This window comes from Arthrobacter sp. efr-133-TYG-120, assembly GCF_030209785.1.
In the GTDB taxonomy this organism is placed as follows: Bacteria; Actinomycetota; Actinomycetes; order Actinomycetales; family Micrococcaceae; genus Arthrobacter.
This window is the reverse complement of sequence record NZ_JARVRI010000014.1, coordinates 343,379-425,851: the sequence shown is the minus strand read 5'-3', so window position 1 is coordinate 425,851 and position 82,473 is coordinate 343,379. Positions and strand designations below refer to the sequence as shown.

Sequence of the window (82,473 nt, the reverse complement as noted above, 5' to 3'; positions counted from 1 at the left end):
GCCGGCCCCGGACTCCTTACGTTCCGCGATGGCAATCCAGCGCTTGAGCGTCGTGCCCGACAGCCCAAAATCCTTCGCAATCTGCGCCAGCGGCGCCTCGCCCTTGCGGGCCACATCAATAACATCCTGGCGGAACTCCGCCCCATAAGCCGTCGGCATGGTCAACATCCTTCCACGAGCACCAGCTCGCTAGGTCAAGGAGTCAACAAAACCGGGGGCAGTCCCTTGTGGCGGAAAGTGGCATCGGTCATCGCTAGCTCCTCGGTTAGGTTCTGTTGACCTACCCTAACCTCGGACCCTGGGCGCTTGTTCCCGAGTTTTCTCCAAGTCGCATGTGGACTTGGAGAAAACGTGGGAGAACCGGCTAAGCCGTGACGATGTCGCGTGTGGCGTGGTCGTACGTGAAGGTGACCTTGCCGCCGTCGTGCTTTAGCTCGTGGTTGGCACCGTCACGTGCGCCGAACGCGCCGTAGTTCTCGTCCCACGAACGGTTCAGCGCGATCTTGTACGTGTAGAAACCGGCAGGCAACGTGGCGGCGAGGGTCCACACCTTGCGACGGGCGTTGAACTTCATCTGCACCTCGTCGTACTGCGGAGCCCAGTCCTCCGGCGCGCCGAGAATCGTGTTGAAGTCACCAGCGATCGCGACGGCGGACGGCTGCTCGAGCTTCTCGACGGCGGCAGCCGCTTTGGGTGCTGCAGCTTTCTTGGGCGTTGCCTTGGCGGCCGGGGCCTTCGTTGCTGCGGCTTTGGCAGCAGGTGCCTTTTCCACCGCGGGAGCCTTCTTGGCCGCGGTCTTCCTGGCGGGAGCCTTCTTGACGGGAGCTGTGGGAAGCGGGGTATCTGCCGGGACGGGGATGCCCTCAGTCAGCGCCGTGACGAACTCGTCCGGCTTGGCGAAAGCGACCGTGGCACGCAGGCCGTCGTCGGTGATGGTCCAGCCTGAACGGCCCTTGACGAGCCAGCCGGCCTTGACCAGCTTCGCGGTCTCCGTCGTCAGGCTCTTATGGCCGCGCGGAATGCCTCCACTGAGCAGCTCACTCTCACGCTCATCCAGCGGGACACGGACAATCGCTTCTGCCAGGATCTCGCCGGCATTCAACGACTTCTCGGACCACGTTCCCTCAGCCAAGACGTCCAGGACGGTCTTGAGACGGGCACTGCTTTTTTCGACGGTGGACTTGGCCACTGGGTCTCCTTCAACGGCGAACATTCCTTCAGCAGTCTGCCAATGTTCTGTAAATTCTGGCGACTGTTCTTGGTAAACACCGTGTGTCGTGACCCACTATTACGCCCAAACGCCGGCAAGTGATGGGCGGCTCTCGGGTACCGGCCGGTAGCTGGCGCTTGGGGTACCCTCGAGGGCCTCCAGAGAGCCCCGGCCAGAATCCGCTTCTTTCCGAGCGGCGCCGTGTGCGCCGATATCCACAACCTTGCTCCTCGGCGGGCATATCCCCTCGGGAATCGGCTAGCTTAAACCCCATGGGGAAAAAGCCTATGCAAGACGAAAACGAGCAATGGACTGCCCGCGACGAGGCACTTTGGACCACCGCGGAATTGGCAGTCCTCACGATGCGCGGCCAGTTGGGGCAACGTCAGCACCTTCCAGTACCGTTCGCCCTTCGGCTGGGCGGACCCGAGGAGAGGATCGTTGCACATGGAGGGTTTCAGCTGCTCTCCTGGCATGCACCCGGTGACGGTAGTTACGCCCACAGCCACGGAATGATGGTTGCCACCGGAAGAGGTGGACTGGCCATGATGGCCGGTTTCGCCGCGGCGCAGGCTATTGGCAACGCATCACGACGCCGGCAGGCAGCTGAAATGGCCCAGCCGCGTTGGGTTCCAATCGACCACGGGACGGTCGCCGTGAGCAACTTTGGATTTTACCTTCACTCCCCCAGTGGCATCCATGCCTGGAACTGGCACAGCATCCATATGGCCTCATTGGTGGGTCCAGGGCAGCTCAGCATCGACGGAGTTTCGGAGAATGGCCCGATCAAGTGGATCCTTCACTCTGATTGGGCCGAACTCGTCTTTATGCTCTGGGCGTCCGTCTGTAATCCGACCCATCCCCAGATGACCGACCGGACATGGCTCCCCCAGGATTGGATGACAAAAGCCATGGTGCATGCAATGAGCAATCAAGGCTATCCAACTCACTTCGCGTTTCAGGAAGTGGTCCGGGAACTTCGATAGGGCTGGTGGGCCGACAGCGAGGGCTTAGCTCCGCGCAGCGCGGTGATCGACCCGCGACCGACTAATTGACGGAAGCCTTCTCCCATTCCGAAACCTCGGCCAACAGTTCTGCCTTCCGGGCCTCGTCCGCAAACGATGAACGCACCGAGTTCGCGGCCAGGCGCGCCCGGTCGCTGACAGACAACCCGTGCACAGCCACAAGCTGCGCGAAGTTGTCGTCCACGTAGCCGCCGAAGTAGGCGGGATCGTCCGAGTTCACGCTGACATTCAGCCCGGCGGCCAACATCGCGGGCAAAGGGTGATCCGCCAGGGTATCCACGGCGCGCAGCCGGACGTTGGACAGGGGGCACACTGTCAGCGGAATCTGCTCGGCCGCCAACCTTTCCACGAGGGCCGGTTCCTCCATGCAACGGATGCCATGGTCGATCCTCTCGGCGCCAAGCAGGTCGAGCGCCTCGTACACATACGAAGCGGGCCCTTCCTCGCCGGCGTGCGCGATCCGCCGCAGTCCGGCCTCCGCCGCGCGGCGGTACAGTCGTTCGAACTTCGACGGCGGATTGCCCACCTCGGCCGAATCCAGGCCGATGCCGGCAATCGGCGCCTTCATGGCAAGAAGCTGCTCGAGGACCTCCAGTGCGGATTCCTCGGACATGTCCCTCAGGAACGCGGCAATCAGGAGCGTCGAGACGCCAAAGTCCTCCACCGACGTCGTGAGCGCAGACGCCACGCCGTTCACGCAAGTCTCCAACGCCACGCCGCGCGAGATGTGCGCCTGTGGGTCCATCATGATCTCGACGTGCCGCACGCCACCGGCCGCGGCGCGTGCCAAATAAGCCCTGGTCATGTCCGCAAAATCCTGCTCGGTGCGCAACACGGCCATGTTGGCGTAGTACAGATCCAGGAATGACTGCAGATCCGTGAACTCGTACCGTGCACGCAGCTCGTCCAAATCCGCATACGGAAGCTCAATCCCGTTCCGTTCCGCGAGCGCGAAAATCAGCTCCGGCTGAAGCGTCCCCTCGATGTGTAGGTGCAGTTCGGCACCCGGAGGTGCCGCCGTCGTCGTCGATTCGCTAAAAGTTTCCACTCGACAAGACTAGGACGAATCCTGGACGCGCCCCATCTGAGCGCCCGGCAAACAGCGATCAAAGGGCGCCAATAACACGAGCGAGGGGAAGGCCACACCGCGTCAACTTGGATCTACGCCGTTCGGCCCCCAAACTGAAAGGATGCAGACCTTCCTCCCGTTCCCCGATTTCAAGCAAAGTGCTGCCGTCTTGGACACCGCAAGGCTTGGCAAGCAGCGTGTCGAAGCACTGCAGATCCTTCGCGCACTGGTGATCCCCGAGTTCGGCCGGCCCTCCCACCCCGCTATCCGCATGTGGATGGGCTACGTTCCCGCGCTCACCCTCTACGGCCTGGCCATGGTGGACGAATGGGTCGCCCGCGGCAATCCGGACAACACCCGCGCCAGCATCACCGAGTTCGCACCCCAGGCAGCCCACCCGGACTACGCGTCCAAGATTCCGATGCCGCCGTGGCTGGGCGACGCCGATTTCCACCTGAGCCACCGCTCCAAGCTGCTCCAAAAGGAGCCCCGCTTCTACGCCGAGCTCTTCCCGGACACTCCGAACGACCTCGAGTACCTCTGGCCCGAGCCCAGTCACGAGTTCATCCCCGAAGACCCCTACGACGACTTCATCTGGGTGCTTCGCGCTCCGGTGGGCGACGTCGAACCCGAGAAGATCGACAAGGTGGGGATGCCGGCAGCAGGCAAGGCGAAGGCCGCGAACAGCGAGGGCGACGGCTACCAATTCGTTTATGCCTCGGAAACGTCCCGCCGTCCGGGCAAGACCGCCCGCAAGGCCCCGAAGCAGCTGGTGAAGAAGCCCACGCGCAATCGCCAGCGCCAAGATGAGGCCTTCCGGACGCTCCCCGGCAACACGCCAGTTCTCGTCCCCATCGAGGGCGGCGCCAAGTTTGCGCTGGGCAAGATCCATGGCCGCCCCATCACTTTGGAAGACGGCCGTTTCGGCCGCAACTTCGAGGTCACCAAGATCATCGACCGCACGGACTTCGACTACCCCGCCTTGTTGCAGGATCCTCGGGCGTTCTTCCCGATCCCGGCACCCTAGCCTGGGACAAGGGAACTGATGGATTTCCAGCAAATCATCGAGGTCGTCGGCCGGTACATGGACTTTGCGGGTGTGGCAGTGATGGTTGTGGGGGCCATCGCGTCGATACCCCTTGCCCTGCGCGGTTACAAGCCCAAACGCCTGCCGGCAAGCTCGGCACCGCTTTCGGTGTACCGCTCCTACAGGCAGCTTCTGGGACGCTCCATTCTGCTTGGCCTCGAATTTCTGGTGGCCGCGGACATCATTCGTACAGTCGCAGTCACCCCCACCTTTGAGAGCGTGGGGGTGCTGGCGGTCATCGTGCTGATCCGGACGTTCTTGAGCTTCTCCATCGAGCTTGAGATTACCGGGCGTTGGCCGTGGCAGAAGGCTCCCGCTCCCTCCCCGGACTCCGGAGCCCATCCGACATCACCGGCTTCGTGACACACGAGTAGGCGCCGGAGAAGCTACTTCCCCAACCGTGCCGCTCTTGCTTGGGACGAATGAGAACAGTTTCATCGGAGATGCCCGGTAGGCCCTTTGGTGAATACTCTGGTTCCCGATGAGTGCCAGCTCAGGCCATCCCTAACGCAACTAACTCGCAGTAGGTGTCGTTCTCAAGCCTCAAAACGACAACAAATGCGAGTTAGTTGGGCGCCTCACCCCACCGTGCCCAGTCCTCTGGCCGCACCGAGGGCCGCCCGAGAAGGTAGCCCTGCCCGGCGGTCATGCCGAGCTCCGCCACCGCGCTCAACTCAGCTTCGGTTTCGATCCCCTCGGCGACCAAAGCTGCCCCGATTTCCTTCGCGAAGCCGACCATGGCCGCCCCCAAGGCCCGTTGGCCCGGGTCAGTATCGATGCCAGCAATGATTTCCCTGTCCAGCTTGATCACATCAGGCTTGAGCAACAGGACGTGGCGCATGGAAGCAAAACCCGCACCGGCGTCATCAACTGCGATCCTTAAGCCGCGGCAGCGCAAAGGTGCAAGTGCCGCTGCGAGGGGACCATAGTCAACAACGTGGTGGCGTTCCGTCACCTCGAGCACGATCCGGCTGGTCGATATTCCAGAGTGCTCGAGAATATCGGAGAGTCTCGCGTCCAGGTATGCCCGGGGTGAGAGATTCACGGAAACCGACAACGCGATTGGCAGCCCCTTCGCAGCCGCAAGTGCGGTCTCGAAGGCAAGAATCTCAAGCTCAACATCCAATTCGACAGCCGTCGCCTCAGCGAACATCACCTCCGGGGAAATATCCGGAGAGCCCGGGAACCGGGTCAAGGCTTCAGCCCCAACGATTGAATCTGATTCCAGGGAGCGGATGGGTTGGAATGCCGTCATCAAGGAACGCCCGGCGAGCACCGCCTCGACCCGGCTCCTGATCTCGCCGGTAGCCAGCGTGTCCGCCGTCCCGGGGTCAAGCGCCCTGCTGGTTCCTTCGAAACCAGCAGGGCGTCCCGCGGCGTCGCGAAGCGTTCTTCCGGACACCTCCACCAGAACCCTGCTGCCGTCCTTGTGGCGGCACACGGCGTGAAGTCCGGACCAGCCGGCGGTAGCGTCCTCGGTGGAAGCCCTTCCTTGCAGGGCGTCGGCCAGATCATCAGGGTCAATGATCAGCCGGAAATGCCTGCCTAGTAATTCTGAAGGCTCGTATCCGGTCAACTCCACGCCCGCCGGGCTGGAGAAGGTGAAGCGCCCGTCAGGTCCTATGGCCCACAACCACTCCCGGCTGGTGGTCAGCACCGTATCCATCAAGCGCGTGGTCCGGGACGCTTCAGCCCGCTCCCGGAGCTGCTGGCGTACCAAGGAAAACGATGCGAAAACCACAAGCGGCACCACGAGCAACGAAAAAACGTCCGCAATCCAGACCGGCCATCCCCAGGCCTCCCAAGAGTCATCGCCGAAGAGGTACGGCAGGCCCACCGCCAAGGCAACACACAACTCCATGGCGAAGATGGCGTACAACCACCATCGAGGCCTGAACGACCGTGTCTTCTTCCCTTGCCCGCGCGTTCGAAACATGGCCCCCCCTGGCACAGGCTAACGCTTCTGATCTCCTACATGATGCCACTCATACTTCAGGAATCGGCAGCATTGCTTCGAAATCACCGCAGGGGATAGGCGCCGTGGCTACTTCCCCAGCCCGGCCCGGCGCAACGCTTCCGCCATGGCCGTGTTGACCGGCGCTTGAGGAGCCGCCTTCGCGGGGGCCGCCTTCGCCGGGGCCCCCTTCGCGCCCTGTCCGGGCTGCGGTGCCGGACGCCGCTCGCCGCGCTCGCCACCACGCGGGCCGCGGTCACGCCCGCCGCCCCGGGAACCGGAGCCGCCCCGCGAACCGGACCCGCCTTCGGTGCCGGGTTCGTCGTCGAGCCTGAGGGTGAGCGAAATCCGCTTCCGCTCAGGATCGGCTTCCAGGACCTTCACGCGTACCACTTGCCCCGACTTCACGATTTCGCGCGGATCGGAAACAAAGCGATTGGCCAGCGCGGAGACGTGGACCAGGCCGTCCTGGTGCACTCCGACATCCACGAAAGCCCCGAACGCCGCCACATTGGTGACGGTGCCTTCCAGGATCATGCCGGGCTTGAGGTCGGAAATCTTCTCGATACCCTCGGAGAACGTCGCCGCGGCGAATGCCGGACGGGGGTCGCGGCCCGGCTTTTCGAGTTCGGACATGATGTCGCGCACGGTGGGCAGGCCAAACGTCCCATCCACGAACGCCTGCGGATCGAGCGAGGACACCGCGGCTCCACGGGCAGCCGCGACGATCTTTCTCGCCACCGAATAGGCTTCCGGGTGGACGCTTGACGCGTCGAGCGGTTCCGCTCCCCCGGTGATCCGCAGGAAGCCAGCGCACTGTTCGAACGCCTTCGCACCCAGCCGCGGCACCTTCTTGAGGTCGGCTCGCTTGGCGAACGGGCCGTTCTCGTTGCGGTACGCCACAATGTTCTCGCTCAGGAGCGGCCCGACGCCGGCCACCCGGGCCAGGAGCGCGGGCGACGCCGTGTTCACGTCCACGCCCACAGCGTTCACGCAGTCTTCGACGACGGCGTCCAGCGAGCGGTCGAGCTTCGCCGCCGTGACGTCGTGCTGGTACTGCCCCACACCGATCGACTTCGGTTCGATCTTCACCAATTCGGCCAGCGGATCCTGCAACCGTCGGGCGATCGAAACGGCTCCGCGCAAGGACACGTCCATGCCCGGCAGTTCGGCGGCTGCAAGCGCAGACGCAGAGTACACCGAAGCACCTGCCTCGGAGACCACGAGTTTCTGCAACGTGGGACCGCCGGATGCTGCCAGCGACTTGATGAGCTGCACGGCGAGCTTGTCCGTTTCCCGCGACGCCGTGCCGTTGCCGATCGCCACGAGCTCGACGCCGTGCTGCCGCGCCAAACGCTCCAGCGTCACCAAGGCCTCGTCCCACTTCTTGACCGGGGCGTGCGGATAGACGGTGTCGGTGGTTACGACTTTGCCTGTGCCATCGACGACAGCCACTTTCACGCCCGTGCGCAGTCCCGGGTCCAGGCCCAGTGTGGCGCGGTTTCCTGCCGGAGCCGCGAGCAGCACGTCGCGGAGGTTCGCGGCGAACACCCGCACGGATTCGTCCTCGGCCTGCGCGAACATGCGACCGCGCAGGTCGTTGCTCAGCCGGTCCAGGATGCGCGAGCGCCAGGCGATCTGTGCGGTCTGGACAAGCCACGAATCGGCGGGCCGGCCACGCTCGGCGACCCCGAGGCACGTGGCCACGGCGTTCTCATAGCGGCCGCGCGCGGCGGCCAGGGCGTCGTCGTCGGCTGGTTCTGCCTCGGCGAGATCGAGCTCAAGGACGCCGTCGTTCTCGCCGCGCAGGAGCGCGAGCACGCGGTGGCCAGGCATGCCGGACGGCACTTGGGAAAACTCGAAGTAGTCCTTGAACTTGTGCCCCTCGAGTTCCTGGCCCTTCTTCACGCGCGACACCATCCGGCCCTGCGTCCACAACCGCTCGCGCAGCGTTTCGGCCAGATCAGGGTCCTGGGAGACCCGCTCCACGAGGATCGAGCGGGCACCGGCGAGCGCCGCGGAGGCATCGTCAATGGAGTGCTCAGCGTTGAGATACTTGGCCGCCTCACGCTCAGGCTCCAGCTGCGGGTTCGCGAGAAGCGCATCAGCAAGCGGCTCGAGGCCGGCCTCGCGGGCGATCTGCGCTTTGGTGCGGCGCTTGGATTTGAAGGGCAGGTAGATGTCCTCGAGCCGGGACTTGGTATCGGCGCCGACGACGGCGGCCTCCAGTTCCGGAGTCAGCTTGCCTTGGGCGGCAATCGCCTCAAGGACCGTTCGACGGCGGTCCTCCAGGTCCCGCAGGTACCGGAGCCGTTCCTCGAGCTCGCGCAGCTGGGTGTCATCGAGCGTCCCGGTGACTTCCTTGCGGTACCGGGCGATGAACGGGACGGTGGATCCGGCGTCAAGCAATTCAACCGCGGCCTTGACCTGCCAGGCCTTCACGCCGAGCTCTTCGGCGATCAATGCGTGGATGGCGGCGTCTGCTGACTGGGGCTGTGCTGACTGAGGCTGGGGAAAATGGGTCACCATGACATTTTGCCCTACCTAAAGACGGCGCGGAGTGCTGTAGTGGAAAGAGCCGCCGTTGATCCGGTCAGGAATGCTACTCAAGGAAGAGGCGCATCATGCAAGAACTGCTCATCATCCTGCAGGACGGCTTTGACGCAGATGACGTAGAAGTCACCGTCAACCACAAAGAGGCCCACCACGAGCGCGACGTATCGACCAGGGAGATGCTGGGAATGGCGGCAGAGATCTCCGTGGAGTTGCCCGCCAAGGGATCCGCCGTGGGCGTCGAGGTCACGAGCCGTCGGCTGAGCGCGAGCAAGAAACTCCACGGAAAAGCAAAGAGCCTGCTGGTGTCCATCGAGGACGGGGAACTGGTGATGCGGGAAGGCACCGGGCGGGAAGCGTTTCTCTAGCTTCCGGCGCTTCTTGACCCGCATGCGGAAGCGCCACGGCCGGCGGGCCGTGACGCTTGATGGGTGCGAAAGTTGCGGTTAGCCCAGTTGCGCCATGGGGGTCTTGGCGGAGATGTGCTCCACCAATTCGCCTACGCGCTCCTCGGTGTAGTTGCGGGCGATGTCGCCCTGGCTGATGATGCCCACCAACTTGTGGTCGGTGATGACCGGAAGGCGCCGGATCTGGTGCTTTTCCATCAGGTCGATGGCTGCGTCGATGCTGGCATCTGCATCGATCCAGATCGGCGTGCCCTGGGCGAGATCTGCCGCGGTGAGCCGGTCAGCATCCAGTCCCTCAGCAACGCACCTGACCACAATGTCGCGGTCAGTGATGAATCCTTTGAGTCTTCCATCGTTGCCGCAAATGGGCAGCGAACCGACGTCCAGATCGCGCATCAGGACAGCCGCGTCACGCAGCGACTGCTCTTCTTTGACGCACTGGGCATTGGTGGTCATGAATTCGCGCACAACACTCATGAGTCCTCCTTGATCGATTGGGTATCGACGCGGACCCCCGGCACCGACGCCGATGCTGTCAGCCTACGCTTGGGCCTCGGCTGTGGCCAGATGCCGTTTGATTCGCCGGATTTCCCGCTGCTCGCGCCGGTCTTATTCGGCGATGTCCTCGGCCCACAGTTCCGGATTCCCTTCCTGGAACGTGCGCATCATGTCGACGCACCGCTGGTCATCGAGGACCACAACCTCTACGCCCCGGGACCGCAGCAGCTCGAATTCGCCGCCGAAGGTGCGGGCCTCCCCCACCACCACGCGCGGGATTTTGAACTGGATGATGGTGCCCGTGCACATGGCACACGGAGCGAGGGTCGTATAGAGGGTGGTGTCCCGGTAGCTCTTCTGCCGGCCGGCTGCGCGGAGGGCCGACATTTCCCCGTGGGCGATGGGATCGCCGTTCTGGACACGTTCGTTGTGCCCGCTCGCGATCACCACCCCGCCACGGGCAAGCGCTGCGCCAATGGGAATGCCGCCTTCGCCAAGGCTCTTCCGGGCTGCCTGATAGGCCGCTTCGAAGGCGGAATCGTGGGAGGTTTGGGCGTCAGACTGGGTCATTCGGAGCCTGCTTTCCAGGAGGTGGGGGAACGGGTGGGCTTTGCGAGTGGGACGTGGACTGCCGTGTTGGCCCCAGCGTAGCGCTGAAAAGCGCAGGCCCCCGGCTGTTGGGCCGGGACCTGCGCTTTTGCCCATCTCGCTTAGGCGCTTGCGACCGGTGTCCTGGTCTTTGCCTCGCTGGGGGCACTTCGGGGGGGTAGTCTTCCTCCGTTGGCGGCCGCTCCCGTTCGACCCTCCCGCGCGTCGCTTGTTGAAGACATCGAAAGCGACGGCGGCCAAAAGTACCAGGCCCTTGATCAGCTGCTGGTATTCGGTTCCGACGCCAAGAATGGACATGCCGTTGTTGAGGATGCCGATGATCAAGCCGCCGATGAGGGCGCCCATTACCGTTCCAATTCCGCCGGTGACGGCAGCGCCTCCGATGAAGACCGCGGCGATCGCATCAAGTTCGAAGCCGTCCCCGGCCTTGGGGTTGGCCAGGTTCAGCTGCGCGGTAAAGACGAGGCCGGCCAAGGCCGCCAGAACACCCATGTTCACGAACAGGGTGAACGTGACCCGTTTGACCTTCACGCCGGAGAGTTCTGCGGCGAACCGGTTGCCGCCGATAGCGTAGATATGGCGTCCCCAGACCGAGTTGGCCATCACGGCTGAATAGGCGACGGTGAGCAGGCCGAGCACGATGAGCACGATCGGAGTTCCGCGGTAGCCTGCGAGCAGATAGGTGATGAGCAGGATCAGTAACGCGGTGAAGACCATCTTGCACACAAACCAGGCGAACGGCTCGTCCTCGAGGTTGTGCTTGCGGCGCGCCGCCCGTTGGCGCAGGTCCTGCACAACCAGAGCAATGGTGGCGACGATGCCGATGATCATTGTGAGTGGCTCAAGGGCGGAGGTGCCGCCCCCTAGGTCAGGGAGGAAGCCGCTGCCCAAGGATCGAAACTCGTCCGGGAAAGGGGAAATCTGCTGGTTCTGCAAGGCGATCTGGGTCAGCCCGCGGAAAGTGAGCATACCGGCCAGGGTGACGATGAAGGCCGGTATGCCGAAGTAGGCGATCCAGAAGCCCTGCCACATGCCAACGAGGGCGCCGATCGCTAGGCAAAGGATGATGGCGAGCCACCAAGGCACGCCCCATTGGGTAATCATGACACCTGACATTGCTCCGACGAAGGCGACCACGGACCCGACGGAGAGGTCGATGTGTCCGGCGATGATGACCATCACCATGCCAATGGCGAGAATGAGAATGTAGCTGTTCTGCACGATCAGGTTCGAGACGTTGATCGGAGCCAGCGTGATGCCGTTGGTGCTCACCTGGAAGAACAGGATGATCACAATCAGGGCGATGAACAGGCCGACTTGGCGCAACTGGCCGGCCAGGTAGTGCAATGCGGAGCGAAGCGCAAACATCAGGCTTCCTTTTCTAGGGTCATGTATTGCATCAGGTACTCGGCAGTGGCCTTTTCCCGTGGAATGTTAGCGGTGATCCGGCCCTCCGAGAGGGTGTAGATCCGGTCGCAGATGCCCAGCAGTTCGGGCAGCTCGGAGGAGATGACAACGATGCCCTTACCCTCGTCTGCCAGCTGGTTGATGATCGTATAAATCTCGTATTTGGCGCCGACGTCGATTCCTCGGGTGGGCTCGTCCAGGATCAGGACGTCTGGGTTGGCGAACATCCATTTCGACAGGACGACCTTTTGCTGGTTGCCGCCGGAGAGTTTTCCGGTGACCGCGGCGACCGTAGCTGCCTTGATTTTCATGCTGCGTCGATAGCCTTCGGCGACCAGGTTCTCCTTGTTGCTGTCTACCCAGCCCCAACGAGAGAGCTTGTCCAGGGCTGCGCCGGAGACATTACGCATGACGTTGTCCAGCAGGTTCAGTCCATAGTGCTTGCGGTCCTCGGTGGCATACGCGATGCCGTGCTTAATCGCGGCGGCCACGGTGTTGGTTCTTATCTCTTGACCGTTTTTGTAGACGTGGCCGCTGATCTTCGCCCCGTAGCTGTGGCCGAAGATACTCATCGCGAGCTCGGTGCGTCCGGCGCCCATCAGTCCGGCGATGCCGACTATCTCGCCGGCGCGGACGTTGAAGCTCGCGTTCTTGACCACCTGCCGGCTCTGGTCCACCGGGTGGTGCACGGTCCAGTCCTCGACCCGCAGGATTTCCTCCCCGATCGATGGCTCGTGTTCGGGATAGCGGTGGTCGAGGTCCCGGCCCACCATTCCCTTGATGATGCGTTCCTCCGAGATGTCATCCTTGTGCATGTCAAGAGTCTCGATGGTCCGGCCATCGCGGATAATGGTCACCTTATCCGCAATGGCTTTGATCTCGTTGAGCTTGTGGCTGATGATGATCGAGGTGATGCCCTGGGCCTGCAAGTGCTTGATCAGGCGCAGCAAGTGTGCCGAGTCCTCGTCGTTCAGGGCCGCGGTCGGCTCGTCAAGGATGAGGAGCTTCACCCGCTTGGAAAGTGCTTTGGCGATTTCGACCAGCTGCTGCTTGCCCACGCCTAGATCCGTGATCTTGGTGATCGGGTTGTCGTTGAGGCCCACGCGCGCGAGTAGCTTTGAGGCCTCGAGGTTTGTCTTGTTCCAGTCCACGAAGCCGTTCCTGGCTTGTTCGTTGCCGAGGAAGATGTTCTCCGCGATGGAAAGGTAGGGGCTCAGGGCGAGCTCCTGATGGATGATCACGATGCCTGCGGCCTCGGAGCCTTTGATGTCTTTGAATTCGCAAAGCTCGTTTTCGAAATGGATTTCGCCTTCGTAGGTCCCGGCCGGGTAGACACCGGAAAGTACCTTCATCAGCGTTGATTTACCGGCCCCGTTTTCACCGCAAATCGCGTGTACGTGGCCCCGCTGGACCTCAAGGGAAACATCCTGGAGGGCCTTGACCCCTGGGAATGTCTTGGTGATGCCGCGCATCTCGAGAATATTCGTCGTCACGTCAAGTCCTAGCTTTCGCGTTTTCACGCTGTGGATCTCAGAAGTGTGGTGGTGGCGGTACGGTCCGCCACCACCACGGTTCAGGGCTGGACTACTTCAGGTCCGAATCTTTGTAGTAGCCACTGTCGACAAGGACGGTCTGGTAGTTCGTCTTCGTGACAACGACCGGCTGCAACAGATAGGTCGGTACGATCTTGGCCTTGTTGTCGTAGCTCTTGGTGTCATTGGCCTCGGGAGTCTTGCCCTTGAGCAGGTCATCGGCCATGGTGACCGCCTGCTTTCCGAGGTCGCGGGTGTCCTTGAAGATCGTCGAGTATTGCTGGCCGGCGATGATCGACTTCACGGAGGCAGCCTCCGCGTCCTGACCGGTGATGACCGGCAATGCCGAGGGTGAATAGCCCGAAGCAGTCAGCGCGGAGATGATCCCGATCGAGAGACCGTCATAAGGGGAGAGGATTCCCTGCACCTTGGCGCCGCCCGAGTAGGTGCTGGCGATCAGGTTCTGCATGCGCTTCTGGGCCGTCGCGGGATCCCAACGCAGCGTGGCGATCTGCGTAAAGCCCGTCTGGCGGCTCTTGACCAAAAGGGTGCCATCGTCGATGTACTTCTTCAATGTCTCCATCGCGCCGTTGTAGAAAAAGGTCGCGTTGTTGTCGTCAGGGCTGCCTGCGAAAAGCTCCACATTGAATGGGCCCTTCTTCCCGGTTTCCTTGCCGTCCTTATCGAGGATCCCCAGCCCGGCCAGCAGCGAAGTGGCCTGCTGGACCCCGACCTTCTTGTTGTCGAATGTCGTGTAGTAGTCAACGTTCTTGTTGCCGTTGATCAGGCGATCGTACGCGATGACCTTGATGCCGGCCTTGGCCGCGTTGTCCAGCTGGTCGCTGAGCGCGGTTCCGTCGATCGCAGCGATGATCAGCACCTTGGCGCCCTTGGTGATCATGTTGCTGATCTGCTGGACCTGCTGTGGAATCTTGTCGTCACCGTACTCAAGGTCCGTCTTGTAGCCCAGCTTTTCCAGCGAAGCCTTGATGGCATCACCGTCCTTGATCCAGCGTTCGGAGGTCTTTGTCGGCATCGCAATGCCCACCAAGGATCCGCTGTTGTCCCCTCCGCTGCTTTGGGCACTAGCGCCGCGGCTACCACAGGCGGCAACGCTGAGGGCCATACTGACGGCGACAGCGCCGACAATAAGCTTCCGTAGTTTCACTTTCAGTCCTTCGATTGCAGTTGACGTCGTTGTCGAGAAAACCCCGAAGATCACCCCCGGTTGACCTGCGTCACATGTTAGCGCTAACAAGCCCTGTTGGGCAACCACTTACTGTCGGACCGCACTGATAGCTTGGCTTCATCAGCTCAACGGTCTGGGGGCACGGTGTTTTTTCTCGAATCGGTAGATGCAGGGCAAGCGCAGGATTTGGTGTTTTCCGCGAGCGACCTCGTGACGGCCTCCACCTGCGAGTACCAATTGCTGCGCACGTTGGATGAAAAGCTGGGCCTCTCACAGAAGCCGGCCTTCGACGTCGACGAAATGCTGGAACGGACCGCCGCGCTGGGCGACATTCACGAGCACAGGGTTCTGGACCGTTTCGTAGCCGAGTTCGGCACCTGGGATCCGCTCGCGCATAAGGGGGTGTTCGACGTCGTTCCCGCCAAAGCGATGGACCGCGCCACCCTGCAAGCCAAGCATGCGGAATCCATCGAGGCGTTGCGATCCGGCGCCGATGTCGTCTTCCAGGCCGCGTTCTTCGACGGCCAGTTTCACGGACGGTCCGATTTCCTCGTCAAGCAGCCGGATGGCAGCTACGCCGTGTACGACACCAAGCTCGCCCGCCACGCCAAAGTCACGGCCCTGCTGCAATTGGCTGCCTACGGCGATCAGCTGCTCAAGGCGGGAATCACACCGGCCCCGGATCTGACCCTTGTCCTCGGGGCTACGATTCAGCGGGAGTCTGCTGGATCGGACGGCCGGGGCGGCTTCGACTACGTGCACAGCGACCACCGGCTCGCCGACGTCTTGCCGGTCTTCCGCGAACGCCGGGACCGCTTCCTCGCTTTGACGGACACGCACCGATCGCGGCTGGAGCCTATCGAATGGGGCGCACCCGGAGTCACCGCATGCGGCCGCTGCGACTACTGCAAAGAACAAGTGCGCCTCCACCGGGACCTGCTGATGGTGGCGGGCATGAGAATCACGCGGCGCAAGAAGCTCATGGAAAACGGCATCTTCACCATTGATGCCCTTGCTCAGATGCCCGACGCCGCCGATTCCGCGACGCGGCGCCTGCAGGAACAGGCCCGACTACAGACCGGAACAGCCACCCCCGATGGCACCGTCACGTACACCGACAAGACCGGCGCAGCCAAGAGCATCAGCTATTCCGTTCTCGAGTCCAACTCCTTGGCCCGGCTCCCCCGGCCGGACGCGGGAGACATCTTCTTTGACTTCGAGGGAGACCCCCTGTGGCAGGACCCGGTAACGGGCCGCTGGGGACTGGAGTACTTGTTCGGGGTGATCGAGAATCCGGCCGAGCCGGGCGGAACTCCCGTGTTCAAGCCGTTCTGGGCACACTCCCGGGCTGAAGAACGGCAGGCGTTCATCGATTTCCTCGACTACGTGGAAGAACGCCGCATGAAGTATCCGGACATGGGGATCTACCACTATGCGGCCTACGAAAAAACCGCGCTGCGGAACCTGTCTGTCATCCATACCGTTGGCGAAGCCGCCGTGGACAACCTCCTCCGCGAAGGCGTGTTGGTTGACCTCTACGACACCGTGCGGCACAGCATCCGTATCTCCGAAGACTCCTACAGCATCAAGAAACTCGAGCCCCTGTACATGGGAGAACATTTGCGCTCGGGTGACGTGACCGACGCAGGGGCCTCCGTGGTTGCCTACGCCAACTACTGCACGGCCAGGGACGCGCACCGCGAAGATGAAGCGGCAACGATCCTGGCGGGCATCTCCGACTACAACGAATATGACTGCCTCTCCACCCTGGAACTGCGGAATTGGCTGCTGGGCCTGGCAGCCGAACGCTCCATTGAACCCGGTTTTCCGGGTACCTCGGGACCCGGGCTACCCGCGGAGACCGAGCCGGACAAGTACCAGGCCGCGCCCGAGGAAACAGCCCTCCTCGAGTACCTTGCCGACTTGCCGGACGATGCCCTCCGCTCCGACGACAACAGGGCGGTGGCCTTGGTGGCGGCCGCGGTCGGCTTTCACCGGCGTGAGGACAAGCAATTCTGGTGGGGACACTTCGACCGCCTGGACCGGCCAGTCTCCGAATGGGAGGACACCAGGGACTGCTTCATCGTGGAGGGCGGCGACGTGCTGGAGGACTGGGCCAAGCCGACTCCCCGAAGCAACCCGGCACGGAAGGTAAGGCTGTTCGGCCACGCAGCCGATGGCTCCGGTTTCGCGCCCGGCAAGAAGTACTTCCGGATGTACGGGCCTCCCGTGCCGGAGGCTTTCGGCGGTAAGGCAGTCAGTGCCCTGGGCAGGTCGGGAATGTCCGGCACGGAGGTGACCGAGGTCGGCGATCCCGAGGGCTTCGATGACGGCGGCATGCTTTCGGGTCCCGACGACGGCGCTTCGGATGCCGTAACCATTTCGGAGCGGCTGCCCAAGGGTGCCGAGGAATACTGCCAGCTTCCCATGGCCCTGACGCCCGATGCTCCGGTCAACACCGACGGGCAGAGGAAGGCCTTGAGCGAACTGGCCATCCAGGTGCGTTCCAGTCTGCCGTCGTGGCCCAAGGATCCGGCGCTGGATCTGTTGCGCCGCGTCCCACCGAGGCTGGCCACGCTTGCGGAACTGCCCGCCGTCGGGCCTGGCGACGATGCATATGTGGACGCCATCACCGCTGCCGTGTCGGATCTTGACCAGTCATATCTCGCTGTCCAAGGGCCGCCGGGAACGGGCAAGACGTACGTTGGTTCGCATGTTGTCGCGCGCCTGGTGCGTGCGGGCTGGAAAGTAGGGGTTGTTGCGCAGTCCCATGCCGTCGTCGAGAACATGCTGCACGCCGCAGTGAAGGCCGGGGTGGATCCTTCGCTCATCGCCAAGGAAATGAAGCATGACGACCCCGTTCCCTGGGACCAGCAGGCCAAGGACGACATTGAGCGGCTGCTGGCCGCGCCGGGCGGCTGCCTGATCGGCGGCACGGCATGGACCATGACGGGCCGCACCGTTCCTCCGGGATCCCTGGACTTGCTGGTGATCGACGAAGCCGGTCAGTTCTCGCTCGCCAACACCCTCGCCGTGAGCCGGGCAACCAAGCGGCTCCTGCTCCTTGGCGACCCCCAGCAACTTCCCCAAGTCACGCAGGGCAAGCACCCGGAACCCGTTGATGAATCCGCTCTCGGCTGGCTGGCCCACGGCGCGCACACGCTGCCCGCAAAGCTCGGCTACTTCCTGGCGACGTCGTGGCGCATGCACCCGGATTTGTGCGCCGCGGTTTCGGAGCTGTCCTACGATGGTCGGCTGCATTCAGCACCGGCTGCTTCCAAGCGGCGGCTCTCAGGAGCTCGGGCCGGCGTCGAATGCGTCTACGTCCCGCACGGCGGCAACTCCACCCAGTCTCCCGAGGAAGCCGCGGAGGTAGTCCGGCAAGTCAGGGCGCACCTCGGGCTGGCTTGGCTGGACCCCCGGGAATCAACCGAGGAGCAGCCGCTGGCCGAAAAGGACATCCTCGTGGTGGCTGCCTACAACGCCCAGGTCCAGCTCATTCAGCACGAACTAAGGGCAGCCGGACTTCGCGGTGTGCGGGTGGGGACCGTGGACAAGTTCCAGGGGCAGGAAGCTCCCGTGGTGATTGTGTCCATGGCTGCGTCCGCAGCCGCCGAGGTGCCGCGCGGCATGGAGTTCCTGCTCTCGCGCAACCGGATCAATGTGGCGGTGTCGCGCGGTCAGTGGCGCGCCGTCGTCGTTCGCTCACCGGAGCTGACAAACTACCTGCCGACCCGGCCGGAAGGGCTGGAGCAGCTGGGCGGCTTTGTGGGCCTGTGCCAGCGTGGAGACCCAACTGACTGGCAGTAGTTGTCGTTTTGAGGGCTGAAAACGACAACTACTGCGAGTTAGTTGGGCAAGCCCAGCGCCTCATCCGACTCAAGGGCCTCATCCAGTACCGCCCCGAAGTTCGCGGCGTCGTGGGCGAAGCGGCCTAGGAAGAGTCCTGACACGCCCCGCAGTTCGGGCAGGAGCCCCGGTTTGGCGGAGCCACCGTAAATGACCGGCAGCCCGGCGAGGGCATGTTCGGCCAGCAGATTCCGGAGGTGGGCGACGACGTCGGACACGTAGGCTGCGCGGGCTGGCTCGGCAGCGCCGATGGCCCACACCGGTTCGTACGCAATAACCAGGCGGGCCGCGGTCGCCCAGTCGTCCCGGACGGCGGCAGAGATCTGCCGGAACACGAACGACGCCGACACCGCCGGATCGGCGACGGCCTCCTCGCCGACACACAGCAGCGGGGTCAACCTTGCCTCCACGGCGGCCCGGACCTTCAACGCGACCACGGCGTCGTCCTCGGCGAAGTGCCGGCGTCGTTCAGCGTGTCCGATCTCCACGAGCCGCACACCGAGCTCCACCAGCAACGACGGTGACACTTCCCCCGTCCATGGACCCTCGGCCCAGCCGCAGTTCTGCGCACCCAGGTGGACAGGAGAGCCGTCCAGAATCCGGGCCGCCTCAGGCAACATGGGGAACGACGGGATCACAAACGGGACCACCCGCCCGGCCACGAGGGCCGGACGGGCGTCCACTTCGCTTCGGAGTTGCTCCAGCCAAGACATGCTGTGCCGGTACCCCATGTACATCTTGGTGCTGACCCCGATGTACAACGGACTACTTGTCCAGGAGATCGTCGGCCTTGTTCCTGAATGCCCGCGTGCCATACATCATGGCAGCCGCCAGGAAGGGCAGGATACCGAGCGCATAGACCCCGGCGGATCCGGTGGGGTCCGCCGTGGCGCTGTTGACCGCGGTCCGAAGGATCGGGGCCACGAAGCCGCCCAGGTTGCCCAGCGAGTTGATCAGGCCGATGCCCGCCGCGGCTGCCGAACCCGCAAGGAACGCCGTGGGGTAGGCCCAGACCACCGGCCCGACGGCGAGGAAGCTGCAGACGGCGAGGGTGATGAAGATCAGTCCGAGGACCGGCTGGTGGTTGGTGCCGGCCCATGCCGAACCGAGGATGCACACACCGGTGGAGACGAACAGCACGGTGCCGAACATGCGGCGCTTGGCCACCGTATTGGCGGCCCGGCCGATCAGGTAGCAGGAGAAGATGCCAAAGAACCACGGCACCGCGATCAGGAGCCCGACGGCGAGGCCCACCTTCTGGCCTGTCAGCGAGGACACCTGCTGCGGGAGGAAGAAGGTGACGCCGTAGACGGCGATCTGCAGGCAGAAGTAGATGAGGGTGAAGTACCAGACGCGGCCGTTGCGCATCGCCGCGAAGACGCCCCGCGGCCCGGTTTCATCCTTGACCGTGTCTTCCTGCGTCATGATCTCCTTGAGCGCGAACTTCTCGTCGACGTTGAGGAACTTGGCCTTCTCCGGCCCGTTGATGAGGAAGAAGAACGCAGCAACACCCGCGAGTACCGCCAGGATGCCCTCGGTGAAGAACATGACCTGCCAGCCACGGACGCCCGGAAGCTGGTCGCCGATGTTGATGAGCCAGCCGGAGAGCGGGTTGCCGATCATTTGGGAGAACGGCTGGGCGAGGTAGAAGATCGCGAACATCTGCACGCGCACTTTGTTCGGGAACCACTCGGCCAAGTACATGATGACGCCGGGGAACAGGCCCGCCTCGGTCACGCCGAGAAGGAACCGCAGGATCACGAAGGACGTCTCGCCCTGCACGAATGCAAAGCAAGCCGAGACGATACCCCACGTGATCGCAATACGGGCAAGCCAGACCTTCGCGCCGACCTTCTTGAGCAGCAGGTTGCTGGGGATTTCAAAGATCGCGTAACCGATGAAGAAGATACCGGCACCGAGCGCGAACGCCCCGGCCGAGACGCCTTTGTCGGCGCCGAGTGCAGCTTCGGCGAATCCGACGTTGGTGCGGTCGAGGAAGGAAACCACATAGAGGATGACCAGCATCGGCATGAGCCGGAAGGCAGCCTTGCGGATCGCCGATTTCAGGACCGGCGAATCCAGCATCTCCTTCGTGGACGTTGTTACAGCGGACATCGAAACTCCTCGTTGAGTAATCAGTGTTGAGAAATCAGTGTTGAGTAGTCAGGGTTTGGGCAACGGTGGTGGAGCCGCGCATTAGTGCATGTACAAGCCGCCGTCGACATTCAGCGTCTGGCCCGAGATGTAGCCGGAGTCTTCGCTGATGAGGAAGGCGATGGCGGCGGCGATGTCCCGCGTGGAGCCCACGCGGTTCACCACGAGGTCCTTGGTGAGTTCGTCCTTGCGTTCCTCGCTGAGGGTGCCGCCCATGATGTCGGTGTCGATGGGGCCGGGAGAGATGGCGTTGACGGTGATGTCGTACTCCCCCAGTTCGCGGGCCGTCGCACGGGTCAAACCGATGACGCCGGCCTTGGCCACCGAATACGGGGTCTTGGAGAACGTCCCGCCACCGCGCTGGGCGGAAACCGAGGAGATGTTCACGATGCGCCCGATCCGGTTCCTGACCATGGATTCGGCCACGCGGCGGGTGGCGTAGTGGACGCCGTTGAGGTTGATGTTCAGGACGCGGTCCCATTCAGCGGGCTCGAGTTCCAGGTACGGAACCGGTGAGCTGACACCGGCAACGTTGGCCAGTGCGACGATCTGCGGCAACTCGGCCTCGAGGGTGTCGATCGCCGACCGTACCTCGGCTTCGGAAGCCACGTTGGCGCCGACGCCGTAGGCCTGGACTCCATATTCGGCGGCGATTTCCTTGGCGGTGCTCTTGCAGAGGGCGTCGTCGAGGTCGATGATGCCGATGTTCCAGCCCTGTGCTGCGAGGTAGTTGACGGTGGCCCGGCCGATGCCGCGCTCGGAGACAGCGCCGGTGACGATTGCGGTGCGTTCTGCGGGGAAGGTGCTCATGGGTATTCTCCTGTGAATGTGGGCTAGTTGATCGGTGCCGGGCCAAGCTCATCAAGGAGCTTCTGCATGGCCACGTAGGCCTTGTTCCGGTAAGCGATGAGTTCGGGCGTGCGTTCCGCCGGGACGTTGAGGAAGCCCGCGCCGGTCTTGGTGCCCAGCTTTCCCGCCTCCACGAGGTCGCTCAGGATCTTCGGCGTCGCGAAGCGCTCCGGGAATCCGGTCTGCAGGGATTTGTAGCAGAAGTTGTAGACATCCAGTCCGGCCATGTCCGCGATCGCGAACGGACCAAAGAACGGCAAGCGGAAGCCGAACGTCGTACGGACCAGGGTGTCGACGTCGTCCGCTGTTGCGATCCCCTGCTCCACCAACTGGGCGGCCTCGTGGAAAAGCGCGTATTGCAGCCGGTTGAGCACGAAACCGGTGACGTCCTTGACGACGGCGGTTTGCTTGCCGGCCGCGTGGACCAGTTCGCGGGCCGCAGCCACGGTCTCCGGCGTGGTGCCGGCGTGGGGGATGATCTCGACGCCGGGGATGAACGGCGACGGGTTGGAGAAGTGCACTCCCAGGAATCGCTCGGGGCCGACAACGGCCTCGGCGAGATCGGCGATGGAAATGGTAGAGGTGTTGGAGCCGATCAGCGCGTCGGGACGGGCGGCCGCGCTGATGCGGGCCAGGGTCTGGTGCTTGATGTCGAGGACCTCGGGGACGGCTTCTTCGATGAAGTCGGCGTCCGCCACCGCCTCTTCGATGTCCTTGGCTGCCCACAGATTGGCTTTCAGGATTGCCGTGGAACCTTCTGGAAAGAGACCTGCGGCCACGAATTCGTCCGACTCCACGAGCAGGCGGTCGTAGTTCTTCTGCGCGATTTCGGCGGACACATCCGCCAACGCCACGCGCGCTCCCCCGAGGGCCAGGACCTGCGCGATCCCGCCGCCCATGTAACCGGAGCCGACGACGGCGATCTTCCGGGCCGCGCTTCCGTCGCCTGTGGCGCTGCTTGCTGATTCAGTCATGTCACACTGCCTTTGTGTAATCGGGCTCGTAGGAGCAAATGGCGTCCACCTTGGCGGCGGAAGATGATGTTTCGTCGAAGTGGTGGCCCAGCCATTCGCCCACCAGTTTCTTGGCCAGTTCCAAGCCAATCACCCGCTGTCCCAAGGTCAGGACCTGGGCGTTGTTGCTGAGGACCGAGCGTTCCACGGAGTAGCTGTCGTGCGCGGTGACGGCCCGGATTCCGGGAACCTTGTTGGCCGCGATAGCCACGCCCAGGCCCGTGCCGCAGATCAGGAGGGCGCGATCTGCCTCGCCCTCGGCAACTTTGCGCGCTGCGTCCACGGCAACGTGCGGGTAGGCGGTGGAGTCGTTGGCGCCGACGCCCACGTCGGTGACGGACGCCACCCTGGGGTCCGCTTCAAGCAGCGCCATGAGTGCCTGCTTGTATTCGACGCCCGCTTCGTCATTGCCGACGATGATCCGCCAACCCTCTGAGGTGCTCATGCTTGTACTCCGTTTTTTGCCGGGGACGCCAGCTGCGCGTCGATATGTTGTGAGATCCTCGCCGTGATCAGCCCGAAGGAGACCGCGCCAGGATCGGGGTGGCCCAGGCTCTTCTCCGCAAGCGGACGGGCCCTGCCCTTGAGCGGACGCAACCGCGCCGTGTCAGCTGCCGCGGACTCGGCCGCCGCAGCAGCAGCCGCGAGGGCCCGGTCAACCGGGGCTCCGGCGTCGAACTCTGTGAGGAACGCATCCCGGAACGGCAGCAGCGCGTCCACCATGGTCTTGTCGCCGGGCTCGGCCTTGCCAAGCTCGGTGATCGCGTCCACAAAACCAGTGACGGCGGCCGCGGCATCCTCGCCCGAGTAGCCCGCTTTGTTGCCGAGTGCCTGTCCGGCCGCGATGATCGCCGAGCCCCACAATGCGCCCGAGGTTCCGCCGGCGCGTTCGCTCCAGGCCTCCCCCGCCGCCGTCAGGATCCGACCCACCGAGGCTCCGCTTGCCGCCTCTGCTGCGCTGAATGCCGCTTCAACGCCGCGTCGCATACCGATGCCGTGGTCGCCGTCGCCGGCAATCGCGTCCAGCTTGCCGAGTTCCTCTTCATGTTCGACGACGACGTCCCGCACCTGGGCGAGCACGGCCACGGCCTGCCGCCCGAGTTCGGCAGCAGCCGCGGAGGGCTGCTCGACGTCGGACTCGTCCACCGCGGTGACGCTCGCCAAGTAGCGGGGCGGGCGGGGCGCGAGGTTGCCCTTGCGGAACGCCGGAGTGTCCGCGGGTGCTGCCCAATACTGTTCGAGCTCCTCGTCCAGCCAGAGCAGCGTGAGTGAAAGACCGGACATGTCCAAGCTTGTCACGAGCTCGCCGCACTCGGGTTCGACTACCGTGTGGCCAGCCTTGCCGAGGAGCTTTTCGATCTTGCCGAAGAGAAGGAAGAGCTCGTCGTACTTGACGGTGCCCAGGCCGTTGACAAGAGCCACCACGCGGTCTCCGGCGTCGTCCGGTTTGTCGTTGAGGAGCTTGGAGACGAGCAGTTCGGCGAGCTCGGAAGCGGTGGGCATTTTGTGCTCGGAAATGCCCGGTTCGCCGTGGATGCCCAGGCCGAGGGACATCTGGCCGGCCGGAACGTGGAACAGCGGATCCGAGGCGCCTGGGAGTGTACAACCGTCGAAGGCCACCCCGAGCGAACGCGTGCGGTAGTTCGTTTTGATGGCCAAGCGCTCGACGGCGTCGAGGTCCAGTCCCGCTTCGGCCGCGGCCCCGGCGATCTTGAAGACCGTGAGGTCGCCCGCGATCCCGCGCCGCTTTTCGATCTGGTCCAGCGGCGCGCTGGCGATGTCGTCGGTAACAGTCACGGTGCGGGTTTCGATGCCTTCGGCGTTGAGCCGCAACTGGGCCTGGCCGAAGTGCAGCACGTCGCCAGCGTAGTTGCCGTAGCTGAGCAGGACTCCGCCGCCAGCGTTGGCTGCTTTGGCCACGCGATACACCTGGCCGGCCGCCGGGGAAGCGAACATGTTGCCGCACGCCGAGGCAGTTGCCAGGCCCGGTCCCACCAGTCCGGCGAAAGCAGGGTAGTGTCCCGAGCCGCCGCCCACCACGAGGGCGACCTGTCCGGCGGGGACTTCGGTGGAACGGACCACTCCGCCGTCCACCCGGGCAACATAGCCGCGGTTGGCGGCGACGAATCCGTCCAGGGCATCGTCCGCAAAGTCTGCGGGGTTGTCGAAAATCCTTGTCATGGCTCTAGACGCCGGCCAGCTGGGAGGTTGCTGGCTGGGTGGAGCCGGTCCGGCCGGAAGGCAGCTGCCGGCCCTGGGCTACCTGGCTCTGGCCGAGGACGTAGTTCTCGGTCTTCGGAAGAACCTGCCGCCGGAGGTATTCCTGGTTGCTCGCCGTGACGCTGAGCCCGTCGCCGCCGTAGTGCTCGGTGCACAAGATGCCCTGGAAGCCTACCGACAGCGCGAGTTTGAAAGCCTCGCGGTAGTTGATCAGGCCGCTCTCCATCGGCGCAGGCATGGTGATGTAGCTGTCCCGGGCCACGTCTTCGTCGCGGATGTAGTTCTTCATGTGCCAGTAGTTGGAGTACGGCAGGGTCTTGGCAACCATCTCGCGCCAGTCCTCGATGGGACGGTGGAGGCGGATCAGATTGCCAAGATCGGGGTTGAGGCCAACGTTGTCCAGCCCGATGTCCTGCACCAGCTGGACCGAGGAATCAGCGGTGCCGAGGTAGGTGTCCTCGTACATTTCCAGGGAGAGGAGAATGCCGGCTTCCGCGGCGTGCTCCCCGAGTTCCCGCAAGCGGGCGACGGCGTTGCCCCAGGCTTCCTTGTTCCCTGCCGGATCCTTGTAGCCTTCCACCGTCCAGAACCACAGCTGCTTTTGCTGCTCGGCGGTGATGGCCTGGTGCAGTCCGAAGGAGACAACCTCGCAGCCGAGTTCGGCTGCGGCATCGATGGTCCGGTGGCTGTACGCCAGGTTCTCGGCCCAGTCGCGGGTGTGGATGATGCTGCGGCGGATAGCCGAGATGACCGGGATGCCAATGCCAACGTGCTCCGCGGTCTGCTTGAACTCGGCGAGGCGTTCCTTGCCGAGGTCCCCCGGGCGGACCCAGCTGTCCGTGAGGTCTGCGTTGGCAAATCCCGCGTCCTTGACTTCCTGCAGGACGTCGGCCCAAGCGGAAGTTTCGGCGTCGTTGATGTGCTGTCCCGTGGCGTCGGTGCCGGGGAACTGGAGCAGGGCCGCAGTGATGGGCCAGGTTTCAGCGGTGTAAGCCATAGTTTCACTCCTTCGTGGAATCCTGTTTCCTATAGGATTTACTATTCAGGCAAGGCTGTCAACATATTTATTCGGACTTCCGTGGGCTGGCCCCGTCTCTTCGCACCCTAGCTCCGCGTCATCAAAGATCCTATATGTCTTACATATGTTTGTGAAGTGGGTCACCGGACGCCGCGTTCGCCGCGCACGCAAAAGGCCCGCCGTTAGGCGGGCCTTCGGGGTCTGGCGGCGTCGGGTCGCCGTCCTGGATCGCCGTCGGACTCGGCTTGGCCGGCGACGGCTCAGTCAGCGGGTGCGTCGGCGATGGCCCGGGCGCGGACCTTGTGCACGTGGTCGGCCATGGCGGCCGCGGCCTGCTCCGGGTCACCGCTCGCCAGCGCGTCGAGCACTGCTTGGTGTTCCGCGATGGCCTGGTCTGCGTCGGTGATGCCCACTCCCCCGAACAGTCGGAACCGCTGGACCTGGCCACCCAGCGCGGCGTAGGCAGCAAGCATGAATTGGTTGCCGGACTGCTCGGCGATCAGCTTATGGAAGCGCTCATCGGCGTCGAGATAGTCCCGGAATTCCACGAAAGACGGGCCTCGAGGAGCAGTCTCCAGGTCCTTCACAGCCTCCCGCAGATCCGCCAAACCCTCCGGAGTGATCCGGCTGCACGCCAAGCGGGCATTCACGGGCTCAATCGCGAGCCGGGCCTCCATGAGTTCGGCAAAATCCTCGCGCGTGAAAACCGGGGCCACCCTGTACCCCTTGAGGGCAACCCGGCGGACCATGCCTGTGTGCTCCAGCCGCGCCAGTGCCTCGCGCACCGGCGTCGGCGAAACGTCCAATTCCCGCGCCGTCCCGTCGATGCTGACCGCGGCTCCCGGTTCGAGCCGGCCGTCCATGAGCCACGCGAGAAGTTCCTCGTACACGTGGTCGGCGAGAACCTGGCGGCTGACGGGCCGGCCGGGGGCGCGGTCCCGGGAGGAAGCGAGTTTCATAGACAAATCCTATAGGAATGGTCTCTCTGTGGCGGCTTCGGACGCCCTATGCGGACTCTGAAGCCTCGCGCGCACGGTTAAACCGCGACGGCGGCACCTTTCGCGGGTGCCGCCGTCGGGGTTTCGGGGTTCTAGTTGGCGTAGAACGGGTAGTCGGTGTACCCCTTCGCGCCTTCGCCGTAGAACGTGGACGGATCCGGTTCGTTGAGCGGGAGGCCTTCACGCCACCTGCGCGCAAGGTCCGGGTTGGCGATGGCCGGGCGGCCAACCACCACGGCGTCGGCGTGACCGTCGGCCACGAGCGCCAGGGCTTCATCCCGGGTGGTCACTACACCGAAGCCGGTGTTGACGAGGAACGTACCGTTGAAGCGCTCGCGCAGGTCCTGGACGAGCTCACCCTTGGGATCATGGTGGAGGATGCTGAGGTACGCGAGGTTGAGCGAGGCGATGGTGTCCACCAGGACTTCATAGGTGGCGCGGACATCCGCGGGGTCGGTCTCGGCGATTCCCTGGACCGAGTGCTCAGGGGAAATCCGGATGCCGACCCGGTTGGCGCCCAAGGCTTCTACCACCGCGTTGACGGTCTCGATCACAAAGCGTGCACGGTTTTCCGGCGAACCGCCGTAGCTGTCAGTGCGGACGTTGGTGTTGGGTGCCAGGAATTCGTGCAGCAGGTAGCCATTCGCCGAGTGGAGTTCGACGCCGTCGAATCCTGCCTCGACGGCGTTCCGGGAAGCCGTGACGATTTCCTGGATCACCGAGGGAAGTTCATCGGTGCTCAGTTCGCGGGGCACCGGATAGGGCTTCTTGCCGTTCGGCGTGCGCACTTCGCCGTCGATGGCCACGGCACTGGGTGCCACGATCTCCTGACCGCCCGTGATGTCCGAGTGGGAAACGCGGCCACCGTGCATGACCTGGGCGAAAATCCGGCCACCCTCGGCATGGACGGCATCCGTCACTTTCTTCCAGCCGGCGATCTGTTCCTCGGTGACGAGGCCAGGCTGTCCCGGGTAGGACTGGCCCGCGGGCGTGGGGTACGTGCCCTCACTGACGATCAGCCCGAGGGAAGCACGCTGCCGATAGTGCTCCGCGACCAGCGGGCCGGGAACGCCTTCGACGCCCGAACGGAGGCGGGTCAGCGGCGCCATGACCAAGCGGTTGGGAATTTCAATCTCGCCGAGAGTCAAAGGGGAAAACAACATGGGCAGTGCCTTTCAAACGGGAACAGGTCCACTGGCGGCAACTGCAGCGCGCCTGCAACTATTCCTGTTGAGACGCGGATCACACGCCCTTAGGGAACGCCCGGGCAGCCTTCGCCCCGCGGATTCACGATGCAGTTGTCGGCGTAGTTGCGCGTGATCGACCTCCAGACGCTCACCTTCTGGGACGGCGACGCAAATTGTCCTGTGCCGGGAATCGGCATGTCCGGACCGCCGTTCACGGAGTAGGTGCCGCGGAAGGTGGTGGTCAAAACAACCCAGTAGTCATCTGTCCCGGCGTAAGCGTGGCTCGTGCGCGTCTTTTCGCCCCATCTTTCTTCAGGAAGTGGACCACCCATAGTTGGCCCCGGCCCGAGCGTCGCACCATCTCCGTAGTCCCATCGATATTCGACCGGTTCTGCCTTTATGACCACCTTTTGCCCGAGCATGTCCACAGTAAAAGCCTGTTCGGAGGCCTCAGCGTAGAAGTTGGTTTCAGCGCCCCTCAGCGTATGTGGAAATGGCTGAATGCCAGATACTGCTGGTGTGATTGGAAGTTGTTCGAATTTCGACTGTATCTGGGCGGCAATTTTCTCGAGCACGTCTGTGGGCTTTTCCGAATACAAGCAACGGTCCGGTTCGATCCGCTGCCAAACATCGGAGTCGGAGAAAGTGAATTGGTCAAACCACCTTACGGGTCGACCATTTTCACCTTCGTTGCATCGTGCACGGGTAACACAGGCTGAATCAACATCGTTCCGATCGTTTACGATGCAGAGCATCTCGTATTTGTATCGTTTTTGGGAAACGGGCGACTCCGCAGGGAGGTCAACCCAGTTTCCCGTGGCAGGGTCGATCCTCCAGACCCCAACACCATCATCGTTCCAGTCAACGATGGGACCCGCTGCCAGCGAGACCGGGGCGACCAAAATCGACACAAAAAACAAAAGCATGACTGCGGCCGCAAAACGAAATCCCCAAGATTTCAATTCGCTATCCGCCAATTCTATCGACGTTCGACGCAGTCCACGCCCCGTTGTTAAAATTGGCAATCATGATGTCGGCTTGAAGGCTGGTCTTGGGTGATGACTGTTCTACAGAACCATCCGATCGGTGATACGAAATCGCTTGCCGATGATACTGAATGATCACTTGATAGTTCCCACCGGTATCGGGGGTGAACTTGGTGTCAGCGGCCACAATCGATAATTTGCCACCCTCAATCCATTTTCCGCCGGAGTTCCACTCTTCAACGGTCGGACGCACTCGGGAGCAGGAGGCGCAGCCTGACCCGGTGACGGTATTAACGGGCTTAAGATCACCCGTTTCATACGCGAAGTTCATCAGGTCATACCAGTACCTCGCAAACGCCTCCACGCCTTCCTTCGTGTTCGCCTTCGCGGCCTCCGGCAACACGGGAACCGGGACGTTCTCGGCTTTCCCCTTGGCGTCCGCGGGTTTGTAAACAGCCGTCGAGGTCGGAGAGGGAGCACCAGTGACGCTGGCTGAAGCTGAAGCAGAAACTGTAGGCGACGCAGACTGCGGCTGGGTACTGATCCCGCACGCAGTCAGCGTCAACGCCGTGCCAAGGCTGACAATCATGAAAAAGCGAGCAGAAACCGAGGTGCGTGGAGTCATGGTTTGCTATCCCCAAATAGTTTTCAAGACTAAACGTTTCCAAAAAGGGTAGCTTAATTGCCCGTCGTGGCGGGAAAGTTATCCACAGGCTCTGGTTCATTACACACCATCGCTTCACCAGCGCGGCCCACCACAACCAGCCCACCACAACAAACACAAACCAAGGGCCCCGACGACGGGACCGCGGCCAGGCCGCCCATCCGTCGTCGAGGCCTATGGGACCTTGAACTCCTACCTACTTTTGGGCAGGCAGGACCAACTCCCCCGACTTATCCGTCGACAAGGCGAGCGAAGAGATGAACTGCGGCTCGCCGTCGGGCCCATCCTGGGCCGAGCGGACCATGTCCGGGCGCTCGAACTCCAGTCCGGTCACGTGGCACAGCAGCTTGGCGTCGCTCGGGTTGCCGTCGGCGTCGAACATCGGCAGATCGATTCCGTCGTCGGAGCGGCGTAGGTAGTACTTCCCGCGGGTTAAAACGGCCAGCGCTGGCGGCAGCACAAGCGCCAGCCCAACGGCGAAGATCGGCGAATATGGCTGCACAGCTGAGCCGAAAGCGCCGAAGAACACCGCAATCGAGATAACGGCCGAAACCAACATCGACACGAAGCCCACCGGGTTGACTGCGAAAAGCATGCCTCGGCGGAATTCGGGAACCTTGGGCGAAATCTTGAGCAAATACTTGTTGATGGCAATATCGGACGCAACGGTAACCACCCATGCCATGGCGCAATTCGCGTAGAACCCAAGGATGGTGTTCAGGAACTCGAACATGTTCGCTTCCATCAGCACCAGCGCAATCACCAGGTTCACCACCACGAACACCATGCGCCCCGGGTAACTCTTGGTGATACGCGTGAAGCTGTTGGTCCACGCGAGCGAGCCGGAGTAGGCATTGGTCACGTTGATCTTGATTTGCGAAATGACCACAAGCACCACGGCCAAGGTCATCGCCAGCCAGGCCGGCATCATTTCCTGGTACACGCCAAGGAATTGATGCACCGGCTCGTTGGCATGCGCGGAGGCGGCTGGATCCAGGGTCGCAATCAGGTAGATGGCAATGAACATGCCCACGATCTGCTTGATCGCGCCGAAAATCACCCAGCCCGGCCCCGCGAGGATCACGGCACGCCACCAAGCACCACGGTTCTCGGCGGTCTTGGGAGGCATGAAACGCAAATAGTCAATCTGCTCCGCGATCTGCGCCATGAGCGACAGGCAGACACCCGCGGCCAGCATCACGGAGGCCAGGTTGGTGCCTTCAGCGCCGGATTTGCCCGTGAACGCGAAGAATTCCCCGATGCTGTCCGGGTGCGAAATCACCAAATACCCCACGGGAACCACCATGAGCAGGAGCCATAAAGGAGTGGTCCACACCTGCAGCTTGGACAAGGCCTTCATCCCGTAAATCACCAAGGGAATCACAATAAGCGTGGACGCCGCATAACCGAGCCACTGCGGGATGCCCAGCCCAAGTTCCAGGCCTTGAGCCATGATGGAACCCTCAAGCGCGAAGAAGATGAACGTGAACGTCGCGAAAATGACGTTGGTGACCACCGAGCCGTAATAGCCGAATCCGGAACCCCGCGTGATGAGGTCAAGGTCGATGTTATAGCGCGCCGCATAATAGGCCAAGGGAAATCCGGTGGCGAAAATGACCACGGCCGCCACCACGATTCCGAAAATAGCGTTTACGGTGCCGTACGAAATACCGATGTTCGCGCCGATCGAGAAATCAGCCAAATACGCGATTCCACCGAGCGCACTCGTCGCCACCACACCCGCACCCCATTTGCGGTAGGACCGTGGCGCGAACCTGAGGGTGTAGTCCTCCAGGCTCTCCTTCGCTGCGCTCATCGCATCGGCATTACCAGCCGTGCGGCTCCCGGCGCCTAGCGCCTCGGAAGGTTCGACGACGGCGACCCCCATCGGGGAGCCACCCGCCGTCGGTGGTTCAAGCACTTGCGTTGTCTTCGAATCGTCAGTCATCCCCAAAACTTTCCTCGTCTCGACATGTTTCCCCGATGAACATGGGCTCGACGCTATCGGCGGGATGGAACCACGGAGTCACGACGATGTTTCCGCGCTGTAACTTATCCAGCGAGTTGGACGCCAAGATTGCGGCTCCGGGTTTGTGGACGTCCAACAAAATCGCGGTCCCGTAGGCCCACTACCGTCGTGAAGGAACGCACCATCCCCTGCAAGTAACGGCCGAGGAGCATCATGACCACCCAGCCAAACCCAAGGCGTACGTCCACCTATCCGATTCTGGAAACAGCCCGCGAGCAAGTCCTCGCGAAAGGCGAAGGACTCAGCGAAGCCCAACTGCTCGAGATCCTCGAGCTCCCGGACGAGGCCATTCCCGAAGCCCTGCAGCTTGCCCACGAAGTCCGCCTGGAGCACTGCGGCGAGGACGTCGAAGTGGAGGGAATCATCTCCATCAAGACCGGAGGATGCCCTGAGGACTGCCACTTCTGTAGCCAGTCGGGCCTCTTTGACAGTCCGGTCCGGGGCGTCTGGCTCGACATCCCCGAGCTTGTGAAGGCCGCGAAGGAAACCGCCGCCACCGGGGCCACGGAGTTCTGCATCGTCGCAGCCGTCCGAGGCCCGGACATCAAGCTCATGAACCAGATCAAGTTCGCGATCGACCGCATCAACGCAGAAGTGGACATCAACATCGCGTGCTCGCTGGGCATGCTCACCCAGCGCCAAGTGGACCAACTCGCCGAATGGGGCGTCCACCGCTACAACCACAACCTCGAAACCGCGCGCAGCTACTTCCCCGAAGTCGTCACCACGCACACCTACGAGGAACGCCTCGATACTTGCAACATGGTCAAGGCGGCCGGCATGGAACTGTGCTGCGGTGCCCTGATCGGCATGGGCGAAACCACCGCCCAGCGCGCCGAACTCGCCAGCCAGCTTGCGGCCCTCGAACCGCACGAAGTCCCGCTGAACTTCCTCAATCCGCGCCCGGGAACGCCCCTCGAAAACCAGGGAATCATGGACGGCAAGGACGCCCTCCGCGCCATAGCGGCGTTCCGCCTCGCCATGCCGCGGACCGTGCTGCGTTACGCCGGCGGACGGGAACTGACCCTGGGCGACCTCGGCACGCGCGAAGGCCTCATGGGCGGCATCAACGCGGTGATCGTCGGCAACTACCTCACCACGCTCGGCCGACCCGCCGACGCAGACCTCAACCTCCTCGTGGAACTGAACATGCCCATCAAGGAACTCCAGAAGTCGCTGTGAGTACTGTTGAGACGGCAAGCTTCTGCGGGCACTGCGGCGGACCCGCCACGCAAGCCAGACCCGCCATGCAGGGCGACCCGGTACCCCAAGGTGAGCGCCCGACGTCGGACGCCCACCTGGGCTGCCAGCAGCGCCTCGCGATGGAGCCTCCCCGCTATTGCGCTGTCTGCCGGCGCCGCATGAAAGTCCAGGTCACGCCGCTCGGCTGGACCGCTGAATGCTCGCGCCACGGCCGGGTTACGCCATGAGCGTCATCCAGCGTGACCGGGCAAGCCTCTGGCATCCCTACGCTCCGGCGTCGGGGACGCTGCCGTTGTGGGAAGTCGAAGACGCCGACGGCGTGACGCTGCGGCTCCGCGACGAAACCGGCCAACGCCACGAGGTGCTCGATGCCATGTCCTCCTGGTGGTCGGTCATCCACGGGTACCGGAATCCCGTCCTGGATGCCGCGGCGAAGCGCCAACTAGCTACGTTCAGCCACGTGATGTTCGGCGGCCTCACCCATGAACCCGCCGTCGAATTGGCCGAACGGCTGGTCGCCATGGCCCCTTCCGCGGCGGATCGGCCGAGGTTGGAGCGGGTTTTCCTGGCGGATTCTGGATCGGTGTCCGTGGAGGTGGCGCTCAAGCTCGCGGTACAGTTCCAGACTGCGTCGGGGTTCCCCAAGAGGCAACGCTTCCTCAGCATCCGCGGCGGTTACCATGGCGACACCTTCGCGGCGATGGGCGTCTGCGACCCCGTGGATGGCATGCACTCGGCCTTCCCCGGGCTGCTCGGAGCCAATGTGTTCGCCGCGAGGCTACCCGCCGCGGGCGCGCCGCCCGAGGAAATCGCGGAATGGCAGGCGCACACAGAAGCCCTCGCCCAAGAACACGCCAACGAGCTCGCCGCGATCATCGTGGAACCCGTGCTTCAAGGCGCCGGCGGCATGTTCGTCTACGCCGCCGAATGTCTCCGCATCCTCCGCGACATCGCCGATCGGCACGGGATCCTCCTGATCCTCGACGAGATCGCAACGGGCTTCGGCCGCACGGGCGAGCTCTTCGCCGCGCAGCATGCGGGCGTGGTTCCCGACATCATGTGCGTCGGCAAAGCACTCACGGGCGGTTACCTCACGCTCGCGGCGATGCTCTGCACGGGCGAAGTGGCGGCCCGCGTATCGAGCGGCGGTGCCGGAGCCTTGCTGCACGGACCCACGTTCATGGGCAATCCGCTCGCGTGTTCCGTGGCCAATGCGAGCCTGGGAATTCTCGACGGCGGCGGGTGGCGCAGCGATGTGGCCCGGATCGGCTCGGGCCTGGCGGCCGGCCTCGAAGCTGCAAATGCGTTCGACGCCGTCAAGGACGTCCGCACCATCGGCGCCGTGGGCGTCATCGAGTTGAACACGGAAGTGGACGTCGCCGCAGTGACGAGTGCCGCCGTCGGGCATGGGGTGTGGGTGCGGCCGTTCCGGAACCTTGTATACGCGATGCCGCCCTACATCAGCACCGCCGAGGAGATCCGGCGGATCGCAGAGGGTATGGTGGCGGCCGTTGCCGAGGTGCACGGGCCATGAGCAGGTCAATGACCGCGTGGTTGGAACAGCAGGCCGCGGTCCGCGAGCGCCGAGGACTCGTCCGTTCGCCCTTGACGCGCCTCGGTCCGGACGCTGCGGTGGACCTGGCGAGCAACGACTATCTTGGACTCGCGCAGGACCCGAGGCTGGCAGAGGCCGCCCGCGAAGCGATTGGCCGTTGGGGAACCGGTGCCACGTCCTCGCGGCTGGTTGCCGGTACCACGGCGCTGCACCTCGAGCTCGAATCCGAGCTCGCGAGCCTCACCGGCATGGAATCGGCGTTGGTCTTCTCTTCCGGGTACTTGGCGAATCTGGGGGTCACGACGGCGCTCGGCGGCCCCGGGGCCCTCATCGTGGCCGACGAGCATTGCCATGCTTCGCTGATTGACGGTTTCCGCTTGAGCCGGTCGAGGGTGGAAACGGTCCCGCACAACAATCTCCTCGCGACCGAGCACTGTCTGCGCACCCGTACCGAGCCCAGGGCCCTGATCGCCGTCGAGTCCATCTACAGTGTCTTCGGCGATGCCGCCCCGCTCCCCCGGCTGTTGGCGCTGGCCGAAGAGCACGACGCGATGCTCATCGTGGACGAAGCCCATAGCCTCGGTGTTGCGGGCCACGGGGCATTTGAGGGTCACGGCTCGGTGGCTGGAACTGAGCTTTCGGGCCACCCCTACGTGGTGCTGACTGCGACCCTTTCCAAGTCGCTCGGCAGCCAAGGGGGTGCCGTGCTTGGCAGCGCGCTGCTCCGCGAGCACCTCGTCAACCGGGCCCGCAGCTTCATCTTCGACACCGGGCTCGCACCGTCGTCGGCCGCGGCTGCCCTGGCCGCCGTCGGGATCATCCGCACTGAACCGTGGCGTGCGGCGGCAGTTCACCACAACGCCGCCAGCCTCAGCGCCGGACTGGCGCCCGTGCTGCGCGAGCCGGGCATCGCCGTCGTGCCCGTTGGCGCGCCGCTTCAGACGGCAGGTGCCGTTCAGTCCGTTCCCATGCCCTCCGCTGCGGCCGCACTTGCGGCGAGCCAGGCGGCGCACGGGGCGGGTGTCCGCGTCGGCTGCTTCCGCCCGCCCTCGGTGCCCGACGGCGTCTCGCGCCTCAGGCTGACGGCCCGCGCCACCCTCACTCCCCGCGACATCGACTACGCGTGCGCAACGTTGCGCCGCATCCTGGAGGAAATGCCATGAAACTGCCACCCATAGTGCTGGTCACCGGAACGGACACCGGCGTCGGCAAGACCGTCACGACGGCGGCGCTTGCGTCCGCGCTGCAGGCGGACGGTCGCTCGGTGGCCGTGTACAAGCCGTGCCAGAGCGGCGCCGTGACGGGCGATTCCGATTGCGCCGAAATCACCCGCTTGGCCGGACCGCTCACAGCCGAGGCCGGCGTCGTGCTCCAAGAACCCCTCGCCCCGGTGCCCGCGGCCGCGCTGGACGGCGTCACGCTGCCTCAGCTTGCGGCATATGCCGCGCGCGTCCGCGAACTTGCCGGCACGCATGACCATGTCCTCGTGGAGGGTTCCGGCGGTCTCCTCGTGGAGTTGGACCCCGACGGCGGCACGCTGGCGGATCTGGGCAGCCGCCTTGGCAGTGACGCGACTTTTGTGGTGGTTGCCCGCCCCGCGTTGGGAACCCTGAACCACACGGCGCTGACGCTCGAAGCCCTGGAACGCAGGGATTTGGCTGTGCTTGGAGTGATTCTGGGAACCTGGCCGGACGACCCGGGCGTGCTGGAACACGGCAACCGGGCGGCGCTCGGCACGTTGCGGCCGCTTCTTGGGGTGCTCCCCGAGCGCGCCGCGGACCTCCCACCCGTGACGTTCCGGGCGGCGAGTGTGCACTGGCTGAACGGGGCCTGGTCATGAACGGGGCCTGGTCATGAGCGCCCCTTCTGCCAGCGCCCAGACGTGCCCGTATCTGGTGCTGCGGGAGCCCTCGGCTGTGCGGGAAGTCCTGCACCGGCCGGAAGACTTCAGCCCGGCGAATGCCCTCATCGCTGTGACACCTTTGTCCGGACCATCGTTGCGGGTCCTGCAGCGCGCCCGCTTCGCGCTGCCGCCGGTGCTGGCCAGCAATGACACGGCTTCCCACGCTGGCATTCGCAAGGTGGTGGCCGGGTTCTTTACCCCGGCAACGGTGGGTGCTTTTGAGCCGCGCATCCGCGGCATCGCGCGGGATGCCGCTGCCGCCGCTGTTGGCCTGCTGGAAAAGGGTGGGCAAGTGGATCTGGTGCAGGCCGTGGCAGCGTACCCGCCGGCGATCGTGATGTTGGAGCTTCTGGGACTCCCTGTCCGTGATCTTCCGGAGCTAAAAGCCTGGAGCCTGGACTCGCTCGAGCTGTTCTGGGGCTGGCCGGATCCCGAGAGGCAACTGGAACTGGCGCACAGCGCGGCCGGGTTCTACAGCTGGCTGCGGGAACTCGTCCTCGAAGCCGTGGCATCCCCCGGACGCAATCTCTTCCGCTCCTTGGCGGAGCACGGCCTCAGCACGCCGGAGATCTGTTCCCTCGGCTACTTCCTGCTCATCGCAGGGCAGGAAACCACCACTCAACTCATCAGCACTGCGCTATTCCGGCTTGCCGAGGGATCAGTGGGCTTTGACTGGAAAGACGCGGCCTCCGGAACCACTGCACGGGACCTCATCCGGCACGTCCTGGCTACGGAATCCTCCGTTCCCACATGGCGCCGGGTTGCCGCCCAGGACACAGTGCTCGACGGCGAGCGCGTCCCCGCCGGCGCCGAAATCCTCCTGGAACTCACGGGCAACCACGCGTCATCCGGCCGGGCTTCGGCGGCCCACGAGCAGGGTCCCACGGCCTACGGGCTGGCCTTCGGCTCAGGGATTCACCGTTGCCTTGGTGCGAAGCTCGCGGAACTGGAGGCCGCCGTCGTCGTGCAGGAAACCGCGGCAGCGATGCAATGCGTCCGTTTGGCAGAGCCGAACCCCGAGTGGCTCCGCCTGCTGTCTTTCCAAGCTCCGCGGACGGTCAGCGTCGAGATCTGAGGAAGTCGGTGGCCTCGTTCACTGCCGGCGCATCGGGGTGGATGCTGCGGGTTTCCGATCGCTGGTTCCGGGTGCGAACCCAATCGCCGGGGTGCACTTTCGGCAAGATTTTGGCGATGGCCAGCGCGCCATACATCAACGTATTAATCGCAACGAAGGTCGCCAAGACGGCAAACCAATCGGAATGCAGAATTCCCTCGGGAAACAAAATTCCAGTGGGAAGGGAAGCGGAAATAGCCATGATTACCCTGCCTTCGATGGTTCGCCGGTTGGTGAATGGTTGAGGTGTTTCCATTTGGCTTGCTTGCCAAGGGAAATGTCGATGATTCCCTTGACATACACCACGTTGAGGAACATGTCGAAGAACAACTCCGGAAAGAGCGTGACTGCCAAGAGGCGTGCCCGCCAGCCACCCTTCCACACGGTGACAACCCGCTCGATGGAGAAGACGACGCCGATTCCCAGCCAGAACGGGAACCAGACCCAGTTGTCCAGGGACAAAACCATCAAGAGGATCAGCAGGAGGTACGCGCTGAGGGCAATCACTCCGTAGCCAATGCCGAACTGCTGCGCCCAGTAGCGGAGCGTCTGGGGTGTGGCCCCGTAAGCCCCAAGGTTTTCCAGGGCACCCCGCTGCCAACGGAGTCGTTGCGCCCACAAGGTGCGGAAATTCGGCATCAATTCGGTGACCACAGTGCATTGCATGGGGGAAATCATGAGGCCGCCGAGGGACTTCAAGGCAATCGTGAGCTCATTATCCTCGGTCAACGATGCCGTGTCGTAAACGTCTCCCTGAATTCCCGGGATCGATTCGCCCCGGCTCTGGGCAACAGTGCGCAAGGCGCGGGGACGGAAAAGCGAGGCCGTCCCGGTCAGCACAAAAACGCGGCCACGCCGTCGTCCGATTTCCCGGGAATACCGGATATATTCGTTACGTTGGAATTGGCCGACAATTCCGTGTCCCTCTTCCCCGTAGAAAAGACCACCTACAGCCATCAGTGCCCGGTCATTGCTCATCCGCGCAACCGCGACTTCCAGGAATCCATCGTCAAGGCGGGTGTCGGCATCCATGACCATGACGACGTCGTTATCGCCTTGGCCTGGTAGCAGCCACTTCAGTGCCTGGTTGAGTGCGCCGGCCTTCTTCTTCGTGTTGTCCACCGATTCGAAGACCTCAACCCCGGCCTCGCGGGCAAGGGCGGCAGTTGCATCAGTGCAGTTGTCGGCAACCACAACCACGCGGTCCGGGCGGTGCGATTGGGACAAAAGGGAGGCGATGGTGGCTGGCAACGAGGCTTCTTCATTGTGCGCAGGGATCAAGACGGTCACCGTGACCGGGCCGGCGTACACACCGCGGGTTTCGTCCATGACGATCTTTGGCGCCAGCGGTGTCCGGGGATGCGCGGAGCGGCGTGATCTGTTGGCAATGCGCTGCTCCAGCACAGCCACGCCAGCGGATAGCAGAAGGGCAAAGGCTATGGCCACGAGAATCACGCGGGGCTGCGGCGCCACTGAATCGTAGAGAATCCTCCAGACACCGAGGACAATCCCCTCAGCCCGCGATTCGACCGCTGAATTCCCTGTCGAGGCAATAGCGAACCACAAAAGGGCCGCTGCACCGCCGACTGTTACCGCGATCACAATGCCGACCATGCGCTGAAATATCCCTCGACCCACCGGCGAATGCTATCAGTCGTTCGCGGCGCGAGGCCGACGCTCGCTCACATCATGGGCATTTCCGGCCGACCCTCGCTCACAAACAAGCCCTTCCAACCAACGCCCGCTCACAAACAAGGCCTTTCCGGCCAACGCCCGCTCACATCATGTGATCGAGGGTTCTAGTTTTGGGCGCCATACGTGAGCGGGCGTCCACGGAAAGACCCACATTCGTGAGCGAGCGTTGGAGGGGGTGCTGCGTAGACTGAGGATATGGGCGAGAGCCGCGACCTGCTGACGCCTGAGCAACGCAGCCTGAACATGTCCAAGATCCGGGGCAAGAACACCAAGCCCGAGCTCTTGGTCCGTCGGCTACTGCATGCCAAGGGTTACCGCTACCGGCTCCATGGCCGGGCTGCGGGCGGGAAATTGCCAGGCAGCCCGGATCTCGTGTTTGCCGGCCGGCGCAAGGTGATTTTCGTGAACGGATGCTTCTGGCACTTCCACGATTGCAAGGCAGGCCAGCACTCACCGACCGGCAACGCGGATTTCTGGGCAGCCAAGCGCAACCGCACCCGGGAGCGCGACGCCGGACAGCGCGAATTGCTGAGGGCCTCGGGATGGGAGGTTCTCACCGTGTGGGAATGCGAACTGCGGGACCGTTCGGCTTTGGAGAGTCAGCTCACGCAGTTCCTCGACGGCGGCCGAACAGGAAGTAGCTCAGCGGCCCGAAGAAATTGATGAAGCTTGCAGCCCGCCAAACAGCTTTGTTCCCCCTGATCTGGGCCGCGGGGGTCTTGGAAATGCTACGCTGTGCCGCGATGAGCAACGCCATCTGTCCCGCACCCATCACAAGCACGCCTACCCGCTGCCCCGGAGTCATGTCCTTCCAGGACTTCTTCTTTTTCTTGCCGTGCATGATGCCTCCATCTGCAGTGACTTGCCCTCTCAGGCTAGTCTGCCGGCCGCCCGGACGGAACAGGACGGAACAGGACGGAACCGGATGCCCCTCATAGCCGAGCCTGGCGCACCACTTCGCCCCAGGACTGCTGGGCCAGGTCCGTGACGGCGGCAAGGATCTCCGCCGGTGGCCGCGACAAGTCCAGCGGGTACTCCACAATGTCGATATCCGTGTTGAGGATCCGTCGCAGCTTCATCTCGCCCTTGCCCGCGTAGACCAGCCACGCCGTGGGCACTTGCAACGCCGTGCAGTAGGCCAGGAGTTGATAGTGGTCCGCGTTGAGCGATGCCCCGGAATCGGTGGCCGAGGCGTATTTCGAGTCGTACACCACCACGGGCCGGCCACCCAGGAAATGCACGGCGTCGGGGCGCACGGTGAGCCGGTCCGAATCCCGCACAGCTTCGTTGAGGGTGGCGCCGTATTGAAGCCGCATTTCACCCGGATGTGCCCGCATGGCCGCCCGCAAAGCCACACCCACGAATTCCTCAAACACAGTGGACATGTCCACTACAAACGAGGCGGTCTGCTGCTTCCCCTCGCCCGCTTCCGCAGAGGCATTCCGCAGGATGAGCTCGGCCAAGCGGAGGACAGGGTGGTAGCGGAGGTTCATCCGGTTGGCCTGCCACTTCGGCAGCGGCGCTCCGGACTGCAGCCGCGTGACGGCGTCGAGCTTTCCCTTGAGCTGCCGCAAGCGGCTCAGGACGTTTTGCCGCACGCCGGGAACCTTGCCCATCCGCTCAAGGGCGGCACGGAGAATGCGGTTCTCGGCAATGTCCTCGGTGAATTCGTCGTAGGAGACTTCCAGCGGTACCAGCATTCCGGGGCGCCGGGAGATCTGGTCCGAGATCCGGATACGGCCCTTGACCGTCCGGAGCGACTCGTCCACAGTGAGATAGCCCTGCAGCGGACCTCGGCTGAGCGCCCGCTCCGCCAACTGGGCGAGGGACTCGGCCAGGGCGCTCCACAGGTCCTTGTGCTCGACGGCGGCCACGGAATCCTCGCGGAATCCTTGGTCCCCGGCGTAGCTGAGGAGGAAGAGGAGCCGATTCAAGCCAAGGCGGTCCTTGGGCCGCACCTCGATTTGGACGGTGGGCGTCCGCACCGACCCCACCTTGCCCACAGGCTCGATGCGGTAGAGCCCCATCCCCATCGGCGAGGCCTTCGCGAGTCCGCTCGAGTTGAGCAGGGCGGCCGTGTCCGGATCAAGCTTATCCACGATGCCACCGGAGAGCTCGTCCATGACGATGTGCCGCACCGCCGGTGCCTTGGTTGAAGCGCGGACCGCAGGCTTTCCGATGCCCGGGGGGCGGGCCGGCCGCGGTGGCGCGGTCTTAGCGGACCGCAAGTCGACCCAACAACTGGTCCAGCCCGAAGCGCTCCTCCAGCTGGGCCCGGTTCAACTGACCGTGGTAGTGCTCTTCCAGGAGTGGCATGAGTTCGTACTTCCAGATCCGGCGCAGCCCTGCGGGGTTCTGGGCCGCGTTCTTCATGAAGTAGGAGGGACCGATCATCAGGTCCCGGTCCCAATCGTCGATGGAGTCGTTCAAGGCGTCAAGCAGGTCCGCGTTGAGGGTGTCCAGGCCGCGGGCCGCGAGGAACCGCCGGAGCGAACCGCGGATCGGTTCCACCTTCGGATGCAACTCCACGAATGCGAAGCGGCGGCGGATGGCCGCGTCCATCATGGCGATGGAGCGGTCCGCCGTGTTCATGGTGCCGATGATGTAGAGGTTGTCCGGCAGGCTGAACGGTTCGTTGGGGCTGTACTGGAGGTAGATGCGGTCGTCACGGTATTCCAGCAGGAAGTACAACTCACCGAACACTTTCGCCAGGTTGGCCCGGTTCATCTCGTCGATGATGAGGAAGTACGGCTTGTTGGAGTTCCCGGGCTTCGCTGCTTCTTCCGCGAGTCGACGCAACGGTCCGGCCACCAACTTGAACGAAACCTGGCCGTCGTCGGTCTTGTCCGGCCGGTACCCCTCGAAGAAGTCCTCATACGCGTAAGACGGGTGGAACTGCACCAGCTTGACGCGCTCATCGGTGCTGTCGCCCGCGAGCTCGGCCGCCAAGTGCTTGGCGAGGTAGGTCTTTCCCGTTCCCGGAGGGCCGTAGAGCACCAATTGGCGGTTCTCCTCCAGGAGTTCGGCGATCTCCTTGAGCGGCTCGAGCTCCATGTGAAGGGACGCTGCGAACTCTTCCGTGAGGGGGCGGAACCCTTCAATCACGGGCTCGACGACGGCGTCCGGGGCGGCGGTTTCCTCGCCGTCGGACTCCGCTTCGGCCGGCAGGAGGGACTGCAGCGACTGGATGACCCTTGTAACGTCCACGACGATCCCCGACGTGGAGAGTTGGCGCTGGACGTGCCGCGGAGCCTCGGCAATCGGGTGGGTCTCATCGAACCAACGCACTTTACGGCGGAGCCGACGGTTGTCCTCATTGTGTTCCGGCTCGCCCAGGACCACTCCGATCCTGATGGCCCCGGAATTCTGGAACAGCGCGAGGTCGCCGGGCTTCATCACGGTCAGGAACGCGAAAACGGCAGTCTTGGTGTCCTCCCGCTCCACGTAGCCGAGGTGCTTGTAGTCCTCGTCCACGGCGTGCTGGACCACCCCGGCCGTCACCCCGGGAGTGAGTTCGCGGAGGTGTTCGACGTCGAGCGTCGCCTTTTCCTCGTCCCGCCACGCGGCGAGGAGCTCGGCGGAGTCCTGGTGCGTGCGCAGCAGCCACGCCCGGCGGCCAGGATCTCCCACTTTGCGCCACTGGCTGACGAGCTGGCGGTCGTACCAATCGATGCGCTGGCCGGCCTGTTCGTCCAGGTGAAGCCGGATGCGGTGGACGTCCGCGGTGATGTCGGCTTCCGTTTCGCCGTGGGCACCGCCAACGAGCGAGGCGAAGGCGTCCCTGATTTCGCGCCGCTCAACGTCCGCGACCACGGGCTCGAAGTAACTGGGCCACGCCAAGTATTCGATGCTGCGCCGGATGGCCGGCTGGTCCTCGGGGGTTGCCGCCGCGAGTTCGTGGAATTTCAGCGGGTCCTTGAGGGCTTTGTTGATGCTCGCGTTGGACTGGCCATCGACGTGCGCCACGAACCGGCACAACCAGGTCAGGTGGTCCCAGATCGTCCAGTTGAACTCAGCAGTCCTGTCACGGATGACGCCGTGATCGGTCATCCCTTGGTACAGCTCCTTGGGGAGCTCGAGCTCGGGATCGAGCCAGGACGCGGCTTCGGCGACGCGGGCGCGCTTCACCTTAAGCGATTTGACCTCGTGCGCCAGGGGCAGGGACTGCAGGAAGAGAAGCTCGACGGCGAGCAACTTGGCCTCGCGGGAAGCCCCTTCCAGGTTCTGGCGCAGGTTGGTCATCATGGGCGCCTTGGCATCTCCGACGCCGCGTTCCAGGCGCTCCAGGAGCTCGCCGGCGGCGTCCACCGTCCAAGTGCGGGTACTGGCGTCGAGCGCCGAAGCCTTGCCTTGCAGCCCCGGGCCCAGCACGAACCACGCCGCATCTTCGATCTCCTTGGAGATACCGGGGGCACGGGTCAGTGGGGTTTTGGTGGAGGGAGTCACCATGCCAACTTACATGGTTTCTCTTGGTGCTGGCATCAGGAAAGTCGGCACCCCCGCCACAGGCGTCCCGCCTCTCATGTTCTGCCACATGCGTCCCACAACGTGCTTCCCGCCGCATGCGCCCCGCGCCGATGCGCCCGGGAAGTTCAGTGCATCCCGAAGCGATAGCCGGCAGGCACCGGCTCCCCGGGACACACTTCCTGCCACAGCTCGGCGATCCCGTCCTCGCCTTCCCTGATGTCCGGTATTTCGACGCCGTCCCGCAGCATCGCTGCTGCCTCCCGGCCTTGGCCGACACCCGCGAGGGCGAGCGCCGTCAGGAAACGGACGCGTCCGACGTCGGACATTCCGGCAGGTGCCTCGCTCGCCAGGGCGAGTGCTTGGGCGGGGTCTCCGTGCCGGATGCTGAGGGTCATGGCTTCGCTGAGCAAGGGGAGATTGGACGGTTCCAGCCGGCTCGCTGCGGCAAGTTCCCCCAAGCCCTCGTCAGTCTTGTTGGTGGCGAGAAGCGCCAGGGCCCGGCCCCGGTGGGCGAGGACCCTGGAACGTGGCGAGAGGCCGTCGCCAATTAGGGCGGAACCGTATCCGGCGATCGCACCGCCAAGATCCTGGCGGGCGTGCTTCATGGTGGCCAGGTGGAACTGTGCCTCCGCTCCGCCATCCTTTGCCAGCAGTTCTTCCCAATCGGCTCCCGCAACGAAGGTCCCGGCGCCCAGGAAGCTGGCCCCGTCCAGCAGGCTGTGCCACGGACCCGTTTCCTCGATGGCCTCAGGGGTTGCGTCATCCGCGAAGGGAGTGCCGATTTCGTCCAGCCACCCGCGGCCTGAGTGCCGCCGTCGGGCACTTTCCAGAGCACCCCAAGCACTGCCGCGGACCAGCATCTCGTCCGGAGGCAGGGCATAGTTCCGCGCGGCTTCGGCAAGGGCGACTTCGAGCTCCGCGTCCGGGACGAGGTCTTCGAGCCGGGCGCTGGCGTGGGTCACGGCCGCATCCCAATCCTGGCCGTGGGAGGTTGCGGGATCCAGCTTCGCGTTGCCGTAGGCCTCTACCCAACTCCACTCGGCGCCGGCAGGCATGGCCAGATGCTCGAACTGTGTCTGCGCGAGCCCAGCCTGGATCTCCGCGTAGGGGCCAGCGCCCGGGCTGAGCCATTCCTGCCAGCGCTTCCCGCCGTCGCCCTGGCCCCAGACGAACAGCTTCTTGCCCCGCAGGAGGCTGGTGGACAGCATGGCCAGGCCGTCGCCGTCGTGGTCTACTGCGGTAATCCAGTGCCGGTGCCCGGGCTGGATGTCGAAGAAGAAGTCCGCGGCGTGCGGGCTGTTGACCAGCCAGGTGGCGTCCATGCCTTGGTGTTCCGTGGGCCGGACGCGGGCGATGTCGGTGGTGTAATCGCTACCGAAAGCCTCGGAGGCGGGCGCGATCACGCGCGTTTCCGCCGTCTCGGGAACCGCGGCGTTGCTCCACCAGTACATGGGGACCTCGTGGTCACGCGGGTTCCTGATCCGGACCGCTGTGAGGAGGACGTCCGAGTCCTCCGGAAGCCACATGTCCACTTGGAAGACCACTTCGCGGAGGCGTTCGAACTCCCACATGCGCAGAATGTCGTGGCCATCGGGGGACTTGACGATCGCCGTGTGCAGCGGATCGCACGTGGTGGGCGAGTGCCCGCGCGTGCCGATGTTCCATTCGAGCCCGCCGGCGAACCACGCCTTGCGTAGGGCGATGTTGGCGAACTGCAGCGTCCCATGGGTGTGGAGGAGCTGCTTTCCCGAGGCCTTGTCGAAGAGCTCCCAGAGCCGGCCGCCCAAGGTGGGGAGGACAACGGCACGCAGCTTGTTGTTCTCGAGCACGACGGCGGGCACCTCGTGGGCGGTCCGCTCGCGGGAGTAGCCGTCCTGCATCAGGTACGGGAACATGTTCGGCACCTGGCCGTAGCGGGCCGCCGCCCGCAGCTCCTCCGGGACGCCGTCGCCGATTCTGTACGGCTGGTCCAACTCAGCCATGACCACCGGCAGCGGGCTATTGGGACCCAACTCCGCCATGTTCAGGGTGATGGTGGAGAAGCTCAGGCTTTGCATCTTTATGACTCCTGGAGGCTATTTTCGATCGCAAGACTTCACCCATCTTTGACCCAAGTCGCCGCTGTGTAAAGGGAGCCACCCAACTAGCTCGCATTTGATGTCGTTTTGAGGGCCCAAAACGACATTAACTGCCAGTCAGTTGGGAATGTCAGCGGGAGACGGCGCGGGCGGCCCTCACCAGGTCCCGGTTGGTGACCATGTACGCCGTCGGGTCTGAATCGCCGGGTGTGCCGAAGGAGTCCCCACGGTCCTTCCGCGTGGAAACCGTGGCCTTGGCGGACAAATGGACCGCGCTCAATCCTGCGGCGTGCAGGGCGGGGATATCGTCCAAGACGAGTCCGCCGCCAGCCATGACCTCAAGCCGCCCCGCCGCCCGCTGGACCATGCGCTCGAGGGTCTCGATCCCCGCTCCAACCGTCGCGGCGCCCCCGGAGCTGAGCACCCGCGTGAAACCAAGTTCCACGAGTTGCTCGACGGCGGCCGCCGGGTCCGGGGTTTGGTCGATGGCCCGGTGGAAGGTCAGCTGGGCGTTGGGGTTCGTCTCTAGAGCCGCGTCGGCGAGCTTTCGCGTGGCTTGGACGTCGATGTCACCGGCGGCCGTGAGGACTCCGATCACCACGCCGTGGGCCCCTTGCCCGAGCAGGAACCGGATCTCGCGGTCCATGGTGTCCAAGTCCGCGTCGGAGTACAGGAAGTCTCCTGGCCGGCTGCGGATCAGCGGGTGGATCTCCAGCCGTCCGTCGGCAGCTTCCTGCGCGGCTTCCATCAGCCCTTGGCTCGGAGTCAGTCCCCCGAGCTCCAAGGCGCTGCAAAGTTCAATCCGGTCCGCGCCTTCTTCGGCGGCAACGGCAGCGCCCTGGGCACCGACGGCGACGATCTCGAGTTTCATGGGAAAACTCTAACGGCCACCGCAGTGCACAGGGCGCTGCTGCAATGCTTCGCTAGGCCCGATAGGGCTCCAGCTGCTCCTTCTGTTCGGGAGTGAGCCTGCGGACACGGCCGGTGGACTCGTCGACGAACGCCAGATGGGTACTCGCGTTGACGCAATCCTGGCCCGTCACGGGATCTTTGATGACGTAGTGAAGGTCAAAACTTGCCCCCTTCACGGCCCCTACCCAGATCTCAACCAGTGCGGAAATGTTCCGGTACTCCAAGGTCCGGACGTACCGGACCTTGTGCTCCACCACGAGGGTCATGACCCCGTCCTCAACGGAGTCGAAAACAGAGACCGGTGGTTCCACTCCGGGGAGTCCGGCACCGCGCGGCGGACCGAAGGCCGCGATGCGGGCCTCTTCGAGCATGCGCACGATCTGGACGTTGTTGATGTGCCCGTACGCGTCCATGTCTCCCCAACGCATGGGTACTTGGACCGAAATTCGCTCGCTCAGCTGTGCACCGCCGTCGAGTCATCCACAACGGTTTCCTCGGCATCCTCACCGGCGAACTGCGACATGTAGAGGCGGTAGTACGCACCCTGCAATGCGAGCAATTGGTTGTGGTTGCCCTGCTCCACGATGCTGCCGTTTTCCATCACCAGGATGGTGTCGGCGTCGCGGATGGTGGACAAGCGGTGGGCGATGACAAAGCTGGTGCGATCCGTGCGGAGGGCAGCCATGGCCTTCTGCAAGAGCAGCTCCGTACGGGTGTCCACGGAGCTTGTGGCCTCGTCCAGGATCAACAGCGAAGGATCGGAAACGAAGGCCCTCGCGATGGTGATCAGCTGCTTCTCGCCCGCACTGACGTTGTTGCCTTCCTCGTCGATGATGGTCTGGTAGCCATCCGGCAGCGCACGCACGAAGCGGTCCACGTAGGTGGCCTTGGCCGCCTCCATGATCTGCTCCTCGGTGGCATCGAGGTTGCCGTACTTGATGTTGTCGTAGATGGTCCCGCCGAACAGCCAAGCGTCCTGCAGCACCATGCCCACCTTGGAACGAAGCTCGGAACGGCTCAGCTCCTTGATATCCACCCCGTCCAGGGTGATACGGCCCGCATTGAGCTCGTAGAACCGCATGACGAGGTTGACCAGGGTGGTCTTGCCCGCACCTGTGGGTCCGACAATCGCCACGGTGTGTCCGGGCTCCGCACTGAGGGAAAGGTTCTCGATGAGCGGCTTGTCGGCGACGTAGCTGAAGGACACGTTCTCGAACTCGACGTGGCCGTCCGTGCGCGGGGGCAGGTGGCGGGCCGCGTTCTCCGGCATTTCCTCATCGGCATCCAGGAACTCAAAAACGCGCTCAGCGGAAGCGACGCCGGACTGGAGCATGTTGGCCATGCCGGCGATCTGGCCGAGCGGCTGGGTGAACTCACGCGAGTACTGGATGAACGCCGTGGCGTCGCCAAGGCTCATGGAACCGGAGGCCACACGCAAGCCACCGACGACGGCGATGCCCACGTAGCTGAGGTAGGAGACGAAGTTCATGGCCGGGAAAATGATGCCGGAAACGAACTGCGCCCCGAACGATGCCTTGTACAGGGCTTCGTTGCGTTCGTCGAAACGTTCCAGCATGTCCGCGTCACGCCCGAAGACCTTGACGAGCTCGTGACCGGAGAACGATTCCTCGATCTGGCCGTTGAGCGAGCCGGTGTTCTTCCACTGGGCGGCGAACAGCTTTTGGCTCCGCGAGCCAATGACGCCGGCAAGGACGCCGGAGAGCGGCAAGGCGACCAGCGCAATGAGGGCCAGTTGCCAGGACACGATGAACATCATGATGGTGATGCCGAAGACCGTCAGCACCGAGCTGACCAGCTGCGCGAACGCCTGCTGCAGCCCTTGCTGGACATTGTCTACGTCGTTGGTCACGCGGGAGAGGATGTCGCCGCGCTGGCGGGTGTCGAAGTAGTTCAGGGGCAAGCGGTTGAGCTTGGCCTGGACGTCGTTGCGGAGCCGGTTGATGACCTTCATGACGATCTTGTTCAGGATGTAGCCCTGGGCCCACAGGAAGATGTTGGCCACGAAGTACATCAAGAGCACGATCGAGATCAGGAACGTGAGCTTGGAGAAGTTGATCCCGTTGGTGAGCTCCATCTTGGAGACCATGTCCGCGAAGTTGTTCTGGCCGGCTTGGCGGAGGCCCTCGGCGAAGGCCGCTTGGCTCACGCCGGGAGGCAATTGCTTGCCCATGACACCGCCGAAGATGACGTCCATGGCGCTGCCGAGGATCTTCGGGGCGATGACGTTCAGGACAACCGAGACCACCACGAGGCCGATGACGAAGATGACTCCGGCGGCCTCCGGCTTGAGCAACCCCAGGAGCCGCTTGGCCGACGGTCCGAACGCCTTGGCCTTCTTGGCCGGCAGGTTGCCGAACATGCCGCCGTCGGCTTCGCCCGGGGTGTATTCGGTTTCCTCGATGTCGTCATCGTCCACCGCCGTTACGGCACCGGCGGCGTCCGCATCCTTCACTTCCGCAGCGTCGCGCGCGGCCTTCGCTGCTTCGGCCTTCGCGGCCCAGCCGCGCTTTTGCTGATTCTGTTCGCTCATGCCACTTCCTCCGCGCTCAGCTGGGATTCGACGATCTCCTGGTACGTGGGTGATGTTTCCAGGAGTTCTTCATGGGTGCCGCGGTCGACGATTCTGCCGTTGTCCAGGACCAGGATCTGGTCCGCGTCCGCAATGGTGGAGACGCGCTGGGCCACGATGATGACCGTGGCATCCTGCGTCTTTTCCTTGAGCGCCCTGCGAAGGCGGGCGTCCGTGGCCACATCCAAGGCCGAGAAGGAGTCGTCAAAGAGATAGACCTTGGGCTGCGTCACCAGCGCCCGGGCGATGCAGAGGCGCTGCCTCTGGCCACCGGAGACGTTGGTGCCGCCCTGGGCCACACGACGGTTGAGGCCGGAGGACTTTTCCATGACGAAGTCCTTGGCCTGTGCGGTTTCCAGCGCATCCCAGAGTTCCTGGTCCGTGGCGTCGGTCTTGCCGAAGCGCAGGTTGTGCTCGATGGTTCCGGAGAACAGGTACGGCTTCTGCGGCACGGTGGCCACGCGGCTGGTGATCTCGTCGCGGTCCAGGCTGGTGACTGGAACGCCGTCGAGCAATACATCGCCGGACGCGACGTCGTACAGGCGCGGAAGCAGCGACACCAAGGTGGTCTTGCCTGCGCCGGTGGAGCCGATGATCGCGAGGGTCTGGCCCGGCTCCGCGGTGAAGGAGATGTTGCTCAGCACGGGAGCTTCAGCGCCGGGGTATTTGAAGGTGACATCGCGGAATTCGACGCGACCCTTCTTTTCCGCGGGCGCCACGGGCGCCTTCGGATCGTGGATGGAGGGTTCGACGTCGAGGACCTCGCCGATGCGGTCCGCGCACACAGACGCGCGCGGGATCATCATGGCCATGAAGGTACCCATCATGACCGCCATGAGGATCTGCAGGAGGTACTGCAGGAATGCCGTCAGGGAACCCACCTGCATGTTGCCCGCGTCCACCCTTTGGCCGCCAAACCACAGCACTGCCGCCGTGGAAAGGTGCAGGATCATTCCGATGGCCGGGAACATCAGGACAAACAGGTTGCCGATCTTGACCGACACCAGGGTGAGGTCCTTGTTGGCATCGCCGAAGCGCTTGGCCTCGTACGGTTCACGAACGAACGCCCGTACCACACGGATGCCGATGATCTGCTCGCGCAGGACACCGTTGATGGCGTCGATCTTCTTCTGCATGGAACGGAAGAGCGGCATGAGCCGGACCACGAGGTAACCAACCACGGCCACGAGGACGGGAACCGAGACCCAGACGAGCCACGAGAGGCTGAGGTCCTCGCGCAAGGCCATGATGATGCCGCCGACGCACATGATGGGCGTGGACACCATGAAGTTCAGGCCCATCAGCATGAGCATCTGGACCTGCTGGACGTCGTTGGTGCCACGGGTGATCAACGTGGGTGCGCCGAAGCTGTTGACGTCCTTGGCCGAGAAGCTGCTGACCTTCCGGAAGACGTCCCTGCGCAAGTCGCGGCCCATGGCCATGGCCACGCGGGATCCAAAATAGACACCGGCAATGGCCGCGACGACCTGGCCGAGCGCGACCGCGAGCATCAGGGCACCGGTTTGCCAGATGTAGTTGGTATCCCCCCGGGACACCCCTTCATCGATGATTTTTGCGTTGAGGCTTGGAAGGTAAAGGGTGGCAATGGTAGACGCCAGCTGGAAGATGATGACGGCTAGTATCTGCGGCAAATACGGCTTGGAGTAGCGCCGTATCAGGGTGACAAGCATGCCCACGGATCCTTAATGAGAGTGCGCGAATGAATTACTGCGAATGACTAAATACTGCGAATGACTAAATACATGGATAGCAGCAGGCGCTGACAGTATTAGTCCCTCAACTCTACGAAATCCGTTGCCCCAGCGAAATATCGATAGCCAAATATCATCCTTGCGGCGTAGCTGAGCCGCTGCAGCGCTTCAAAACTCGCTGCAGCGGCTCCCGTCGCCAGCCTGGCAGGCTCCCGGCCCGCGTCCCGCGGGCGGTAGGGCGGACTCCCCCTAGCCCGCGTGCCGCCCGGTTTCGCCCGCACGTGAGGCATCGCCGGCGAGGAGCAGCAAGGCAGCCCGTTCCTGGCGGCGGCGTTCCCGCTTGAGTTCCTTGCGCAGCGCGGCCAACTCCTCGGCGATCCGCGACTGCTCGACGGCGGTGGCAAGTTGTTCTTGCACGCGTACTTGGAGCTCGCGCTGCGCCTTGCTCAACTGAAGCTGTTGCTCGGCCAGCAACCGTTGGGTGCGGGCCAGCTGGTCCTGGACTTCGCGCAGGCCAGCTGCCGGATCGGGCCGTTCCTGCGTCAGGATGCGGGCGAACTCAAGGTCCAGCTCATCGTGCTCCTTCTCGGCTGCCGCTCGGGCGCGGCTGGCACCCAAGGGGGTGCCGGCGTCGTCGGCTGCTGGGACAAACCCAGCGGATTCGATCACCGGCAGGGCGGAGGTGTCCAGAGTCATCCCGGCCTCGCCGGAAGCGTTTGCCAGCAATTCCCTCTCAGGCGTTGCGTCCACGGTTTTCCGCAGTGGAACTTCCTTGATGAAGAGCACTGCGATGAACGCGACCAGGGCAATCGCCGCGGAGATCATGAAGATCTGGGCGGTGGCATCGCCGTAGGCGGCCCGCATGATGTCGCGGATCGGGGCCGGCAAATCCGTCAGGTCCATGCTCGCGTTGCTGGAGCCGCCGCTCACCGGGATGTGTGCCGCGGCGAGGCCTTGGGTGGCAAGGTCCTTGACGTGCGTGGCCATGATGGCACCGAGCACCGAAACACCGATCGCACCGCCGACGGAGCGGAAGAATGCCACGGACGCGCTGGCGGTGCCGATGTCCTGCGCGCGGACGGTGTTCTGGACCGCGAGGACCAGGTTCTGCATGAGCAAGCCAAGGCCCAGCCCGAAAATGGCGGTGTAGCAGCAGGTGATCCACAGTTCGGTGGTGTGGTCGATGGTGCCGGTGAAGGCAAGGCCACCGGCCAGGAACACGGTACCCGCCAGGAGGAAGCGCTTCCACTTTCCGAAGCGGCTGATCAGCTGGCCGGATGCCACCGAGCCCAAGAGGTTGCCCGCAATCATGGGCAGCGTCAGGAGGCCGGCCTCGGTAGGCGTGGCGCCACGGGCTACCTGGAAGTACTGGCCAAGGAACGTGGAGGAGCTGAACATCGCGATACCGACGGCGACGGAGGCCAGGATCGCCAAAGCCGTGGTGCGCTGGGAGATGATCTTCAGCGGAATGATGGGCTGGGCCACCTTGGATTCCACCACTACCAGCAGGGCCAGGAGAAGCACGCCGCCGCCTACCATGAGGGCGGACTGCCAGGAGATCCAGTCGTAATAGTCCGGGTTGCCGGCGAAGGAAACCCAGATCAGGAGCAGGCTCACGCCCGAGGTCAGCAGGATGGAGCCGAGCCAGTCGATCTTGGCGGGGCGCTTGATGTGCTGGATCTTGAGGGTCACCTGGAGCAGGATGAGTGCGACGACGGCGAGCGGCACGCAGACGAAGAACGTCCAGCGCCAGCCGAGCGGGCTGTCAACGATGAAGCCGCCGAGCAGCGGGCCACCTGCGGTACCGACCGCCATGACGGCGCCCATGTAACCCGAGTACTTGCCACGGTCCCGCGGCGGAATCATGGTGCCGATGATGGCCTGGGCCAAGGCGGTGAGGCCGCCCATCGCGATGCCCTGGATGACGCGGGCGGTGAGCAGGAAGGGAATGCTCGTGGAGAAGCCCGCCATGACCGAGCCGGCCACGAAGACCACGATGCTCAGCTGGACCAGGAGCTTCTTGTCGAAGAGATCGGCGAGCTTGCCCCAGATCGGGGTGGTGGCGGCGTTGGCCAGCAGTGCGGCCGTGATGACCCACGCGAAGTCCGTTTGCGTGCCGTGGAGATCGGACATGATGGTCGGGAGGGCGTTGGCCACGATGGTGCTGCTCAGGATGGCGGTGAAGAATGCCGCGAGGAGGCCCGTCAGGGCCTCCATGATCTGGCGGTGCGTCATGGGCGCGGATGACGCCGGTACCGCCGTCGAACGTTCTTGTATTCGGGTTGCCATTGCTGCTGCTCCTAAGCTGTGTGGTTCAAGTGGTGGGAGCCGGCCGCCGTTGCCCGGACTGAGTGGTTGAGTGATGTGGTCAATTTCTCCAGGACCTGCCCTGCTTCCAAGGCGTCTTCCTCGCTCCACTCCGCGAGGTAGGCCCGCAAATTGAGGCTGCGCTGTTCTTCGAAGTTCCGGACCTTTTCGATGCCGGCTTCGGAGAGGGCCACCAATTGGGCCCTGCCGTCGGCAGGATCGGGACGGCGGACCACCAAACCGAGTTCCTCCAGTTCGGCGATGTGCCTGCTGAGGACCGGTGGGCTGACGCCGAGCCGGGATGCGAGCTTCGTGGCCCGGGACTCCCCCTCGCCGATGAAGCGCATGACGCCCTGCAAGGCGAACCCGACGTCGGCATCCTTCGCGATGTTCGCGGTGACGATGCAACGCAGCACCCGCTGGAGATCGAAAATCTGATGGACGAGTTCGGTTGCTGTGCTGGATGCTACAGCCATGGAAGACACCTCACTTTTGTTTGCCTAAAGCAACTATACGCCCAAATGATTGCTTTGGGAAACTAATGATGTGTGAGATGCGTTAAACACCGAGCGCGAGCTGGCAGTTAATGCCCTCATCTTTCGAAAAATGGGTCATTACCTGCCAGCTCGCGCTGGGGTGTGAAGCGTCTGGGGTGTGAAGCGTCTGGGGTGTGAAGCGTCTGGGGTGTCAGTCGCCCAAGTGCGTCGGGCCGAACATCTTCAGGAGGGTTTCAACCACGACGACGTTGGGGCCGTCCGCGGCGAAGCCCTCTTTGAGCGCGTCCCCGACGTCCTCCGGGGCCACCCTGCGGGCCGGGACGCCGAAGGCCTCGGCAAGCTTGACGAAGTCCGGACGGGCGAGCTCGGTGGCCGTGGCCTTGCCGAAGGCGCCCACCATGTATTCGCGCAGGATGCCGTAGCCGCCGTCGTCCACGATCAGCCATGTGACCGGGACGTTGTGCTGCTTGGCGGTGGCCAGCTCGGAGATCGAGTACATGGAGGACCCGTCACCGGAGACGGCCAGCACGCGGCTCGGCTTGCCCACGGTTTCCAGTCCCACGGCACCGCCGATGGCCGCCGGGAAGCCGTAGCCAAGGCCGCCGGCGCCCTGGGCCGAGTGGAACTGGCCCTCGCGGGAATCCCAGCAGCTCCAACCCCAGTACGCGGAAATCGTCATGTCCCAGAAGGTCTGCATGTCCGCCGGAACGGCCTCGCGGATATCGGCCATGAACTTCAGTTCCTTGCCGAGGTCCTGCTCTTCAAGCCGCGCCTTGACCTTGGCGAGGGACTCCTTGACGAGCTCCTCGGGCGTGATGCCGTCCCAATCCCGTGCCGCAGCCGTCGCAGCAAGTGCCTCGTCCAAGGCAGAATCCAAGGCGGCAAGGGCCTGGCCGGCGTCGGCGCGGATGCCCAGGCCGGGCCGGTTGGACTCGAGGACCCGGGGCTCGGCGTCGATCTGGATGATGCGACCGCGCGGCTCGAAGGTGAAGTAGTTGGACGTCACCTCGCCCAGGGAGGAACCAATGACGATCAGCACGTCGGCGTCCTCGAGGACATCCGTCATGTGGCGGTCTTCGATCCAGGACTGCAGGGACAGCTCGTGGGTCCACGGAAACGCTCCGTTACCACCGGGCGTGCAGATCACCGGGGCGCGGAGTTTCTCGGCGATAGACAGGAGCGACTTTTCGGCCCGGCCGCGGCGCGTGCCGCCGCCGGCGATGATCGCCGGACGCTTCGCCGTCGAGAGCCACTTGACGGCTTCGCGGATCAGCTCGACGCGCGGCGGGTTGTCGGCCGCTTCGGCGAGGGCGTCCTCCACCGGCGGAACCATGATGGGGTCCAGGAGCACGTTCTGCGGAATCTCGATCCACACCGGGCCCTGCGGAGAGGAAATGGCCTCGGTCCAGGCATCCTGGATGGCCGAGGGAATCCCGGACGCGTGCTGGATGAGGCGCTGGCTCTTGGTGACGTTCGCGGCCGAGGCTTTCTGGTCATCGAGCTGGTGGAGCATGCCCTTCCGGCGTGCCCCCAGACCTTCCAACGGGATCTGGCTCGCGACGACCACCATCGGCACGCCGGTGGCATACGCTTCCTGCAATCCCGCCAGGGACGTCAGCGCCCCCGGACCGGTGGAGAGGAACAACACCCCGACCTCGCCGGTGGCACGGGAGTACCCGTCCGCGGCGAACGCCGAGTTGTTTTCCACGCGGGAGGACACGAAGTGAAGCTTGCCGCGGCCCATGGCGTCGAACAGGCCCAGGGCGTGCTGGCCCGGGATCCCGAAAACCGTCTTCGCACCGAGCGCCTCAAGGGTCTCGACGACGAGGTCCCCGCCGTTGCGGACAGGCCTGCCAGGGGCCTCCGGCCGCGAGGGGCCCCCGGCCGAGCTTGCGAGGGTGGGGAGCGGCTGGGGATTCACTTGAGGGCCTCCGCAGCGTTGGCGACGAAATCGGCCGGGCGCCGGGATTCCTGGCCAAGCGCCTGGGCAGCGTAGCCATTAAGGGCGCCGTGGCGGCTGCCTTCGACGGCGTTGTCCGCCATGAGGGTGACGAGCTCGTAGGCAACGTGGCTGGCCGCGACGCCCGTGATCTCGGCGTGGTCGTAGGCCGGGGCGACCTCGACGATGTCCGCGCCCACGAGGTTCATGCCGCGGAAGCCACGGATGATTTCGAGGAGCTCGCGGCTGGTGATGCCGCCGGCTTCAGGCGTGCCGGTACCCGGAGCGTGGGCCGGATCGAGGACGTCGATGTCCACCGAAATGTACAGCGGACGGTTGCCGATGCGGTCCCGGATCTTGGCCACGGTTTCGAGGACGCCCTGGTAGTAGACGTCCGCCGAGGTGACGATGCCGAAGCCGAAGCGGTGGTCGTCGTCGAGGTCCTTCTTGCCGTAGAGCGGGCCGCGGGTGCCGACGTGGCTGATGGCCTCGGTGTCCAGGATGCCTTCTTCGACGGCGCGGCGGAACGGGGTGCCGTGGGTGTACTCGGCGCCGAAGTAGGTGTCCCAGGTGTCCAGGTGGGCGTCGAAGTGAAGCATGGCAACGGGCTCGCCGGCGCGTTCGGCGGCGGCGCGGAGCAGCGGCAGGGCGATGGTGTGGTCGCCACCGAGCGTCACGAGCTTGCTTCCGTTGGCGGTCAGGTCCAGCGCGTTCTGCTGGATGGTCTCGATAGCCTCGTTGATGTTGAACGGGTTCACGGCCATGTCGCCGGCGTCGGCAACCTGGATGTTCTCAAAGGGGCTGACGTCCCAGGCCGGGTTGTACGGGCGCAGCAAACGGCTGGCTTCACGCACGTGGTTGGCGCCGAAGCGGGCGCCGGGGCGGTAGGAAACACCGGAGTCGAAGGGGACGCCGACCACCGTGACATCGGCCTTGGCAACCTGGTCCAGTCGCGGCAAGCGGGCATAGGTGGCAGCACCGGCATAGCGCGGGATTCGGGCCGAATCAATGGGACCGAGGTTGCCGTTGGCCTCAATACGAAGCTCTTCCAAAATGCGCCACTCCTTTGTGAATAGGTGGATCGGACAGTGACTGTGACACCAATCATACACTCAAAGTTGTCTTATATGCATCACTTGTTTACATCGGCAAAAACCGCCAAACTCCCCTCAACAAGACTGGGCCGGGCGCCTTTGCGCCCGGCCCAGCTTGTCATCTCATGCCTCCTCCCGGGCTACTTGTTCCCGAAGGGCGTCACTTGGAAGTCTCCAAACGACACTTGATGGCCGTCCGTATCCAGCACAACGAGGCTGTCCATGCCGTTCTTCACATCGTCGGGCAGCACGAAGGTCAGGGTGTTTTGCTGCGTCGGGAAGAACCAGCCCAAACGGTAGCTGCGCTTGTTCAGGTAGACGTAGTACCACTGGCCGTACTCCACGTTGTGGACCGTCACGGTCTGCCCGCTGCGGTACTTATCCGTTCCGAGCCCCAAGTCCAGCGGCGGAGTCGCGCCGATCAACTCCTGGGAAGCCACGGCAGGCTCCGAACCGGGCTTCGCAGGCTTGACCTTCAGCTCGACCGCTGGCCTGGCCAACTGAAGGGACGCAAGCTTGGCACCGTTGTTTGCGCTGACCGGGATGGTGATTGCCGGGATCTGCTTGGCCGCGATGTCGGCGTCGGCCAGCGTGTAGGTGGAGGTGAGGTTGACCGACTCGCCCACGGCCAGGGTTGGCTTGGACAAACCAATGGCCGCAGCCGAAAGGTCCGTCAACGCCACATTGCCGCTGTTGCTCACCGCGTAGGCGAAGGTGACGGTATCGCCCGGACCGGCAAATCCATCCCCGTCAACATCATTGAAGGTGGGAACCACCGATCCGTTCACTTGGGGATGACGGACTATCAGATCCACCTCGTCACCTGTGACCGTGTAGTTCTGGGTGGCAGCCCCACTACCGGTCACCTGCCAGACGGTGCTGGGGACGAAGAACCCCTGGGCCACTTCGTCTGCCGTCACGGTGTGCTGCGGGGTGCCGCAGAGGTAATTGCCCCACACGCTAAGGGCGCTGAACCGGCAGTTGCCCGAGCCTGGCGGCAGGAACGGTTGGAAGTTGCCGGACTGCGGGACAACGGATTCCGTGACGTTGCCGGTGCTGTACACCCGGAACTTGTAAGGCACCGTACTACCTACGGCGTACGGGTGGCTTGCCAGGTCCCGTCCGGCGTCATTGCGGGCGCCGAAAATGTAGGCGCCCACCACGTTGCTGGCGGAACCACCCGAAACCGTCACGGACACCGGCGCGGTAATCGAAGAAGCGCCGATCCTCAACCTGGCCGTCAGGGGAACCGCACCTGCCTTGGCGTACGACGGCGCCGTGACAGTCAGCTCGGCAGTCGCCGAGGCGCCCGGATCGAGGGAGGCGAGCTGCGCCGTCGTCGACGTCCAATCCTGCAAGGCATCAAGGCTGACGGTCGAAGCGGGAAGCGGTGAACTGTCGTTGTTGGTGACGGTCACGCTGAGCTGGGCGCTGCCACCGTTCGTGACGGTGGCGGCACCGGGGACGACGACGGCGGCAACCGGGCTCAGCCAGGCCGTGTCGAATTTCCCGAAGGTGATGGTGTTGCTGTCACCTTCGTACAGGACGCCGAAAGTCCCGTCCGAAAGGGGACTCAGGGTGGAGTAGGACATGCTTCCGGGCTTGAAGACGCGCGAGGAGCCCCACGTCTTGCCGTCGTCGGCAGAGTAGCGGACAGTACCGTCCACCCGCGCGCCGCCGGCGGTGGGAGTGGGCGAATTCGAGAAGAGCAGCTTCTTGGCATCCGCCGATCCTTGAGCCGCGTCCGGATACATCCTGGTGATCGAGCCGTTGTTCCGCGGATCAGGGAGCTGCGTCTCGGCAACAGGCGTGCTGTACGTGACACCGCCGTCGGAGGAATACGCCACCTTCCGGAAATGCGGATTGGCGCCGGTGCTGTCCCGCGAGTTCAACATGACGCGGCCGTCGGAGAGTTCCACCGCCTTGTTCTCGTCCATGCCCGTTCCGGTGGGCTTACCCATGTTCCACGATGTGCCGTGGTCATCGGAGTAGACGCTGTACGCCTGGATCTGGCGACTCCCGTCGGGCTGGACAATGGTTCCGGCAAACTGCTGGATGAGCCGTCCGGCGTGCGCTCCGTACTTGAGCTGGATGCCCTCGCCGGACGAGGCGAACATGCTGACCACGCCGCCGACATTGGGGACGCCGTTGACAGTGCTGCCGTTTGGCTTGACGGTACTGGTGATCAGCGGACCTGCAAACCCGGCGTAGGCGGAACTGGCCGCGTAGCTGGAGGGCACAGGCAGGGTGGGCTGATTGACCGGATCCGTGGACCACGTGAGTCCGCGGTCGGTGGAGACGGACACTTGCGAGCTGATCACGTTGGGGTCGGAGTCGTCGTTGCCGAGCACGCTGCCCGCAAATCCCTGGCTCTTCGAGTAGACGTGGAAGTTGAACACCGTCCCGGTGACTTTGTCCACGACGTAGCTGGGGTCGCTGAAACCGTATTTCTGTACGCCCGCTGAGCCCATCTGTCCCCGAGCGATGAAGGTGGGACTGCCCCACGTCTTTCCGCCGTCGGTGCTGCGCCGCTGGACGATCGAGTTGGCCGAGGGTGAATCGCCCCCATCGGGACGGCCATCGTAGGAAGCCAGGAGGACTCCGTCGCCCAAATCCGCGAGCGCGACGATCCGGTAATACTTGCCGAGCACGGGGTCGATGGCGTTGTCACCGTTGGAAGCCAGGACCTGCTCGGCGTAGCTTCCCGGAGGGTTGGAGGGAACGTTGGGACTCGGGAATGGATCCAACGCGGCGTAGGCGGGCACAACGGTTGACGTCACGAGAACTGCGGCGGCTGCCAAGGAGACGGCTAGTCTGCCCCGACTCCATCCCGGCCGCCTCCTGACCCTGTCACTGAGTAGCGGGTTATTCATGCGTAGCCCTTTCGTTTTTGGTCACATCCAACATAGGACGTTCTATATGCTACGTGATGCCGCTCACATGCCAAATGCTTGAATGCGTCTTTCCTGGAAGTGACCCGCCTCACAACCGGCGTAAAGATTCCATAAAGACGGGCATCCACTCCCAGGTACACCCGTACGCTCCATCTGGAGCAGCTTCCAGGCTGCGCGAAAGGACCATGTGACAACGCTGACCAGGCCGCCGGCCGAACCCTCTGACCGGCACAAGCCCGCGGGCGACATCAAACAGGGGCAATTCAAGCGATGGCTGCTCGACGGAATGCCTGAGACCTCGGGAAAACGCCAGGGTCCACACGGCAAGCCGGACGAGGGCCACACTCCCCAGTCCTGGTGGAAGGTCATGTGCCTCACGGGCGTCGACTACTTCTCCACCCTCGGCTACCAGCCCGCCATTGCGGCGCTCGCGGCGGGTATCGTTTCGCCGCTCGCCACGATTGTCCTGGTGGCCGTCACCCTGCTCGGCGCCCTGCCGGTCTACCGCCGGGTGGCTTCCGAAAGCGCCCGCGGCGAAGGCTCCATCGCGATGCTTGAGCGGCTCCTCCCCCGGTGGGGCGGCAAACTCTTCGTCCTCGCCTTGCTGGGATTCGCCGCCACGGACTTCATGATCACCATGACGCTCTCCGCCGCGGATGCGAGCGCCCACGCCATCGAAAACCCTTTTGCCCCGGAATGGCTCCATGGGCAGGAAATCACCATCACCCTGGCGCTCATCGCCGGGCTTGGCGTGGTGTTCCTCAGGGGATTCAAGGAGGCCATCAACGTCGCCGTCGTGTTGGTGGGCGTCTATCTGGTGCTGAACGCCGTCGTCGTCGCGGTCGGCTTGGCGCACGTGGTGACCGAGGCGCATGTGGCGACCGACTGGTGGGCTGCATTGAACCAGCAGCACGGCAACCCGTTGATCATGGTGGGCATCGCGCTCCTGGTCTTCCCGAAACTTGCCCTGGGGCTCTCAGGGTTCGAGACCGGCGTCGCGGTCATGCCCCAGATCAAGGGCAGCCCGAGCGACACGGAGGAAAATCCCGCGGGCCGCATCCGCGGCACCCACAAACTGCTCACGACGGCGGCACTCATCATGAGTGCCTTCCTGGTGGCCTCGAGCTTCATCACCACGTTCCTGATTCCGGCCGCTGAATTCCAGCCGGGAGGGAAAGCCGACGGTCGAGCCCTCGCATTCCTTGCGCACCAATTCCTGGGCGACGGCTTCGGCACGGTGTATGACATCAGCACTATCGCCATCTTGTGGTTTGCCGGGGCCTCCGCCATGGCCGGCTTGTTGAACCTCGTGCCGCGCTATTTGCCGCGTTTCGGCATGGCCCCGGCGTGGACCAAAGCCGTCCGCCCGCTGGTCCTCGTCTTCACTGCGGTTGGATTCATCATCACGTTGGTCTTCGAGGCAAACGTGGAGGCCCAAGGCGGTGCCTACGCCACCGGCGTCCTGGTCCTCATGACCTCGGCCTCGATCGCAGTCACCCTGTCCGCGCGCCGGAAGAAGCAACGGGGCAAGACCCTCGCTTTCGGTGCTGTGGCGGTGGTCTTCGCCTACACCACGGTGGCCAATGTGGTGGAACGCCCGGACGGTATCAGGATCGCTGCCCTGTTCATCCTCGGCATTGTCCTGGTGAGCTTCGCGTCGCGGGTACGCCGGTCCTTCGAACTGCGGGCTACCCACATCAAGATGGACCAGATGGCCCTCGAGTTCACGGCATCGAACGAGGAAGGCCCCATCCGGATCATCGCCCACGAGCCCAAGCGGCTGAGCGCCGACCGGTACGAGTTGAAGCTGCAGCATGCCCAGCAAGCCAACCACTTGCCGGTGGACAGCCACGCGATCTTCATCGAGATCATCGTGGATGACAGCTCAGATTTCGAGCAGGAACTCCTCGTGGAAGGCAAGGTCCGGCACGGCTTCAAGATCCTGGAGATCCACAGCAACAACGTGCCCAACACGCTGGCCGCGGTACTCCTCCACATCCGCGACGTCACGGGACTCATGCCGCACATCTATTTCCGCTGGACCGAAGGCAATCCGATCGCCAACCTGAGCAAGTTCCTCTTCTTCGGCGAGGGCGAGATTGCACCAGTGACCCGCGAAGTGCTGCGCGAAGCCGAACCGGACATCACGCGCAGGCCATGGGTGCACGTGGGCTGAACATGGCAGTGTTGGTGCCGCTCGCCGCAGAGCGGCACCAACAGAGCGGCACCAACACAGTCTTCCTAGCTGATCGCGGAGGCGCCACGCTCCCCGGTCCGGACCCGGACGGCTTGCGAAACGTCGACCGTCCAGATCTTCCCGTCTCCGAACTGACCCGTACTTGCACCGGAGATGATGGCGTCCACTATTCCGTCCACGAGATCGTCCGTGGCCAGGACCTCCACCCGGATTTTGGGAAGGAGATCGGAATTGTACTCCGCGCCCCGGTACACCTCCACGAAGCCCCGTTGCTGGCCGTAACCGTTGGCTTGGCTCACGGTCATCCCGTTGACTCCAAAGTGTTCCAAAGCTTCCCGGACCTCGTCGATCCGCTCCGGCCTCACGATGGCCGTGACCAGTTTCACGTCGACGCCTTGCTGCGCATCCGATCTGTTTTCCCGTTGGAGCTGGCTTCTGAGTCACCGCTGGAACTCGACGGAGTTTTGCCGTTCTGCGGTTCTCCGGGATTGAAGGACCCGCCAATCATGGCCAGCTCGTAGGCTGTTTCCGCGTGCTCCGTGATGTCGATGCCGGCCAGCTCTTCGTGCTCCTTGACGCGCATGCCCACTGTCTTGTGGATGGCGAGCCCGATGAGCGTCGTCATGATCGCCGTCCACGCAGTGACCACCAAGGCCGTCAATATTTGGGGCCAGAATTGGCTTAGGCCGCCGCCGTAGAAAAGGCCGCCTTCAGTCTTTGCCGAGGGTACCGCGAAGAATCCGAGGGACAGGGTCCCCCACAGGCCGCCGACAAAGTGGACGGCAACAACATCCAAGGAGTCGTCCAGGCCGATCTTGAACTTCAGTCCGATGGCCAGTGCACAGACGGCACCCGCGATGACGCCGATGACGATGGCGCCAATGGGGTCCACGAATCCACAGGCCGGGGTGACCGCCACCAAGCCGGCGACCGCGCCGGATGCGGCACCAAGGGACGTCGCGTGGCCGTCGCGCAGCCTTTCGACAAGCAGCCAACCGAGGAGCGCCGCGCTTGTGGCCAAGAGGGTATTCGTCCAGGCGAGCGCGGCAATTCCATCAGCGGCCAGTTCCGAACCGGCGTTGAATCCGAACCACCCGAACCACAACAGGCCTGCCCCGAGCATCACGAAGGGGAGGTTGTGCGGCCGGATGTTGGGGTCTTTCATGAATCCGAGCCGCTTGCCGAGCACTACCGCAAGCATCAGCCCTGCCATGCCGGCGTTCATGTGGACGACGGTGCCACCGGCAAAGTCGAGGGCCGAGATCTTGCTGCCGATGATCCCTGTGGATCCGAAGAGGCCGCCGCCCCAAACCCAGTGGGCAATAGGAGCGTAGACAATGGTGACCCAGAGGCCGGCAAACAGCAGCCAGGGGCCAAACCTGACCCGTTCGGCCACCGCGCCACTGATCAGTGCCACCGTGATGATGGCGAAGGTGGCTTGGAACCCTATGAAGACCATGTCCGGCAACCCCGGGGCTTTCCCGCCGATGACGCTGGCCAGTCCGCTGAGTCCGAAGTTCGCGAAGGGATCTCCGATGAAGCCGCCCAAGGTATCCGGGCCGAACGCGAGTCCGTAGCCCCACAGGGCCCAGACCACCGCGACGACGCCAATGGCGCCAAAGCTCATCATCATGATGTTGAGGACGGACTTCATCCTGACCAGGCCGCCGTAGAAGAACGCCAAACCTGGCGTCATGAGAAGGACGAGGGCGGAAGCTGCAAGCATCCAGGCTGTTGCGCCTGGATCGAGGGTCTGGGGGTTCACATCCAGCCCTACGCTGAAGAATACTGGGTTCATTTCGGGAGCCTTCCTGCATATACGGCGCTCCATGGCGCCCGCACGGCGAGACCATTTTTAAAACGAACAGGTCCTGGTACCCCACGGGATACCGACCTTGACGAGTTGCCTTGACTCGAAGGTACAGTCGCCCTGTTTCAGCAGTCGGCACGGATCATTTCAGGCACGTAACACCGAAGGTCCCAGGGTTAAATCCCGGAGTCAGTCATGTTTCAGGCGTGTTACGCCGCGTGTCGGCCACAGCGGTCCCGTATCGCAAAGTGCCGGCGTCAGCGGCTGGCTGCCGGCACCAGGATCCAGAGCACCTCAACGGGCTCGTCGGTTGGATTGACCCAGGTGTGCGGCTCGCGGCCCGGGAAGGACAGCGTGTCCCCCTCTTCGAGTTCGTACTCCTCGTTGGTGAGGATCAATTTGATGCGGCCCTTGACCACGTGCAGGACGTCGACGTCGCAATCGACGGCGTAAAGCTCGGCTTCTCCCCGGCCGCGGGGCTCGATGGAAGCCTGTAGGATCTGCAGCCGTCGTTCCGACCGGGCGGTCAGGAGCCGCTCCACGATTCCCTGGCCGCCAAGCGAAATCCGCGGCCCATCGTCGCGCCGCGTCAGGTGCGTCTCAGGTGCGGCGAAAAGATCGCCGATGGAGACTGAAAGAACTTGGCAAAGCGTCACAAGGGAAGCGACCGACGGCGATGTCAGGTCACGTTCCACCCGGCTCAGGAACCCTTTGGTCAGGCCGGTGGCGTCGGCAACCTGCTCGATGGTGAGCCGCTGCGATTGGCGGGCGGCACGGATTCTGGAACCGATGGCAACGGGGACATTGCTCGGTTCAACGGGGAGAGCCTTCATTCACGAACCTTTCAGGCCGTTTCTGCGGCCCTGTCATTGCAGCAATAGTAGCCGGATCGCCCGCGCGGCAGGGCCTTTGGCAAGCTGGAGGAGCGCCGATGAGTCCGCTGGGCGAGACAGCACCTTGACTGTTACTCGCATCACTACGTATCCTCATAGGCAACAAGTGTTGTTTGTGAGGCATACATCACAGACTACTCTCCCCAATCACCAGCGCAGAGACCTTCCGCAACCCGCAACGAAACCCAGCGGACCGGCGTCGGAATCCCCAAGGGCTCTGCGCATCACTTTCAGGAGCCAACCGTGGACTCTTCGTTCATCAATATTGCGATCGTGGTGGTGTATTTGCTCGCCATGCTGGCCTTCGGCTGGTGGGGCAAGTCGCGCACCAAGAACAACAGCGACTTCCTCGTGGCAGGACGCCGCCTCGGTCCGATGCTCTACACCGGCACCATGGCCGCAGTCGTCCTCGGCGGCGCATCGACGGTTGGCGGCGTCGGCCTCGGCTACAAGTTCGGCGTCTCCGGCATGTGGCTGGTTGTCGCGATCGGTTCGGGCGTGCTCCTCCTGAGCCTGCTTTTCGCCGGCACCATCCAGCGGCTGAAGATCTACACGGTCTCCCAGATGCTCAGCCTGCGTTACGGACAGCGCGCCACACAGACTTCCGGCATCGTCATGCTCGCCTACACCCTGATGTTGTGCGCCACGTCCACGGGCGCCTACGCCACCATCTTCGTTGTCCTCTTCGGCTGGGAGCGCTGGCTCGCCATCGCCGTCGGCGGCGCAATCGTCCTGGTCTACTCAACGATCGGCGGCATGTGGTCCATCACCCTCGCCGACCAGGTGCAGTTCATCATCAAGACCGTGGGCATCTTCTTCCTCATGCTCCCGTTCGTCCTGAACGCCGCAGGCGGCTTCGATGGCATCCGTGCCCGCGTTGACGCCAGCTTCTTCCAGTTGGACGGCATCGGAGCACAAACCATCATCACGTACTTCGTGGTCTACACCCTGGGCCTGCTGATCGGCCAGGACATCTGGCAGCGCGTCTTCACCGCCAAGACTCCCAAGGTGGCCCGTTGGGGCGGTGCCACCGCGGGTATCTACTGCGTCCTGTACGGCGTCGCCGGCGCATTGATCGGCCTTGCCGCCCGCGTGGCACTGCCCAACATCGACGTGAAGGCCCTCGGCAAGGACGTCGTCTACGCCGAGGTTGCCACGCACATCCTGCCGATCGGCATCGGCGGCCTCGTGATGGCCGCTGCGGTCGCGGCCATGATGTCCACGGCTTCCGGAGCCCTCATCGCCGCGGCGACCGTTGCCCGCGCCGACGTGGTCCCGTTCGTGGCCAGCTGGTTCGGCAAGACCATCAACACCGACGACACCGAGAACCCCGAGCACGACGTCAAGGCCAACCGCTACTGGGTCCTCGGACTGGGCATCGTGGCCGTGTTGATATCCATGGCGGCGCAAGACGTCGTGGTCGCCCTGACCATCGCCTACGACATCCTGGTGGGCGGCCTGCTGGTTGCCATCCTGGGCGGCCTGGTCTGGAAGCGGGGCACCGGCATTGCCGCGGCCTGGTCCATGGCCGTGGGGTCCGTACTCACCCTGGCCCTGCTGATCGCCTACGCCACGGGAATCATCCCCAGCGAAGACGGCGTCTACGCCAACGATCCCATCTATTGGGGCCTCGGAGCCTCGTTGCTGGTGTACGTTGTGGTCTCGCTGCTGACGCCTCCCACGGAGCCCGAGGTCCGCGAAGCATGGGACCGTCGCGTCGCCGGAGGAGTCACCGAGGAACTCCCGCTGGAGGCCCACCCGGTGGCCAGCCACTAAGTTTCACAGAGTCAAGTACGACGGCGGCGCCGCACCTTTTTCCGGGGTGCGGCGCCGCCGTCGCATGTACAGTAGGAAGAGCTTCAAGAGATGTGGCGCCAAGCTCCGACTTGCCACACGCCAACCCCATGTTCACGGGTGGTTCGGATGAAGAAGCGGCCCGGCTCGGACCAGAGACAACCGAACGGGCAAGAGCAACTCCACAGGAGAAGGCCATGCCTTTCGAAAACGGCGCCACCGCCATAGCCGGCCGCACCACCCAGCCCAGCACCCTCTTGTCGCACCGCCCCCGCCGGGTGGACGAATTCGTCCGGGTGATTCCCGGCGTCGACCTCTCCCAAGGCTCCGTCACGTTCGTCGTGGACGGAAACCTGGAACGCTATTGGCACCATGAGCCGCGGCTCATCACCCAAGCCCTTTCAAAAGCGGTCCAGCCCGCCCGCTGGTTCCCCGCCACACGGAAACTCACCCTGACGGTGGCGGCAACCGGGCACCGGGCAGGCGTGCAGAGGCACTTCATCCTGAGCGCGTTTTAGCTCCCCGGGTTTAGCGAGCCCGGGGCTATTCGAACTCTTCGTCCTCGCGGTGTTCCTCTGCGTCGAGCGGAACCACCCGTTCGTCGTCGTCGAGGACCTCGGATTGTTCCTCCCAGTCCTCGTCCACCTCAAGGTCTTCGCTGTAGTCGTAGGCGGGATCGGCCTCGACCGTGGGACGGTCGGGGTGGCGGGCGTGGGTTTCGGTGCTGTCCATGGTGCAACCTCCGTTCGACGTGCCGCTGAGCCCATCGCACAGGCACATGAGGCAGCCGGTCACCACGCTACCCCGCCAATTCGTGGACCCTGTCCATCCATCCCAGCACTGCCCCCAACCGCGGTCAAGGGCCTCCCGGGAGCCTCCCGTTTTTGAGGCGCGCCTAAAACGTCCAGTGAGGATTGCCAGCCGAAAAACCGCGGAAATTGGCGATAGAGTGGAGCCGCAATGAGGCGATGAAGCCCGCCCCAGCAACCCAGGAGTCCCGGTGCACCCGCACGCAGATCCACAGAACCCGACAGATCCAGACAACGCGCATCCCGACAATCGCTCGGACCAAAGCAGTCCATCGCAAGATGAAGCGGCCCCCAAGACTCCCCCGTCGTCGTCGGACATCAAGCGCTGGCGTCAGTACTTGGCGGACGAGCGGGCCGAGGCCGCCGTGTACCGCCAACTGGCGCAGCGCCGCGACGGCGAGGAACGCGAAATCCTGTTGGCACTCGCAGAGGCCGAGGGCCGCCACGAGGCACACTGGCTCAAGCTCCTCGGGGAACATGCCGGCATGCCGAAGGCGGCCTCGATCCGAAGCCAAATGCTCGGCTTCCTCGCCCGGAACTTTGGATCAGTGTTCGTGCTGGCCCTCGCCCAAAGGGCTGAAGGCCGCTCGCCTTACGCGAAGGATCCAGCAGCGACCCGCGCCATGGCGGCTGACGAACAGATCCACGAGGAAGTAGTCCGCGGCCTGGCGACGCGCGGCCGCAACAGGTTGTCCGGCACTTTCCGCGCGGCCGTCTTCGGCGCCAACGACGGTCTTGTCAGCAACCTCTCACTCGTGATGGGCATGGCGGCCACCGGCGTCCCCGCCACTGTGGTCCTGTTCAGCGGCATCGCCGGCCTGCTGGCAGGCGCGCTGTCCATGGGTGCCGGCGAATATGTCTCTGTCCGCTCGCAGCTCGAGCTCCTCAAGGCCACCCGCCCCACCCAGGCCACGCTGACCGCAGCCCCGGCCCTGGACATCGAGCACAACGAGCTGGTCCTCGTGTATCTGGCCCGGGGCATGTCCCGCGAAGCCGCCGAACACCGGGCCGCTGAACGCATGGGCGTCTACAGCTGCGATTGCGATCCCAGCCTCTCCCTGCACCCCGAAGTGGAAGAAACCGTCAATGAGCACGAGGCCGTGGGCTCCGCCTGGGGCGCCGCGATCTCGAGTTTCTGCTTCTTCGCTTCGGGCGCCATTGTGCCCATCCTGCCGTTCATCTTCGGCATGACCGGCTTCGCGGCGCTTGCTGTGGCCGGTACGCTGGTGGGCATCGCGCTTCTGTCGACCGGCGCCGTCGTCGGCTTGTTGTCCGGAACCTCGCCGCTGACCCGCGGCCTCCGGCAGCTCGCCATCGGGCTCGGCGCGGCCGCGGCCACGTATGGGCTGGGCTTCGTCTTCGGCGCTGTCATCGGTTAGTACCGCCGGCCCGCTGGGGTGCCCGGTACAGGGATTTGGGGGAAGACTTGCATTCAAACTACGGGTACGACGGCGGCCCGCCGCCCAAGCGCCCCAGCACCGCGCTCGCGCTGTTCCGAAATTTGATGCTGGTGGCGGTGGTCGCTGCCGTAGCCGTGTTGGTCAGTGGATTCCTCCGGGGCGACCCTGGAATCACCGGCTTGCTTCCGAACCTGGCCCCGTCCGCCCACGCCACGGCAAGCAGCTCCGGGCCGGGCGGGGCTCCCGGACAGGGTCAGCCAAAGGCGGCCCGCGCGCCGGATACGCCGCCGCCTGGCCTGGAAGAAGCCGGCCACCCGCTTGGCTCCCCCGCCAAGCCTGCGGTGGCCAGCAACTCCTTCAAGTTCCTGGCCACCAATGCCGACGGTACCCCCGTGGGCTACTCTCCGTGCCGGCCACTGCACTACGTGGTCAACGCGGCTCTCGCCCCGGCCGGATCCGAGGGGCTCATCGCCGACGCCATTGCAAAGATTGCCGCTGCTACGGGCCTCACATTCGTTGACGACGGCACCAGCAAGGAAACCCCCTCCGAGAAGCGCAAGCCGTACCAGCCCGCGCTCTACGGAGACCGTTGGGCACCGCTGCTGATTTCCTGGACCACTCCAGAGGCGGCTCCCGCATTGACAGGATCCGTCATCGGAACGGGCGGCAGCACCATGTACAGCTTCGGCACCGGACCCAAGAGCTACGTTTCGGGAAGCCTGGACTTGGACGCCCCGCAAATCACGGAACTGCTGGGCGTCTCCGGCGGCGCCCATTACGTCTCCGCGGTGATCCAACACGAACTTGGCCACGTGGTTGGCCTTGACCACGTAGACGATCCGATCCAGCTCATGTACCCGGAGATCGGCGCCCCTGATGGTTTGGCGGCCGGAGACCTGAATGGACTCTACAAACTCCACACCGCTCTGTGCCGCACCGACCTGTAGCCCGGCCCACCCTTAGCCCGGCCCACCCAACTAGCTCGCATTAGGTGTCGTTTTGGGCCCTGATAACGACAACAACTGCGAGTCAGTTGGGTGGGGACGGGCTTAGTTGGGGGCGGTTTCCAGCACGCGGGCGGACGTGAAGCTGGCTCCTGCGCCCGGGTAGGACGGGACCTCGATCCGGGCGTGGCTGTGGATCTCGTTCACCGTGGCCTTGGTGTGCTCGGCGATCCGTTCCAAGGTGGTCACCCACATCCCGTCCATGGCCTTGACTCGTCCGATCAGCTGCTCCAAGGCAACCGCCTTGGACGGACGGCCGGAGATGAAGGGGTGGTTGGTCAAGACGAAACAGCTGCCTTGGGTGTGGTGGGCTTCGGCTTCGAGGGTCCACATCTCCAACACCTTGGCCGGACTCTCGATGACCCCGCTGCCTGTCACTCCCGGATAGAACGCGTATTGTTCCCAATCGTCCAAGGCCCAATCCACCGGGATCTCCACGATGTCCCGCGAATCACCCGAATCCGAGGCAACCGCCATGCGGTAGGGGGCATCGCCGTCGAGCAGGCTTGAATCGTAGAGGAAGCCACGGTCCGCGAGCAGGGCCGGCGAATGCCAGTTGAGCTCCCACCACGGTGCCCTGTAGCCGACCGGCCTGACCCCGGCTACCTTCGCGAGCGCGTCGAGCCCGCGGTCCAGGTAGTTGGCCTCGGTGGCGGCGTCGATTCCCTGCATTGGCTCGTGCAGGTAGCCGTGGTGGGCGACTTCATGGCCGCCGTCGACGATCCGCCGCACCACGTCCGGGTAGCTTTCCGCCGTGAATCCCGGGATGAAGAAGGTTCCCTGGATCTCTTGGCGCTCGAGGATCTTCAAGAGTCGCGGAACAGCAACCCTCGGGCCGTAGGACTGGTGGCTCATGAGGGACATGCGCCTGGTGCTCGTGGGATCGTGCGCGATGGTGCAGGATTCGGCGTCGACGTCGAACGTGAAGGACGCCGCCGCCCTGAAGCCTTCAGGCCAAGTGATCGAGTGTGCCTCGTCGGGGAAAGCGTTGGTGGTCATCGGGTGTCCTTTCAGTCGTTGACCAGATTGGCGACGGCGTCTTCCGCAAGCGGCTGCGACGCTGCGGTCTCGGAAGACAGCGGAAGGTACCGGGCATGGACCCGTGGGCCCAGCGCGCCATAGACTGCCGCGGCAACAAGTCCGCCGGCCAGCCAGGACAAGTCGATCCCGCCCATGGCCGTGGCGATGGGGCCTTGCATGATCGGCAGGACGCCGTACATGAACAGCCACGTGGCAAAGATGCCTACCAGGAGCGCGGTGATCCCGGCCCAGTTGAACGCCGGGAGCCTGCGGGTACCCACAGGGTCGAAGAGCCGGTCGACTGCTACGGGGCTGCGCTTGTCCACCCAGAAGTAGTGCACCAACATGATGCCTCCCCACGCGGCTACCCACGCCACGAGCCCGCCGAGCCACGTGCTCAGCGTTGACGCGAAATCCTCCTGCAGGATGAAGAACACGACGCCGACCAGGGCAAGGAGTCCGACGAAGAGGTTCAAGGAGCGACGCTTGGCCTTGATGTCCAGGGCCTGGGCGGCCACCGAAAAGGTGTAGATGTTCAGGATGTTCGTCGCGATGGGACCGTGCAGCACCAGGAAGAGCACCGGGATGGCCAGCACGCCGAAGTTGTCCACGATGAGGTGGCCGGGATCGGCCGTGCCGCTCTTCGTTGCCAAGCTGGCGCCAAGGATGCCGAGCCACACCACCGGGAGGAACTGGCCGAATACGGAGGCCAGGTAGACCTTGTGCTTGGGGACGGACTTGCTGACGAAGCGTGAATAGTCCGCCGCGTAGGTGAACCAGGTGATCCCCCAGCCGATGCCGATAACCGTCATCACGGTGGTCATGGCCGCGATCCGCGCGCCGCCCTCAAGGACAGCCCCGGGAGGGCCTGCGTAACCCCAATCGATGTTCATGCCGAACCAGGCCACGGCGGACATCGCGATCAGCACCACGATGGTGGGCGGGACGGTCCACTTCTCGAAAGCCGCGATGGCCTTGTAGCCGAACCAGGCGATGGTGACCTGGGCGGACATGATCAGGAAGGCCACCAGGATCTTGGGGCCTACGTTGGGCTGCTCGGGATCGACCATGCCGAGCTTTCCGAGGAGTGCCATCACGAGGTCCAGGATGATCCAGGTGTTGACGGCGCACCAACCGATTCCGAGGAGTGCCTGGATGGCGCTCGGGAGGTAGTTGCCGCGGCGGCCGAAGACGGCCCGGGCCAGGACCATGCCGGTGGCACCGGTCCGCTGGCCCAGGAGGACAAACAAGCCAAAGAGCGCCATGCCGATCAGGTTTCCCACCACCAGGACCGTGACGGTATCGGCAAAGCCCAGTCCAAGCTGGACGCCGAGGGCCCCGAGGACCCAGTTGATGGGGGCAAGGTTTGCGCCTGCCCAGATCCAGAATTGGCCCGCTACGCTGCGGGTACGCGCTGATTCGGGAATGGACTGCAGGTTCTGTTCGACGTCGGTCTGCGCCGTTGCAGCCCCAGGCGTCGCAGTGGATAAGTTCTCGTGCATTGGGGGGATCCTCCGTGTAGGAAAGGGACTCCTTCAATGTATGTGCCCCACATCACAGCAACAAGATACGATGTGTACGATAGATTCCAATAATTAGTTACGGAGTGTCATGTCTTTGCTCCTTGCCGACGCCTTCGAACACGAAAGCCTGAAAGCCGCCGAACCAGTTCTCCGGACGGATGTGCCCGAGGCACTGTCCCGGCAGCTCCGTTGGGTCCATTCAAGCGAAGTGCTGGACATCGCTCCGTTGCTGCGGGGCGGAGAGCTGCTCCTGAGCGGCGGGCAGGCCCTCGCCACCGCCTCGGACGAGCGGCGCGTGGACTACGTCCGCCAACTGGCGGCGCGCGGCATCACCGCTTTGGCGATCGAAACGGGTCCCGAGCTGCCCGCAATTCCGGAGTCCATGATCGACGCCGGCCAGGACGCCGGGCTGCCCATCATCGAGTTGTGCAAAGTGGCCCCTTTCGTCGGCATCATGCAAGCCATCAACTCGCTCCTTGTCAGTGAGTCGGTCGCACAATTGCAGTTCGGCGACGAAACGAGCCATGCCATGGCGGCGGAACTCGCGCACGGAGGCGGACTGGATCAACTCCTCGCGGTGCTGGCAGGCCGGACGGGTTCCAGCGCGAGGCTCGTCTCGCCGTCGGGCATCACTTTGGGAAGCGCGACGGCGGCCGCGCAGCCCGAGTCCGGGACCGTCACCACCGTCGATGTGCCCGTCCGCGGCGTCCTTGCGGCCCGGCTGGAGTTGGAAGTGCCCGACGACGGCGACGCCAACCTCGCGCAGGTGGCCGGCGAGCGGTGCGTCGATATCCTCGGCTTGGCCCTGCTGCAACGCATGCCGCCGGGACTCAAGGAACTTGCCGGCATCGAACTCATGCGGGCCGTCAGTTCGGGTACGCAGTCATGGCGACTGCAGCAATTGGGACCGGCGTCGGGGTTTCCCGCCAGCGGCCCGGTGGCCGCCGTCGTGGTGCGTTCCCCTGCGGCTGGGCAGCTCCGGACACGGCTCGACGGCATCCTGGACGGCACGGTTCCGCAAAGCGCGAGCTACGCGGACAACGCGGAATTGATTGCCTTGGCCGCGCTTCCCCGCACCAGGGCAGTGGCTTCGCGCATCGCGCTCATCCATGCGCTTGAGGCCCTGGAGGTCCCCGACGGCTCGGTCACCGCCGTGGGTCCGCTGGCGCAGGGAATCGGCGAGGCGCCGTGGTCGCTGGCAGAGGCGCGCCGGACGCTCGAGCTCATGCCGGGGTCCGGGCCGGGAGCCGCGAACGGCGTGGTCGATACCGAGGACTTCGCCGTCGAGCGACTGGCACAAGGAAGCCTCGACGCGGCAGTCCGTGAAGGATTCGTGCGGCGGCAGCTCGGCGCCGTCGTCGAGCATGACGAGCTGCGGCGCTCGGAGCTGATGCGGACGTTGGCCGTCTGGCTGGATACGGGGTGCAATACCGCTCACGCGGCACGGGAACTGCACTTGGAACGGCAGTCGATGCACCACAGGCTCCAGCGGATTTTCGAGTTGTGCGGCGGGGACCCCCGGGGAACGGGCAGGCTCGTCGCGCTTCACGTGGCAACACGCTTGGCGCGGCTTTAGGCAACGCCTGAACGGCCCACCGTTGGGTGGGCCGTTCAAACGCTACTTGAGCACTACGGTTCTGCTGCCTTGCAGGATCACGCGCCCTTCGCAATGCCAGCGGACGGCGTTGCTGAGTGCTTTGCACTCGGTGTCGCGGCCGGCTGCCACGAGGTCGTCCGGACCGAAGGTGTGGTCAACTTCTACCACTTGCTGGGCGATGATCGGTCCCTCATCCAACTCACCGTTGACGTAGTGCGCGGTGGCACCCACGGTCTTGACGCCCCGGGCGTAAGCCTGGTGGTACGGCTTGGCACCTTTGAAGCTGGGCAGGAATGAATGGTGGATGTTGATGGCCCGGCCGTCGAGCTTGCGGGCAAGATCGTCGCTGAGGACCTGCATGTAGCGGGCCAGGACCACCAGTTCGACGTCCAGGCGATCGATCAGGTCAAGGAGTTGTCCTTCAGCCGCCGCCTTGGTGTCCGCGGTGACGGGCACGTGGAAGAACGGAATGCCGTGCCATTCGACCGTCCGCCTGTGGTCCGGATGGTTGGAGACCACCCCGACAATCTCGACCGGCAGTTCCCCGATACGGGCCCGGAACAGGAGATCGTTGAGGCAGTGCTCGAACTTCGAGACCATGATCAGGACGCGCCGCTTGGCACCGTGGCGTTGCAACTGCCAGCGCATGCCGAACTTTTCGGCAACAGGCGCAAAGGCTTCCCGGAGCGAGTCGATCGTCGATTCGTCACCTTCCGATGCGAAGTGGATCCGCATGAAGAAATGGTGATCCAGTTGGGAGTCGAATTGCTTGTTGTCGATGATGTCGCAGCCGTGTTCCAGGAGGAAGCCGGAGACGGCGTGCACGATGCCCCGCGTTTCCGGGCAATCGAGCGTCAGGACATGCTCAACGGTGGTAGCCGGCAGGGCCGCTCCAGGTCGCGGGGCGGATTCATTCTGTGTGACAGTCATGGCTAGCACTCCACTACGTTGACGGCGAGGCCTCCGCGGGAGGTCTCCTTGTACTTGCTTTTCATGTCCGCTCCTGTCTCTCGCATGGTTTTGATGGCTTTATCAAGGGACACTTTGTGGCTGCCGTCGCCGTGCAGGGCAAGACGGGCAGCGTTGATGGCCTTCACGCTGGCGATGGCGTTGCGTTCGATGCACGGGATCTGCACCAGCCCGCCTACGGGATCGCACGTGAGGCCAAGGTTGTGTTCGATGCCCACTTCCGCGGCGTTCTCCACTTGTTTGGGAGTGCCTCCAAGGACCTCGCACAGACCAGCGGCAGCCATCGAACAGGCTGAGCCCACTTCACCCTGGCAGCCGACTTCGGCGCCGGAAATGGAGGCGTTGATCTTGAACAGGATCCCGACGGCGGCCGCCGCGAGCAGGAAGCGGACCACGCCGTCGTCGTCGGCGCCCTGCACGAATTTCGTGTAATAGTGCAGTACCGCCGGAACAATGCCCGCCGCACCGTTGGTGGGCGCCGTGACAATGCGGCCACCCGCGGCGTTTTCCTCGTTCACGGCCAGCGCGAACAGGTTCACCCATTCCATGGCGAGCAGCGGGTCTGCCGAGCTTGAGCCTTGCAGACCGGCGTCGGTGGCCTTGAGCGACTTGAACAACGACGGCGCCCGTCGCCTGACGTTCAAGCCTCCCGGCAGGATTCCTTCCGCGGCGCAGCCATTGTCGACGCATTCGCGCATGACGGCCCAGATCTGCAGCAGCCGCTCGCGAAGTTCGGCCTCGCTGCGCCACACGAGTTCGTTGGCCAGCATGACATCGGAAATGGACATGCCCTCCCGTGCGCAGATCGCCAGGAGCTCGTCTGCAGTGCTGAACGGATAGGGCAGCACGGTGCTGTCAGCGACCACTTTGTCGTTTCCGGACGCGTCACCGTCCACCACGAAGCCGCCGCCGATCGAATAGTAGCTCCGTTCGCGGAGCACTTCCCCGGTGTGGTCGAGGGCACGGAAGGTCATGCCGTTGGGGTGGGCAGGCAGGGATTTGCGTCGGTGCAGGACCACGTCTTCATCCCAGTTGAAGTCCACGCGGTGATGTCCGGCTATCCGCAATTCGGCGTCGAGGGCGGCCGCGGCAACCTGGTCATCGGCAGTGGACGTGTCCACCGTTTCCGGTGATTGGCCCTGTAGTCCCAGCACCACGGCTTTGTCCGAACCGTGGCCGCGGCCGGTGGCGCCCAGCGAGCCGAAAAGCTCTGCCTGGACGCGCACCGTTGCCGCGAGTTGCCCGGAGGATTCCAGGCCGTCGGTGAACTGCTTCGCCGCCCGCATCGGGCCGACCGTGTGCGAAGACGACGGCCCGATGCCAATGGAAAACAGGTCAAGCACGCTCAATGCCATCAGGGGACCTCAGGAGAGGCGTATTCCCTCATGCCGTCAAGCAGCCAGCGGCCCAGGAAGTCGGCGAACGACGCCCTCGGGAAGATCCGGAAGCTGTCCTCGCCGGTCTTGAACAGCATGGCGGGGATGTTGCCGATTTCCGTGGCCAGGGCCGTTCCGGTGCGGAAGGCGCGGGGGTGCAGGTCCAGCGAACAACCCTTCTCCAGGACGTCTCGCGCCCGGATCCCGGACAGTTCGAAGGTGGTGCGGTTGGCGGACAAGTCCACCACCTGTCCAGGGTCGTCGCCCAAGGCCTCCACCAGGGCGCGGACAAGGTCTCCGCCCAGTGAATCGTGGGCCGATTCCGGTGCGACCACCAGGAATTCTTCCGGCCCAAGCCACAGGGTGGTGGCCCTCTCCCCCCCGCTGATGTCGCCGCAGGCAGCCGGCAGGCCGCCTGTCACGGACGCGAGGCGGGCTCCGGCGTCGGAATTCCTGTCAACCCGGATCCCCACCATGGTTTGGAACGGGATCTCCTTCAACGCCACTGTTCCAGCCACGGAGCCGGACTCGAAGGTCGGTGCCAAGTGCGACGCCGGGCTGCGGCGTGCCGCACGGAGCGTCTCAGGGTTTGCGGGGGTTGCTGTTTCAGCCATCTTTACGGGTCCCTTCTGCGTCGAAAAGTACGGTTTCTCCGACAACGACGTCCAGCAACTGGTCGCCGACGGAGGCCACCAAGGTCTCGCCGATGCGGTTGCGGCCGTTGGTGATCAGAGCCAGGCCGAAGGAACGGCCCAATGCGGCACTGTGGTAGCTCGAGGTCACGAAGCCCTGCATCGGCACGGGGCCGTAAGCCGGGTTGACCGGGATTCCCTTTTCCACAAGCTGGGTGCCTTCCGGAAGACGGAACGAGCCGTCCGCCGGCAGGACGCTGACCAGGTGCTTGCGGTCAGTGCGGACCGCGTCCTCGCGGCTGTACGAACGCTTGCCGATGAAGTCCTTGGCTTTGGAAACGATCCACTCCATCCCGGCATCCTGCGGGGTGACAGTCCCGTCCGTGTCCTGCCCGACGATCGGGTAGCCCTTCTCGGCACGCAGCACGTGCATGGTTTCCGTGCCGTACGGGGTGATGTTGAACTCGGCCCCTGCGGCAGCAACGGCTTCCCAGGTGTTGAGCCCGTACCAGGACGGAACATTGATTTCGTAGGCAAGCTCACCGGAGAACGAGATCCGGCAAACCCGTGCCTGGACTCCGGAGGCCAGCGTGGTCTCGCGGAACGTCATGAACGGGAACGCTTCGGCGTCCAGCCCGCCGTCGGCCGCCAGTTGCGGGGCGACTTTGGCGATCACGGCGCGGGATTTCGGCCCGACGACGGCAATCGTCGTCCACTGTTCAGTCACCGATGTGCACACCACGTCGAGTTCGGGCCACTCGGTCTGGTGCCATTCCTCGAGCCAGTCGAGGACCTTGGCTGCGCCGCCGGTGGTGGTGGTCATGAAGTAGCGGCCCTCGTCGAGGCGCAGTGTCACGCCGTCGTCGAAGATCATGCCGTCCGGGGTGCACATGACCCCGTAGCGTGCGGAACCGGGGGCAAGCTTCTTGAACGCGTTGGTGTAGATGCGGTTCAGGAACTCACCGGCGTCCTTGCCACGGATCTCGATCTTGCCGAGCGTGGTGGCGTCCATGAAGCCCACGGATTCGCGGACTGCGGCGCATTCGCGGAGCACCGCGGCGTCCATGTCCTCGCCCGCTTGCGGGTAGTACCACGGCCGCTTCCACTGGCCGACGTCCTCGAAGAGCGCTCCCTGGGCAACGTGCCAGGGGTGGATGGAGGTCACGCGGGCGGGATCGAACAGCTCGCCGCGCTGGCGTCCGGCCAACGCCGCGAAGGCCACCGGCGTGAACGGGGCACGGTAGGTCGTGGTGCCGATGTCCCCGATGCCACGGGCTGCCTCTCCAGCCTGCTTGAGGGCCGCCGCGATCACGCCGATGGCGTTGACGCCGGAGGTCTTGCCCTGGTCGTTGGCCGTGCTGATGGAGGTGTACCGCTTGATGTGTTCCACCGAGCGCATGCCGGCCCCGGTGGAACGGAGCACGTCGGCCACGGACTGGTCGCGCTGGAAGTCGACGAAGTGGTGGTGCCACTCCCCCGCGTTTCCGCTCTGCCCCGGCACCAGCCACAACTGGCGGGTCGGGGCGGAGGCCACGGGCGCCTTCGGCTCGACAGGCACCGTCTGGGTGCTGAAGCCTGCGGCGATAGCGGCCGCGGCACCGGCGGATGCGCCTTCGCTCAGGCAATCCTCGAGCTCGTAGCTGCCACGGCCTGAACCGGCAACATGCTGGTCCCTGACCACGGAGCTCGGCACGAAGCCGGCCAGGTCATCGTCCCAACGCAACTTGCCCTGGCGCTGGCTGTGGAGGTGGACCACGGGACTCCAGCCACCGGAAACCGCCAGCAGATCGCAAGCGATCCGTTCGACGCCGGAGGTGACTTCGCCGTCGTCGTTGAGGCTGCGGATGGTGACGCCGTCGATCCGGCCGTTCTCCCCCGCGCCGGAGGAATCGGCGACGGCGCTGCCGACGAGGACGCGGAGGCCGCTTTCGACGGCGGTTGCCGCTTTCTCGCTGAGCTTGGGGCGGGCGTCGACGACGGCGGCGACCTTGACACCTGCGGCCAGCAAATCCGCAGCGAGCAAGTAGGCCGAATCGTTGGTGGTGCCGATGACGACCCGCCGTCCGGCGGCGACTGCGTAGCGGTTGAGGTAGCTACGGACAGCCGAGGCCAGCATGATGCCGGGCCGGTCGTTATTCTCGAAGACGAGCGGACGCTCGTGGGCACCGGGGGCCAGGACCACCTGCTTGGCACGGATGTGCCAAATACGCTGGCGGGAGACGCCGTCCGCGGCCGGGCTGCCGAGGTGGTCGGTGCGGTTCTGTGCCGCGATCACATAGTTCGCGTCGTAGGAGCCGAACGCCGTGGTGCGGTTGAGGACGGTGCATTCGGCGGCGGAGACGAGCTCCGCCTCGACATCGGCGATCCATTCGAGCGCCGGCTTGCCTTCGATCACTTCGGCGAGTTCCGGGGCAGCGGAGCCGGAAAGCAGCAAGCCGCCGAGTTCGGGCTGGTCATCGATCAGGATGACCCTGGCTCCGGTGCGGACGGCTTCGCGGGCTGCCGCGAGGCCGGAAACGCCGCCGCCAACGACGAGGACGTCTGTGTGGACGTACTTCTTGTCGTACTCGGCGCGGTCCTCGTTGGGATCGAGCTTGCCGAGGCCGTTCAGGAACTCAACGTTGAGCCCGTCCACGAGGGACACGGTGGTCGCCGGAAGCATCGACTCGGCGACATGGCCGGGGAAGCGGGCAGCCACCTTGACCAGGGCGTTGGATTCTTCCACGCCGGCGGACATGATGCCGCGGGGCCGGTCCTCGTAGAGGGAGTTGCCTGCGTTGATGCGGCCGTTGGCCAGCAATGCGGAAGCGACAGTGTCCCCCGGGTGGCCGGTGTATTCCTGGCCGTCCACGGTGAACCGCCAGGAGATGCTGCGGTCGATGCGGCCGCCGGTGGCGAGGCGGGCGTTCTGCGGGGTCACTTCGTTGCTCCTTCCGGAGTGGTGGCTGCTGTGATGTTCACATCAGGGCGCTGTTCGCCCATCTTGTAGATGGCCTGGATGTCATAGCTGACGGTGTCACGGAGCATGTTGAACCATTGGCGGCAACCGGTGCTGTGTACCCAGCGTTCGGCGAAGGCGCCTTTCGTGTTGTCGCGGTAGAACAAGTACTCGGCCCACTGGCGGTCCGTTAGCGCGTCCGGGTTTTCCGGGTAGGCCACGTGGGCCTGGCCGCCGTAGTGGAATTCGGTTTCGTCTCGTGGCCCGCAATTGGGGCAGCTGATGAGCAGCATGGTTGGTCTCCTAAAAGGCTGCGGCTAGTGGGCGACGGCGGCGGCGCCGTGTTCGTCGATCAGGGCACCGGTCTCGAAGCGTTCCAGTGAAAAGGGCTTGTTGAGCTCGTGCGGCGTTCCCGTGGCGATGGTGTGGGCGAAGGTCAGGCCCGCAGCGGGCGTGCCCTTGAAGCCGCCCGTTCCCCATCCACAGTTGACGAACATGTTCTCAACCGGCGAGAGTCCAACGATCGGCGAGGCATCCATAGTGGTGTCCACAATTCCGCCCCAAGTCCGGAGCACATGGGCCCGGGCGAAGATCGGGAACAGTTCGACGGCGGCAGCCATCTGGTGCTCGATCACGTGGAAGGAACCGCGCTGGCCATAGCCGTTGTAAGAGTCGACGCCGGCGCCCATGACCAATTCACCCTTGTGTGCCTGGGAAACATAGACATGCACGTGGTTGGACATGACCACCGTGGGGTGGACCGGCTCATGCAGCTCCGACACCAACGCTTGGAGGGGGTGGGACTGGATCGGGAGGCGGAAGCCGGCCATTTCGGCGAGGACCGAGCTGTGGCCGGCGGCCGCGAGGCCAACCTTTTCGGTGTGGATGGTTCCCTGGTTGGTCTTGACGCCCACCACGCGGTTGCCGTCCTTCAGGAAGCCCGTTACTTCGCAGTTCTGGATGATATCCACGCCGAGCTCGTCGCACTTGCGGGCGAAAGCCCAAGCGACGTGGTCGTGCTTCGCGATGCCGGCCCGGGGCTGGTAAGTAGCGCCCATCACCGGGTAGCGGATGTTGTCGCTGATGTTCAGGATGGGGCAGAGTTCCTTGACCTGCTGCGGGTCCAGCCATTCGGCGTCGACCCCGTTGAGCTTGTTCGCGCCGACGCGGCGGACGCTTTCGCGGACGTCGCCGAGGGTGTGGGCGAGGTTCATGACGCCGCGCTGGCTGAAGAGGAAATCGTATTCGAGTTCCTCGGGCAGGATCTCCCAGAGCTTAAGGGCGTGCTCGTAGATGGCGGCGCTCTCGTCCCACAGGTAGTTGGAGCGGATGATGGTGGTGTTGCGCGCCATGTTGCCGCCGGCCAGCCAGCCCTTTTCCAGGACGGCGATGTTGGTCATGCCGTGGTTCTTGGCCAGGAAGTACGCGGTGGCCAGGCCGTGGCCGCCACCACCCACGATCACGGCATCGTAGGAAGCCTTGGGCTCCGGGTTACGCCACAGGAAATCCGGGTGTTCGGGGAGTTGGTCTGCGCTCACTGGGCTGCTCCAATCATTTCTGCCTCAAGTTCGGTGGAAGCGGCGTCGTTGCCGCTGCCAGCCTGGGAAAGGTGCGGGTAAAGCGGGAATTGCTCGGCGAGCGCGGTAACCCTCCCCCGGAGTTCGACGGCGGCCTCGTCTCCCAAGGTGCCGCTGCTGTTTGTGCCAGTGCTGGCGGAGGCGATCAACGCCGTCGCGATGATGTCCGCGACCTCCGCGAATTCCTTGGCACCGAAGCCGCGTGCGGCGAGCGCCGGGGTGCCGATGCGGAGTCCGGAGGAAACCATCGGCGGCCGGGGGTCGAAAGGGACGGCGTTGCGGTTCACGGTGATGCCGATGCGGTGCAAGGTGTCCTCGGCCTGCTGGCCGTCCAGTTCCGAGTGGCGCAGGTCAACGAGGACCAAGTGGACGTCGGTGCCTCCGTTGACCACCGAGATCCCTGCTGCGGCCACGTCGTCCTTCAGGAGTCGTTCGGCCAGGAGCTTGGCGCCTTCCAGCACCCGTGCTTGGCGTTCCTGGAATTCAGGCTCAGCCGCCATCTTGAACGCCACGGCCTTGGCCGCGATCACATGCTCCAGCGGGCCGCCTTGCTGGCCGGGGAAAACCGCGCTGTTGATCTTGCGTGCGTATTGTTCCTTCGACAGGATGACTCCGCCGCGCGGGCCGCCGAGTGTCTTGTGGGTTGTGGTGGTCACGACGTCGGCATACGGCACCGGGTTGGGGTGCAGTCCCGCTGCGACGAGGCCGGCGAAGTGGGCCATGTCCACCATGAGGTAGGCGCCCACGAGGTCGGCGATGCGGCGGAATTCTGCGAAATCCAAGTGGCGCGAGTAGGCGGACCAACCGGCAACGATCAGCTTCGGGCGGTGTTCCAGGGCAAGGGCTTCCACTTCCGCCATATCCACCCGGAGGTCGGATTCGCTGACGTGGTACGGGATGACGTTGTACAGCTTGCCGGAGAAGTTGATGCGCATGCCGTGGGTCAGGTGGCCACCGTGCGCCAGGTCGAGGCCCATGATGGTGTCCCCCGGTTCAAGGAGCGCGAACATGGCTGCGGCGTTGGCCTGGGCGCCGGAGTGCGGCTGGACATTTGCGGCTTCGGCGCCGAAGAGGGCCTTGACGCGATCGATGGCCAGCTGCTCGATGACGTCCACATGCTCGCAGCCGCCGTAGTAGCGCTTGCCGGGGTAGCCTTCCGCGTACTTGTTGGTCAGGACCGAGCCCTGTGCCTGCATGACGGCTGCAGGAGCGAAGTTTTCGGAGGCGATCATTTCCAGCGTGGACTGCTGGCGGATGAGTTCCTGGGCGATCGCCTGCTCAACCTCCGGGTCCGCCTGGGCGAGTGGGCGGATCAGCGGTTCAACCATCGTGGTCTCCTTTTGAGATACTTATATTTACTGACTAATCAGCAACTGATATATTAGGACTGTTGCCATAGTATGTTGAAGATCACACAGCCGTCAACAGTCCGGCGGCAACTGAACCGCCAGACTTGGAATTGTGGCA

General features: G+C 64.2%; 66 protein-coding genes, 2 pseudogenes and 1 riboswitch. Of the genes and pseudogenes, 18 read left to right on the top strand and 50 right to left on the bottom strand.

Annotated elements, in window-relative coordinates; translation table 11 throughout:
• Both QRN51_RS10180 and QRN51_RS10175 read right to left on the bottom strand, forming a co-directional pair.
• A pseudogene (locus tag QRN51_RS10180) lies at positions 1–159 on the bottom strand (IS3 family transposase); the annotation flags it as partial.
• A gap of 205 nt (positions 160–364) precedes the next feature.
• On the bottom strand, positions 365–1,189 hold the full coding sequence (locus QRN51_RS10175; protein ID WP_113990616.1) for a pullulanase X25 domain-containing protein: 825 nt from the start codon (positions 1,187–1,189) through the stop codon (positions 365–367).
• A 533-nt stretch (positions 1,190–1,722) separates the two neighbouring features.
• On the opposite strand from QRN51_RS10175, the gene QRN51_RS10170 reads away from it, so the two are divergent.
• The gene (locus QRN51_RS10170) at positions 1,723–2,196 is read left to right on the top strand and encodes a hypothetical protein (RefSeq protein ID WP_284989729.1); all 474 of its coding nucleotides are present in this window, start codon (positions 1,723–1,725) and stop codon (positions 2,194–2,196) included.
• Between the two features lie 61 nt (positions 2,197–2,257).
• Here QRN51_RS10170 and QRN51_RS10165 read toward each other — a convergent pair whose 3' ends face one another.
• Positions 2,258–3,283: an adenosine deaminase gene (locus QRN51_RS10165; RefSeq protein WP_284989728.1), complete on the bottom strand. Its 1,026-nt coding sequence runs from the start codon at positions 3,281–3,283 to the stop codon at positions 2,258–2,260.
• A 142-nt stretch (positions 3,284–3,425) separates the two neighbouring features.
• On the opposite strand from QRN51_RS10165, the gene QRN51_RS10160 reads away from it, so the two are divergent.
• Together QRN51_RS10160 and QRN51_RS10155 are read left to right on the top strand one after the other, a co-directional pair.
• The gene (locus QRN51_RS10160) at positions 3,426–4,331 is read left to right on the top strand and encodes an MSMEG_6728 family protein (RefSeq protein ID WP_284989727.1); all 906 of its coding nucleotides are present in this window, start codon (positions 3,426–3,428) and stop codon (positions 4,329–4,331) included.
• An 18-nt stretch (positions 4,332–4,349) separates the two neighbouring features.
• The gene (locus tag QRN51_RS10155) at positions 4,350–4,754 is read left to right on the top strand and encodes a DUF1622 domain-containing protein (RefSeq protein ID WP_284989726.1); all 405 of its coding nucleotides are present in this window, start codon (positions 4,350–4,352) and stop codon (positions 4,752–4,754) included.
• A gap of 202 nt (positions 4,755–4,956) precedes the next feature.
• On the opposite strand, the gene QRN51_RS10150 is transcribed toward QRN51_RS10155, so the two are convergent.
• Positions 4,957–6,270: a sensor domain-containing phosphodiesterase gene (locus QRN51_RS10150; protein WP_284989725.1), complete on the bottom strand. Its 1,314-nt coding sequence runs from the start codon at positions 6,268–6,270 to the stop codon at positions 4,957–4,959.
• 165 nt (positions 6,271–6,435) lie between these two features.
• Positions 6,436–8,874 (bottom strand): Tex family protein, encoded by a 2,439-nt coding sequence (locus QRN51_RS10145; RefSeq protein ID WP_502870854.1) that lies wholly within the window; start codon positions 8,872–8,874, stop codon positions 6,436–6,438.
• A 95-nt stretch (positions 8,875–8,969) separates the two neighbouring features.
• Here QRN51_RS10145 and QRN51_RS10140 point away from each other — a divergent pair, with 95 nt between their 5' ends.
• On the top strand, positions 8,970–9,266 hold the full coding sequence (locus tag QRN51_RS10140; RefSeq protein WP_284989723.1) for a hypothetical protein: 297 nt from the start codon (positions 8,970–8,972) through the stop codon (positions 9,264–9,266).
• Positions 9,267–9,344: 78 nt separating this feature from the next.
• On the opposite strand, the gene QRN51_RS10135 is transcribed toward QRN51_RS10140, so the two are convergent.
• From QRN51_RS10135 to chvE, 5 genes and pseudogenes are all read right to left on the bottom strand, one after another.
• A complete protein-coding gene (locus QRN51_RS10135) occupies positions 9,345–9,782 on the bottom strand; it encodes a CBS domain-containing protein (protein WP_284989722.1) in 438 nt (145 codons plus the stop codon).
• Positions 9,783–9,914: 132 nt separating this feature from the next.
• Positions 9,915–10,373, bottom strand: coding sequence for a nucleoside deaminase (locus QRN51_RS10130; RefSeq protein ID WP_284989737.1), 459 nt, complete (start codon positions 10,371–10,373; stop codon positions 9,915–9,917).
• A 228-nt stretch (positions 10,374–10,601) separates the two neighbouring features.
• A pseudogene (mmsB, locus tag QRN51_RS10125) lies at positions 10,602–11,780 on the bottom strand (multiple monosaccharide ABC transporter permease); the annotation flags it as partial.
• The gene (mmsA, locus tag QRN51_RS10120) at positions 11,780–13,312 is read right to left on the bottom strand and encodes a multiple monosaccharide ABC transporter ATP-binding protein (RefSeq protein ID WP_284989721.1); all 1,533 of its coding nucleotides are present in this window, start codon (positions 13,310–13,312) and stop codon (positions 11,780–11,782) included. The gene mmsA and the pseudogene mmsB, both read right to left, overlap by 1 nt.
• 91 nt (positions 13,313–13,403) lie before the next feature.
• Complete coding sequence (chvE, locus tag QRN51_RS10115; protein WP_284989720.1) at positions 13,404–14,519, bottom strand: multiple monosaccharide ABC transporter substrate-binding protein; 1,116 nt, start codon at positions 14,517–14,519, stop codon at positions 13,404–13,406.
• 165 nt (positions 14,520–14,684) lie between these two features.
• Between chvE and QRN51_RS10110 the strand changes: the two genes are divergently transcribed.
• Positions 14,685–18,350 carry a TM0106 family RecB-like putative nuclease gene (locus QRN51_RS10110; RefSeq protein WP_284989719.1) on the top strand — a complete coding sequence of 1,222 codons (3,666 nt, stop codon included), beginning with the start codon at positions 14,685–14,687 and terminating at the stop codon, positions 18,348–18,350.
• Positions 18,351–18,388: 38 nt separating this feature from the next.
• Here QRN51_RS10110 and QRN51_RS10105 read toward each other — a convergent pair whose 3' ends face one another.
• From QRN51_RS10105 to QRN51_RS10050, 12 genes are all read right to left on the bottom strand, one after another.
• Complete coding sequence (locus QRN51_RS10105) at positions 18,389–19,204, bottom strand: triose-phosphate isomerase family protein (RefSeq protein WP_284989718.1); 816 nt, start codon at positions 19,202–19,204, stop codon at positions 18,389–18,391.
• The gene (locus QRN51_RS10100) at positions 19,155–20,504 is read right to left on the bottom strand and encodes an MFS transporter (RefSeq protein WP_059388113.1); all 1,350 of its coding nucleotides are present in this window, start codon (positions 20,502–20,504) and stop codon (positions 19,155–19,157) included. The genes QRN51_RS10105 and QRN51_RS10100 overlap by 50 nt, the downstream gene beginning before the upstream one ends.
• An 81-nt stretch (positions 20,505–20,585) precedes the next feature.
• Positions 20,586–21,353, bottom strand: a complete 768-nt coding sequence (locus QRN51_RS10095) for an SDR family NAD(P)-dependent oxidoreductase (protein WP_284989717.1) — start codon at positions 21,351–21,353, stop codon at positions 20,586–20,588.
• A gap of 23 nt (positions 21,354–21,376) precedes the next feature.
• On the bottom strand, positions 21,377–22,366 hold the full coding sequence (locus tag QRN51_RS10090; RefSeq protein ID WP_284989716.1) for a 3-hydroxyacyl-CoA dehydrogenase family protein: 990 nt from the start codon (positions 22,364–22,366) through the stop codon (positions 21,377–21,379).
• Between the two features lies 1 nt (position 22,367).
• On the bottom strand, positions 22,368–22,850 hold the full coding sequence (locus QRN51_RS10085) for a ribose-5-phosphate isomerase (RefSeq protein ID WP_284989715.1): 483 nt from the start codon (positions 22,848–22,850) through the stop codon (positions 22,368–22,370).
• Positions 22,847–24,586, bottom strand: coding sequence for a dihydroxyacetone kinase subunit DhaL (gene dhaL, locus QRN51_RS10080; protein ID WP_284989714.1), 1,740 nt, complete (start codon positions 24,584–24,586; stop codon positions 22,847–22,849). The genes QRN51_RS10085 and dhaL overlap by 4 nt, the downstream gene beginning before the upstream one ends.
• A 4-nt stretch (positions 24,587–24,590) precedes the next feature.
• Positions 24,591–25,622: a sugar phosphate isomerase/epimerase family protein gene (locus QRN51_RS10075; RefSeq protein ID WP_284989713.1), complete on the bottom strand. Its 1,032-nt coding sequence runs from the start codon at positions 25,620–25,622 to the stop codon at positions 24,591–24,593.
• A gap of 281 nt (positions 25,623–25,903) precedes the next feature.
• Entirely contained in the window at positions 25,904–26,602 is a 699-nt protein-coding gene (locus QRN51_RS10070) for a GntR family transcriptional regulator (protein WP_284989712.1), read from the bottom strand.
• A 131-nt stretch (positions 26,603–26,733) separates the two neighbouring features.
• On the bottom strand, positions 26,734–27,804 hold the full coding sequence (locus tag QRN51_RS10065; protein ID WP_284989711.1) for an alkene reductase: 1,071 nt from the start codon (positions 27,802–27,804) through the stop codon (positions 26,734–26,736).
• A gap of 89 nt (positions 27,805–27,893) precedes the next feature.
• A complete protein-coding gene (locus QRN51_RS10060) occupies positions 27,894–28,805 on the bottom strand; it encodes a hypothetical protein (protein WP_284989710.1) in 912 nt (303 codons plus the stop codon).
• Positions 28,795–29,439, bottom strand: coding sequence for a DUF6318 family protein (locus QRN51_RS10055; protein ID WP_284989709.1), 645 nt, complete (start codon positions 29,437–29,439; stop codon positions 28,795–28,797). The genes QRN51_RS10060 and QRN51_RS10055 overlap by 11 nt, the downstream gene beginning before the upstream one ends.
• Before the next feature lie 235 nt (positions 29,440–29,674).
• Complete coding sequence (locus tag QRN51_RS10050; protein WP_284989708.1) at positions 29,675–31,426, bottom strand: purine-cytosine permease family protein; 1,752 nt, start codon at positions 31,424–31,426, stop codon at positions 29,675–29,677.
• A 234-nt stretch (positions 31,427–31,660) separates the two neighbouring features.
• Between QRN51_RS10050 and bioB the strand changes: the two genes are divergently transcribed.
• The 6 genes from bioB to QRN51_RS10020 are packed head-to-tail and all read left to right on the top strand — an operon-like array spanning position 31,661 to position 37,243.
• Complete coding sequence (gene bioB, locus QRN51_RS10045) at positions 31,661–32,689, top strand: biotin synthase BioB (protein WP_284989707.1); 1,029 nt, start codon at positions 31,661–31,663, stop codon at positions 32,687–32,689.
• Positions 32,686–32,937 (top strand): biotin synthase auxiliary protein BsaP, encoded by a 252-nt coding sequence (gene bsaP / locus QRN51_RS10040; protein ID WP_284989706.1) that lies wholly within the window; start codon positions 32,686–32,688, stop codon positions 32,935–32,937. The genes bioB and bsaP overlap by 4 nt, the downstream gene beginning before the upstream one ends.
• On the top strand, positions 32,934–34,244 hold the full coding sequence (locus tag QRN51_RS10035) for an adenosylmethionine--8-amino-7-oxononanoate transaminase (RefSeq protein WP_284989705.1): 1,311 nt from the start codon (positions 32,934–32,936) through the stop codon (positions 34,242–34,244). Before bsaP ends, QRN51_RS10035 begins: the two co-directional genes overlap by 4 nt.
• An 8-nt stretch (positions 34,245–34,252) precedes the next feature.
• On the top strand, positions 34,253–35,428 hold the full coding sequence (locus tag QRN51_RS10030; protein ID WP_502870856.1) for an 8-amino-7-oxononanoate synthase: 1,176 nt from the start codon (positions 34,253–34,255) through the stop codon (positions 35,426–35,428).
• Positions 35,425–36,105 carry a dethiobiotin synthase gene (gene bioD, locus QRN51_RS10025; protein WP_284989703.1) on the top strand — a complete coding sequence of 227 codons (681 nt, stop codon included), beginning with the start codon at positions 35,425–35,427 and terminating at the stop codon, positions 36,103–36,105. Before QRN51_RS10030 ends, bioD begins: the two co-directional genes overlap by 4 nt.
• A gap of 13 nt (positions 36,106–36,118) precedes the next feature.
• Positions 36,119–37,243, top strand: coding sequence for a cytochrome P450 (locus tag QRN51_RS10020; protein ID WP_284989702.1), 1,125 nt, complete (start codon positions 36,119–36,121; stop codon positions 37,241–37,243).
• On the opposite strand, the gene QRN51_RS10015 is transcribed toward QRN51_RS10020, so the two are convergent.
• Positions 37,227–37,484, bottom strand: a complete 258-nt coding sequence (locus QRN51_RS10015) for a hypothetical protein (RefSeq protein WP_284989701.1) — start codon at positions 37,482–37,484, stop codon at positions 37,227–37,229. The two genes, QRN51_RS10020 and QRN51_RS10015, sit on opposite strands and share 17 nt — an antisense overlap.
• A gap of 2 nt (positions 37,485–37,486) precedes the next feature.
• Positions 37,487–38,896 carry a glycosyltransferase family 2 protein gene (locus tag QRN51_RS10010; RefSeq protein WP_284989700.1) on the bottom strand — a complete coding sequence of 470 codons (1,410 nt, stop codon included), beginning with the start codon at positions 38,894–38,896 and terminating at the stop codon, positions 37,487–37,489.
• A 276-nt stretch (positions 38,897–39,172) separates the two neighbouring features.
• On the opposite strand from QRN51_RS10010, the gene QRN51_RS10005 reads away from it, so the two are divergent.
• A complete protein-coding gene (locus QRN51_RS10005) occupies positions 39,173–39,640 on the top strand; it encodes a very short patch repair endonuclease (protein ID WP_059388124.1) in 468 nt (155 codons plus the stop codon).
• On the opposite strand, the gene QRN51_RS10000 is transcribed toward QRN51_RS10005, so the two are convergent.
• The 13 genes from QRN51_RS10000 to QRN51_RS09940 all read right to left on the bottom strand — a co-directional run bounded on the left by QRN51_RS10000 (position 39,582) and on the right by QRN51_RS09940 (position 59,374).
• The gene (locus tag QRN51_RS10000; protein ID WP_084784400.1) at positions 39,582–39,818 is read right to left on the bottom strand and encodes a PLDc N-terminal domain-containing protein; all 237 of its coding nucleotides are present in this window, start codon (positions 39,816–39,818) and stop codon (positions 39,582–39,584) included. The two genes, QRN51_RS10005 and QRN51_RS10000, sit on opposite strands and share 59 nt — an antisense overlap.
• 91 nt (positions 39,819–39,909) lie before the next feature.
• The gene (locus QRN51_RS09995; RefSeq protein ID WP_284989736.1) at positions 39,910–41,100 is read right to left on the bottom strand and encodes an McrC family protein; all 1,191 of its coding nucleotides are present in this window, start codon (positions 41,098–41,100) and stop codon (positions 39,910–39,912) included.
• Positions 41,101–41,191: 91 nt separating this feature from the next.
• Entirely contained in the window at positions 41,192–43,426 is a 2,235-nt protein-coding gene (locus tag QRN51_RS09990; protein ID WP_284989699.1) for an McrB family protein, read from the bottom strand.
• Positions 43,427–43,569: 143 nt separating this feature from the next.
• On the bottom strand, positions 43,570–45,501 hold the full coding sequence (locus tag QRN51_RS09985; protein WP_284989698.1) for a DUF5107 domain-containing protein: 1,932 nt from the start codon (positions 45,499–45,501) through the stop codon (positions 43,570–43,572).
• 151 nt (positions 45,502–45,652) lie between these two features.
• Entirely contained in the window at positions 45,653–46,393 is a 741-nt protein-coding gene (locus QRN51_RS09980; RefSeq protein WP_284989697.1) for a copper homeostasis protein CutC, read from the bottom strand.
• 52 nt (positions 46,394–46,445) lie between these two features.
• Positions 46,446–46,862: an acyl-CoA thioesterase gene (locus QRN51_RS09975; RefSeq protein ID WP_284989696.1), complete on the bottom strand. Its 417-nt coding sequence runs from the start codon at positions 46,860–46,862 to the stop codon at positions 46,446–46,448.
• A 26-nt stretch (positions 46,863–46,888) separates the two neighbouring features.
• Positions 46,889–48,985 carry an ABC transporter ATP-binding protein gene (locus QRN51_RS09970; RefSeq protein WP_284989695.1) on the bottom strand — a complete coding sequence of 699 codons (2,097 nt, stop codon included), beginning with the start codon at positions 48,983–48,985 and terminating at the stop codon, positions 46,889–46,891.
• Positions 48,982–50,715 (bottom strand): ABC transporter ATP-binding protein, encoded by a 1,734-nt coding sequence (locus tag QRN51_RS09965; protein ID WP_284751458.1) that lies wholly within the window; start codon positions 50,713–50,715, stop codon positions 48,982–48,984. The genes QRN51_RS09970 and QRN51_RS09965 overlap by 4 nt, the downstream gene beginning before the upstream one ends.
• Positions 50,716–50,985: 270 nt before the next feature.
• A complete protein-coding gene (locus QRN51_RS09960) occupies positions 50,986–53,025 on the bottom strand; it encodes an MFS transporter (RefSeq protein WP_284989694.1) in 2,040 nt (679 codons plus the stop codon).
• An 11-nt stretch (positions 53,026–53,036) separates the two neighbouring features.
• Positions 53,037–53,519 carry a MarR family winged helix-turn-helix transcriptional regulator gene (locus QRN51_RS09955; RefSeq protein WP_059388130.1) on the bottom strand — a complete coding sequence of 161 codons (483 nt, stop codon included), beginning with the start codon at positions 53,517–53,519 and terminating at the stop codon, positions 53,037–53,039.
• Positions 53,520–53,730: 211 nt separating this feature from the next.
• Positions 53,731–55,461: a thiamine pyrophosphate-binding protein gene (locus tag QRN51_RS09950; RefSeq protein WP_284989693.1), complete on the bottom strand. Its 1,731-nt coding sequence runs from the start codon at positions 55,459–55,461 to the stop codon at positions 53,731–53,733.
• Positions 55,458–56,531 carry an agmatinase gene (speB, locus tag QRN51_RS09945; protein ID WP_284989692.1) on the bottom strand — a complete coding sequence of 358 codons (1,074 nt, stop codon included), beginning with the start codon at positions 56,529–56,531 and terminating at the stop codon, positions 55,458–55,460. The genes QRN51_RS09950 and speB overlap by 4 nt, the downstream gene beginning before the upstream one ends.
• A 182-nt stretch (positions 56,532–56,713) precedes the next feature.
• Entirely contained in the window at positions 56,714–59,374 is a 2,661-nt protein-coding gene (locus tag QRN51_RS09940; RefSeq protein ID WP_284989691.1) for an exo-alpha-sialidase, read from the bottom strand.
• A 280-nt stretch (positions 59,375–59,654) separates the two neighbouring features.
• Here QRN51_RS09940 and QRN51_RS09935 point away from each other — a divergent pair, with 280 nt between their 5' ends.
• On the top strand, positions 59,655–61,643 hold the full coding sequence (locus QRN51_RS09935) for an APC family permease (RefSeq protein ID WP_284989690.1): 1,989 nt from the start codon (positions 59,655–59,657) through the stop codon (positions 61,641–61,643).
• 65 nt (positions 61,644–61,708) lie between these two features.
• Here the strand turns inward: QRN51_RS09935 and QRN51_RS09930 are convergent, their stop codons facing one another.
• From QRN51_RS09930 to QRN51_RS09920, 3 genes are all read right to left on the bottom strand, one after another.
• Positions 61,709–62,050, bottom strand: coding sequence for a P-II family nitrogen regulator (locus tag QRN51_RS09930; protein ID WP_059388134.1), 342 nt, complete (start codon positions 62,048–62,050; stop codon positions 61,709–61,711).
• Complete coding sequence (locus QRN51_RS09925) at positions 62,047–63,462, bottom strand: ammonium transporter (RefSeq protein WP_284989689.1); 1,416 nt, start codon at positions 63,460–63,462, stop codon at positions 62,047–62,049. The genes QRN51_RS09930 and QRN51_RS09925 overlap by 4 nt, the downstream gene beginning before the upstream one ends.
• 269 nt (positions 63,463–63,731) lie before the next feature.
• Positions 63,732–64,307, bottom strand: coding sequence for a helix-turn-helix domain-containing protein (locus QRN51_RS09920; protein ID WP_059388136.1), 576 nt, complete (start codon positions 64,305–64,307; stop codon positions 63,732–63,734).
• A gap of 303 nt (positions 64,308–64,610) precedes the next feature.
• On the opposite strand from QRN51_RS09920, the gene QRN51_RS09915 reads away from it, so the two are divergent.
• Positions 64,611–66,143, top strand: a complete 1,533-nt coding sequence (locus QRN51_RS09915; RefSeq protein WP_284989688.1) for a sodium:solute symporter family protein — start codon at positions 64,611–64,613, stop codon at positions 66,141–66,143.
• A gap of 81 nt (positions 66,144–66,224) precedes the next feature.
• Positions 66,225–66,344, top strand: a riboswitch (SAM riboswitch).
• Positions 66,345–66,358: 14 nt separating this feature from the next.
• Positions 66,359–66,679: a hypothetical protein gene (locus QRN51_RS09910; RefSeq protein WP_284989687.1), complete on the top strand. Its 321-nt coding sequence runs from the start codon at positions 66,359–66,361 to the stop codon at positions 66,677–66,679.
• Between the two features lie 25 nt (positions 66,680–66,704).
• On the opposite strand, the gene QRN51_RS09905 is transcribed toward QRN51_RS09910, so the two are convergent.
• Positions 66,705–66,893, bottom strand: a complete 189-nt coding sequence (locus QRN51_RS09905) for a hypothetical protein (protein WP_059388139.1) — start codon at positions 66,891–66,893, stop codon at positions 66,705–66,707.
• 268 nt (positions 66,894–67,161) lie between these two features.
• Here QRN51_RS09905 and QRN51_RS09900 point away from each other — a divergent pair, with 268 nt between their 5' ends.
• Both QRN51_RS09900 and QRN51_RS09895 read left to right on the top strand, forming a co-directional pair.
• Positions 67,162–68,349, top strand: a complete 1,188-nt coding sequence (locus QRN51_RS09900; protein WP_284989686.1) for a VIT1/CCC1 transporter family protein — start codon at positions 67,162–67,164, stop codon at positions 68,347–68,349.
• 47 nt (positions 68,350–68,396) lie between these two features.
• On the top strand, positions 68,397–69,317 hold the full coding sequence (locus QRN51_RS09895; RefSeq protein ID WP_442880142.1) for a matrixin family metalloprotease: 921 nt from the start codon (positions 68,397–68,399) through the stop codon (positions 69,315–69,317).
• Positions 69,318–69,419: 102 nt separating this feature from the next.
• Here QRN51_RS09895 and QRN51_RS09890 read toward each other — a convergent pair whose 3' ends face one another.
• Positions 69,420–70,373: a polysaccharide deacetylase family protein gene (locus tag QRN51_RS09890; protein ID WP_284989685.1), complete on the bottom strand. Its 954-nt coding sequence runs from the start codon at positions 70,371–70,373 to the stop codon at positions 69,420–69,422.
• Positions 70,374–70,384: 11 nt separating this feature from the next.
• Positions 70,385–71,896 carry a purine-cytosine permease family protein gene (locus tag QRN51_RS09885; protein ID WP_059388141.1) on the bottom strand — a complete coding sequence of 504 codons (1,512 nt, stop codon included), beginning with the start codon at positions 71,894–71,896 and terminating at the stop codon, positions 70,385–70,387.
• Positions 71,897–72,005: 109 nt separating this feature from the next.
• On the opposite strand from QRN51_RS09885, the gene QRN51_RS09880 reads away from it, so the two are divergent.
• Complete coding sequence (locus QRN51_RS09880) at positions 72,006–73,493, top strand: PucR family transcriptional regulator (RefSeq protein WP_284989684.1); 1,488 nt, start codon at positions 72,006–72,008, stop codon at positions 73,491–73,493.
• Between the two features lie 42 nt (positions 73,494–73,535).
• Here QRN51_RS09880 and purU read toward each other — a convergent pair whose 3' ends face one another.
• From purU to glyA, 7 genes are read right to left on the bottom strand one after another with little or no spacing between them, the layout of a single operon-like run.
• A complete protein-coding gene (purU, locus tag QRN51_RS09875) occupies positions 73,536–74,444 on the bottom strand; it encodes a formyltetrahydrofolate deformylase (RefSeq protein ID WP_059388142.1) in 909 nt (302 codons plus the stop codon).
• Between the two features lie 2 nt (positions 74,445–74,446).
• Positions 74,447–75,838: an L-serine ammonia-lyase gene (locus tag QRN51_RS09870; RefSeq protein WP_059388143.1), complete on the bottom strand. Its 1,392-nt coding sequence runs from the start codon at positions 75,836–75,838 to the stop codon at positions 74,447–74,449.
• Complete coding sequence (locus QRN51_RS09865) at positions 75,838–76,473, bottom strand: sarcosine oxidase subunit gamma (protein ID WP_284989683.1); 636 nt, start codon at positions 76,471–76,473, stop codon at positions 75,838–75,840. The genes QRN51_RS09870 and QRN51_RS09865 overlap by 1 nt, the downstream gene beginning before the upstream one ends.
• Positions 76,466–79,411, bottom strand: a complete 2,946-nt coding sequence (locus tag QRN51_RS09860; protein ID WP_284989682.1) for a 2Fe-2S iron-sulfur cluster-binding protein — start codon at positions 79,409–79,411, stop codon at positions 76,466–76,468. Before QRN51_RS09860 ends, QRN51_RS09865 begins: the two co-directional genes overlap by 8 nt.
• Positions 79,408–79,722: a sarcosine oxidase subunit delta gene (locus QRN51_RS09855; protein WP_284989681.1), complete on the bottom strand. Its 315-nt coding sequence runs from the start codon at positions 79,720–79,722 to the stop codon at positions 79,408–79,410. Before QRN51_RS09855 ends, QRN51_RS09860 begins: the two co-directional genes overlap by 4 nt.
• 24 nt (positions 79,723–79,746) lie before the next feature.
• A complete protein-coding gene (locus tag QRN51_RS09850; protein WP_078106196.1) occupies positions 79,747–80,967 on the bottom strand; it encodes a sarcosine oxidase subunit beta family protein in 1,221 nt (406 codons plus the stop codon).
• Complete coding sequence (gene glyA, locus QRN51_RS09845) at positions 80,964–82,334, bottom strand: serine hydroxymethyltransferase (RefSeq protein WP_284989680.1); 1,371 nt, start codon at positions 82,332–82,334, stop codon at positions 80,964–80,966. Before glyA ends, QRN51_RS09850 begins: the two co-directional genes overlap by 4 nt.
• Between the last annotated feature and the right edge of the window lie 139 nt (positions 82,335–82,473).

Coding starts and splice junctions, on each gene's coding strand:
- QRN51_RS10170 (WP_284989729.1), top strand. CDS start 1,723: ATGATGGTTGCCACCGGAAGAGGTGGACTGGCCATGATGGCCGGTTTC.
- QRN51_RS10160 (WP_284989727.1), top strand. CDS start 3,426: ATGCAGACCTTCCTCCCGTTCCCCGATTTCAAGCAAAGTGCTGCCGTC.
- QRN51_RS10155 (WP_284989726.1), top strand. CDS start 4,350: ATGGATTTCCAGCAAATCATCGAGGTCGTCGGCCGGTACATGGACTTT.
- QRN51_RS10145 (WP_502870854.1), bottom strand. CDS start 8,874: ATGGTGACCCATTTTCCCCAGCCTCAGTCAGCACAGCCCCAGTCAGCA.
- QRN51_RS10140 (WP_284989723.1), top strand. CDS start 8,970: ATGCAAGAACTGCTCATCATCCTGCAGGACGGCTTTGACGCAGATGAC.
- QRN51_RS10135 (WP_284989722.1), bottom strand. CDS start 9,782: ATGAGTGTTGTGCGCGAATTCATGACCACCAATGCCCAGTGCGTCAAA.
- QRN51_RS10130 (WP_284989737.1), bottom strand. CDS start 10,373: ATGACCCAGTCTGACGCCCAAACCTCCCACGATTCCGCCTTCGAAGCG.
- QRN51_RS10105 (WP_284989718.1), bottom strand. CDS start 19,204: ATGGCACGCGGGCATTCAGGAACAAGGCCGACGATCTCCTGGACAAGT.
- QRN51_RS10100 (WP_059388113.1), bottom strand. CDS start 20,504: ATGTCCGCTGTAACAACGTCCACGAAGGAGATGCTGGATTCGCCGGTC.
- QRN51_RS10095 (WP_284989717.1), bottom strand. CDS start 21,353: ATGAGCACCTTCCCCGCAGAACGCACCGCAATCGTCACCGGCGCTGTC.
- QRN51_RS10090 (WP_284989716.1), bottom strand. CDS start 22,366: ATGACTGAATCAGCAAGCAGCGCCACAGGCGACGGAAGCGCGGCCCGG.
- QRN51_RS10085 (WP_284989715.1), bottom strand. CDS start 22,850: ATGAGCACCTCAGAGGGTTGGCGGATCATCGTCGGCAATGACGAAGCG.
- dhaL (WP_284989714.1), bottom strand. CDS start 24,586: ATGACAAGGATTTTCGACAACCCCGCAGACTTTGCGGACGATGCCCTG.
- QRN51_RS10075 (WP_284989713.1), bottom strand. CDS start 25,622: ATGGCTTACACCGCTGAAACCTGGCCCATCACTGCGGCCCTGCTCCAG.
- QRN51_RS10070 (WP_284989712.1), bottom strand. CDS start 26,602: ATGAAACTCGCTTCCTCCCGGGACCGCGCCCCCGGCCGGCCCGTCAGC.
- QRN51_RS10065 (WP_284989711.1), bottom strand. CDS start 27,804: ATGTTGTTTTCCCCTTTGACTCTCGGCGAGATTGAAATTCCCAACCGC.
- QRN51_RS10055 (WP_284989709.1), bottom strand. CDS start 29,439: ATGACTCCACGCACCTCGGTTTCTGCTCGCTTTTTCATGATTGTCAGC.
- QRN51_RS10050 (WP_284989708.1), bottom strand. CDS start 31,426: ATGACTGACGATTCGAAGACAACGCAAGTGCTTGAACCACCGACGGCG.
- bioB (WP_284989707.1), top strand. CDS start 31,661: ATGACCACCCAGCCAAACCCAAGGCGTACGTCCACCTATCCGATTCTG.
- QRN51_RS10035 (WP_284989705.1), top strand. CDS start 32,934: ATGAGCGTCATCCAGCGTGACCGGGCAAGCCTCTGGCATCCCTACGCT.
- QRN51_RS10030 (WP_502870856.1), top strand. CDS start 34,253: ATGACCGCGTGGTTGGAACAGCAGGCCGCGGTCCGCGAGCGCCGAGGA.
- bioD (WP_284989703.1), top strand. CDS start 35,425: ATGAAACTGCCACCCATAGTGCTGGTCACCGGAACGGACACCGGCGTC.
- QRN51_RS10020 (WP_284989702.1), top strand. CDS start 36,119: ATGAGCGCCCCTTCTGCCAGCGCCCAGACGTGCCCGTATCTGGTGCTG.
- QRN51_RS10015 (WP_284989701.1), bottom strand. CDS start 37,484: ATGGCTATTTCCGCTTCCCTTCCCACTGGAATTTTGTTTCCCGAGGGA.
- QRN51_RS10010 (WP_284989700.1), bottom strand. CDS start 38,896: ATGGTCGGCATTGTGATCGCGGTAACAGTCGGCGGTGCAGCGGCCCTT.
- QRN51_RS10005 (WP_059388124.1), top strand. CDS start 39,173: ATGGGCGAGAGCCGCGACCTGCTGACGCCTGAGCAACGCAGCCTGAAC.
- QRN51_RS10000 (WP_084784400.1), bottom strand. CDS start 39,818: ATGCACGGCAAGAAAAAGAAGAAGTCCTGGAAGGACATGACTCCGGGG.
- QRN51_RS09995 (WP_284989736.1), bottom strand. CDS start 41,100: ATGGACGAGCTCTCCGGTGGCATCGTGGATAAGCTTGATCCGGACACG.
- QRN51_RS09990 (WP_284989699.1), bottom strand. CDS start 43,426: ATGGTGACTCCCTCCACCAAAACCCCACTGACCCGTGCCCCCGGTATC.
- QRN51_RS09985 (WP_284989698.1), bottom strand. CDS start 45,501: ATGCAAAGCCTGAGCTTCTCCACCATCACCCTGAACATGGCGGAGTTG.
- QRN51_RS09980 (WP_284989697.1), bottom strand. CDS start 46,393: ATGAAACTCGAGATCGTCGCCGTCGGTGCCCAGGGCGCTGCCGTTGCC.
- QRN51_RS09975 (WP_284989696.1), bottom strand. CDS start 46,862: ATGCGTTGGGGAGACATGGACGCGTACGGGCACATCAACAACGTCCAG.
- QRN51_RS09970 (WP_284989695.1), bottom strand. CDS start 48,985: ATGAGCGAACAGAATCAGCAAAAGCGCGGCTGGGCCGCGAAGGCCGAA.
- QRN51_RS09965 (WP_284751458.1), bottom strand. CDS start 50,715: ATGCTTGTCACCCTGATACGGCGCTACTCCAAGCCGTATTTGCCGCAG.
- QRN51_RS09960 (WP_284989694.1), bottom strand. CDS start 53,025: ATGGCAACCCGAATACAAGAACGTTCGACGGCGGTACCGGCGTCATCC.
- QRN51_RS09955 (WP_059388130.1), bottom strand. CDS start 53,519: ATGGCTGTAGCATCCAGCACAGCAACCGAACTCGTCCATCAGATTTTC.
- QRN51_RS09925 (WP_284989689.1), bottom strand. CDS start 63,462: ATGAACCCAGTATTCTTCAGCGTAGGGCTGGATGTGAACCCCCAGACC.
- QRN51_RS09920 (WP_059388136.1), bottom strand. CDS start 64,307: ATGAAGGCTCTCCCCGTTGAACCGAGCAATGTCCCCGTTGCCATCGGT.
- QRN51_RS09910 (WP_284989687.1), top strand. CDS start 66,359: ATGCCTTTCGAAAACGGCGCCACCGCCATAGCCGGCCGCACCACCCAG.
- QRN51_RS09905 (WP_059388139.1), bottom strand. CDS start 66,893: ATGGACAGCACCGAAACCCACGCCCGCCACCCCGACCGTCCCACGGTC.
- QRN51_RS09890 (WP_284989685.1), bottom strand. CDS start 70,373: ATGACCACCAACGCTTTCCCCGACGAGGCACACTCGATCACTTGGCCT.
- QRN51_RS09885 (WP_059388141.1), bottom strand. CDS start 71,896: ATGCACGAGAACTTATCCACTGCGACGCCTGGGGCTGCAACGGCGCAG.
- QRN51_RS09880 (WP_284989684.1), top strand. CDS start 72,006: ATGTCTTTGCTCCTTGCCGACGCCTTCGAACACGAAAGCCTGAAAGCC.
- purU (WP_059388142.1), bottom strand. CDS start 74,444: ATGACTGTCACACAGAATGAATCCGCCCCGCGACCTGGAGCGGCCCTG.
- QRN51_RS09870 (WP_059388143.1), bottom strand. CDS start 75,838: ATGGCATTGAGCGTGCTTGACCTGTTTTCCATTGGCATCGGGCCGTCG.
- QRN51_RS09865 (WP_284989683.1), bottom strand. CDS start 76,473: ATGGCTGAAACAGCAACCCCCGCAAACCCTGAGACGCTCCGTGCGGCA.
- QRN51_RS09855 (WP_284989681.1), bottom strand. CDS start 79,722: ATGCTGCTCATCAGCTGCCCCAATTGCGGGCCACGAGACGAAACCGAA.
- glyA (WP_284989680.1), bottom strand. CDS start 82,334: ATGGTTGAACCGCTGATCCGCCCACTCGCCCAGGCGGACCCGGAGGTT.